Here is a 112,247-nt window from a genome sequence, read left to right as displayed (position 1 = left end):
GCAGCAGCGGTGACCGTTTCACGCGCGGGTGCAAACCCGCCGACCCGATCTGAACTAGGAGAACACCTATGACCCGCGATCCCTACGCCGACCTTCCGAAGGTTGCCGAGTTCCAGTTGACCAGTGAGGACATCGACCACCGGAAGCCGCTCAAAGCCGCGCAGGCTTCAGGAATGATGGGTGCGGGCGGCGAGGATCTCTCCCCGCAGCTGTCCTGGTCGGGTTTCCCGGAGGGCACCCGAAGCTTCGCGGTCACCGTCTACGATCCGGACGCCCCCACGGCGAGCGGATTCTGGCACTGGGCCGTGTGCAACATCCCCGTCGGTACCACGTCCCTGGATTCCGGCGCAGCGAGCGGCGGCGGGTCGGGCCTGCCCCAGGGCGCGATCCAACTGAAGAACGACGGCGGCTTCGCCGGTTTCGTCGGTGCGGCACCTCCGGAGGGGCACGGCCCCCACCATTACCACGTAGTGGTCCACGCCGTCGGCGTCGAGACCCTCGATCTTCCGGCCGATGCGAGCCCGGCCTACCTCGGTTTCAACCTGTTCACGCACGGCATCGGCCGCGCACGCCTGATCGGGACATTCGAGCAGTAGCGGGCGGAGCCGGGTTCGGCAGCCGGGTACAGGAGCAGGGTCCAGCAGCAGGGTTCAATGGAGTGCAGACGAAGGAGTGGGGAGAATGCGGCTGGTCGCAAGCGATATGGATGGCACGATCGTGGGCTCGAACGGCAGGATGAGCCCGCGGACTGTCCAGGCCTTCCAGGACTGCGTAGCGGCCGGGGTCGACGTCGTCTTCGTGACCGGCCGGCCGCCGCGCTGGCTGCAGCCGCTGCGCGAGCAGCTCGGCCATCTGGGCACCGTCATCTGCTCCAACGGCGCGTTGACGTACGACCTGAAGGCCGAGCGCGTCCTCGATGTCCACCTGCTCGACCATCAGCACATCTACGAGGCCCGGGACATCATCCGCGGGCTGTATCCGGCCGCGGCGTTCGCCGCCGAAACGGTCTCGGGCTTCATGATCGAGCCGGGCTTCGCCGATCCCGGAACGTCGGAGATCCTGGGGAGCGTCGAGGCCCTCGCTTTCGAGGATTCGCTGCCGGGTGAGGACGTGGTCAAGTTCCTTGCCCGGGAAAGGGACGTCCACCCCGACGAGTTCCTGCACACGGTCCGCCCGGCCGTGCAGCACCTCGTCTCCGCTACCCATTCGGCGCCGGCCATCGCCCTGCTGGAGATGGCGGTCCCTTCCATCAACAAGGCAGTGACCCTTGCCGAGTATGCGAGGGCGCGGGGAATTCCCGCATCCGACGTCGTTGCTTTCGGAGATATGCCCAACGACATCCAGATGCTCGAGTGGGCCGGACACGGCTACGCCATGGCTTCGGGCCACCCCGCGGCCCTGGAAGCCGCGAACCTGGTGGCGCCGGCGTTCGAGGACGACGGCGTGGCGCAGATCCTCGAACAGCGCCTGGCCGCACTCAAGACGGCCTGACGGCGCGGGCTGGTGAGCCTCCCGTATTTCTCTGCCGCGCACCCTGTTTCGGCGCAGCAACCCGTGCCGGCGCACGACGGCGGACGGCGGCCACTCGCATTGTCACACCGCGGGTTCGCTCCGGACGGCGACGAGAATTCCGTGGCGGCTTTCTCCCGGTCCTTGGAACTGGGGTACGGCTGGCTCGAAATCGACGTGCGTACTTCACGCGACAGTGTAGTGATGGTGTTCCATGACAGACTGCTGGATCGGGTGACCGACGCCTCCGGGCCCCTTGCTGATCGGACGCGGGACGAGCTCCGCACCGTGCTGATCGGCGGGCGCGAGCCCATCCCGACCTTTGAGGAGGTGCTGCTGCGCTGGCCGCACCTCCGGTTCAACGTCGACATCAAGGACGATCCGTCGGTGGAGGCGTTCGCCGACGTCGTCAACAGATGTCGCGCACACGACCGCGTGCTGGTGGCGTCCTTCTCCGATCGCCGGCGGAAAAAGGTGCTGCGCCTGCTCACCCGGCGCACGGCGTCCTCGGCAGGCATGCTGGTGAACGTCCTGATCCGCACGCTCGGTCCCTTCGGGCTGACGCGGGCCATCGCCCGCGTAGCCGGGATAGACGCCGTGCAGGTTCCGCTGCGCTACCGGGGAATCCCCGTGGTGACAGCCGGCTACGTCCGGCGGTGCAGGGCTGCATCGCTCGAGGTGCATGTGTGGACCATCAACGACGAGCACACCATGGCAAGGCTGCTGGACCTGGGGGTGAGCGGCATCGTCGCTGATCGGGCGGACCTGCTCGCCGGGGTCATGAAGCAGCGTGGATGCTGGCCGCAGGGGCGCGACTCAGGGCCGGAATTGCCGCCGTTCCGTAGTACCAAGGCATAGCCAGCGTGCCCGGAACACGCGTAGGCTCGAAAACAGCCGACCTGCTGTTGGCTGTCGGAATCACCGAAGGAGTTCATCATGGGTTTGAGCAATATGATCAAGAATGCTGCCGGGAAGTATGCAGGAAGGGCCGGCCGCCCCGCTGGAGGAAGCCCCCGAACAGGCGGGCTGAACACCGGCAGGGGAACAGCAGGCACGTCCGGCACTGGAGGAATCGGCGGAAAGATCCGCAGCATCCTCAACCGGCGCTGACGCGCCCCGCAAGGTCCCAAGGGACAGCGCTGACGGACAGGTGCGGGCTGCCGGGGAGGTAGCCCGCACCCGCCCTCGGGCGTGCGCTGCGAAGAGCGCGCACGACCGAGGCGGCCGCTTTGGGCATGCGTTGCCAACCAGGAATGGAACCGGCCATGCCGACAGGATCGTTTCCCGTCATCGAGACCACCCACCTCCGTAAGAAGTTCGGCCGCGCCGCCGCGCTCACCGGCCTCGACCTCAGCGTCGAGCCCGGCGAGGTTCACGGGTTCCTCGGGCCCAACGGTGCCGGCAAGTCGACCACCCTCCGGATCCTCCTGGGCCTGATCCGTCCCACCTCCGGTACGGCCCGCGTCCTTGATCTGGACCCGTGGGTGGACCCCGTCCGGGTGCACCGCGACATCGCCTACGTTCCCGGAGAAGTGAGCCTGTGGCCGGGTCTGTCGGGCGGCGAGGTCGTTGATCTGCTGACCGGCCTGCGTGGCGGCGCGGACGAAAGGCTTCGCCGCGAGCTCATCGACGAGTTCGATTTCGACCCGCGGCGGAAATGCAGGACCTATTCCAAGGGCAACCGCCAGAAGGTGGCACTCATTGCCGCGTTCGCCCGCCCGGCCCGCGTCTACCTTCTGGATGAGCCGAGCGCGGGCCTGGATCCGGTCATGGAGTCCGTTTTCCGGCGCCAGGTCGAGCGTGTCAGCGGTGGGGGAGCCACGGTGCTGCTCTCCAGCCATATCCTCAGCGAGGTGGAGCAGCTCTGTGACCGGGTCACCATCATCCGCGCCGGAAGCGCCGTGGAATCGGGAACCCTGGCCGAGCTTCGCCATCTGACGCGGACCCGCTTCCGGATCACGACCGCAGCCTACCCGGCGATGCTGGAGGCACTGCCGGGGGTGCATGACCTGCAGAGCGACGGCACGGGAATCGTCTTCGACGCCGACGCCGCCGCACTGGGCTCCGTGCTGGAATCCCTCGCGGCCGCCGGTGTCACCGGGATCACCGCGGCCCCGCCCTCCCTCGAGGCACTGTTCCTGCGCCACTACACCGGCCCGGATGACTAGGTGTAGCTGATGCGCGCCGTCGTCCGTTTGGGCCTGGTCCAGGCACGCCGGGACCACACGGTCCTGGCCGTGTGGATTCTGGGGATCGCGCTGCTGGGCCTGGTCACTTCGACGGCCGTGGCCGGCCAATTCGGGAACGACGAACGGGCGTCGCTCATCTCCGTCGCAGCGGCAAGCCCGGCTTTCCTCTTCCTCCGCGGGCTGCCCGACGGCACCGGTATCGGAGCGGTGGTGTTCTTCCAGGGATACTCCTTCACGGCGGTCCTGGCCGGCCTGATGAGCACCCTCCTCGTCATGCGGCACACACGCGCCGATGAAGCGCTCGGACGTTCCGAACTCGTCGGATCCACTCCGGTTCCCCGTACCGCACCCCTTGCAGCGACGCTGCTGTTGGGAGCCTGCGTGAACCTGATTCTGGCCGTGGCGGTGGCCGCCGGTTTCGCCGCCGCCGGTCTGCCGGCGACCGGATCACTCGTGGCCGGCGCGGCGGTCGGCGCGGTGGGGCTGTTCTTCGGAGGCGCCGCCGCGGTGGTTGCCCAGGCACTTCCTTCGGGGCGCAGCGCCAACGGGGCCGCCGCAGGCCTGGTCGGCGCCGCCTACCTGATCCGGGGCATCGGTGACGCCCTTGGCACCCCTGATGCCGGTCTGGTGCGCGTTACCGCGGCGTGGCCCTCACTGCTCTCGCCCATCGGTTGGGGGCAGCGGTCCCGGCCGTTCACTGCCGGCGATCCCGTACCGCTTCTGGTGCTGATAGCGGCCGCGTCGGTACTGGCAGCGGCAGCGGTGCTCGTTCGGAACCGGCGGGATCTCGGTGCCAGTGTCCTGCACGAGGGTGACGGAAAAGACCGGGCCGGCGCAGGAGAGGCCTCCTTCCTGCGCCTGGCCTGGCGCCTTCAACGTTCTCCGCTGACCGGCTGGTGCATCGCCGCCCTGGTACTCGGTGCAGTGGCCGGCGGCCTCGGTCCGGTGGTGGGGGACGCCCTGGCCGGCAACCTGTCCCTCCAGAACCTGATCAGCCGCCTCCTGCCGGGCAGCCAGGCCGACATCGTCGATCTCTTCACCACCGCGCTGCTGGGCATGGCCGGTGTTCTCGCCGCTTCCGCAGGAATCCAGGCGGTACTTCGGCTGCGGGCCGAGGAGGCCGAGGGGCAGGCCGAACTGCTCCTCGCCGTCCCTCGGTCCCGTGCACGATGGCTGGCCGCACAGCTCGTTCTGGCCGCCTTGTCGGTGACAGCGGTCGCTGCGACCGCGGGTACTGCAGCGGCCATCGGGCTGGGATTGTCCGGAGCGGGCAGCAGCTCGGGAGGAACTATCGTGGCCGCGGCGCTGGCTCACGTACCGGCTGCGGCCGTCTTTCCGGTGGTGGCGTCACTCGTCGTCGCCGTCGCGCCACGGCTGGGCAGTCTGCTGGGCTGGGGATTCCTGGCCGTCGGGCTGATCCTGGGCCAGTTCGGGGAGCTGCTCGGTCTTCCGGGATGGGTGCAGGACATCAGCCCGTTCCGCCATTCCCCCGCCATGCCCGTTGAATCCTTCGACGCCGGTCAGGCCTTGGCCATGACCGCCATCGCCCTCGCCGGAGCCGCACTGGCCACCTACCTGATCCGGAGGCGCGACCTCACGGCTTGACGCGCGCAGCCAGGGATCCGTCGGGGTCGCTTTTCTCCTGCTGTGTGGTCTCCCCCAGGATTCCGGCCAGTCGTTCCCCGAGTTCGGGAAACTCCCTGTATCCGTCGCTTCCGAGAAAATGGCCGGCGTCGTGCACTTCCACCAGCGACGCCGACATGCGCTCCGCCAGGGCGCGCGTCAGTCCGGGAGGCACCACAGGGTCATCGGTGGAGGCGAAGACCGCCCGGTGCGTGGTGCGCCTCGCCAGCGCGGGAACGTCGACCGGAACCGCGGTGAAAGGGTCGAGCAGCGGAAGTGCCGGGATGCGCTCCGCGAAGCCGGCCACGAGGAGGATGGCGTGCAGCGACCAGTTCCCATCCAGTGCGTCGAGGTAGCGCAGGGCTGCGGCGCAGCCGAGGCTATGGCCGACAAGGATCGTCGATTCGTCGGGCCGACCGACGGCGGTTCCGATGCTTTCCAGCCAGGGGCCCGGCAGCGGTTCCTGCGGGGTCGGCAGGTCGATGACCTCGATGGTGGCCCGCGTCGCAAACGTCTCCTGGAGCCAGGGGAACCAGTGGTCGCCCGGGGAGGCCTGGTAACCCGGGATCACGAAGATGCGCACCGGTCACCCGAGTTTGGAGGGACGGCTGCCATGGTCGGTGGACTCCGGCTCGCCGGGCACGACGGCGTGCTCGCTCCCGCGCACGCGGGCGATCGCCGTCATGCCGTGGAAGATCAGAAGCGCAGCACCCGTGCCGAGGGCGATCCCGGCGAAGGTGAGGTCGCCGATGATCCAGGTGAAGTCCGCGATACCGATGACCAGGGCCACGCCGGCCGTGGACAGGTTGATTGGATTGGAGAAGTTGACCTGGTTCTGGACCCAGATCCGGACGCCGAGGATGCCGATCATTCCGTAGAGCACCACGCCGGCGCCGCCCAGGACACCCGGTGGAACGGTGGCGATCAGTGCCCCGAATTTCGGGAACAGGCTCAGCAGGATCGCGACGATCCCCGCGACCCAGTAGGCCGCCGTGGAGTAGACGCGCGAGGCCGCCATGACGCCGATGTTCTCCGCATAGGTGGTGGTGCCGGAACCTCCGCCGGCTCCCGCGATCATGGTGGCAAGGCCGTCGGCCATCAGCGCCCGGCCGGTGAGCGGGTCGAGGTTGCGGTTGGTCATGGCCGCCACCGACTTCACGTGTCCGATGTTCTCGGCCACTAGGACGAGGACCACCGGAACGAACAGTCCGACGACGGAGAGGTGGAACTCCGGGGTGGCGAATTCGGGCAGGCCGATCCAGGCAGCCTCGGAGATTGCGGCGAAGTCCACCTCGCCGCGCAGTACCGCGACGAGGTAGCCGACCAGTACGCCGACGAGGATGGACAACCGCCCGAGGATTCCCTTGAACAGGACTGTGACCAGCAGGATGGTGACCACGGTGACCACGGCCGTCACCGGCCCCTGCTCGAAGCTCGCCTTCGCCGTCGGCGCCAGGTTCAGGCCGATCAGGGCCACGATCGCACCTGTCACCACCGGGGGCATCACCACCTGGATCCAGCGCGAACCCGCGCGGTGGACCACTGCGCCGATCAGGGCGAGCGCCGCCCCGGCCATCAGAATTCCACCGAGGGCCCCGGCGGCGCCGTGCTGGCTCTGGGCGGCGGCGATGGGTGCGATGAAGGCGAAGCTCGAGCCGAGGTAGCTGGGGACGCGGCCGGCGGTGATGACCAGGAACAACAGCGTGCCGATGCCTGAGAACAACAGGGTGGTGGACGGCGGGAATCCGGTGATCAGCGGCACGAGGAACGTGGCACCGAACATGGCGACCACGTGCTGCGCCCCGATCCCGATGGTGCGGGGCCAGCTGAGCCGCTCATCAGGGGCCACGAAGCCGGAGGCGGTGACGTTCTTGCCGTCGCCGTGGACGGTCCAGTTGGTTCCGAGTGCGCTCATGGCTGTGCCTTCCAACGGGGTTTCGTGATCCCCAGAATCCTACCGCCAGCAGGTCTCCGGGCCGCGCGTCAGCCGCCGATCACGCCGTCGACCAGCAGTTTCGCCTCAGCCTGCACCTGCGCCAGGTGCTGTTCCCCCAGGAAGGACTCGGCATAGATCTTGTAGACGTCCTCGGTGCCCGAGGGCCGTGCGGCGAACCACGCATTCTCCGTGGTGACCTTCAGTCCACCGATGGGTGCACCGTTGCCCGGGGCCTCCGTGAGACGGGCGGTGATGTCCTCGCCGGCCAGGGTGGTTGCCGTGACGTCCGACGGCGACAGCTTTCCGAGGGCTGCTTTCTGCTCACGGGTCGCGGCTGCGTCGATCCGCGCATACACCGGTGCGCCGAACCGCTCGGTGAGCCCCGCGTAGTGCTGGGACGGCGTCTTTCCCGTCACGGCGGTGATCTCCGAGGCGAGCAGTGCCAGGAGGATGCCGTCCTTGTCGGTGCTCCACGGTGAGGCATCGTGGCGGAGGAAGGAGGCCCCTGCCGATTCCTCACCCCCGAAGGCCAGCTCTCCCGAGAGGAGCCCCGGAACGAACCACTTGAAGCCGACGGGCACCTCCTGCAGCACCCGGCCGAGGTCGGCCGCAACGCGGTCGATGATCGATGAGGAGACGAGCGTCTTCCCGACGACGGCGTCGGCGCGCCAGGACGGACGGTTGCGGTAGAGGTAATCGATCGCCACTGCAAGGTAGTGATTGGGGTTCATGAGCCCGGCGTCGGGGGTCACGATGCCGTGGCGGTCGGCGTCGGCGTCGTTGCCCGTGGCGATGTCGTACTCCGACGCCCGGGCGATCAGGGATGCCATGGCGGAGGGGGAGGAGCAGTCCATGCGGATCTTCTCGTCCCAGTCCAGGGTCATGAACGCCCACTGGGGGTCGACGGCAGGGTTGACGACCGTGAGGTTGAGGTTGTGGCGTTCGCCGATCGCTCCCCAGTAGTCCACCGACGCGCCGCCCATCGGGTCCGCGCCGATGTGCAGCCCGGACTCCCGGATGGCCTCGAGGTTGAGGACGTTCGGCAGGTCATCGACGTAGTGCTGGAGGAAGTCGTACGTGCCGATGCCCTCGGCCTGCTGGGCCTCGGCGATCGGGACGCGCTTGACGCCCCGCAGGCCGTCCTCTAGGAGTTCGTTGGCCCGCGCCGCGATCCAGTTGGTCGCATCGGAATCGGCCGGTCCGCCGTGGGGCGGGTTGTACTTGAATCCGCCGTCGCCGGGGGGATTGTGCGACGGGGTGATGACGATGCCGTCGGACTGATCGGTGCGGCTGCGATTGTAGGCGAGGATCGCATGCGAGACGGCCGGCGTCGGCGTGAATGCTCCTCGGGCATCGATCCGGACCGTCACCCGGTTGGCCGCGAGGACTTCCAGGGCGGTGTTCTGGGCCGGTTCGGACAATGCGTGGGTGTCCTTGCCCATGAACAGCGGACCGGTGATGCCCTGCCCGGCCCGGTACTCGACGATCGCCTGGGTGATCGCGGCGATGTGTCCCTCGTTGAAGGAGGCCTTGAGCGAGGACCCCCGGTGGCCGGAGGTGCCGAACGCAACACGCTGCGCCGGGTCACCCAGCTCGGGTACGACGTCGAAATATGCGTCGAGGAGTGCCGTCACATCAATAAGGTCGCTGGGTAGGGCAACGGTGCCCGCTCGGTTAGCCATGGCCCCAGCATGTCAAAGAACCAACCGAAATACACCCGTTACCTCCGGCCCGGACCCGTACTCAGTAAGATGGAGGCCTGGTAGTCCCCTAGTTAAAAGGTGCAGACATGGCCGACAACGGCCCGCAGGAACGCCCACCGTTCAATGACCCCAAGGACCCGCGCTGGTACTCCGACCCCGGCAGGCCGCCCGCCGCAATGCCGCCGTACGGGGCATCACCCTCCGAGGCGTCGCCCTACGGAACCCCGCCGCCCGGGGTCCGGCCCGGCGGGTATGGAATGTCCGAACCGAAGGGGTTGAGCATCACTGCCCTGGTCTGCGGCGTCGTGGCGATCTTCACCGGCGGTTTCCTGGTCATTCCCCAGATCCTGGCCGTGGTCTTCGGTCATCTCGCCCTGAAGCGGGAGCCGAGCGGTAAGGCACTCGCCTTGACGGGACTGATCATCGGCTACGTCATGGTGGCGTTGACCGTGCTGGTGGTGGCGTTGTTCATCCCGCTCATCGCCTTCGCCTTCACCGCTGCTCCGTGAGCACGGAACCTTACTGCTTCCGCGCTTGATGTCCAGCCAATACTAAGTAAGCTGAGTTTTGGCACCCGGACCGGGCGCCTCCGTTCGGAGAAAGGCAGAATCGTGAGCGAAAACCCCACCGGTGCCAGTGGAAATCCCGACGACGACGGCGCTGACGCCGCAGGCAAGCCCGAAGAGCAGGACGCCGGAGGGTACGGCGGACCCGGCCCCGAAGCCGAGGTGGCTCCCGGCTTCGAGGCCGACAACGACGACAAGTAGGCCGAGCCGCCCCCGGCCCGGGGTCACACAGTGATCTCGCGCTTGAGGATCTTCCCTGTCGGGCCCTTGGGAAGCTGATCCACGAGGACAACCCTGCGCGGGTACTTGTAGGCGGCGAGGCGCTCCTTGGCGAACTCGAGGATCTCGTCGCTGAGGGCGCTTCGGCCGTCGTCGTCGGCAGGGACGTAATCCGCCTTGAGTCCGACGACGGCCACCACCTCCTCGCCGTGGAGCTCGTCCGTGGCGCCCACCACCGCGGCCTCGGCAACGGCAGGGTGTTCGTAGAGAACCTCCTCCACCTCGCGCGGGTACACGTTGTAGGCGCCGCGCAGGATGACGTCCTTCTTGCGGTCCACGATGAAGATGGCGCCGTCCTCGTCGAACCGCGCCAGGTCTCCCGTCCGGAACCAGCCGTCGGGAATCGCGGCAGCAGTGGCCTCGCTGTTGTTCCAGTAGCCCTTCATGACGCAGTGTCCCCGCACCGAGAGTTCGCCTACCTCGCCCCGGGGGACGTCGGCGCCGTCGGCGTCGAGCATGCGCACTTCGACACCGTCCACGGGCGTGCCGATCGAGCCGGGCTTCCGGACGTCCCCCACCCTGTTGAAGCTGACGATCGGCGAGGTTTCGGAGAGCCCGTACCCCTCCAGCAGGTCGGCCTCGAAGACCCGCTCGAACTCACGCAGCACTTCGACCGGCAGGGCGGAGCCCCCGGAGACCGCCACGCGGAGCGAGCCGAGGTTCGTCTGATTCACGGCGGGGTGGCGCAGCATCGCGATGTACATCGTGGGCACACCCTCGAAGACCGTGACGCCGTCGCGCTCGATGATCTCGAGTGCCTTCCCTGGTTCGAAGCGGGGCAGGAGTGTCACTGTGGCACCGGTCAGCACCGCGGCATTGAGGGCGCAGGTCTGACCGAAGATATGGAAGAACGGCAGGCCTCCGAAAAGGACTTCGCCCACCTTGATGCCCATGAGGTCCCGGGAGATCTCGGTATTGCGCCGGAGGTTGTCGTGGCTGAGATCCGCACCCTTGGGCCGTCCCGTGGTTCCGGAGGTGTAGAGCAGGACGGCAGTGGCGGAGCCGTCCACTTCCACCACGCCCGGTGTCGGTTCAGCCGCTGCAACCCGCTGCATAAAGGCCGCACCGTCGACGGGGATGACGTCCACGGTCCCGCCGTCCTCCCCGGCCTGGCCCGCTCCACTCTGTGCTTCAGCGAGAACTCCCTCCCACGCGAAGACCAGTTTCGCCCCCGAATCGACGAGGTGGTAGGCCACCTCGCGCCCCTTGAGCAGGGGGTTGAGCGGCACGACCACAGCACCGTGGCGGAGCACTCCGTAGTAGATGAATGCCATCTGGGGAATGTTCGGCAGGATGAGCGCTACCCGGTCACCGCGCTCCACGCCCATCTCGACGAGCAGCGTCACGATTTTCTGGCTAAGCACCTCCAGGGCACCGAAGCTGACTTCGACGTCGTCGAGCTTGATGGCCACTGCGGACGGGTGGGCTGACGCGGTGGCCACGAGGTTGGAGGCGAGGTTGGGCACAGGATCTCCTTTGATCGGCACAGCGCTGCCGGGATTGTTACTGGTCAGTACGAGTTTGGGGGATCCTCCCCGCGATCGCAAGGAAGGCCGGCGGACCGCGCCGTGCCTACCGGATCCCGGCCATCAGTTTCCGGATTGCCGGCGCGGCCGCCATGAGGGCTGCGCCGAGCACGATCGCCGTGATGCCGCTGAAGGAGAAGTACGGTACCTCGTTGTCGGCGCTGTAGTACCCGGCAAGGATCCCCGACACCGTCGTTCCGAGCGAGATGGAGAGGAAGAAGAGCGCAACGGTCTGGGTGCGGAACGCCTCCGGTGCGAGTTTCGTGGCTACGGAAAGGCCGATCGGGGAGAGGAACAATTCGGCCCAGGTGAAAAGCAGCAGGATCCCGGCCAGCGCCAGAAGCGGGGTGCTGTTGGGGCCGCCGCCGGAGAACGGGATGAATGCCAGGAAGGCGATGCCCATGAAGACGAGCCCGAGGCCGAATTTCACCGGTGAGGAAGGCTGGCGGCTGCCGAGCCTGGTCCAGACTGCTGCGAAAACCCCGGCGAACAGGATGATGAAGATGGGATTGATCGACTGGACCATTCCCGGCGGCATCTCCCACCCGAAGATCATGCGGTCCAGGCGGGATTCGGAGTAGAGGGCGACAACGGTGAACTGCTGCTGGAACAGGGACCAGAACGCGGCACTCGCCACGAACAGCGGAATGAAGGAGTACACTCGCCGCCGTTCGACCGGTGAGACCTTGCTGCTGGAAAGGATCACTGCGAAGTAAGCGACCGTCGCTGCGATGGCGGCATACGCCATGACGTTCGCGAGGCTCCCGGCATTCAGGAGGCCGGTGACGATCGCGAGGATGATCGCGGCGACGCCGGCGGCGGCGATCACCGTCCACCGGCGGTACTGTGCGCGGGGCAGCGGGTTCTCCACCGTGTGGGCGTCCGCCGGAAGGTTCTTCCTCGTGGCCGAGTACTGCACGAGTCCGATGGCCATGCCCAGCGCAGCCAGGCCGAACCCGATGTGGAAGCCGTACGAGGCCCACACGAGGTTCGTCAGGAGCGGGCCCAGCAGGGCGCCGACGTTGATTCCCATGTAGAAGATGGAGAAGCCTGCATCGCGGCGCTCGTCTCCGGGAGCGTAGAGCGTGCCGACCAGTGATGAGGCATTGGCTTTGAGTCCTCCCGAACCGACACCCACGAGGACCAGGCCGACGGTGAGGCCGGCTACACCGGGTAGGACGGCAAGGGCGATGTGCCCGAACATGATGAGGACTGCCGAGTAGAAGAGGACTTTTTCCGACCCGAGGAGCCGGTCCGCGATCCACGCGCCGAGGATCGTCGAGAGGTACACACCACCGCCGTAGGCCCCTACCAGGCCGGTCGCTGTGGCCTCCTCGAAACCGAGGCCGCCGTCCTGCACGGTGTAGATCATGTAGTACAGCAGCAGCGCCTGCATGCCGTAGAAGGAGAACCGCTCCCACAGCTCCACGCTGAACAGGTTGGCGAGCATCCGGGGGTGCCCAAAGAAGCTCTTGGAAAGGCCAGCTGTCGGCTGGTTGCGCACAGTGCTCATTTATTCCATGGTGCCATTGGCGTTATGGAATGCAAATTCAGGGATGGGCCTCAAGTTGTGCACAGACCGCGAGGAGGTGCGCCTCATCGCTGGGACGGCCGATGAGCTGCACCCCCATGGACAGCCCTTCCGGCGTAGCCAGTGTGGGAAAGGTGATGGCGGGAAGGCCGCAGACATTCACCATGGAGGTGTAGGGGGTGTACCTGCACTGGCGCTCATAGTCGGTGTCGGCGTTCGAATCCGTGTACCACCCGATGGGCCGCGGCGTCATGCCGAGTGCCGGCGTGAGGATCATGTCATACGCCGAGTACTGCAGGATGGTGTCGTATTCGAATTGGCGCAGGATATCGATGGCTGCAGCGAGCTCGGGTGCGCCGCGGCGTTGTGCACGCCGCCTCATCACCCGGGTGAGGTCGGTCAGGTGTTCCTCGCGATCCTCGGGGATGGGGGCCGTTGCGAGCCCGGCCGTCCATACGGCCTGGAAGGCGGAAGCGTAGCGAGGATCGTAGGTCAGCGGGGCTTCCACCAGGTCATGGCCGGCGGCCTGGAGCTGTCGGATTCCGCTGTCCAGTGCCTCGAGGCTCACCGTTTCGGGGTCGACGTCGAGCGCCGCGGAGAAGGGCGAGACCGTGCTGACGCCGATCCGGAACCTCCCTTCCGCGCGCAGCGCGGCGTCGAGGAAGGTCCGGCCGTTCCGGGAGGCGGCGGACATCGCGCGGTAGTTCGGCGCGCGCACCAGGGCGTCGAGGAGCAGGCCCGCATCAGCGGCTGTCCTCGCAAGGGGCCCCGCCACCACGAATTGCCCGAGGTCGGCCTGCCCGGATCCGGCAGGCACCCTGCCGCGGTTCGGTTTCAGCCCCACGATGCCGGTTGCCGCAGCGGGAATCCGCACGGAACCACCGCCGTCGGTCCCCGGGGCGAAGGGCAGCATGCCCGCGGCCACGGCGGCAGCGCTGCCGCCCGAGGATCCTCCGGGGCTGAGGGCAAGGTCGAGTGGATTGCGCGCCGGCGGCGCGATGAGGTTTTCGCTGTAGCAGCTCAGGCCGAATTCGGGCACCTGCGTCTTGCCGAGACTGATGGCGCCGGCCGTCCTGAGCACCGCGGCAAGAAGGGAATCTTCGGCCGCGACCGCAGGGTCGAGGGCCGCGGTGCCCAGCGTGGTCCTCACCCCTGCGACGTCGGTGAGGTCCTTGTGTGCCAGGGGCAGTCCGTGCAGCATCGGCAGTGGGTCACCGGCCCTGCGCCGTGCGTCGGCGGCGTCGGCCTCCGCAAGTGCCGAATCGTGCGTCACCGTCACGAAGGCGCCCAGTTGCGGATTCAGGGCATCGATCCGCCGGAGGAAGTGTTCGGTGACCTCGCGGGCGCCTATCGCTCCGCGGGCAAGTGCATTGCGCAGGGTCAGCGCGGACAGATCGTGCAGCTCGGTCATGACGCATGCCCCGGATCCGGCGGCGGTTGCGGGAATGTGTATTTGCCGGCTGCCATCATTCCCCCGATTCTGTTACGGTCGGCGCCCGTCCGAAGCGCCCTGATTCCGTCTCCACTATAGGCTTGGGATGCCGCCTGCCGTGGGCTCCTGCCCCGTCCGAACCGTCGGCAACGCATTCGATGGAAGGGAAGTGCCAAGTGAGCCAGCTCGAGAACGTGTCAGCGGACGCCGTCGGCGAGAACGCGAAGATCTTGGATGTCCGCGAGGACTACGAGTGGGAGGCGGGCCACATCGAGGGCGCGATCCATATTCCGCTCGACCAGCTTCCCGAACGGCTTGCCGAACTCAACCCCGACGACGATCTTTATATCATCTGCCGTGCCGGCGGCCGGTCGCAGCGTGCGGGTGAGTGGCTGATCGGCAACGGTTATTCCGCCGTCAACGTAGCGGGAGGCATGGGGGCCTGGTCCGAGGCGGGCAGGCCCATGGTGTCGGAGACGGGCAGCGCGCCCTCCGTCCTGTGAACTCCCTCTCCTCGTATGCCTATCTCGGTCCGCAGGGCACCTTCACCGAGGCCGCGCTGCTGCAGGTACCAGGAGTCGAGGGCGCCCGCAGGGTCCCGGCATCCACCGTTGCGGCAGCACTCGAGCTCGTGAGGTCCGGTGGCGTCGACGGGGCGATGGTGCCCATCGAGAACTCGGTGGAGGGCGGCGTATCTGCGACCCTCGACGCGATCTCCGTCGGTGAACCACTGCGGATCGTGCGGGAGGAGCTCGTGCCCATCACTTTCGTGCTTGCCGCACGGACCGGGACGCAACTTCCGAAGGTGAAGCGGATCTCCACCCATGGTCACGCCTGGGCACAGTGCCGGGGGTGGGCGGATGCCAATATTGCCGATGCGGAATATATTCCCTCGGCGTCGACCGCAGCAGCCGGCTACGGGCTCCTCAGCGACGACTGCGCCTACGATGCAGCGATCTGCTCCCCCGCGCTGGCCGCCTCGCTCGGTCTGTCGGTGCTTGCAAGCGGTATCGGCGACATCGCTGACGCCGTGACTCGCTTCATCCTTGTCAGCCGCCCCCGTGCCTTGCCCGCTCCCACCGGGGCTGACAAAACCACGCTGGTCATTCCGCTTCCCGAGGACCACCCCGGCGCGCTCATGGAAATCCTCGACCAGTTCGCGGCGCGCGGGGTCAACCTCAGCCGCATCGAATCGAGGCCCACCGGTCAGTTCCTCGGTGACTACTTCTTCAGCATCGACGCCGAGGGCCATGTGGCCGATGCGCGGATTGCCGACGCACTCAAGGGACTCCACCGGATCAGCCCCAACCTCCGCTTCCTCGGGTCCTACCCACGGGCCGACAAGCGTCGTTCTGCGGTGGTGCCCCACACCGCGGACGGCGCTTTCGCCGCGGCGGACTCCTGGGTGGCGGAGATCCTCCAGGGTCGTTAGCGCAGGCCGGTGTCAAGGTGCGGGGGCATCGGATCTTTGCTGCCCGGGAATGCAAAGTAGGCTTAGTATGAGGGGGTCCTGCTACTCCTGAACGCTTTCCGAAGTTGGTTTCCGCATGGCTCGATTGCGCCGCAGCAACACCCGCAAACCGGGCATCACGCGCAGGCGCCAGGGCAAGGGCTTCAGCTACCGGGGACCGGACGGGTCGCTGCTGCGGGACCGCGACGAGCTCGAACGGGTCAGGGAACTGGTCATCCCCCCTGCCTGGAAGGACGTCTGGATAGCCCCCTACCGGAACGGTCATGTGCAGGTCCTCGGGACCGATGAGGCAGGGCGCCGGCAGTACATCTACCATCCGGCGTGGCGCGAGCAGAAGGATCGCGAGAAATTCGACCGTGCCCTCGAGTTCGGGGCGAAGCTGCCGAGCGCACGCCGGGTGATCACCCAGCACCTCCGCAGCAACGGAACCACCAGGGAGAGGGCTTTCGCGGCCGCGCTCCGCATTGTCGACGCCGGAGCCCTCCGCATCGGCTCGGCCCAGTACGCCGAAGCCAACGGCTCTTTCGGGGTCACCACCCTGCTCGTGGAGCACGTTTCCATCGAAGGACCCATGATCACCTTCGATTTCCCGGGGAAGAGCGGTCAGCAGTGGGACACCACTCTGGAGGACCCTGATCTCGCAGCGGCACTCCGCCCGATGATGCGGCGGGAGGACGCCGACACGGTGCTCGCCTACCGTACGTCGGATGAGAAGTGGCACCACGTAGACGGCTCCCAGCTCAACGAATTCCTCCGCCAGGTGACGGGAGGGCCGTTCACCGCCAAGGATTTCCGCACCTGGCAGGCCACGGTGGTGGCTGCAATGGCCCTCGCACGTGAGGATCTGAAGGCCACGAGCCGGACGGCGAGGCAGAAAGCGGTCGCCGCCACCATGCGTGCCGTCGCAGACCACCTCGGCAATACGCCGGCGGTGGCGCGGAGTTCGTATGTCGATCCGCGGCTCGTGGACCGCTTCATGAGCGGCGAGGTCATCCCGGTCGCGAGCATGAGCGCGTCCGAGAAGGCCGTGCAGGAGCTCCTGCAGGACTAGCGGTCTTCGGCTATGGCTTTCACCTTGGGCCATTGCTAAGTAGGCTTACGGCGAGCGCCCGGCCGGGAGCACATCTTTCGACGAAAGGCAGCATCATGACTGAGAAAGCTTCTGGAGGACACATCGTCAACCCCAATGAGGGCGACGGCGCCACTTCGGATCCGAACTGGCACGGCGATGCCGGTGACCAGGGGAACGACATCCGGTTCGCCGAGGAACAGAGCCTCGTGAACGAGCAGGCCGGACACGGCGGTGCAGCCTCGGAGGCCCAGTCGGCGGCCAACTCGGAGGGAAGCTACACCAGCGCAGCCCCGGCCGACGACGACGGCGGCTATACCGGCGCGCAGGAACCGGTTCAGGAGGGCGAATACACCGACAAGGACAAGCCCCGCATCGACACCCCGGACGGTGAAGGCGAGTACACCGACCGCGACCGCACCTGAGGTCTAGCTGCTCCCTGATGGTCCGGAAGTCCCTGAAGGGACCCGGACCATCAGTGCATCAGCGTCCACGCGCACGGTCAGGGAGGTCACGGAGCCGGAGGGATCGCCGTCGAGCTGGGTCTCGGTCGGCTCCGCCACCCACACTGTCGCCTCCCGCGCCCGGTAGTACTTGATGACCGGGCTGCCACCCCGGTGCCGAAGCAGGATCTTCATGCCCATCCAGAACCAGCCGGCGAGGCTGCGCGGGCTGATCACCACGACATCGAGGACGCCGTCGTCGATGGTGGAGTCGGGAATGAAGTCGATGCCTGCCGGAAGCTTCCCGCAGTTGGCGAAGAGGACGCTGCGGACCTTCCTGCTCTGGGGTGCGCTCCCGTCGAAGCTGATCGACACGCGCTGGCGGCGGCCCGGCAGGTGGCGGACCCCCGCTTCGCTGTATGCGAGCCAGCCGTACTTCTCCTTCAGGTTCTCCTTGGTGGCCGCGACGATCGTTGCGTCGAGGCCCACACCTCCCATCACGAGGAAGGGGTGGGAGGACTCGACGCCGGTCCGTGCGTTCCGCAGGTGGATGCGCCCCATGTCGATCCGGCGTTGGTGTCCGTGAAGGGCTGCTTCCAGGCAGCCGGCGAGGTCGAAGTACGGCAGCCCGAGATTGCGGACGAGCAGGTTCCCGGTTCCCAGCGGGAGCAGGCCGAGCGCGGCCGGCTGGTGCGCGAGGGCCTGGGCCACCGCGCGCACGGTCCCGTCCCCGCCGGCGGCGATGACGACGTCGGCGCCGGCTTCGATGGCACGGCGCGCCTGTCCGGTCCCCGGGTCCTCGACGGTTGTCTCGAGGATCAACGGAGGGTTCCACCCGGCGTCGGAACACGCCTGCTCCACGAGGGCACGGGCCGCCCGGGACTGGAGCTTGACCGGGTTGAGCACCAGAGCCACCTGCTGCGGGCCCGGAAACGGCGGCGAGGAGGGGTGGGTGGTGGTGGGGGTGGACCGCGGATGGTTGAAGCGGCGCACCGTCCACCAGCTCTGCGCCGAAGCGGCCGCTGCGGAGCCGGCGGCGGTCAGGGCAAGCAGTCTTGGGCGCATGGTGTGTCAAGAATAGCCGCAGCGTGCCGCGCCGGGCGTCGCCGTCGTCCGTGGAGCCGTGCTCCTGACGCCCCCACGGCGTTGATGGCGCGGCCCTACCCGTTGGTAGGCTGGTGGAGTGATCGATGTCAACGAACTCCGCGCCAATCCAGAGCTATTCCAGGCCTCGCAGCGTGCACGCGGCGCCGAGGAAGCGCTCGTGGAGTCGATTCTTGCCCTGGACACCAGGCGCCGCGAGGCAGTGACAAGCTCCGAAGCCCTCCGCGCCAGCCAGAATGCGTTCGGCAAGCGGGTGGCGCAGGCGAAGGGCGAGGAGAAGCAGGCCCTCCTGGCCGAAGTCAAGGAACTTGCGCAGTCGGTCAAGAAGGCCGCCGGTGTTGCCGACGAGCTCAGTGTCGAGCAGGAGGCACTGCTGCGGCGGTTGCCCAACCTCATCCAGGCCGGGGTCCCCGCGGGCGGCGAGGACGATTTCGAGGTGCTCAAGACGGTGGGCGTTCCCCGCGACTTCGCGGCCGAGGGGTTCGAGCCGCGTGACCACCTGGAGCTCGGTGAGCTGTTGGGCGCCATCGACATGGAACGCGGCGCGAAGATCTCGGGATCCCGCTTCTACTTCCTGAAAGGCGTCGGCGCGAGGCTTGAGATCGCCCTGCTCCAGATGGCCATGGACCAGGCCGTCCAGGCGGGGTTCACCCCCATGATCACTCCCACCCTCGTGCGCCCCGAGACGATGCAGGGCACCGGCTTCGACATCGCCCACGACGCCGAGATCTACCGACTGGAGGAGGACGACCTCTACCTCGTCGGCACTTCGGAAGTGGCGCTTGCCGGCTACCATTCCGACGAGATCCTCGAGTTCGGCGACGGCCCCCTGCGCTACGCCGGCTGGTCGACGTGCTACCGCCGCGAAGCGGGATCGCACGGCAAGGACACCCGCGGGATCATCCGCGTCCACCAGTTCAACAAGGTGGAGATGTTCACCTATACCTCCGTCGAGGATTCCTACGCCGAACATGAGCGGCTGCTCGCCTGGGAGGAGGAGATGCTGGCCAAGGTGGAGCTGCCCTACCGGGTCATCGATACCGCTGCAGGAGACCTGGGCATGTCCGCGGCGAGGAAGTTCGACTGCGAAGCGTGGGTGCCCACGCAGGGCGCGTACCGCGAGCTCACCTCGACGTCGAACTGCACCACCTTCCAGGCGAGGCGCCTGAACATCCGAGAGCGCCAGACGGGGGAGGGCCAGAAGGGCACGCGTGCCGTCGCAACCCTCAACGGCACGCTCGCCACCACGCGCTGGATCGTCGCCATCCTCGAGCACCACCAGAACGCGGATGGCTCGGTGAACGTGCCCGTAGCCCTGCGCCCGTACCTCGGCGGCCTCGAAATCCTTCCGGTCCTGTGATGCCCCGCACCAAGTACCTGATTGCGCTCGACGTCGACGGCACCCTGGTGGATCACGAGGGCAACATGACCGAGGAGGTGCGGTCCTCGGCGCGCGGAGCAATCCAGGCAGGCCACGACATCATCATCGCCACCGGCCGGTCCCTCGGCGCCACCCTTCCGGTGATGGAACTGCTGGGGATCACCCGCGGCTATGCCGTCTGTTCGAACGGCGGTGTCACGGTGCGCGTCGATGCCGCGCTGCCCGAGGGCTTCGAGGTCCTCGAACGAGTGACCTTCGATCCGCGCCCCGCTCTCACGGCGCTCCGCGAACGCCTTCCCTCAGCCAAGTACGCCCTCGAGGACGACCGCGGTCGTTTCCTCTCCACCGAAAGCTTCCAGGACGCCAGCTTCGGTTCCGAGGCCCAGAGTGTGGATTTCGAGCAGATGCTGGCGGCACGCGCCGTGCGTGTTGTGGTGTTCAGCACCGACAGCACGGCCGAGGAGTTCGGCGAGGCCGTCGCCGCGATCGGCCTGCACGGTGTCACCTATTCCGTGGGGTGGACGGCGTGGCTCGATATCGCGGCATCTGGGGTCACGAAGGCGAGTGCGCTCGAGCTCCTCCGCGAGAACCTGCAGGTGGACCCGGCACTGACCGTCGCCGTGGGCGATGGCCGGAACGACGTGGAAATGCTCCGCTGGGCCGCGCGCGGGGTGGCGATGGGTCAGGCTCCCGAGGAGGTGCGCGCGGCGGCGTCGGAGGTCACGGGCTCCGTGTACGACGACGGTGCCGCCAAGGTGCTCCGCTCCCTCGTGTAGGCGCTCCCGCCGACACCCGTCCGGCGCAGGTGCCGCTAGCCCGCCGGTGCGGCTTCCGGCAGGGACGCCGGACCGTAGGCCAGGTCGAGCAGCCGCGCAGCAGACGGCCGGGTCGCATGTTCCTCGAGCCAATGGGAACGCACCACTGCCTTGCTGACGGCCTGGGTACTGATGCCCAGCTCCTGGGCGATGAATTTCTGCTGGCCCCGGGCACCCGGCGTCAGCAGGTCGAGGACGTTCCATTCGGCTTCCGTCCGGGTGTACACGATGTGTCCCAGCAGGCGCAGAACCGCCTCGGCCTCGCCGGCGATCCCAGCATCGGGTCCCTCGACCGCGAGCGGTATGCGCTCGCCGGTCTTCTGGGCCCGATTGACGGCGCGTCTTGCGTAGACGAGCCCATGGCCCTTGGCGTCGAGGATCCTTTCCGGTACCGGAGGAAGGAGCGTTCCGACGCCGATGCCCACATGCCACCGGCGGTGCCGGATCGCCAGGAGGGCGGCGTCGACGGCGGTTCGCGCGGAGGGCACGACGCCCTGCACCTCGTCCCCGACGGAACGCTGAAAGGGCACCGTGGCGGGAAGATGCCGGAGTGCCTTCAGGAGGTCGGGGACAAGGTCGCCGACCTCACGGGAGTCCCGCTGATTGATGGTGAGGACGTACTGCATGTGTTCAGTATGCGGCAGGGCCACCGCTAATCAACGCATTCAGGTTGACGAGGGTAACGGTGAGTAGAGCGCACCCCCCGCTGATTAAGCACTTAGGGCTGCCATGTGCGGCGCAGAGCCGCCACAGGTGCTTAATCAGCGGGGGGTGTGGGGGAGCGGGGGCGGCTAGCGGCCTTCGGGCGTGTTCGTCGCGTTGTCGGCGTCGAAATCCACACCGCGGCCCTGGGGCTCGTCCTCCGCACTGACCTCGCCGTGCTCGGTGAAACGCTTCAGGGATGCCTCGACTTCGGCCTCCGCCTCTTCGCGCCCCGCCCACTCGGCGGCTTCGACCCACTTGCCGGGCTCCAGGTCCTTGTACTTGGTGAAGAAGTGCTTGATCTCGTCGAGCAGGAAATCGGACACGTCGGACAGGTCCTTGATGTGCTCGAAGCGTGCATCCACAGGAACGCACAGCACCTTGGCGTCTCCACCGCCGTCATCGGTCATGTTGAACACGCCGATGGGACGGGACTCCACGAGGACCCCGGGCATGAGGTCGAAGTCCTGGAGCATCACGAGGGCGTCCAGCGGATCGCCGTCCTCGCCGAGCGTGTTCTCGAAGTAGCCGTAGTGCGTGGGGTACTGCATCGAGGTGAACAGGACACGGTCCAGGCGGAGTCGGTGGGTCTCATGGTCGATCTCGTACTTGACGCGCGATCCCTTGGGGATTTCGATGGTGACGTCCAACTGCATAGCAACTCCTCAGAGAAATGATCCGGTCTACTGTTTGATCTCAGCACCAAACATATCGGTCGGGTGGCGCATCCCTGTACTTCTGCGGGATAACCCTTCCCCTCGAATTATCGTTGACCCCGCCCGCACGGAAGGAAAGCATGACGCGCCCTGCACGCCTGCTTGTTTCCGGAGTCCTGGCGGTGGTGCTGGCATTGCTCGCCGTGCCGCTGGTGGGGAGTTTCCTTCCAGCGGTCCAGGAGGTGCTCCGGGAACCGGCGCCGGCTGCCGAGCCTGCCGTTCCGAAGCAGCAGCTGCCACCGGAGGCCCTCTCCGGACCCTCGACCGTGACCCCGCTCTCGGCTGCCGCGCCCCTTCCCGCTCTCGGCTGCCGCGCCACTTCCCGCCCCCGGAAGCCTCGCGCCCCTGCTGGAGGCCGAACTGCACGTGGCCGGGGGGCGGCGCGTTCGACGGCGTCGTCCTCGATGCGCTGACCGGTGCCACTCTCTGGGGCAGCGGGGAGGCCGAGCCGGTGGCCCCGGCGTCGAATATCAAGGTGCTCACCGCTGCGGCGGTGATGACCCACCTGCCCGCCGACGCCCGGCTCCGGACCTCCGTCCTGGTGTCCGGGGACGCCGTGTTCCTGCGGGGTGGCGGTGACGTGCTGCTCACGGCAGGGGAATCGCGAAACAACGACGACGGCGGCGTTGCCGGCCGTGCCGGGCTCCGAACCCTTGCGGCAGACACTGCAGCGGCCCTCGCCGAGGGGAGCGGCCCGTACCGCGTGTACCTCGACGAGACTTTCTTCACCGGCGCGGCGCTGAATCCCACCTGGGCGGCGGGCGACGTCGCAGCGGGCGAGACGGCACCCGTCTATTCCCTCGCGATCAACTCGGCGTGGGTGGATGAAACCGGGACGGGCGGTCCGCGGTTCGCAGACGCAGCCCTGGCCGCCGCCGAAATCTTCTCGGGGGAGCTGGCAGCGGCAGCCGCGACCCGCGGAATCGGAATCGGCGGCACGGTGGAACGGGCTTCAGCGCCGCCGGAGGCGACCGAGCTGGCCGCCGCCGAATCCGCGACCATCGGTGAACAGGTGCAGCGGATGCTGCATCTTTCCGACAACTACCTCGCCGAGGCGCTCGCGCGGGTGGCTGCGTCCGCAAGCGGCCGCCCGGCGTCCTTCGAAGGAGCCACCGAGACCCTCCTCGCCACGGTGCAGGGGCTGGGCGTACCGGTCGAGGGACTGAGTATCGGCGACACTTCGGGCCTGTCGCGGCAGAACGCAGTGACACCGGCACAGCTCGCTGGCGTCCTGCAGGTGCTGGCGACGTCGGATGACCCCGCGCTCGCGGGCGTTCTCCAGGCACTGCCCGTTGCGGGTCTTTCCGGAACGCTGAGTGAGAGGTTCACTTCGGCGGCAGGACAGGCCGCAGCCGGTGAAGGCAAGGTCCGGGCGAAGACGGGCACGCTGAACGCGGTGACGGCTCTCAGCGGCTACGTGGTCACCGCAGAGGGGCGGCTGCTCACGTTCTCCTTCGTGGCGACGGGGCTGGACGGCAATACCCGCGAGGCGCGGGCAGCCGCGGACAACGCGGCGACGGTTCTCGCCGTCTGCGGCTGCCGGTAGGAATTTCTGGGAGGGTCCCTCAGGGGGATGTGATCGAATGGTGGGCATGGAGAGCAACAGTCCGTCAGTCAAGTCCACCCCCCGCCGCCAGCTCATCAACTGGGATCTCGCGGCCGGCAGCGCCGCAAAACTGGCCCCCGCGGGGCCCACGATGTCCCCCCGCGAGATTGCCGGAGCGGTCCAGAACCTCCGCGACCTCGCCGATGCCTCGGTGGGGCACGTCCACGCGATCTCCCGGCTGGACGCCGCGAGGGACCTGCGCGATTCGGAGCTGCTCATCGTGGACCGCGCGTCCTGGGCCAGGGCCAACACCCAGAGCTTCCGGACACTGCTCGAACCGACGCTCGACCACCTCGCTGAAACCCGGCCCGAGGCATTCAGTTCAGCCTCGATGACGCTCGGGTCGGCTCTGACCGGGGCGCAGCTGGGGACTATCCTCGCATTCCTCTCGAGCAAGGTCCTCGGCCAGTACGACCCCTTCGTCCCCTCCCGCAACGGCACGGGAGGCCGGCTGATGCTGGTGGCTCCGAACATCATCTCGGTGGAACGCGAACTGTCCGTCAACCCGTCGGACTTCCGGCTGTGGGTCTGCCTCCATGAGCAGACCCACCGGGTGCAGTTCGCCGCCGCTCCCTGGCTGAAGGATCATATGACGGGACACATCTCCGAACTCAGCGCGGGCCTCATGGACAAGGCCGACACCCTCTCGGAGCGGCTGGGCAACGCGGTGAAAAGCATCACCGCGGCCAGGGGGGACAACCCGCTGCGGAAGTCCCACGGACGGGAGGCGTCCGGGGAGGACGGCCCGGGGCAGAATCTGGGCATCCTTTCCGTGCTGCAGGATCCCGAGGACAAGGCCCGCCTGTCCCACCTGACCGCGGTGATGAGCCTGCTCGAGGGCCACGCGAACGTGGTGATGGACGGTGTCGACTCGAGCATCGTCCCCACCGTCAAGACCATCCGCCGTCGCTTCAACGCGCGCGGTAAATCGCGGGGTCCCCTGGAAAAGCTCATCCGCCAGCTGCTGGGCCTCGAGGCGAAGATGCGGCAGTACAGCGACGGTTCGAAGTTCGTACGGCGGGTGGTGGACCAGACGGGCATGGACGGGTTCAACCTGGTGTGGGAAGCCGAGGGGAACCTCCCCACCGAGCACGAGATCCACGCTCCGGACGAGTGGATCGATCGGATGAGCATCCGCCGCCATGGATAGGCGGCCCCGGCTCGCGCCCGTGGTCGGCGTCGCACGGAAGCACCTCGAATCGGCCCTCGGCGACCTGCTTGCAACCCCTGCAGCCCCTGCAGCCCCGCCGGCGAACCACGACGGAGCGACGCCGCAGGCACTTCCGCAGGCGCTCCCGCTGATCCTCGTGGCGTGCAGCGGTGGTCCGGATTCGCTGGCGCTCGCCGCGGTTGCGGTGCATTTCGCCCGGATCGGCCGGTGCAGGGTGGGTGCCGTCGTCGTCGACCATGGTCTGCAGGACGGTAGCGCTGCGATCGCCCTGCGGGCCGCGGAGCAGCTCGAGGAACTCGGCCTCCACCCCGTGGAGGTGCGTGCGGCCACGGTGCACAGCAGCGGCATGGGCCCCGAAGCCGCGGCCCGCACAGCCCGCTACGCAGTGCTCGACGACGTTGCGGTGTCGCTCGGCGCGCAGGCCGTACTGCTCGGGCATACGCTCGATGACCAGGCCGAGCAGGTGCTCCTCGGACTTGCCCGGGGTTCGGGCACGCGCTCACTGGCCGGGATGCCGGTGCGGCGCGGCACCTACCGCCGGCCCTTCCTTGAGCTGCGGCGCGCGGACACCGAGGACATCTGCGGATTCTACGGACTCCGGCCGTGGCTGGACCCCGCCAACTCCGATGCATCCTTCGCGCGCTCGAGGGTGCGTGCTACCGTGCTTCCCCTCCTCGAGGACCAGCTGGGGCCGGGGATCGCGCAGGCGCTCTTCCGTACCTCGCGCATCCTCGCCCAGGACGCCGACTACCTGGAGCAGGTCAGCGCCGACACGTACGCCGCACTGCGGGCGGAGCACGACGGCGTCGTCCTGCTGCCCGAGGACAACCTCCGGGCACTGCCCCCCTCCCTGCGCCAGCGGGTGCTTGCGCTCGCCGCCGTCGACGTCGGAGGCCTCCAGCCGAGCTTCGAGCGGCTGCGGGCCGCGGAGACGCTGCTGGAGCGCAGGGGCTCCGCCGGGCCGGTGCAGCTCGGCGGCCATGTCAGTGTCTCCCGGCAGGTGAGGGGCAGATCGGTTCTTCACGGCAACCCAAGCTATGGCAGTCTTGTCTTTAGAAACAACCGCCGCGGCGCAGAGCCGCAGCACCGTTCAATTCAGGAGTAACTGGTGGATTCCAACGACGTCCAGCCCGATCTCAAGCACGTCCTCTACACCAGGGAAGAGATCCAGGAGCGGGTCAACGAACTGGCAGCACAGATCGACGCCGACTACGAGGGCCGCGACATCCTGCTCGTGGGGGTGCTGAAGGGCGCGGTCATGGTGATGGCCGACCTCGCGCGGGCGCTCCACTCCCACATCACCATGGATTGGATGGCGGTGTCCTCCTATGGGTCGGGCACGCAGTCCTCGGGGGTGGTCCGGATCCTCAAGGACCTCGAAACCGATCTCATGGGCAAGCACGTCCTCATAGCCGAGGACATCATCGACTCCGGCCTCACACTGTCCTGGCTGAAGGCCAACCTGCTCTCGAGGGGACCGGCGTCAGTGGAGATCTGCACCCTCCTCCGCAAGCCGGATGCCGCGAAGGTGGAAATCGATGTGAAGTACGTGGGGTTCGACATCCCGAACGAATTCGTCATCGGCTACGGTCTCGATTTCGCCGAGAAGTACCGCAACCTCGACTTCATCGGCACGCTCGCGCCACACGTTTACGAGTAATATCCTCGCCCGCAGCGCTGTGCTGCTGTACGCCGTCAGGGAACTAATGCCCTGATGCAAGCGTGGTGAATCACGAACGGTGTATATCTTGAGGTGCGTTTTTGGGGCGCCGATCAAGCGGACGCCCACTAATCTGGTTTGGCTTATGCAGGAGGGACAGGGCTGGCTGCCCTGAGTCGGATGAAATTCAAGAACATTTTCAAGGGCCCCATTTTCTGGATCATCCTGGCGGTGGCTGCGCTCCTGATCATCCTTCCTGCGGTTTTCAACAACGGCAGCAGCCGGGTGGACACCAATGTGGGCCTGGAGCTGCTCCAGGACAACCAGGTGGAACAGGCGAAGATCTACGACGGCGAACAGCGCGTGGACCTTACGCTCCGCGAGGACTACGAGGACATGGGCCGCAGTGTCCAGTTCTTCTTCAGCAGCGCGCGTGCCGAGGGCGTGGTGGAGGCCATCAACTCCTCCGACGTCGACGGCTTCACCGACCAGCCGGTGGAAAGCAACTGGTTCCTCAGCATAGCCAGCCTGCTCTTCCCGATCCTGATCCTTGGCGCCATCTTCTGGTTCCTCCTTTCCCGCATGCAGGGCGGCGGGTCGAAGGTCATGCAGTTCGGCAAGTCCAAGGCGAAGCTCATCTCCAAGGACATGCCCCAGGTCACCTTCTCCGACGTCGCCGGAGCTGACGAGGCCGTGGAGGAACTCCTGGAGATCAAGGAATTCCTGCAGGAACCGGCGAAGTTCCAGGCGCTCGGCGCGAAGATTCCCAAGGGTGTCCTGCTGTACGGACCCCCGGGCACCGGCAAGACCCTCCTGGCGCGTGCCGTGGCAGGCGAGGCCGGCGTGCCCTTCTATTCGATCTCCGGCTCGGACTTCGTCGAGATGTTCGTCGGCGTCGGCGCCTCGCGCGTCCGGGACCTCTTCGAGCAGGCCAAGAACAATTCACCGGCCATCATCTTCGTCGACGAGATCGACGCCGTGGGCCGGCATCGCGGTGCCGGCGTGGGCGGCGGCAATGACGAGCGCGAGCAGACGCTGAACCAGCTGCTCGTGGAGATGGACGGCTTCGACGCCACCACCAACGTGATCCTCATCGCCGCGACCAACCGGCCCGACGTCCTTGACCCCGCACTGCTGCGGCCGGGCCGCTTCGACCGCCAGATCGGCGTCGAGGCACCGGACATGAAGGGCCGCGAGCACATCCTCAGCGTGCATTCCCAGGGCAAGCCGATGGCCGGCGGCGTGGACCTGAAGTCCGTCGCGAAGAAGACCCCCGGATTCACCGGTGCGGATCTCGCCAACGTGCTCAACGAGGCCGCCCTGCTGACAGCACGCTCCAACGCGCAGCTCATCGACGACCGCGCGCTTGATGAAGCCATCGACCGCGTGATCGCCGGTCCCCAGAAGCGCAGCCGCGTCATGAAGGAACTCGAGCGGAAGATCACCGCCTACCACGAGGGCGGGCACGCGCTCGTGGCGGCGGCGCTGCGCAACACGGATCCGGTCACGAAGATCACCATCCTCCCCCGCGGCCGTGCCCTCGGCTACACCATGGTGATGCCGGCGGATGACCGGTACTCGGTGAGCCGCAACGAGCTGCTGGACCAGCTCGCGTATGCGATGGGCGGACGGGTCGCCGAGGAGATCGTATTCCACGATCCCTCGACCGGTGCGTCCAACGACATCGAGAAGGCCACAGGGACCGCGCGCAAGATGGTCACCCAGTACGGCATGAGCGAGCGCATCGGTGCGGTGAAACTCGGCCAGGGCGCCGGAGAGCCGTTCCTCGGCCGGGACATGGGAAGCGACCGCGACTACTCGGACCAGCTGGCCCTGATCGTCGACGAGGAGGTCCGCCGGCTCATCGACAATGCGCACGATGAAGCCTACGAGATCCTCACCGAGAACCGGGACGTCCTGGACCAGCTCGCCCTTGAACTGCTGGAGCGTGAGACCCTCAACCAGGCGGAGATCGCGGAGGTCTTCACCGATATCCGGAAGCGTGAGATCCGCGATGTCTGGTTGTCCAAGCAGACCCGCCCGGTCCACTCGCTGCCGCCGGTGGTTTCCCGCAAGGAACGGGCCGACGCGCTGGAAGCCGGTGAGCCGGCTCCCGAGACCGTCGCCCCCCAGGACCAGATTGCCGACGCGCAGCTGCCGTCGGACTTCGATGTCGCGGGCTCGGAGCTGCCGTCGCCGGAATCCGGCGGGCCCGGTGAAGGCAAGGGGCCGGGAAGCCAGTAGCCATAGGGCAGCCGGTTCAAAGTACACAGGGATAGGATCAGGTCCGTGACCGAGTTCGATGACGAAGTGATGGATGCTGCCCTGGCGGCCTCCGGTTCGCCGGTGGACCTGCCCCGCATCGAGCGCGCGGTGCGCGAGATCCTGATCGCCATCGGGGAGGACCCTGACCGTGACGGACTCCTCGATACTCCGAAACGGGTGGCGAAGGCCTACGCGGAGATGTTCGCAGGTCTTCACCAGGACGCCGAGGAGATCCTTTCGACATCCTTCGACCTGAACCACCAGGAGCTCGTGCTGGTGAAGGACATTCCGTTCTACTCGACGTGCGAGCACCACCTCGTGCCGTTCCACGGCACCGCGCACGTGGGCTATATCCCCTCGGCGGACGGGCGCGTCACCGGGCTCAGCAAGCTCGCGCGCCTGGTGGAAGTGTTCGCGCGGCGCCCCCAGGTGCAGGAACGCCTCACCACCCAGATCGTGGACGCCATGATGACGCACCTCCAGCCGGAGGGTGCGATCGTGGTCATCGAGTGCGAGCACATGTGCATGTCGATGCGCGGTATCCGCAAGCCAGGCGCCAAGACCGTCACCTCGGCGGTTCGTGGCCAGATCCGCGAGACTGCCACCCGCGCCGAGGCCATGAGCCTCATTCTCGGAAGATAGGACGACCGACCACCATGGATTCACTCGCCGCAGCACCCGGAACCGGGCCGGCTACATCCCCATTGCCCCTGATCCGGCCCGTTCGCGTCGCCAAGACGTTCTCGGACCTGCCGAAGGACCGCTCCGTGGTGATGGGGATACTCAACGTCACCCCGGACTCCTTCAGCGACGGTGGACGGTATGCGTCGACCGATGATGCGATCGCCCACGGGCTGCGGCTGCTCTACGCCGGCGCCGACATCATCGACGTCGGCGGCGAATCAACCCGGCCCTCTGCGGCCGACGTGCCGCTCGAGCGGGAGCTGGAGCGGGTCCTTCCCGTGGTGCGGGCCCTGGTCAAGGCCGGCGCGCTCATCAGCGTGGACACCATGCACAGCGAAACGGCCGCGCAGGCCCTGGACGCCGGTGCGGAGATCGTCAACGACATCTCCGGTGCGGCATTCGAGCCGGACATGCCGGGCCTCATCGCGGCGCGCGGCGTTCCCTACATCCTGACCCATCGGCGGGGAACCGCGCGGACCATGGATTCCCTCGCCACCTACTCCGACGTGGTGGAGGAAGTCCTTGCGGAGCTTCTCGAGATCCGGGACGCTTTCGTCGGTGCGGGCGTGGCCGCGGACCAGATCATCCTCGACCCGGGCATCGGGTTCGCCAAGACGGACCGGCACAACTGGGAGGTGCTGCGGTCCCTCGACAGGTTCACCTCGCTGGGCCACCGGGTGCTCGTCGGTGCTTCGCGGAAGCGGTTCCTCGGGACACTGCTGACTTCAGCCGGGAAGGCTGCGGCTCCCGCGGAGCGCGACTCCGCGACGCTTGCCGCCTCGACCCTCGCTGCCGCGAATGGTGCGTGGGGTGTCCGCGTGCACGATGCCGGTGCAACCCTCGATGCCGTGAAGGTTGCCGCGGCATGGAAACAATAGGGAACGCCCAGGCCGACACCGTCACCCTTTCCGGGATCACCGCCGTCGGCCACCACGGCGTCTTCGACCATGAGCGCCGGAACGGTCAGCCGTTCGTGGTGGATCTGGTGCTGCACCTGGATCTCCGGCCCGCCGGTATCAGCGACGATCTGGCCCGGACCGCCCACTACGGGGAACTCGCGGAGCGGGTCCACGGCATCATCACGGGGAAGGCGTTCAACCTGATCGAGGCGCTTGCGGAAAAAATCGCCGGCGACGTGCTCGAATTCTTCCCCGTCGACGCCGTGGAGGTGACCGTCCATAAACCGCAGGCACCCATCGAGGTGCCGTTCGGCGACGTCGCGGTCACTGTCCGCAGGAGCCGGTCATGACGACGGTCCGCGCCGTGCTGGCGCTCGGCAGCAATGTCGGGGCAAGCAATGACACCCTGTCCCTCGCGGTCGGGGACCTGGTCGACACGCCCCGCGTCCGGCTTTCCGGCGTCTCGCCCGTGGTGAGCACGAAGGCGGTGGGCGGCCCGGAGCAACCGGACTACCTGAACATGGTGATCGAGGTGGAGACGGACCTCGGACCCTATGAGCTTCTCGAGCACTGCCAGGCCGTGGAGAACAAGCACCACCGTGTCCGCACGGTGCGGTGGGGTCCGCGGACGCTCGATATCGACATCATCACCTACGGAGCCTGGACCTCGGATGATGAGAAGCTGACGGTTCCCCACCCGCGTGCCGCAGGCCGTGCCTTCGTGCTGCAGCCGTGGGCCTGGATGGACGCAGGGGCGACCCTCGGCGGAATACCGGTGGGAGAACTCGCGGCCGGAGCTGACGATTTCAAGGGGCTCGCCCCGTTCGAGGAGGTCTAGGTCTCCCGTGAGTGATATTCGGTTCCGCTGGCTCGCGGTGATCGGACTTGTGGCCGGGGCGGTGGGCTGGCTCGTCAACTGGTGGGCGACCCGCAACGGACTTCCCGCTCCCGCCCTCCACCTCAGCTCGCTGATCACCGTGGTGGTGATCACGGCCATCACCCTGATTTTCGGGCGGAAAGTGCTCGTGTGGCGGAACGGAAGCCGCAAGAAACCGCTCAACCCGATCCTCGCACTGCGGACCCTGATCCTCGCCCAGGCCTGCGCCTATGCCGGCGCGCTGAGTTTGGGCTGGCACGCCGGCATCTTCGTGGACCAGCTGAGCCTCGTCGGCGTGCGGTCTGCTCCCGGCCCGCTGTGGGGATCCCTTGCGCTCATGGCGGGTGGCATCGGAATGATCGTAGTGGGCCTGGTGGTGGAGAGTTTCTGCCGGCTTCCACCGGGCGACGACGACGCCGGTCCGGTGCGACAGGGCCGGGACGAGGGGGAGTATGCGTAGGGAACCGATCGATCCGGAAGGACTTGCCTGGACCGGGGTATCGCCGAAATACCTGAGGGTCCGGCTCCTGGGCTGGCTGATCGGCTCGATCCTCTGGCTTGCCCTCCTCAGCGTCCCCCTGGTCCTGAGGTTGACCGGAGTGTGGGACGGTTTTCCACCGATGGCCATCGCCTGGGCGCTGCCCGCCGTCGTGCTGGTGATCGCGGTCTTGACCGGCGTCCTCCTGCCGCGCCAGGTCGCAGCCATCGGCTACGCCGAGCGCGACGACGATCTCCTGATCCGGCGTGGCGTCTTCTTCCAGCGCACCCTGGTGGTGCCCTACGGTCGCATGCAGTACGTGGACGTGGCGGTGGGGCCGATCGAACGCGTCTTCGGGCTCTGCACGCTCAAGCTCCATACGGCATCGCCCACCACGAATGCCTCGATCGCAGGCCTTCCCACCGGTGAGGGTGCCCGCCTCCGCGAACAGCTCTCGGCCCGTGGGGAAGCCAGGCTGGCCGGCCTGTGAGCGGGGAACCCGGGCACCGCGAACCGAAAGGGCAGCCGCAGGCGGATTTCAGCCTGATCAGCAACCCGGATGATGCCTGGAGCAGGGTGCACATCATCTCGCCGCTCGTCCGGGGTTGGATCGCACTGGCAGCCATCGGCTTCTTCTTCGGCCGGGACTGGTTCGAGGGGCTCTTCAGCGACGAGGGGCCTTCCGGAGTTCCCGGTGGACTCGGAACCGGGTGGGCCATCGCCATCGTGCTGGGCGTGGTGGCTCTCATCGCCCTCGCGTTCCTCGTCTCCTGGTACTTCACCCGGTACCAGGTCACCGAGGAACACGTCCGGGTCAACACGGGCGTCCTCTTCCGCCAGAACCGCCAGGCACGCCTTGACCGTGTCCAGGCGATCGACGTGGTCCAACCTTTCCTTGCGCGGCTCTTCGGACTGGCCGAGCTCAAGTTCGAGGTGGCTGATGCCGGCGAGTCGGCAGTGCGGCTCGCCTTCCTGAAGCTCGGCGATGCACGCCGGCTCCGGGCGACCATCCTGGCCCGCGCAGCGGGAGTGGCGGTCGATCCCGAACATCCGGACCAGATCCAGGAGGCGCCCGAGCACGAGGTGGTGGCAGTGCCGGCCGGCCGCGTCATCGGAGGCGCGGTGCTCTCGGGTACCACCGTGCTGCTCGTGGTGGGCGCCGTCGTCGTGGTGGGTATCACCGTCATCTTCCGCACGCCGTTCGTGGCTCCCTCACTGATCCCGATCGTCCTGGGCGTGGCGGGTGCCTACTGGAGTGCCCTGAATACCGGATACAACTTCCGGGCCGCGCTCTCGCCCGACGGCATCCGGGTGCGCTACGGGCTCCTCGACACGCGTTCGCAGACGGTCCCCCCGGGACGGGTCCAGGCGATCGGAATCGTGCAGTCGCCCCTGTGGCGGCTCAAGGGCTGGTACAGGATCACCGTCAATGTGGCGGGCTATGGCGCCTCCTCCTCGAGCGAGGGACAGGCGCGGGCCACCCTCCTGCCCGTGGGCACCCGTGAGGAGGTCCTGAGGATCCTTGCGCTGGTGCTGCCGGATCCGGGTGTCGATGAGCCGGTGCGGGTCTTCACGGCCGGACTCGAGTCGCGCGGAAACACCGACGGATTCACGACGACGCCACGGCGCGCACGCCTGCTGGGGCCGCTGACCTGGAAACGTAACGGCTTCGCGGTCACCCGTACTGCCCTGCTGATCCGGTCGGGCGTCCTGTGGCGGGCCCTCGACGTCGTCCCGCATGAACGGACGCAGTCGCTCTCGCTGCACCAGGGCCCATTGGATCGGTTGTTCCGGGTCGCCGGACTCCAGTTGCAGACCACGCCCGGCCCTGTGGCACCCCGCATCCGACAAGCCGACGAGACGCTTGCCTGGGAACTTTTCCACGGCCAGGCCCGAAGGGCAGCCGAAGCCCGGCGGTGCAGCAGGCCCGAACAGTGGCTGAAGCCGATGCAGCAGACGCCGCCCCGACACGATGAGGACACCGGATTCCATGAGCAGCTCTGACCCGTCACGCCGTCCCGGGAGGCTGGGCGTGGGAATCGTGGGAGCCGGCAGGGTAGGGGCCGTACTGGGGGCCGCCCTCCGCGCTGCCGGCCACGCCGTCGTCGGGGTCTCCGCGGTTTCGGAGGCGAGCAGGGAGCGCGCGGGGCTGTTGCTTCCCGGGGTTCCGGTCCTTGAGATCCCGGACATCGTCGAGCGCGCCGAACTGGTGCTGCTGGCTGTGCCCGACGACGCCCTGCCGCCGCTCGTGGAAGGCCTCGCCCGGCTGGGTGCCTGGCAGCCGGGCCAGCTCGTCGTCCACACCTCGGGCCGGTACGGGATCGGAGTGCTCGCTCCTGCCCGGGCGAGAGGGGCGATTCCCCTTGCGCTCCACCCCGCCATGACGTTCACCGGCATGAGCCTCGATCTCGGGAGGCTGCCCGATTGCTGCTTCGGCATCACCGCTCCGGGTGCCGTGCTGCCGATAGCCCAGGCACTGGTCGTGGAGATGGGCGCCGAACCCGTGGTGATCGAGGAGGAAAGCCGTGTGCTCTACCACGCAGCACTCGCCCATGCGTCGAACCACCTGGTGACCCTCGCCTCCCAATCGGCGCAGCTCCTCGGTGACCTCGGGGTGCACAGGCCCGAGCGCATGCTCGGGCCGCTGATGAAGGCGTCCCTCGAAAATGCCCTGTCCGCGGGGGAGGGGGCGTTGACCGGCCCGGTTTCCCGGGGGGACACCGGCACCGTCGCTGCCCACGCCGAGGCGCTGGCCGCGCATGACGCGCAGGACATCCGGATCGCCTACCGTGAAATGGCGAGGGCCACCGCCCAGCGCGCCGTCGAGCGCGGCCTCCTGAGCCGGGAACAGGGCGACGCCGTCGTTGCGGTCCTCGACGGCGGTCCGGAAGTCGATCCGGGGAGCGTTGCGACGGATGCTCCCGACGCCGGTCCGGGGAGCGGTGCGGCGGATGCTCCCGACGCCGGTCCAGGGAGCGGTCCAGGCGAGGCCGGGACAAAGGAGGACGAATTATGAGCGGCGCATTCCCCGAGCCGGTCGTTGTGACGACGGCGGCCGAATTACGAGAGGCCAGCGCCCGGTTGCTCCGGGATACCGGAGTTCCGCTCCCGTCGCTGGGCCTTGTCCCCACCATGGGTGCGCTGCATGCCGGCCATGCCGGCCTGGCCACTGCTGCACGGGACGGCAACGACGTCGTGGTGGCCAGTATCTTCATCAATCCGCTCCAGTTCGGCGAGCCGGCGGATCTCGAGCGTTATCCACGCACGCTCGACGCGGACCTCGAGCTGTTGGGGCGGTGCGGCGTGGACCTCGTCTTCGCGCCGTCGGGGGCGGAGATGTACCCCGGGGGCGAGCCCCAGGTGCGGGTCCGGTCGGGCCCCCTTGCCGACAAACTCGAGGGCGCAGCGCGGCCCGGACACTTCGACGGCATGCTGACCGTCGTCGCCAAGCTCCTGCATGTTGCACAGCCACCGGTGGAAGCCCGCTTCCGTGCCTATTTCGGGCAGAAGGATGCACAGCAGCTGGTCCTGATCCGGTGCATGGTCAGCGACCTGAACTTCCCGGTAGGGATCGTGGGGGTCCCGACGGTGCGGGCGTCCGACGGACTCGCCCTTTCCAGCCGGAACGCCTTCCTCTCCGCGGCGGAGCGGAAGGCGGCGCTGGTCCTGCCGCGAGCCCTCCGCCTGCTCGAGGAAAGGGCCGCCCGGCACGAGGCGCTGGATCCGGACTCGGTGCTCGACATGCTCGCGAGTGAGCGTTCGGTGAGCCTCGACTACCTCGAAATCGTGGATCCGGGAACCCTTGAGCCCCTCGCCTTCAATTGCCGCCATGTGCCCTTCACCGGCTCGGCGCTGGCGGTCATCGCCGCCCGGGTGGGACCTGTCCGGCTCATCGACAACATGCGGCTGGGCCCGGAGTGACCTGCGCCACCCGGAGTGACGGCACAGGACGAACCAGTAAACTGGTCTACCGTGACCACTGACGACACTTCCCCCGCTGATGACTTCAATGAGCAGATGCGCATCCGCCTCGCCAAGCGCGCGGGCCTGCTGGAAAGGGGCAGGGAGGCGTACCCCGTCAAGCCGGAGCGCACCCACTCCCTCGCCGAGCTCCGGAAGCGGTTCGGAAGCCTCGCCGCCGAGGAGACCTCCGGTGAGGTGGTCAGCGCGGTGGGAAGGGTGGTCTTCATCCGCAACTCGGGAAAGCTGTGCTTCGCCACCCTGCAGGAGGGTAACGGGACCCGGCTCCAGGTGATGCTCAGCCTCGCTGCCGTCGGAGCGGACGCCCTCGCGGACTGGAAATCGCTGGCTGATCTCGGCGATCACGTCCAGGTGCACGGTGAGGTGCTGAGTTCGAAACGCGGCGAGCTATCCATTATGGCCGATTCGTGGAGCATGGCGTCGAAGGCGCTTCGGCCGCTGCCCACGCTCCACGCCGGCGTCAACGAGGAAACCCGCGTCCGTCAGCGCTACGTGGACCTGATGGTCCGCGAAGAAGCTCGCGACATGGTGAGAAAACGCGCCGCCATCACCCGCAGTGTCCGCGAAACCCTTCACGCGCTCCACTATGTCGAAGTCGAGACGCCGATATTGCAGCTGGTGCACGGTGGTGCCACTGCGAGGCCCTTTGAAACACACCTCAATGCCTTCGACCAGAAAATGACCCTCCGCATTGCCCTCGAGCTTTATCTCAAGCGGACGGTGGTAGGAGGAATCGACCGCGTCTACGAAATCGGGCGTATTTTCCGAAACGAGGGGGTCGACTCGACGCACAGCCCCGAATTCACCATGCTCGAATGCTACGAAGCGTACACCGACCAATTCGGAATGGCAGAGCGCATGAAGGAAATAATCCTGAATTGCGCCGACGCATTGGGAAGCCGGACCATCGAGACGGACAAAGGCACGATCGACCTCGACGGGGACTGGGACTGGCTCGGCGTCTATCCGGGGCTGTCCGCAGCGGTCGATCAGGAGATTACCCCCGATACTTCCGAAGAAATCCTTCGGCGGATTGCTGAATCACGCGGAGTTGCGGTCAATCCCGCCTGGCAGGCCGAAAAGCTCGTCCTCGAGCTTTTCTCCGAACTGGTGGAACCTTCCCTGCTCCAGCCCACTTTCGTCTACGATTACCCGCCGTCCGCGCAGCCCCTCGCCCGGCAGCATCGGGAGAATCCCCGGCTCATCGAGGCCTGGGACCTGATCATCGGCGGCATGGAGCGTGGTACGGCCTTCTCCGAACTGATCGACCCGGTGATTCAGCGCGAGCGCCTGACCGCACAGTCCCGCAGGGCCGCGGAAGGGGACGACGAGGCGATGCAGCTGGACGAGGACTTCCTACGGGCGCTCGAGTACGGCGCCCCTCCGATGGGCGGGATCGGTCTCGGTATCGACCGCTTGGTGATGCTTTTCACGAATGTGGGAATTCGTGAGTCCATTCTGTTCCCCATTCTGAAACCCGTGCAGGGATAGCGCCGTGGAATACCTTGCCGTCCTTTTGCCCTCCGCCTCCCTCGCCGTGATTTTCTACTTCGTCATGCGGGCCATCTTCAACGCCGATCGTGCGGAGCGTGAGGCCATGGCGCGTGCGGAGGAAAGACTTCCCGATGTGACTAAAGTGAAGAATGAGCAGGAAGAAACGCCTGAAACTAAAGCGAAGCCGGATAGCGGCCAGGCATAGCATTCCGGTATTCCCTTTGACCTGGCTCCTTTGTTGCTACATAATCGCAGAGGGGGGTTATTCATCAAATTCTAAAGGGAGTATATTGTGGCGCAAAAAGTGAAGATTATCCTCATTGACGACATCGACGGCGGAGATGCCGACGAAACGGTCCGCTTCGGCCTTGACGGCGCCCAGTACGAAATCGACTTGTCGGAAGCCCACGCCGGAGAATTGCGGGACGCCCTCAAGAATTATGTTTCCGCCGCACGGCGCAGTAATCAGTCGAAGCAGCGCTCCGCACCGGCGCCGGTCCGCAACCAGGAAGCCGCCCAGGTTCGGGAGTGGGCCCGGGAGAACGGCTACAACGTCTCGGCGCGTGGCCGGGTGAACAGCGAGATCGTCGAGGCATACCGCGCCGCGCAGCGTTAGGGGCGGCGTGATCTCGCCTGTGGCGAACACGCCCCAAAAGCTCCTTCTCTGCACGTAGCATCGAATTACGCGTTAGCTAGGAGTGTGCCCCATGTTTGAAAGATTCACAGATCGTGCCCGTCGTGTTGTTGTGCTGGCCCAGGAAGAGGCCCGCATGCTCAACCATAATTACATCGGCACCGAGCACATCCTGCTTGGGTTGATCCATGAGGGCGAGGGTGTAGCCGCCAAGGCCCTCGAGTCGCTCAGCATCTCGCTGGGTGCCGTGCGTGAGCAGGTCCAGGAAATCATCGGACAGGGCCAGCAGGCGCCGTCGGGTCATATTCCCTTCACCCCCCGGGCCAAGAAGGTGCTGGAGCTCTCCCTGAGGGAGGCACTGCAGCTCGGTCACAACTACATCGGCACTGAGCACATCCTGCTGGGCCTCATCCGTGAGGGCGAAGGTGTTGCCGCGCAGGTGCTGGTGAAGCTCGGAGCGGACCTCAACCGGGTCCGCCAGCAGGTGATCCAGCTGCTCTCGGGCTACCAGGGCAAGGAGCCCGCAGTAGCAGGAGGCCAGCAGCAGGAGGGGACCCCTGCAGGTTCGGTGGTGCTCGACCAGTTCGGGCGCAACCTCACGCAGGCCGCCCGCGAATCGAAGCTCGACCCCGTCATCGGCCGTGAGTCGGAGATGGAGCGGGTCATGCAGGTGCTCTCCCGCCGCACCAAGAACAATCCAGTGCTGATCGGTGAGCCCGGCGTGGGCAAGACCGCCGTCGTCGAGGGGCTCGCCCAGGCGATCGTCCGCGGCGACGTGCCGGAGACGATCAAGGACAAGCAGCTCTACACGCTCGACCTCGGTTCGCTCGTCGCCGGCTCCCGGTACCGCGGTGACTTCGAGGAGCGCCTGAAGAAGGTGCTCAAGGAGATCCGGACGCGCGGCGACATCATCCTCTTCATCGATGAGATCCATACGCTCGTCGGGGCAGGCGCAGCCGAAGGGGCCATCGACGCGGCGTCGATCCTGAAGCCGATGCTCGCCCGCGGTGAGCTGCAGACCATCGGAGCCACCACGCTCGACGAGTACCGCAAGCACATCGAGAAGGATGCCGCTCTCGAGCGTCGTTTCCAGCCCATCCAGGTGCAGGAACCGTCGGTGGCCCACGCCATCGAGATCCTCAAGGGACTGCGTGACCGTTACGAGGCACACCACCGTGTCTCGATCACCGACGGCGCACTGACCTCGGCCGCCACGCTCGCCGAGCGGTACATCTCCGACCGCTTCCTGCCGGACAAGGCGATCGACCTGATCGACGAGGCTGGTGCCCGGCTGCGGATCCGGCGCATGACCGCGCCGCCGGAGCTCAAGGAGATCGACGAGCGCATCGCCGACGTCAAGAGGGAAAAGGAGTCGGCGATCGATTCGCAGGACTTCGAAGGCGCTGCCTCCCTCCGCGACAAGGAGCAGAAACTGCAGGACGAGCGCTCCGACAAGGAGCGCAGGTGGAAGTCCGGCGGCCTTGACGACATCGCCGAGGTCGACGAGGAACTGATCGCCGAGGTTCTTGCGATCTCCACCGGCATCCCCGTGTTCAAGCTGACCGAGGCCGAGTCCTCGAGGCTGCTGAACATGGAGGATGAACTCCACAAGCGGGTCATCGGGCAGAACCAGGCCATCAAGGCGATCTCGCAGGCCATCCGGCGCACGCGCGCAGGCCTGAAGGACCCGAAGCGTCCGGGCGGTTCGTTCATCTTCGCCGGTCCCACCGGTGTGGGTAAGACCGAGCTCGCCAAGGCCCTCGCGGAGTTCCTGTTCGGTGACGAGGATGCCCTGATTACGCTCGACATGTCCGAGTACTCCGAGAAGCACACGGTGTCACGCCTCTTCGGTGCTCCTCCGGGGTACGTGGGCTATGAGGAGGGTGGCCAGCTCACCGAGAAGGTCCGCCGCAAGCCGTTCTCGGTGGTGCTGTTCGACGAGGTGGAGAAGGCCCATGCCGATCTCTTCAACTCCCTCCTGCAGATTCTCGAGGACGGCCGCCTGACGGACAGCCAGGGCCGCATGGTCGACTTCAAGAACACGGTCATCATCATGACCACCAACCTTGGAACACGCGACATCTCCAAGGGTGTGATGACCGGATTCCAGTCGGGCACGGACACCAACACGAGTTACAACCGGATGAAGGCGAAGGTTCAGGAAGAGCTGAAGCAGCATTTCCGGCCCGAGTTCCTCAACCGCGTCGATGACACGGTGGTGTTCCCGCAGCTCACCCAGGACGAGATCGTCGAGATCGTCGACCTGTTCCTCGAGCGGCTCAGCAAGCGGATGGCCGACAAGGGAATGACCATCGAGCTGACGCCCGCCGCAAAGGTACTCCTCGCCACCCGCGGCTACGACCCGTCGATGGGCGCGCGGCCGCTGCGCCGCACCATGCAGCGGGAAATCGAGGATCAGCTGTCCGAAAAGATCCTGTTCGGCGACCTGAAGTCCGGTGAGCGTGTGGACGTGGACGTCGAAGGCGAAGGGACCGACGCCGTGTTCACCTTTGTGGGACATGGAGCCCCCAAGGAGCTGGAGGACGGCCCGGCGGCCATCGAAGCGACGGTTCCCGAGTAGTCGTTTTCTGAGCGCCGGCACTATCGAAGAATCCCGCTCCGGGCCACCGTGGCGGGATTCTTTGCGTAACCCCCGGCATTGGTGCTCGGGGCAACGAGATTACTCCCTCAGTGAACCCCGCCCGGTTTCGGCACTTGCGGTGATACGTATTGCGGATGAACCTTGACGATTCGCACACCACCGATGGCCATGGCTCTCCGGACGAGGCCACGCCGTTCCATGACCTCGAGAACTTCGTTGCCCTCCCGAGGTTGAGCGGGCTCACGATGAACTCCGACGGGAGCCGCCTTGTCACCTCGGTGGCCACCCTCAATCCGAAGCGCACGGGCTACGCCACCGCCCTCTGGGACGTGGACCCCTCGGGAGAGCGGCCCGCACACCGCCTGACACACAGCGCCGAAGGTGAATCCGGGGCCGCATTCCTTGCCACGGGCGACCTGCTGTTCACGTCCGCCCGGCCCGACCCCGGCAACGGGGCCGATGACGCCGGGAAGCAGGCCTCGCTGTGGCGGCTGGCGGCGCGTGGCGGAGAGGCGGAACTGCTCCACTCGCGGCCGGGCGGAATCAGCTCCGTCGCCACGGCCGCGCACGCCGACACCGCCGTCGTTGTTGCCGACGTCCTCGCCGGCGCCTCCGGTGAGGCGGAGGATGCCGAGCGTCGCACTGCCCGCAAGGACACCGGCGTTGCCGCGATCCTCCACTCCGGCTACCCGGTCCGGTACTGGGACGCCGACCTCGGCCCTGGTGAGCCGCGTTATTTCCGGCTGGAGGCGGACGCGGAGGATGAACCTCTGGTTCCGCTCGCCGAAGGCATCGGTGCCGGGCTCCGCGACTCCCACCCGGAGGTGAGCCCCGACGGAGCGATGCTGTTCACCGCCCTCCGCCTGCCGGAGGCCCTCGGCTCCCAGCGCAGCGCGCTTGCGCGTATCGACGTCGCTACCGGTGAGCGGACCGTGCTGGTGAACGAGGCCGGCTTCGATGCGGCCCCGGGTCCCGTGAGCCCGGACGGCAGGACCGTCGTCGTGATCTGCAACCGGCGCACCTCGGCCGACACCTCCCCCCGGACGTGGCTGGCCCTCCTGCCGGTCCAGGGCGGGGACCTCATCCCGCTGGCGAAGGACTGGGATCGCTGGCCCGCTCCCGCGGCCTGGCTCCCGGACGGCTCCGGCATTCTCGTGACAGCCGACGACGACGGCGCTGCGCCGGTCTTCGCCATCGACACCACCACCGGTGCGGTCCGCCGGATCACGACCGATGCTGCCGCGTACTCCGATATCTCGGTCAGCCCCGACGGCACCACCGCCTACGGACTGCGCAGCTCCTACCTCTACCCGGCCGAGCCCGTTCGGATCGACCTCGGAACCGGGGAAACCACGCGGCTGCGCGGCCCCGTGGAACGGCCTGAAGTCCCCGGAACCCTCGAGCGCGTGGAAACCGTCGGGGAGGACGGCCAGCCGGTGAAGTCGTGGCTGGTCCTGCCGCAGGACGCCTCGGACGCGTCTCCGGTTCCGGCACTGCTGTGGATCCACGGCGGGCCGCTCGGCTCCTGGAACGCATGGACCTGGCGCTGGTCACCGTGGTTGCTCGCGGCGAAGGGCTACGCAGTGCTCCTTCCCGATCCGGCCCTGTCCACAGGCTACGGGCAGCACATGATCGACCGCGGCTGGGGCCAGTGGGGTGGAGCGCCCTACACGGACCTCATGGCTGCCACTGACGCGCTGGTGCAGCGGGCCGACATCGACGAGAGCCGCGTCGCTGCAATGGGCGGTTCCTTCGGTGGGTACATGGCGAACTGGGTAGCAGGCCACACCGACCGCTTCACGGCGATCGTCACCCACGCAAGTCTGTGGGCGCTCGACCAGTTCGGCCCCACCACCGACACGGCCTATTACTGGAAGCAGGAGATGACTCCGGACATGCTGCGGGACAACTCGCCGCACCACTCCGTCGGTAATATCAACACGCCGATGCTCGTCATCCACGGCGACAAGGACTACCGGGTTCCCATCGGCGAGGGCCTTCGGCTGTGGTACGAACTGTTGTCCGCATCGAAGCTTCCGGCGAACGACGACGGCACCACCGTCCACCGGTTCCTCTATTTCCCTGATGAGAACCACTGGATCCTCAAACCCCAGCACACGAAGGTCTGGTACGGCGTCGTCGAAGCGTTCCTTGCCCGGCATGTTCTCGGCGAGGAGAAGGAACTCCCGCCCGAGCTGGGACTGTAGGCACGCCGGGCTTTGTAGACTTGGGCGAATGAGCCCCGACTACAGCCTGCGCCGTGCCCGGACGTCCGATGTCCCTGCCATCAAGGCGCTGGTGGCGCCGCTGGCGGATCAGCGCATCCTCATGGCGAAGGAAACCGTCGCCTACTACGAAGGGCTCCAGGAATTCCGGATCGCCGAGGGGGAGGACGGCGCAGTGCTCGGGTGCGGTGCCCTGCACATCATGTGGGAGGACCTTGCCGAGGTGCGCACGCTCGCCACGGCGGACTCCGGGCGGGGCATCGGGCGGGCGATCCTCGAGCAGCTCATCGAGGACGCCAGGAACTACGGGGTGAAGCGCGTATTCTGCCTGACATTCGAGGTGCAGTTCTTCGCCCGGCACGGATTCGAGGTCATGGCGGACCAGTCTGCCGTGGATCCCCAGATCTACTCGGAGCTCCTCCGCTCGCATGACGAGGGCGTGGCGGAGTTCCTCGACCTCGCCCGCGTGAAGCCGAATACGCTCGGGAATACGCGAATGATCCGGCACCTGTAGCAGGCGGCGCAGGTTCCCGGCTGAGGGAGATCACCGTCAGGGGGTGGAAAAGGCGGCCGGAATCTGGATATAGTAAGACTGCTTAGCATCCCAGCGATGCGGTTGGACTGCCGGAACCGGAGTCCGTACACCGAGCGAAAGGATCCACTTATGGGTTTGGATGACAAGATCGGAAACAAGAGCCAGGACCTCGGCGGCAAGGCCAAGGAAGGCTTCGGCAAGGCCACCGGCAACGAGAGCATGGAAGCCGAGGGTCACGGAGACCAGGCCAAATCCAGCCTCAAGGATGCAGGCGAGAACATCAAGGATGCTTTCAAGAAGGACAAGTAGCACCTGCTTCGACTGCAAGGAATTCGAGAAGTGAACCTGCGGGAGGCGCCCATCACCGGGCGCCTCCCGCAGGCGCGTTAACGGCGTGGCACTGCAGCCGCCGTCGCACGCCTTCGGAAGCCGTACGCCCTAGGAATGCGGGAAAGCCGAGGGTATCGTTTGGCTTGGCCGGTGCGGTCCGAGGCGGATCCGCAGGTCTTTCCTGTTCGCAGCCATAGGAGCGTGCCGTCGTGAAGAAGCTCATCAACAACCCCCGGGCAGTGGTCGCCGAATCCGTCGAGGGGTTCGGGCGTGCGCATGCCGACCTCGTGACCGTCCATCCCGACCCACTCTTCATCACCCGGAAGGACGCCCCGGTCAGCGGCAAGGTGGGCCTGGTCTCGGGCGGTGGAAGCGGCCATGAGCCGCTGCATGCCGGATACGTAGGGCGCGGAATGCTCGATGCGGCTGTTCCCGGGGCCATGTTCACTTCTCCTACGCCCGACCAGATCCTCCCTGCCACCATCGCCGTCGACGGCGGCGCAGGAGTGCTCCATATCGTCAAGAACTACACAGGTGACGTCCTCAATTTCGAGACCGCCGCCGAACTGGCGGACGAGGAGGGCGTGGCGGTCCGTTCCGTGCTGGTGAACGACGACGTCGCCGTGGAGGATTCGCTGTACACGGCAGGCCGGCGGGGAGTGGGAGGCACCGTCTTCGTCGAGCGGATCGCGGGAGCCGCGGCCGAGCGCGGCGATGACCTGGAGTCCGTCACCGCCGTCGCCCAGCGGGTTGCAGACAATGTGAGGTCGATGGGTGTGGCACTGGCGGCCTGCACCGTGCCGCACGCCGGTGTGCCGAGCTTCGACCTCGCGGAGGACGAGATCGAGATCGGTATCGGCATCCATGGTGAACCCGGGCGGCACCGCATCGCCATGGAGGACGCCGACGGCATCACAGTGCGCCTGCTCGAACCGATCACCGCCGACCTCGCGCTCACGGCGGGCGACCGCGTCCTGATCATGGTCAACGGCATGGGCGGAACCCCGGCAAGTGAGCTCTACATCGTCTTCCGCAAGGCCGTTCAACTGCTCGAGGCGCAGGGCGTGCAGGTCGAGCGGTCGCTCGTCGGCAACTACATCACCGCGCTGGAGATGCAGGGCGCCTCGTTGTCGGTCCTGCGGCTCGATGACGAACTGGTGGAGCTGTGGGACTCGCCGGTCCATACCGCAGCCTTGCGCTGGGGGGTCTAGCGGTGACGTTATCCACGCAATGGGCAGTTGCCTGGCTTCGCGGAGCCGCCGACGTCGTTGCCGAGAACCGCGCCCTGCTCATCGATCTCGACCGCGCCATCGGGGACGCCGACCACGGCGAGAACCTCGACCGCGGGTTCAGCGCGGTGGTGGCCAAGCTCGACGCCGGTCCGGACCCGGCCACCCCCGGCGAAGTGCTGAAGAATGCGGCGATGACGCTGATGTCGACGGTCGGGGGAGCTGCCGGACCGTTGTACGGGACGGCCTTCCTGCGGGCGGCGAAGGCGCTGGGGGACGCCGTCGAGGTGGGCCCCGATGAGGCGGCGATGATGCTCGAAGCCGCGCGGGACGGCGTCGTGGCCCGGGGGAAAGCCGAAGTGGGGGACAAGACGATGGTCGATGCGTGGACCCCGGCTGTCGAGTCCGCCCGCACTGCGGCGGACGCCGGAGCGAGTGCCGAAGAGGTCCTGTCCGCTGCGGCCAACGCAGCGCACGCGGGAGCGGTTGCTACCGAGCCGCTGATCGCGAGGAAGGGCCGCGCGAGCTATCTGGGCGAGCGGAGCGCCAACCACCGTGACCCGGGGGCAGTGTCGACAGCGATGATCCTCCAGGCGGCGGCAGTGGCGGCAGGCAGCGTGAATCTATGAGCGGCGGGTCCGTCGGTGCAGCAGCGAACGTGGGGCTCGTGATCGTGTCCCACAGCGAGAAGATCGCCGAGGGAGTGTGCGAGCTGGCCGCCCAGATGGCGCCCGACGTCGTCCTGGTCGCAGCGGGCGGCACCGACGGTGGAGCGGGTGCGGCGCGGATCGGTACGAGCTTCGAGAAGGTCCAGCGGGGGATCGGGAGCGCGGACAGCGGCAGCGGCGTCGTGATCCTCACCGACCTCGGTTCTGCCGTCATGACCGCGGAGATGGCGTTGGAATTCCTCGACCCGGAGCAGCGGGGAATGGTGCGCCTGGCGCAGGCCGCCCTGGTCGAGGGCGCCGTCGCTGCGGCCGTCCAGGCGCAGGGCGGCGCCGCGCTCCAGGAAGTGGTGAGGGCCGCGGAGGGGGCGGTAGTCTCGATCGACCCGGAGGGGCTGGAGCCGTTCGTCACGCACGAAGCCGCCGCGCCGGGTTCGCGGCGGTCCCCGGCGGACACTTCGGGCGCACCGACGGTCGGCGGCTCATGGACCCTTCCCAACCAGATGGGGCTCCATGCCCGGCCCGCCGCGTTCCTGGCGTCCGGCCTCCTGGACCTCGAGGCGGAAATCACCATCAACGGAGTGGACGCGAAATCGGTGATGCTGCTCATGAGCCTCGGCCTGGGGCAGGGCAGGGAGGTCACGGCCGAAGCGTCCGGCCCGGACGCACAGGCGGCCATCGACCTGATCGAAGCGGCAGTGGTGTCAGGATTCGGGGAACCTGCCTAGCCTCCGATCCGGATTCACTGCGGCAGGCGGATTCCCTCACCGGTTTCCTCGGCCAGACCGTCTGCCAGCAGGCCGGCAAGGGAGCGCTCGAGCTGCTCAGCCGGAGCGCGCAGGCGGTGCAGGCCGTCGAGGGCGGTGATGCTGCGGTTTCCCGGAGGGTGCGCCAGATCCACGGGTGCATTCAGCAGCAGCTCCGGCCCGACGCAGCCCTCGGCTTCGCGCAGGACGGCCAGGATGGCGCCGCGCACCTGCCGGTCGGTCCCGGCCCAGGCCTGTCCTTTGGGAATGTAGTCCGGCTCCGGCCGACCGGCGGCGACCCACGCACAGGATTCGAGGACGGGACATGCTTCACAGCGCGGCGAGCGCGCCGTGCACACCATGGCACCGAGCTCCATGACACCGGCGTTCCAGCGCACGGAGAGGGCGTCGTCGTCGGGAAGGAGGAGGGAGGCCCGCCGCATCTCGGCTGCCGTCAGGGCCGGTGCGGGCAGTGCCTTGCCGCCCAGCAGGCGTGCATGGACCCGGCGGATGTTGGTGTCGACAACCGTTTCGCGCGCACCGAAGGCGAAAGCGGCGACGGCGGCGGCGGTGTAGCTCCCGACGCCCGGCAGGGTGAGGAGCGTGTCGTAATCCGCGGGGACGGCGCCCTCGTGACGGTCCACCATCGCGCTCGCTGCCGCGTGCAGGCGGAGCGCCCGGCGGGGATACCCGAGCCGGCCCCAGTGGCGGACAGCCTCCCCCGCCGGCTCGCCGGCAAGGTCCGACGGCGTCGGCCACCGAGCGAGCCACTCCTCCCACACCGGAAGTACGCGCACCACAGGAGTCTGCTGCAGCATGATTTCGCTGACGAATACCCCCCACGGCGTGCGTTCGGCACTCCGCCACGGCAGCTCCCTCGCGGAAGCCGCGAACCACTCCGAAATCGTTGCATGGAGGTCTTCCACTCCTGGCTCGGTGGCGGGGCGCGGGGCAGGCATGGAGTGGATCGGGGAATTCATGGTGAGCAATACTCTATCGACCGGCGTGGTGGCGTCAGCAATCGGTGCCCCGCTCCCTAGCCTTGAAGAATGGAACCAGTTCACGGACCGGGTAGTGCCGGAAGTCACGGAGTGTCCCCGAGGCGCCCAAGCCCGGCAGTCTATCGTCGTCGTCGACGCCTTGCCGCAGCCGTCCTGGCACTGTTGATCGTCGCGCTGCTCGTTGCCGGCGTCGTCATGGTGATCGGCCTCTTCTCCGCGAACGACGGCGACCCCGCGGCGGCTGGGGCTGTGGCGACGACGGCCGCTCCTCCTGCCGCCCCGTCGGCTGCCGACGGGGCCTCAGCGGAGCCTCCACCCTCGGCTTCCGAACCGGAGCCTACTGCGGCCGATGAGGCGTCAGAGCCGGAATGCGATCCCGCCGAGATCGCAGTCGAGGCGAGAACCGATGCACCGGCCTACCCTCCGGGGCAGGAACCGGTCCTGAGCCTGGTCGTGCGCAATGAAAGTGAGACGGCGTGCGCCGTCAACGTCGGCACCTCGCAGATGGAGTTCGTCGTTGCCGACCCGGCTGACCGGATCTTCTCGTCGACCGATTGCCAGCAGGCACCGCAGGATCTCGAGCGGGTCCTGGAGCCCGGGGCGGAGGAGGTAGCGACGCTCGAGTGGGCGCGCACGCGCACTACTCCCGGGTGCGCCTCGGTGGAACCTGTTCCTGAAGGTGGAACCTTTGTCCTGACCACGCGCCTGGGAGGCCTCACCAGCGGGACGACGTCGTTCATGCTCGACGGTTAGGCCTGGTGCGGGGCCTACATGAACCGATCGAGCAGGCTGGTCTCCGCGATCCGTGAGAGGCCCTCACGGACCGTCCGGGCGCGCTGCTCTCCGATGCCGTCGACGGCCATGAGGTCCTCGATATTGGCGGCCATGAGGTTCTGAAGGCCGTCGAAGTGATCCACCAGCCGGTTGGCCACTGCGGGGGGCACCGCCTTGATGCCGGAAAGCAGGCGGTAACCCTTCGGCTGGATGACTGCTTCGAGCGAGTCCGTGGAGGGATTGAAGCCGAGGACACTCGCAATGGTTCCGAGGTCGATCAGTTCCGTCGAGCTGAAATTCTGCAGGGTGGCCACCCGCTCCTCTACCGGCGCCTGGTTGTTGCCGAGGTCCATGTAGTCCCGTAGCACCATCTCGCTTCCCGGTCCGAGCCCTGTGGTCAGCTCTTCGACCTGGAGGGACAGCAGGCGCCCGTCGATGCCCAGTTCGAGGACATACTGCGAGATCTCCTCGGAGATCCGCCGGACCATTTCCTGGCGCTGGAGCGTCACCGCGACGTCGCGGACCGTGACCATCGCCTCGATCTCGAGCGCGGACAGGGAGTTGGTCACCTGGTCGAGGCGCGCACGGTAGCGTTCGAGCGTGGCCAGTGCCTGGTTGGCGCGGGCCAGCACGGGCTCCGATCCTTCGAGGACGTGCCGGAGCCCGCTGATGTAGAGGGCGATGATCTGCATGGACTGGCTCACCGAGATGACCGGGAGGCCGGTCTGGATGGCAACGCGCTCCGCTGTGCGGTGGCGGGTGCCGGATTCCTGGGTTTCGATGGTGTGGTCGGGAACGAGCTGGACGGCGGCGCGCAGGATGTTGCTCGCGTCCTTGTCGCAGACGATTGCGCCGTCCATTTTCGCGAGTTCCCGGAGTCGGGTCGGCGAGAAATCGATACCGATGTCGAAGCCGCCGGAACAGATCGCATCCACGGTGCGGTCGAAGCCGAGGACGATCAGTGCACCCGTCCTACCCCGCAGGATTCTTTCGAGCCCGTCCCGGAGGGCGGTGCCGGGTGCTACACGAGCGAGGGTGGCCTTCAGCGAGTCCTCCGGACTGCGAACCATGGCCCAATCCTTTCAAATTTCACGCTGCCGGCCCACACGTTCGGACGGCCTCAGATCGGAGGCGCCAGGCAGGCAGCGGCTGCATGTTTTTTCGCACAGCCGAACCTAATACTAGTGGTCTGGCGGCAGATCCCTGATATCGGTTCGAAGCGACGACTAGAAGAGCAGGGTCAGCGCCTCGGTCAGGGTGGATACTTCCCGTACCGTGAACCCTTTCGGGACGGGCCCGGGTCCATTGGGCGACGCCGGTACCACGGCATGGGTGAAGCCGAGCCGCTCCGCTTCCTGGATGCGCCGTGCAATCCCGGGCACCGGACGCACTTCGCCGGCCAGCCCCACTTCCCCGAAGGCGATGAGCTGGGAGGGCAGGGGCTGGTCCGTTTTGGCTGACGCAATCGCGAGGGCGACGGCGAGGTCGGTGGCGGGTTCCCCCAGTTTGACGCCGCCGACGGTGGCGACGTAGCTGTCATCCTTGTGCAGGCCCATCGATGCCCGGCGCTGAAGGACCGCCAGCAACATGGCGACCCGCGCACTGTCGAGTCCGCTCGTCGCGCGCCGGGGCTGGGACGTCGCTGATTCGGCGAGCAGCGCCTGCACTTCGGCGAGCAGCGGGCGCCGGCCCTCAAGGGTGACCGTGATGCACGTTCCCGATACCGGGTCCTTGGTCCTGGACACGAACAGGCCACTGGGGTCGGCGAGTCCTTCAACTCCGGCATCGGTCAGGTCGAAACAGCCCACGTCATCGGTGGGGCCGTAGCGGTTCTTCACCGCGCGGAGCAGACGCAGCCGGGAATGCCGCTCGCCCTCGAACTGGCACACCACGTCCACGAGGTGCTCGAGGAGCCGCGGCCCGGCGATGGAGCCGTCCTTGGTCACATGGCCCACCAGGATCGTGGTCATATTCTTCGACTTCGCCACATTGATGATCGACGCCGCTACCTCGCGTACCTGGGTCACCCCACCCGCGGTGCCGTCGACGGCCGAGCTGCTGAGGGTCTGGATCGAGTCGACGACCAGGAGGGACGGGTTGAGCTTCTCGACCTGGCCGAGGGCCTGGCCCAGGTCAGTCTCGGCGCTCAGGTAGAGCGTGTCCGCAACTGCGTTAATCCGTTCGGCACGCAGTTTGACCTGCGCAGCCGATTCCTCTCCCGTGACGTACAGGACATCTTTTCCGAGGTTTGCCACTCGCGCAGCGACATCGAGCAGAAGGGTCGACTTCCCGACACCCGGTTCGCCCGCGAGGAGGATGACCGCGCCCGGCACCAACCCGCCGCCGAGCACGCGGTCGAGCTCGTCGATCCGTGTGGGCTGGAAGGCGGCAGTGGTCGCATCCACGTCGGCGATGCGCTGCGCGGGCCGCAGGACGGTGGCCGCCGCCGTCGTCCGCGCGACCGGCTGGCCGGTCTCCTCGACCGTTCCCCACGCCTGGCACTCGCCGCAGCGGCCCACCCATTTCGCCGTTGTCCACCCGCACTCGGCACAGCGGTACCCGGGAGTGTTGTTCCGGCCTGCGCGCGTTGCCGTAGAGCTCTTTGCTGCCATTTGTTCAGGGTACCGGCGTCCTCTGACATCGTCGGATCGGCGGCCACCCGCGCAGCGGAGTTCCGACGCATGGGACCTCGTGTGCTCCGCCACCCGCCTCTGAGCCTGATCGGTTGTTTTGACTAAATCAAAACAACCGATAGACTTGGGCCATGGCGTTCACCACCGACTCTCCACCTGATGCGGATCTGCTCCGGCAGTCGATCCGTGACTCAGGGTTGAAGGTCACCGCGCCTCGTGTCGCAGTGCTGGAAGTGCTGCGGCAGAACCCACATTCGAGCGCGGAGCAAATCTCCGCGAAGGTGCAGGACGCCCTCAGCGGTTCGTCCACCCAGGCCGTCTACGGAATCCTCGCTGCCTTCACAGGGGCAGGGCTCGTACGGCGTTTCGATCCGCCGGGCTCGGCGGCGCTCTTCGAGTGCAGAGTGGGGGACAACCATCACCACCTGCTGTGCATGCAGTGCGGGGCGGTCAAGGACGTCGACTGCGTGATCGGACAAGCGCCCTGCCTGACTCCGTCAGACAGTGGCGGATTCACCGTTCTCGCGGCAGAAGTCACCTTCAACGGCCTCTGTCAGCAGTGCCGGGTCGAAACAGTGGCTGTACCCATCACCTGAGCGCTACCGATTCCGGTGAGTATCACGACCGTCACTCCGTGCTGCGTGCTGCCCGAATGCCGGCACAGCACACGCTCATACCCGTCAGCCGACAACCGTCCGAGTGCAAGCCGGACACCACCAAGGAGCCATCATGACCCTTCTCGATCGCACACCAACCATCTCCCGCGAAGCACCGGCCCGCCGGAACCAGCCACGGCCTCTTGCGCCCCTCGGCGGCAGTTACATCAGCCGCGGAGCCACCACAGCAGATAGCGAGGGGGCCTACGTCACCACAGAGTCGTCCATGGCGCCATCCAGCCGTGGAGCCTACGTCACCACCGCCGGCTCTTCGCGCTTCAGCAACCCGGGCCGGTACACGTCTTCGAGCTGAGCTGCTCGCTAGGGGCGCGGAAGTGCGCCCCGGTCAGAAGCGTAGTCGACACGCAACGTATTTTGACGGGAGCTCCCAAGGGGTTGGACACGCGTCGTCTCGGTAACCGTGCCTGGAATTTCCGGTGCTCCGGATGACGGTCTGTCTCCCGGTTACGCGTGGTCAGGACGACCGCCGGGGGTGTTCAGTTCTCCGGCGGAGACGCAGTTATTCCTGCTTGAGCGCCTTGGACGGCTATCTGCACCCTGTTGGTGACGCCGAGATGTCTTTTGATTCTGCTGATTCGGGCCTTTACGGTCGCTTCGCTGAGGTGCAGCGGCCCTGCGATTTCGGTATTAGTGAGCCCCTCGGCGACTCCTCGGATGATTTGCAGGTCCCGGCCGGTGAAGGACTTGAAGCGGGACCTGATCGCTTCATCCGCCTCGGACGAGTACCGTCCCGTGTCCCGGGACGCTGGGAAAGTCGGGTGGATCGATCCTCCTCGGTGGATGATGCGTAGCGCCGCCGCCAGGTCCTCCAGTATCGCTCCGCGGAGGAAGTAGCCCTGGGCTCCGGTCCTGTAAGCGGCGTCCATAACTTCTGGAGATGAATCACTGGCCAGAATCACGATTTTCATGTTCTCGTCGACGGTGAGGAGTCCCTCGATCATTTCGGCCATGCCGTTGCCGGCGATGTCCGCATTGAGAATGACGACGTCGGGTTGCTCGTCCTTCACCTGTTGAAGCGCCTGTTGACCTGTTGCGCTTTCACCGGTGACCTGGATAAGACCCGATAGGTCCAGCAGCTCATGGAGCGCCCTACCGGTCAGGTAGTCATGGCCTGCCAAATGAACACACACTCTCTCAAATTCCCCCATGGCCCCTATTAGAACCAACTGTTGCCTACAGCACTAGCTTCTCGGGTAAAAACAATTCTCCTTGCGGTTAGTCGGACTACTCTGAATTCACTCCGAACGGTCCAAGTATCTAGCCGATTGGAGGGTTCCTAAATTGATCAGTGCACTGTGGAATAACAGGAGGCAGTCTGGGAATTCTTCAAAAGCTGCCTCCACCTTCGCGATATCCCGCGATGGTTTACTCGTCTCAGTCTGGGAGATTTGATGTCCACTCGTACACGTATGCTCGCTGCCGGTTCGACGGCGGCCCTTGCCGCCGGCGGCTTGTTCTTCACTGCGGCTCCTGCCTCTGCCGCCCCCGATTCAGCCGAATGCCTTTCCGCTCAGGCAGCCTTCCTGGCGGCGCTGGGCAACGCCGGTGCCAATACAGCTGTCATTGCCGAACTTGACCTGGCCCTCGACGCTGTTGTCGAGGCCCAGGCAGCCCTGGACGCCCTGGTCGGCGCCGGGTCGGCGGAGCAGGATGAAGCCCAGGCAGTACTGAATGCCGCTCTTGCGATCCTGGCGGATGCTGAACTGGATGTCACAAACGCCGAGGCCGCAGTGCAGGCGGCCCTGGATGCGGTCATCGATACGGGGATCGACGTCGAAAACGCTGAAGCAGCCCTGGAAGTCGTGGCAGGGCTGCTGCTCACTGCCAACGGTGACGTCACGGCGGCCCAGACTGCCCTGGACGCCACGGCCGGCCTGACGCTTGCCGCGCAAGCCGACGTCGATGCTGCTCAGGATGATCTGGACGCCGCCTTGATAGTGCAGGCCGGTCTGCTCGAGGACGCCCGGGTCGTCCTGGCTGCAGCGTTGGTGGTGCAGGGAGAGGCTGATGATGACGTGGTCGAAGCCCAGCTCGCACTGACCGCGGCGCTGGCTTCCGCGGATCCCGCTGATGACGGGCCCGCCCAGGTTGCTTTCGATGCTGCCGTGGCGGCGCAAGTCACCGCGAGCCGTGAGGTGGCAGAGGCACAAGCTGCTGTGAATCTGCTGGCCACCGCCGATACCGCTGCAGTCGCACAGGCTCGTGCAGACCTGGCCCTCGCCGTTGCCGCCCAGGCCGAGACGGTGCGGGTGATCGCCGGGCTCCAGGGAGATGTCGAGGCGGCTCTGGCAGCTCAGGCCACCGCCCAGGGGAACGTAACTACTGCCCAAACAATCCTGAACGCGGCTCTTGCAGCGCAGGCCGCAGCCGAAGCCGTGGTCATTGCCGACCTCGAGGCGGCGGTGGAGGCTGCTCTCGATGCGCGGGCCGATGCGCAGCTCGATGTGAATGCCGCATTGGAAGCGCTGGCCGTCGCGGGTGATCTGGATTTGGACGCTGTTGCTGATGCGACAGCCGACCTGGAGGGTGCCCTGGCCGTTGTCGCCGCTCTGCAGATCGACCTGGAGGACACCGCAGTCAACGTTGGTGAACTGCAGGGCCTGTTCGACGCATCGATCAGCGCCTGCGGCGTCGACGGGACCGGCGGCACCGTCATCATCGACGTCGACATTGATATCAACATCGACACAGTCAACATCGACACCGACGACAATGACGACGCTGGCACCGGCGGCGGCAACAACGGCGCTGGTGGAGGCGGGACGACTCCCGTCAGCGCCGGCGGTGGCACCGGGGGCGGTAACTCCGGCGCCGGCGTATCGACCGGCGGCAGTAATGCCGGCAACACCGGCAGGCAGGGTTCCAACCGCGGAATGAACATCCAGTCCGCCGCTGGAACTGAGGGGACGTCCGATCAGGCACTGGGCCTGGCCGGGCTCCTGACCGCCGGCCTCGGCATCACCGCGGTGGCCTTCGGTATCCGCCGGAAGGCACAGCACGACAGCTGACCGCAAGACCCGCTTCCGGAGAAGGGATGCGGAAAAGCAGCACACCTGACAGGGGCGCCAATTTCATAAGGGATTGGCGCCCCTTACCCCGTGAAAGGCCGAGGCTATGGAACACGAAGCACACCCTCCATCACCGGATTCGGGAATTCCCGTAACTTTCCGCCGACGCGGCTATTTTCTTGTTGCTTCGATAGCCGCGATCCTGGTGCTGCTGATGATTATCCTCGTTCCACAGCTCATCACGCGGTCCAGTGCGGCAGGGAACGATCCAGCGGCAGTTCCAGACTCCACGCACTCCGCGACCAGCCTGAAACCATCCGCCACGCCACCGGCATCAGCTGAACCGTCGGAACCGACCGAACCCTCGGCGTCGGCCCTTCCTTCCCCTGCTGCCGTGCCGCCGTCGGGACCGGTCATCCCTGCACCCGGCGACGCTCAACAGATACCGGATACGGTTGCCGCACCGGCTGCGGCCGCTCCCACCCGTATTACCGTCCCGGCCGCCGGCATCGACGTTGCCGTGCTGCCGCTACGACCGACCGGCGCGGACATCGCGAGCCAGTCCATCGTGCCGCCCTTCACCGACGACGGATACTGGCTGACTTCCTACGGCATCCCCGGTGATGGATCCACCAACACCACCTACATCACGGGTCACAGTTGGGAAGGCCGGGAAGCGCCCTTCGACCGTTTCAGCACCGACACCGGGGCAGGAGACATCATCACCATCACCACCGAAGCGGGCACCCTGGACTATGTCGTTGACTCCATCACCACCCACGACAAGGACTCCCTGAAAACCAGCGAGATCTGGGACATCGTCCCCAACAGGCTCGTCATCATCAGTTGCTACACCGAGGATCCCTGGGGCAAAAACGTCGTCGTCACCGCATCACCGGCTAACCCTTAGACAGCCACTTCGCTGCATCGTTCCTGCCGAACCTCGCGCATGGGACTGTAAAAAAACGGTGTGTGAGGGTCCGGCCTGATCCGGAAGGAGACGGCCCTGACCTACTTCACGACCGAAGCAACACAGGAGGTGGACGGAGCTACTTGGTGAGATGGATTCGGGCATGCCGTAGGCGGTAGTGCCGATGGGTCTGATGTGTGGAGCAGGAGTAGAGGGTGGCTGGTGGGTAGACTGCATGGGTGCTGTTCTGTTGTGATCAGCCGCGGGGTTCAGCAGCGGGCCTTCCAATTGCAATGTCACTTGTTTCTCCATGACAGGAATTCCCGTGAACAGCAGATTGACGCCCGCTGAGCCTTTCCCCGATGACCTCGCCCCACTTGAGGTGTGGGAGGTTGAGGTGCTGAACAGCAAAGTGCACCGCGAATTGGATTATGAGTACGCCCATGCTGGCGGCCCTGCTATGGAGACCGAGTTCCGTCACGAGGAGCTTCGGGATGAACTCGACCGCCGCGATGACAGTGATGCGGCCCCGACGCCGGCCTTGCCGGCACCCAACCTAGTGGTTGTGCCCTAACCCCACGAAGCACGGTTTCTCTCGAGGGTTACCTTCCCTGACCGTTTTCTTGTCCTCCATGCGAGGAGTACGGCTCCCCGTTGAATGAGATGTGAGTAGCATGCCTGACGAAGAAGAGTTGCAACGCGAAGTCGATCAGGACAGCCTGACCGCTGTCCTGCAGGACATGGTGCTGGAAAGCGATGATGTCCAGGAGTTCCTCCGTGGTTTGGTGGCTGTGGCGGCGGAGGCCTTCTCGGGTGCATACGGCGAGGTGTTCTGCGGGGTGACGCTGCTGCGCCCACGATCGATGATCACGGTGGCCAGTAGCAGTGAGCAGGCCCAACAAGTGGACGAGGTCCAGTACGGGTTCGATGATGGGCCGTGCCTTCGTGCGGCCCGCACGGGTCACACCATCCACATCCCTGACTTCCTGAGCGAATCACGGTTCCCGAAATACCGCGAGGCCATCGCCGGATATGGGTTGCGCTCTGCCCTGGGGATTCCGATCCGGCTCGAGGACGGCGCCAGCGCCGGTCTCGACTTCTACTCCACCCACCCCAACATTTTCGATGATCAGGGCATCGCGGTAGCGGAAGGTATCGCCCGGGAGGCCTCTCGGTCCCTGCGCCTGGCGGTGCGGATCGCCAAACTCGGTGACAACGCCGCGCACCTGAAAGCGGCGATGGAGACCCGCACGACGATCGATCTCGCGGTGGGCGCGATCATGGGCCAGAACCGCTGCACCCAGGATGAGGCCGTCTCCATCCTGCGTCGGGCTTCGTCCAACCGAAACGTGAAGCTGCATGATCTCGCAGCGCAGATCCTTGCCACCGTCGGCCAATCCGGTCCTCCCCGAACGCACTTCGAGTACTGAAGCGACCTACGAGAACAAGACGAGCCGGATCGATGAGTTCCCGGTGGATGAGTTCTAGGTGTTGAGTTCGCCCTCGACCTGGTGGGCCAGGTTCCGCAGGAAGCGTCCGTCCCTGCCGGTGAAGGCGCGGGGGTTCTGGTCGATGACGCAGAGAGTACCGATGGTCCATCCTCCAGGACCGCGGAGCGGGAACCCGGCGTAGAAGCGGATGAAGGGCTCCCCGGTTACCAGGGGATTCTTGGCGAACCGCTCATCCTCGAGGGCGTCTTCAACAATCAGGGGTCCGGCGTTGCGAATTGTCGCATTGCAGAACGAGGTTTCACGTGGCAGGTTCTGCTCGATCGGTCCGATCACCGATTTGAGGAACTGCCGATGACTGTCGATCAGGGCGATGATCGCGGAGCTGACGTGAAAATAGTCCTTGGCCTGGCGGGTGTACTGATCGAATCTGTCCTCGGCAACGGTATCCAGCAAGTGGGTACGGGTCAGCGCGTCCAAGCGTTCCTGTTCGGCTTCCTCGGGCGTGAACAGGAAGGCTCCTGCCGCACCGAGGGCCCGGCGGGAATCATCCGCTGATCCGTCGACTTCATCAGCCCCGCCTGTGCCTGCCTGGCCGTCGTCGTCGTCGTCGTCCGAGGATTGGGGCACACGGATCGGGACAGGAGTCTCTTCGAGGAGTTCATTGGTCGCATCAGCGAGCACGTTGCGCTCACTCGCCGGCAGCTCGAACAAGCCGCTGAGATAGGCCTGGACCTCGAACATCGACATCGCCCCACCCAGAGCGTAGTAACGCACCCACACATCAGACACGCTGAGATGCGCCTCCATCAGCGCGGCCGTCATCTGTTCTACCTGTACCTGGTGATCCACCTGTAGCACCTCCGTGTATCACGACCCATGGCATACCACGAGCAGGAATCCGTCAGGTCCGACAAGACCAGCGCCCCACAACGACATTATCAGCAGGCTTACTAAAATTGGGGCCAAAAATTCTGCCCGACCTCCTTGCACGCGCGCTTACCTGCAACCGCCGGGCGGTCTGACCTCGCACCCACGGAAGGCGCAACGTGGCCACATCATTGGTCATCCGGGTCACGACAGCGGCGCTGACCGGAAAATCAGTCGGGACGACGACATAGAAACTGGGACGTTGTACGAGTCGGCCCAGCACTCCGAGGGCACGAGGAGCTGATCAATCCGCGCTCCAGAAAATGGCGTCATTGGTCCGTCGGCGGCTTGCCACCCTCATCTGGAACTCACCGATGATCGACCCGAGTGTCATCACGGAAGGTGGCCCGTCATGTCGGTATGAAGCATGGGCCCTTGCGCGATATCCCGGTATCAGTGGTGCCCGGTGGAGGTGGTGCCGAACATCAGGGTTCGGCGCTGCACGTCGTAGTACACGGTTTCGGAGGTTGAGAGGAGGTCCTGGAGGTTGTCGGCGTCGTCGGCGCTGAGGGTGAGGACTTCCTCCCAGGCTCCCTGATCGAGTACGAGCTGGAGGGTCCATGCACCGGTCTGGCCGGGCTCGCCTGCTACCCAGCTGAACTGGTAGTGGCTGAGCTGACGGACTTTGATGCTGTCATCGGTGACTGGCTGATTCAGGTTGGGTGACATGTGCTTTCACTCCTTGGAAGGCGTGCTTCACGCGGCGCCTTCATCGCCGGGATGGGACAGGAAACCATCTGCGCCGGGCAGTGGTGATCCGATCACTCTTGGAATGACCAACGTAGTCCCGGCACCGGAACGAAGTAAACGACCCAGTTAAGCGACTGGAAAAACTTGACGGATGATCCGGTCAATGAAAACGCCTGGCTTGATTGTCGTTTCCCGTATCAGGGCTTTGGGGCGGTTCGCCCTATTCCTGGCCCCAGGTTCACTACGAGCTCCAACACACTACCGACCCTGGCTGAGCATGGGGGGCCTCGGATGCACCCTGCGCGTGCCGCCTGCAGGAAAGTTGTTGCGGCCGACTCCTCCTCCCGTCAGGATAGTAAGTAAGCTGACTATTTCGGCTTGCGGGCCGTGCCGCATTCAGTGCACTCGGCCGGCTCCCGGGTCATCTACCGACCAGTAACGGCCCCCACCGGGCCACCACCATAAGGAGATTGAATATGACATCGGATTCCACTTCGGGGGCAAGCACCCCGAAGGGCCGTCGGAATGATGTAGTAGCGGCCCAAAAGGAGCGCTTCGGCGGTATCAAGTTCGGGTCCGCGTTCTTCGGCTGGCTGACCGCAATCGGCATGACGGTCCTCCTGAGCGCCCTGGCTACCGCGATCGGAGTGGGCGTCGGAGCCGCCAACAACACCGATGCGGGAGAAGCGGCCAATCAGGCCACCGAGAACGCCCAGACCGTCGGCATTGTCAGCGGCATCGTGCTGGCTGTCATCCTGTTTTTGGCCTACTACTGTGGAGGCTACGTCGCCGGCCGCATGGCCCGCTTCGACGGAGCCAAGCAGGGCCTCGCCGTATGGCTGTGGGGCATCATCGTCGCCATCGTCATCGCTATCCTCGCCGCAGTCGCAGGGGATCAGTTCAATGTTCTCTCCCGCATCGGCGGTGCACCCAGCATCCCCGTCGACGGCAGTCTGCTCACGACCAGCGGCCTGATCGCCCTGGCCGTCGCCGTTCTGGTTCCCCTTGTTGGAGCGATCCTCGGCGGAAAAGCGGGCATGCACTTCCACCGCAAAGTCGACCAGGCCGGCATCGACCACCAGGCCGGCCTCCACTAACTCCCAAGCGTCTCGCCACGGGGCACAGACCACCGTGGATTCCGCGAGGAGCTTTTATCACCACCTATTCTGCAAGGAGAAGTTCATGATTACGCAGGAAAACATCGACACCATCCTCTCCAGCGGCGGCAACGTCGTCGACGCCCAGGGAACCAAGATCGGGGCCGTCGGCCAGGTCTACCTGGATGACCAGACCGGGGAGCCGAACTGGGTCACCGCCAAGACCGGGCTCTTCGGCACCTCCGAGTCCTTCGTCCCGTTGGAGGGCGCGAGCGCCACCGACGTCGCGGTCCGTTATACCAAGGACCAGGTCAAGGACGCGCCCCGCGTCGAAGCCGACGGTTCCCTCAGCCCCGAGGAAGAGGAACGCCTGTACCGGCACTACGGTCTGGGTAGCGGATCCCGAGACACGACCGGCACGAACACGACCGGCACGGACACGACCGGCACGGACACGACCGGTTTCGAGCCGGGTTTTCAGCCCGGTGATGAGCGGCTCGATCGCTCACGGCAGGGCGGGACCGTGGGGCATGACACCTCGGGTCCGACCACTGATGATGCGATGACACGATCCGAGGAACAGCTCCGGGTGGGCACCGAACGCCGCGAAGCAGGCCGGGCACGGCTGCGCAAGTACGTGGTGACCGAGAACGTCACCACGACCGTCCCGGTCCGGCGTGAAGAGGTCCGTATCGAGCGTGAACCCATTACTGACGCCAACCGGGGTGATGCCCTGGATGGACCGGCGATCAGCGAAGAAGAGCACGAAGTCGTCCTCCACGAGGAGCAGGTCGTGGTGGACAAGGAAGCCGTTCCCGTGGAGCGCGTACGCCTGGACAAGGAAACAGTCCAATCACAGGAAACCGTCTCCGGTGAGGTCCGCAAGGAAAAGATTGAAATGCTGGACGCGGACACACCTGGCAATGCCGACCGCCGCTAACTCGGCGTAACGCCCAGGGAGCCACGCCGGTTCTTCTGAACTTGTGACACCAAGAGAGGTAGTGCACCCTACCGGGTGCACTACCTCTCTTCATGTGCCACTGGAGCTGGCGTGTTCGATCAGTTTTTCTTGAAGGCGTCCTTGAGCTTTTCGCCGGCCTGTTTCAGATCGCCCTTGGCCTGATCGCCCTGACCTTCGGCCTTGAGATTCTCATCCCCGGTCGCGTCGCCGGCGGCTTCCTTGCCCTGGCCGCCAAGCTTCTGTGCGGCGTTCGCAATTTTATCGTCCAGTCCCATGATGCTCTCCCAATGGTTAACCTCGGTGATCACGCAATCGGTATCCGACCGACACTGCCACTCTAAGCACGACCACCGGAGTCCTGGCACTCGGGAGGTCGACCAGCCCGAGTGTCCGGTTCGGCGCGCCTCAAACAGCAGCGTTGCTGGTGTCAGGGACAGATCCGGAACGTAGGTGCGGAAGCTCCTCGAATGCTGGCTTCGCGAACCAATATCCCTGGAACAGGCGGATGCCACCTGCTTTCAGGAACAGGAACTCCGCCTCGGTCTCGATGCCTTCTGCAAGCACCATGATGCCGAGTTCCCTGGTGATGCCCACGATGCCGGCGACGACGGCCCGGCGAGCCGGGCTGTCATCAACTCCTCGGATGAGCTTCATATCGATCTTGATCAGATCCGGCTGGAACTCGACCAGGAGTCCCAATCCCGCATGACCCGCACCGAAGTCATCGATGGCGGTGGTGAAACCGTGCTTGCGATATTCAGTGATGATGTTCGTGAGGTGGGCGGTGTCCGCAACCTCCTCATTTTCCGTGAACTCGAACATGATCGACGACGTCGGAAAGCTGCACCGTGCTGCTGCATGCAGGGTGGCTCGGAGGCAAGCAGCCGGTTCATAAACTGCATTCGGCATGAAGTTGATCGAGAGCTTCAACTCTTCGCCCGCGGGGAACAGGCGTGATGCCAGCTCGATTGCCTTGACGCGACAGTCCTGATCGAAGCGGTACTTCTGCTCCGGCGAGATTCGTGACAGGACGTTCAATGCCCCCTCCCCCGACAAGCCTCGGACCAACGCCTCATAACCCCATATGCGATCATCAACCGCGTCGTAGATGGGCTGGAAGGCCATGCTGAAATCGAAGTCGAGCTTCGAAGATGTCGCGCAGCCATTGCATGCCATGCGGAAGTGCCCCTCACTTGTTTTCGTCCACCTTAGGACACAGGAGACACGATGGCCCCAACTGCCACGGCAACCAAAAGGAGACCCTGCCGCACGGTAGGACTGCGTGGACACCGTTTCCATTGCCCGGAGCTTAGCTTGGTGCGAACGCACAGCGCGGATCCACTGGCGGTCATTATGGTGAGGGCCCCCAATCCGAACCGGGGCCCAAGCCCTGGATCGATGCGGGTCTAGCGGCGACGTCGTGTCTGCAGTCCGAGCACACCGCCGGCAGCGAGCACTCCGATGCCGAGCAGACCTGTACCAAGAATGATTCCGGTGTTCGTGTCACCGCGGCCGACACCTGGAACACCGGTATCGGCGCCTCCTACTGGTAGCTGCGCTACCTGAGGTGGCCCATAGAGACCCTCCTCCGGTGTCGGGTGAACACCATAGGTCTGGACGAAGTTGATGTAGCAGGGGTAACGGCCATCGGGGAACACGATGCTGCCCGGGTTCACGGCGCATAGGTCCGACCCGTCGGCGGCAATCACGCCGCCCTGGACGATGGTCACGGTGTTGGGGTCGATGACCGTGGCTTCGTCGAAGGGCACCAGGTCAGGTGGGTTGATCGGGTACTGGCCGCCGGGTATCGCGGCGCCAAGACCGTAATCTGAGAAGCAGGGATACGTGCCGCTGGGAAAGGCGATGCCATAGGGGTTGATGGCGCAAAGGTTCGTGCCGTCCGCTGTGAGTAGCCCACCAATGGCCGGAGTAACGCTATCGGGATCAACGATCGTTGCTTGATCAAAAGGAACAAAATCTGGATTCGGCACAACTGGCGCAGCTATAGCAGTCGTTGATGCGCTCACGAGTACGGCTGCTGCCAGAGCACACCCGGTCAGAGCAGACCTTATATTTACAATCATTTCCCCCTCCATGCAATCCCCGGTGGACGGCAATTACCTCAGTCAACCAGATCACAGTACTTTCGCTTGTCAAGGCTCGAGGCGAATGCATAAGTTTATGCAGCTGGGAATCGCAATGGTGCCAATGCACCTGAGGTGAGGAGTAACAGGGCGAAGGAGACCGGCCGCTGATTCGTGACCGGTCAATCCACTGGCGTTGTAGCTGAGGTGGTGTCCGTTGCAAATTGGTCGAGCAATTTCAGCTCTTCGTCCCTGGTCAGCCCGGACCTACGTTCCCGAGTGAGGCCCCGTTGTTGCTCGTCCTGGAGAGTTCGCAGCAGCGTCTGCCGAAGATCGCTGAGGAGGCCTCCCGCAGCATGGAATGCTGCGTTGTCCCTTTGAGCCAATGGCACATCCGGTTCGGGTAGCCATAGCGGCAGCGATCGTGGGCCGGCCCAATAGTGGACGTCGTTCCTAAGGAGCCAGTCATCGGGCGCACTGATCATGGATCCGGCGAAGCCGGCGACGTCGGCAGCAAGATCGAGTACCTCCGTAAGGGAATGCTGATCCCCTGTGGCGTTGTAGACGCCTGTCAGGCCTTCCCGGCCGGCGCTCACAATCCAGGTTGCCAGGTCCTGCACGTCAATCACCTGTACAGCTCGGCCTTCCGTCACAGGCGTCAGGACCGGTTCGTTCTTCGCAAGGGCAAAGCGACTGACCCAGTAGCTGAACCGGTCACTTCCATCGCCGGGTCCGGCGATCAGCCCCGGCCTGACAATGAGTAGGCGGTCACCGACGGCCTGCTGTGTCGCTATCTCTGCCGCGGCTTTCGCCTGCCCATAGTCCTTCAGATCGAGCGGCTGGAGCACAGCGGCGGACTCGTCGGCTCCAGGATCGGTGTTGCTCGCATATACAGACACCGACGAGATCAGCGTCCAATGTTCGGCAGTCGCTGCCAATGCTCGAAGGGCTCCCACTACAAGGGCCGGTTCGTAAGCGAGCTCGATGATTTCAGCCCATTGCTGACCCGCCACCGCAGTATAGGGCTCTGCTGATGTCCGATCACTATGGACGAAGCGGATTCCGGTGGGCGGCTGCCCGGACTCACCTCGCGCCAGGCACGTGACGTCATCACCGTTTGCCATCAACTGTTCGGCTAGCTCATGTCCTAGCCAGGCCGTACCCCCAAGAACTAGAACTTTTCGCATGTCGCCAGTCAATCCGCGCCCTTTGTCGCAGTCAATCAATTCGCCCCCGAGCGTAGAACCACTCAGCTCGGAGTCCGATAAGCCGATGCTCCACCATTTCACTACTTCCGGGTTGAACCGCCACTAAACCCCCGCCCAGCAGCAGAACGAGAATAGTTCCTAGGTCTTTACTGGATTTTTACCCGTGGATTCGACCGCGGCAGCGATGCCGAGCAGCACAGCCGAGCCCAGGGTGGTGCCGAAAGCGACCAGCACGGCTCCCACCACCCACAGGCCAGTTACATCCGTGGCAGCGGCCGTGCTGATCCACGCGAGGGTGAAGGAAGCCGGAAGTACCAGTAGGGCGACGACGAAACGCAGGAGGCGGTAGGCAAGCCCTACCACCACGATGCCACACAAAAACGCTCCAACTCCCTGCCATGTTGCGTACGGGCCAGCCATTCTGCCAGCGGCTGCGTCGTACTGGTACTCGGTATCCCACGCGAACCAGCCGAACCAGAGCCCCGCGGACAGGAGTGCGATCACGATGACGGCTGCCCATTGCTGTGCGGGCGATCGATGGCGGGTCCGAGTCAGGTGCATGCCTCACTGTAGGACCAAGCGGCGCGCTCGTTAGGGCCCACACAAGTCATCCGTGGTCGGGACAGGACAGCGCACCCGTGATGGTCCCGGAATGGGCGCCCTTGGGCTTGATCCAGTGTCCGGAGATTTGGATGCAGCGGCGATATGGGGTCGTAACGCTGTGGGCTGCCGACGTCCATGCGCCGGGGGTGCTGGGGCTGCGTGTGCTGTTCCTTCGTGTGCTGGTGTGACCCAGGTCGCTCATCGCTTTCGGGGTCGTGGTTGGATGGAATATGGGGAACGTGAGGAGGATGACAGTGGGGGCCGTCGTCGTGGTGTCCGCAGTACTGGCCTTGACATCGTGTACTGGCGGAGAGATGGAGCGGGAAGAGCCCTCGCCGGTGGTGAGCGGGCCGACGAGCGCAGCCGCTGAGATCGGCGAGCGTTTGGGTAACCGATTGGTGTCTTTGACTGACCTCCAGGGAAGGCCTCTGTATGTTGTGCCGGGAGGCGAAACCCAAAACTACCTGGACGCTTTAGGGAGGCCACCGTTGTTCGAACGAACGTACACGCCCGAAGAGTGTGCCCCCGATACTGCTTTCAGTCCCCCGCCAGCAGGACTTGAGGGAGTGTTTGGACGAAGCCACATCAGCGACGACCAGTCCGGGCTGAGGGTGTGGATCTACTCGGCACCGAATGAGGCAGAACTCGTCGAGTACTTCGTTGGTTCGGACCCCGGCGCGCCCGTACAGTGCACGGACGTCCGCATTATGACCAATGGGGTCACTCAGGCTTTTTCCTACACCCGTATCGATACACCGCCTGTCGCACTCCACTCCCGGAGCATCCAGTACAGCGTGACCCAGGATGATTCCACTACTCATCATGTGGCTGTGACCGCAGTCAACGGCACCGTCGCGGCCAGGGTCACGCTCTCCACTACCGATCTAGCAGACCAGGCAATGACCGACGCCGTCTTCAACCTCGCCCGACTAGCAACCAGCTGACTACGACCACTGCCACGGCCGATGCGCCGACCGCCTCGAAAAGCGTCAGCCAAGACCCGCCCGATGACGGCCAGGAGCGCAACTGGGACCGTTCGAAGACGGTCCTACTTCTTGTCCGGATCGGCCAGGACACCCAGCAGGTATGTTCCCTGGGCGATGCACATCGTGGCAACCACAGCCAGCCCTGTTGCCTGAAGCCACTCAAGGCCACCGGGCGGACCGGCGAACAACGTCAAGCGAAGAACGAGGAGCAATGAAAAAGCGGCGACGCTCATTGATCCCCACGCCCGCCACCGCGACCCAGGAGAACTACTCGATCCGACCGCTTCGAGCCGGGCGAGTTCATCGTCGTACGGGAATCTCTTGTTCAGCACGAAAGTAACCAGACAGCAGACTGCCAGCCCGGCGAAGGTCAGGGAGATCCCGGTCAGGAGCCAAGGCCCCGCAAAGGTCTGCGATAGAAAATCCAGGACTACCCAGCTTTCCGAATGACGGCTCCTGCGCCATGCACACATCCTAGCCCCCACAGTGACCCAGGACCTGAAGCCACTGACGGTCAAGCGAGGTCAATGGCACGTGACATGTGCGTATCCCTTGAGGCGATCTTGTGAAGACACCTTCGTCTCGTTGGGGCCTCCTACCTGCACGCCCGACGAAGATTCTCCTTCGTGTGGCTCTTCAGTAGTAGATCCGCCTCTTGCCCGCGGTTATTTTTTATTCAGCGAGGTGGCTTTGCAGGTCGGACGCGGGCATCGGCCTGTTGAGGAGGAAGCCCTGAACGGCATCGCAGCCGAGTTCGCGCAGTTGGGCGAGTTGAGCGGGGGTTTCGACTCCTTCCGCGATGACGTGGAGTCCCATTCCGTGGGCCATGGCCACAATGGCTTTGATGATGATGTCTTTCGGCCCGGCGTCGGTGAGTTCGTCGATGAAGGATTTGTCGATCTTCAGCGTGGTGAAGGGCAGGTCGCGCAACCGACCAAGGGAAGAGTGTCCAGTGCCGAAGTCATCGACCGCCAGTTCTACCCCCAGGGCGCGCAGTTCCCGCAGTTGGATCGCGATGGCGGCGTCGGGGGCAGCGAGTATGCCCTCGGTGACTTCCAGGGTCAGGCGGTTGGCGGGCAGTCCTGCTTGGTCAAGGGCGTGCCTGACGATGTCGATGAATCCGGGTGCGGCGAGTTGTCGGATGGACACGTTGACGGTGACGGCGAGAACGCCCGATGGGGTGGGCATGTGGGCGATCTGGCGGCATGCCTGGGTGAGTACCCAGGCACCGATGGGAACGATCAGCCCAGTCTGTTCGGCAATAGGGATGAATTCGGTTGGAGAAAGAGTGCCGAGGGTAGGGTGTTGCCAGCGCAGGAGTGCCTCGACCGCAAGAGTCCGGCCGGTAGCCAGGTCGCAGATGGGCTGGTACTCCAGAGTGAACTGGTCGGTTTCCAGTGCGGCATGCAGGTCCGCCTCCAGTTGCACCCGAGCTGTGAGCGTTGTGGTGCATTTCGGGTTGAAATGCCCGCCATTGAGCTTTGCCGGCTGTTTTGGCCGCATACATGGCCAGGTCGGCGTTGCGGAGCAAATCCTCGGCCTCGCCGAGCGGGAACCTGCCGGTTTCGGCAAGCCCGATGCTCGCGCGAGGAATGATGCGCTGCCCGCCGATATCTATCGGGTCTGCCAGGGTGCCGATAATCCGCTGAGCCAGCCCTTCACCGTGATCGGGCGAGACCTGTTCTGCGAGGACCGCGAACTCGTCCCCGCCGAGCCGGGCCACGGTGTCACCTGCTCGAACAATGCCCTTGAGCCGCGCAGCGATCTCGCAGAGTAACTGGTCTCCGGCGCTGTGACCGAGGGTGTCGTTGACATATTTGAAGTCATCAATATCGATCATCAACAGGATGATGGTGGTGCCGGTCCGCTCGGCTTTGGTGAGTGCGAGCCCGAGCCGGTCCATCAGCAACGCGCGGTTCGCGATTCCGGTCAGCGGGTCGTGAAAGGCCCGGTGCTCCATCTCCGATGCCTGCCGGGCCAGGGCATCCTTGGTTTCGCGCAACCGCCGATCGGCGGTCTTGGCAGCGGTGATGTCGCGTCCAACGTACGCCAGCCGCAGCACCGTCCCGGCCTCATCCCGCACCGGCGAAACTGTCAACGACATCTCCACCGTCACCCCATCGGCCCGGAGCCGGACGGTCTCCAGCTGTTCGATCTGCCGCCCTGCGGATACCTCGGCCAGGATGTACTCGAATTCGGCCGATAGGTCTGTCGGCACCAACCGGACGAAAGACCGACCGATCATGTCACCCGCCGCGTAACCATAAATCCGCTCCGCGCCGGGATTCCACGTCCGCACCGTACCATCGAGTTCGGTGCTGAAAATTGCGTCGGATGAAGCCGTAACGATGGCCGCGAGCTGCGCAGATAACTCGGCTGCGGCGGCTCGTTCACTGACATCGCGCAAGAACGCGTACAACGACACGCCGTCGGGATCGTCCTGTGCCCAGATGGTCAGGTCGATGGGGAATTCGCGGCCCAGTCGGTGCCGCGCAGTGACCTGTACCGGCCGGCCGACCAGCCGGGCCTGACCCGTGGCCACGAACCGGCGCAGCCCCACCTCATGTGCTGCACGGTCCTGTTCACGCATGATCAGCTCGCTGACCGTGCGGCCGATGGCCTCGTCCTTGGTGTAGCCGAACAGTTCCTCCGCCGCACGATTCCAATCGGTCACCACCCCGAAAGCATCCATGCCCACGAAACCGTCAGCGGCCGTATCGATCAACCGCTGCGCGCGGCGGTCAGCCTCCAGCAACTTCACTTCCGGACCTTCGGACATCTCTGATTCTCTCGACTCGGACTACGCTGGCCCCCCAGTGACTAGGCGCCTCGACAGCCGCCGTATCGAGCCGGATCTAGGCACCAGCCACGCAGGAGTCTATCGGTCGCTGAACTTTCATCTTCCATGTACGCCCCAGCAGTAGCAGGCAGCTCCTGATAAAGCTGGTGTCGAGCAGGTCATGCGCCAGACGATGATCACGTTGCCTGGACTCGATAGGCCTTCACCGCTTCTCCGCAGGTGATATCCGGTTCCTGGGCTCTGAGCTTTTTCTACGGGCTGTAGATGGAGGTCTACGATGGGGCCTGTGCGGTTCCGGCTCCAGCGGTTCTCTTCTTCCCGAACGGGAGGTTGCCTGCGTTCACCCTTGTTGGGCGCTACTGGCCGGAACGCCACCTATGAAGGAGCCCGATCTTGCTCTCTGATACATCCCGCCCAGTCATCCAGGCCACGCTGCCCGTCGTGGGTGAGAACATCAAGGAAATCGCCCAGCGCTTCTACGCCCACATGTTCGCTGAACGACCCGAACTGATGGACGGCCTCTTCAACCGGGGGAACCAGGCCGATGGGCGTCAGCAGCAGGCCCTGGCCGGTTCCGTGGCGGCCTTCGCCGGATACCTGATCAACAAACCCGACGAGATGCCTGATCACCTACTGGCCCGCATCTCCCACAAACACGTGTCGCTGGGATTACGCCCGGACCAATACCAGATCGTCCATGACCACCTGATGTGGGCGATCGTCGACGTCCTCGGAGATGCCGTCACGGAAGACGTCGCTGTGGCCTGGGATGAGGTCTACTGGCTGATGGCCAACGTCCTGATCAACCAGGAACGAGCAATGTACGGAGCGCTCAACCTTTCCCCTGACACCATCTGGCGGACCTGGCGCGTCGTCGAGAAAATCCAGGAAACCGACGACGTCGTCACGTTCGTGGTTGAACGCACCGATGAACGCGACGTCAAACCATCCCTACCCGGGCAGTACGTCACCCTGAAGGTGCTCATGCCCGACGGTGTGCACCAGCCGCGCCAGTACAGCCTGACCCGCGCCGACGACGGTCACCACCGCCAGTTCTCGGTCAAACGCGTCCATGGCCTGCCCACCCCCGATGGGGAGGTGTCCAATCTGCTTCACTCGAGCGTGAACGTCGGCGACGAGGTAGTCCTCTCCGTGCCCTCCGGTGACGTCGTCGTGGCGTACACAGACCGGCCGATGGTCTTCGCCAGTGCTGGTATCGGCATCACTCCCATGGCCGGCATGCTTTCCCACCTCGTGCAGTCCGGCTCGCAGCGCAAGGTGATGCTGCTTCATGCCGATAACTCTGCCGACACCTTCGCACTGCGCGGGCAGGTCCAATCCGACCTGGCGAAGCTCCCCGATGCGTCCATGATCACCTGGTTCGTGGAACCCTCGAAGCCGACTCTGGTAGCAGAGGATGAGTTGGTGGGCTTCATGGACGTCAGTACCGTTGATCTTCCGGCCGGCGCGGAATACTACCTGTGCGGCCCCCTGGTCTTCATGCAGGCCGTCCGCAGCGCCCTCATCGCCCGCGGCATACCAGCCAAAGACATCCAGTATGAAGTGTTCGGCCCCGACCTATGGCTCGCCGACTTCCAATAGCTGGACCAACGCAACCAAAAAATCCGTGACCAACCCAGCACGCCGAAGGAACACCGGTCGACGTGGCGGCACCTGAAGGGTCGGAGTTCGGTTGCGCCTGGATGAGGGCAACTTCACCAGTTGATCAGGTTCACCGGTTTATGCAGGGCCTGCGGCAACCTTAACCCACCTCGCGCGTGCGGGGGACACCACGCCAACCCCTGTAGCCGGCTGATGCTTCCGTGACCATAATGTGACAATCGGAGTTAGCGCGGGTTAGCGTTGAAGTTGTGCCGCAGCCCGAGATCAGGGGCGGCATCCTTGGATGGATTGCCTAGCTCTGCCACTATCGCAAGGTCCGTTTGCAACGTACATCTGGCAGGGGCGGGGGAACCATCATCGGGTCCCCTCACAGGGCCCTAGGGGTTAAGCCGCACGTCATTCAGATCAAAAAGATTATTTGGATGACTTCCGGCCGGGTGACTCCCATCCGCATCCGACAGCTCACCCCGCAGGCATTGGGAGAGGTAAGCAACACATGTCCGAAATTTTCCATGCAGCGCGCCACCGCACCACCCCAGCTTTCGCCACCAGGCTGAAATCCGTATCGAAAGCCGTTACTTCCCACGCCGGGGCAGTGGGCCGTCCCGCTGCTGCCCTCGCGGCAGCCTCTGCGCTGATGCTCGGGGTCGGCGCTTCCGCCCAAGCATCTGCCATTGCCGAACCAGCCGCGGCTGCGGCTGCCAGCACTCCCGTGCCGACCCCTGCGGCCAGCGCGGCACCCGAAGCGGTTGCCGGCGCCACGAACCACACGGTCCAGCCCGGTGACACGCTCAATGCGATCGCCAACCAGTATGGAGTGGGCCTGCAGACCGTGTTCTCGCAAAACGGACTGGGCGCCGGCTCGATCATCTACCCGGGAGACAGCATCATCGTCGCGGGGTCCGGCAATGCTCTAGCCCCGGCGGCGTTGACGGCCCCCGCTCCTGTAGCCCCGGCGGCGTTGACGGCCCCGGCCGCGCCGACTGCTGCCGCGTCCACCATGACGCTGGCCAGCTCGGGAGTGACCGAGATCCCGGCGACGTCCACCAACTCAGCCATCCTGGCCTCCGCGCAATCCCAGTTGGGAGCAGGCCAGGACTGCACCATTCTGGGTGAGCAGGCACTGAAGGCCGCCGGTATCGGCGGAGTCGGGGATGAGTCCCCGGCCGGGTTGATGGAATTTGCGACCCCGGTCTCGAATCCTCAGCCGGGTGACTTCATCTACTACCAGGACGGAGGCGCCGGTGTTCCTCACAACGCCGTCTACATCGGAGACGGCAAGGCGATCCACAGCGGATTCAATGGCGGTCAGACCGTCGTGAACAGCGCCGACATCGGTTCAGGGCCTTCCTACTACCGTGTCAATGCCTAAAGCCCGACTCCACAACTGAAAAGCACGATCCCAAAAGTGTCCGGCCGGATAACCTCGGCCGGGCACTTTTTCGTGGAATTGGTTGGGAAGACCGATAAAATGCTTCACCCCTACGTGGACGGCTTGAGCTGTATTCTAGGGACTCCGCCCGTCCACAGGTGGATGAACCATCGCGAATGGTAGCTCTGCGGGCTTTGTTTATGCCACCGCAAATGACTCTGCACATGCACCGCGCTGCGGAATATCGAACGGTCAGTAGGGGTAGTCTCCGAGGGCCGGGGCGTTGACCTTGTCAGTGACAGCCAGAAGGCGAGCCCCACGAAGACCTTACTGGGGGCGAGCGAGCCGGAGAGCAGCACTCAAGGGTGATGTGCCCTCTGCTGATTCCGCGGTCTCAGCGGTCTCCGCGGCGTCGCGGTGATCAAGTTCCTCGGTCACTTCCTCGTCGCGGAATTCCGTTTCCGGATTAGCCTGACCATCGTGCCCGTACTCATGAGATAACTCGCGCTGAATCTTGCTGTTGAGGACCTCCACCTCGGGAAGGTCGAGCGACGTGAGATCCTCGGGAAACGATTCCGACGGTGTGAGTCTGGTGATCATGGGGACGCCTATCGACGGGAAGAGAACATGGTGGAGCCGGGCTCTTTCGGGAACCACGGCCGACCATACCAGCAGGACGGCATCCTGCTCACATCTACCCGGACCCATGTGGAGCCTGAGGCCCTACGAGTCCGGTGGGAGATCACGCACGTTGTTCATAATGTTCACGGTGCTCGATGGTGGTGTGGCGGAAGGGACGGAATTATCACTTCTAAGGGGACGTTAACCAAAGGAGGAAAGAAGGCTCAAGTGAATACAGCACACTGGACAACAAGTCGTCTGCTCAGTACCGCCGCTCGATTGAACGATCATCACCAAAACCTGCGCCTGACGGACTTGGGAATTACCCATGCAGGTGCGATCACGTTGAGAGCCCTGTCATATAGTGGCCCGATCAGCCAAGGGCGTCTCGCCCTCCTAGTCCATGTTCAGGCTCAGACTATGGGAAAGGTCCTTGAGAAGCTCGAACTCAAAGGGCTGGTGCTCAGGGCCCGAGACACGTGGGACGGGCGTGCGGTACGCACCCGCATCACCTCTCAGGGAAACACCATTTTACGGCGCATGGATCAAATAACTGAAGCCCCGACGGGCTCCGTCGGGCCTTCCGACCGCGAGCTACGGGACGCACTGATCACCATCATCACTACCCTCAAAGCCACCTCAGCCTGAACAGGCACCACGACGGCTGCCGTGCTGGCCGTATCGTGCCCTTGACCGGCGGACGCAACAGCCGCCGCCCGTCTGCATTGCCTGCATTGTTTTCTCAGCTATCAGTGTGAGACTCGGTTTATGTCACTCCACCACCGGTACAGTCAGGAACCCGCCCTGCGGCGGGACGAGCTGCATCAATTGGAAGAAGTCAGGGAATCCCTTGCAGCGGATGTCATCAAAATCCTCTCTGCCGTGACGAGAACAACAAGCGACGTCCCGGACACTCGCTCCGGGGGGCACCTCGGCTCCGGTCCAAGCGACAAGCAAACCCTCCTATATGCGGCGATCGTCGACCTTGAGACGCTGGATAAACGCCTCCATCATGCGCGGTATAAAGCCTTGGTCGGCGCCAGTGCCGCCGCCTAGCGCCTCCAAGGGAGTCCACTCCAACCTCTACACCGCGATCGTGCTCTGGCCCGTTGCGGAAGTTAACGTCATCAAGTCAATGGTGTATCAGAGGTTGCGCAGCGCGATCGGGCTGAGTGTGGCATCGAAGTTGATTTCGTGGTCTCGTACAGTCTATCGAGGCATACATGGGTGTCTCCATGCCTGGGGGCCGCCCATTCGACAAGCCGCGCAATAGCTCGAGCGTTGTAGCCGATGTGCGCGGCGACGTGGCGGCGGGTTCAGCCCGGCAGCAGGGAGTCACCGTCGAGTTCCGCGTTGCTGAGCTCGTTGAGCTTCCGGGGCGAAAAACGCCGTGCCGCGCCGCGCGTCCAGGAGGGCCTGAAGGACTTCCGGATCGGTCGTCTGGTCGTGGCGGGTGACCATCAGGCTTCCTTGACCACGCGGTTCTTCAGCTGGCCTAGGCCTTCGATACTGGTCACCAGGAGCTCGCCTTCCTGCAGGTACCGCTTCGGTTCCTGAGCGTGGCCCACGCCTCCCGGGGTTCCGGTGGCGATGACGTCGCCGGGGTTCAGCGTGATGATGGTAGAGATGTACGAAACCAGGAACTCTGGGGTGAAGACTACGTCGCCGGTGGGGGTCTGCTGCTGAATTTCACCGTCGATCTCAGAGGTCATGAGCGGGCCTGCGCTGAATTCATCCTTCGTTACGAGGGCTGGCCCGAACGGGGTGCTGTTTTCCCAAGTCTTTCCCTGGAGCCACTGAAGGGTGCGGAACTGGTAGTCTCGCATGCTGACATCGTTGAGCACCGCGTAACCGGCAATGTGGTCGGAGGCGTCAGCTTCGCTGATGCGACGGCCTTTTCTGCCGATGACCACTGCCAGTTCAGCTTCCCAGTCCACCTTGTGGGACTCCTGGGGAAGGGTCAAATCATCGTTGGGGCCGATCAAGGACTCCGCGTATTTCGCGAAGAGGGTGGGATGCTCGGGGAACTCACGCCCCATTTCCTCGATGTGGTTGCGGTAGTTATGGCCCACGCAGATGATTTTTCCCGGGGAAGGGACGACGGCGGCGAGGTCAGCACCATCGAAGGCATGCGTTGCTCCGTTGGCTGCTTTGGCGGTGGTTTCCCAGTCCGCTGCGCGGAGCAGCTCTCCGACATCGGCGAAACCGTCAATCTCGGTCAGGGTGCCGCCGTCCAGGCGGACCGCCTTGGTGACGGAATTGTCGCCGGAGCCGAGGCGGAGGGTCAAAAGTTTCATTTGGTGCGTCCTTCGACGTAGGTGCGGTCAAACTTCAACCGTTCGAGAATGGGGGCATCGCTGAAGCGGAAGAGGTCGAACTCAGTGTCGGCGTGCAGGGATCAGGCAGCCCAGGATGGCACGACGAACAGGTCGCCTTTTTCCAGTGTTGTGGTCTCGCCGTTGAGGATGGCAGTGCCGCGGTCTTCGAAGACCTGCCACACGCTCGAGCCGACTTCATGGAGGCTTTCGGTGAAGGCGCCTGCACTGAGCCGGTGGGATTCGGCGCGGATGGTGGGCCTGACGTCCACGTCTGTGGTGGGCTGTACCAGACGGCCGCGTGGTCCTGGCTGACGGCGGTGGCGGGGTGGCTCTCGTCTTTGAGCAGGAGCTGCTCCCAGAGCGCCACGTCGGTGTGTTCTCACCGCTAGGCGGAAATGGGGGAGTTGGTGGCGTCATTAAGCATAGAGAGCGGGCGCAGTCCCGGGTCCGCCCAGAGCCGCTCGGATCGGGAGATATTCGGGGTCGCCTCATCAAGGACGCGTTCGGTACCGAATTCGAGGAAGCCGACATTCTCACAGTGCACAAGCCTGGTGGCAACAGCATCCACAGAGGCAACAGGGCCTCTGTGGATGCTTATCACGTTGCCCAACACGTCCTCGGAGGGACCAAAACCGTGGTTCCGAAAGCCAAAGACGAATCCGTCGGGTGGCTGTCCTGCGGAGTGTTCCCTCGTGGCCCAATTAGACGGGTGCCAATCCGACCGTTTTGCCGCCGCAGATGTAGAGTGTTTGGCCGGTGACGAAACCTGCGCGTTTGTCCAGAAAATAGGAGGCGGCCAGTGCGATGTCGTCCGGTTCCCCCATCCTCTTGACGGGGATCGACTCGATGATGGCCTTGGTCTGCGGGGCCCCTGGCGGGTTGGCCTGCTCGAACATGGCAGTGCGGATTGGTCCGGGTGCCAAGGCGTTCGCTGTGATGCCGTCAGCGGCGAGTTCCAACGCCAATGTGCGGGTCAATCCGATGAGTCCTGCTTTGGCTGACCCGTAGGCCGATCTCCCTTCCTTGCCGAGGGCGGCGCGAGACGCAATATTGACGATTCTCCCAAATCGCTCTTCCTGCATTCCTGGAAGTAGGCGCTGGATGCACTGTACGGCGCTGCGCAAGTTGATTTGGTGGGTTTTTTCCCAGTCTTCGAGTTTCAGATCCGCCAGGCGGGAGGGTCGAATGTATCCGACGTTATTGACCAAGCGCGTAATGGGACCCCTGCGGAGCACTTGCTCCAAAGCGGAGTTCGTCTCGTCAAGGGAGGACAGGTCGGCGTGGACTGCATCGGATCCTATGAGGTCGATGATTTCGACCTCATAGCCGTCGGCTAAGCTTTGGCGGGCAATGGCAGCTCCGATGCCGGATGATCCACCTGTGATTAGAATGCGTTGTTTCATTTGGTTACTCCGCAACTGCGTGGGCGGCAGGTAGGTGGTCCACGAATTTTGCCTTCACTTGATGTCCATGATCGACAACGTATTCTTCCGGCCGAAAAGAGCCGTTTTCTCGGCGGAATTCGGTCATGAAGTCTGGCCATATCGTGGTCAGGCGGTTGTTGCTGTCCACGTACCAGGATTTGCAGCCGCCTGACATCCAGACCGTGCCTTCGCTCCTATCGGCGATCGATTGAACATAACGTTCTTCTGCCGCCTTCGGAACGTCCAGAGCTCGGATATTGTTGGCAGAGACGTACTTAACGGCTTCCAGGATGTACTGGGCCTGAGTTTCGACCATGTAGATGATGGAACCTGCACCGAGTCCGGTGTTTGGTCCGAGCATGACGAAGAGATTGGGAAATCCCGATACCGTCGTGCAGGCATAGGCCTGTTCACCGTTCTTCCAGTGATCTCTCAGCGACTCACCATCGCGTCCAAAAATGCGGTAGGCGATCGGAAGGTCACCGGCTCTGAATCCGGTGCTGAGAACGAGAATATCCAAGGGAACCTCCCGGCCATCGCTGAGGACTAGACCGTCTGCTGTCACCTCCTGAATAGCGTTCGTTTCCAGTACAACATTGTGTCGTTGGAGCGCGGGGTAGTAATCGTTTGAGATGAGAATTCTCTTGCACCCGATTTCATAGTCGGGTGTGACCTTGGCCATGATTCCCGGGTCGGTGACCTGTTTTTCGCGGTGGCGATCCGCCATCGATCGGATCTGCGCTAGGAAATCAGGGACGAGGCGTCGCTGGGGAAAGCGGGATTCGTTCCACCAAAAAAGCTCATCCCGAAGTTCCTGGGCCTTACTAGGTATTTTCTGGAACATTTGCTTTTCCACCGCCGAGTATTCTCGGTCGAGGCGGGGGATGATGTAAGGGGCGGATCGTTGAAAAACTGTCAACGCGGTCACTTCTGGGGCGATCGCCGGAACGATCTGTATTGCTGAGGCTCCCGTGCCCAGGACACCCACGCGTTTGCCTTCCATGCTCACCGAATGGTCCCAGCGTGCCGAGTGGAAGATTTTTCCCCGGAACTGGTCCAGGCCAGGCAAGTCAGGAACTTTCGGGTCGGATAAATGGCCCGAGGCAGTCACGAGCATCCTGCAGGTGTATTTCTTGCTGCCGGCAGTGACGGTCCACGTTGATGACTCAACGTCCCACGTAGCCTCAGTGACTTCGTGGTTGAACCGCATGTGGCTGCGTAGGCCCTCTTCATCAGTGATCTTTCGGAGGTACGCCAATATCTCTGTCTGACCGGCATAAACACGAGACCAGTCAGGATTTGGGCGGAAAGAGAAGGAATACAGGTGTGATTGAATGTCGCAGGCCGCTCCTGGGTAGGTATTATCACGCCAGGTGCCTCCGATGTCTTCTGCGCGCTCCAGCATCAGAAAGTCATTGAAGTTCTCTCGCTTAAGACGGGTTCCTAGGGCCAAACCTGAAAAACCAGTCCCAATGATGATGACGTCAATGTGGTCTGTGGGTGTAACGGTCACGTCAATGTCCTTCGAGGGGTTGGTGCCGGGGTGGCGAGGTGATTAGGCATGGATTGGAGGCAGTACGCCACCGTCGAGGTGACGGGCGCTGGCGGAAGCGAAGTCGTGGATACGCTTGAAGACTTCAGCCGGGCGTTCGTGCATGACGGAGTGCCCCGCACTGATGTCGGTAAAAGTCGCGTCCGGGATGGCGGCGTATAAAGCGTAGGAATGTGCAATGGGCGCCATGCGATCCTCGGTGCACCCGATCACGAGCGTCCGGGCAGAAATTTCCGGAACGATGTCCGTAAGGTCAACAGTCCTGTTGGCCGCCATCTTCGCGCTTCGGTCGGGGCCGTTCTGGATTTGGTGTGCAAGCCCGTCAATTTCCGACCCTGTCTTGGAAGTCAAGAATCGGTGGCTGAATGATGTTAGAACAGTAAATTCGCCAAGGAGATCGGGGGCCTGATCGCGCAGCTTGAACCACAGGTCGTTCCTCAATAATTGATGTTGATCCGTGGTCAACCATCCCGCCACGAGCACCAGATTGCTGACGATGTCGGGTGCCGATGAGGTGAGGGTTGCGGCTACTACCGCTCCTAATGAGTAACCCACCACTGTCACAGGCGTCGATGTGGTGACATCGATTACCGCCTGAACCTGCTCAACGTAGTCAGAGATGCTGGTTTGTTCTCCATGTAAATCGACGAGATCCAGAGTCACCACCTTGTACTTGAACGACAGCATCGGCATGAGGGCCCAGAAGCTGCCGTATGCGGATCCCCCCGTTCCGTGAATGAGAACGATCGTTTCATTACGGCCATCAACCGGTCCGGATTCGTAGTACGTGACCTCGGTGCCTGCAACCGTGGTTGTTCCTTGCATGAAATCTGACTGAAAACCCATGTCTATGCCCACCTGACGAGAAGAAGATGAACGTCCACTCATAACGGAGTGAACTATCAATTCATGACTGTAATTTCTATCACGGATGTCCGGCACTGTGAAGGGGGTGGCATCTGCTCCTGGTACCCGAAGGGCGGAGCAGACCATGAAAAGAGATACTCCAGCACGGAAAGAGAGGTTTTCAGTCGGAGATCAGCAGAGGGTCGAGCTGAGCGTGCAGTCGTGCTTTCACTCGATTCCAGATGGTCTCGGGGGGGAGTCCCCTGGTAGGGGTCCGGTCGATTTCGTGCATGTAGATCGCGTGGCAATTTTGCGCCACGAGCCCCGGATCGACCTTGTCGGTGAGCACCTTAAGGGCTTGCCCGTCCGCGAGAATGGAACTTGTGAGTCGGATGGAGCGGTCGCCTTGAGCAATATTTCTGCCTCGGCTCAGGTTCTGTCGGTCGAAGCCGGCCCGGAGATAGATGGCGGCATTTTCGGGGTTTTCCAGATAGAACTCGCAGCGAATGTTGTAGGCGTCAAGAACCCGGTTAAGGTGATGCAGCCCTGATTCGCGGGCCGGGACGGGGTTGGCAGCCACCATCGCGTCCCCTTGTTCAATGCGGGATAGAAGTTCGTCCATTCGGTTTCCGTAGACCATGAAGAGTAGTTCGTACTTGGATCCGATGTACCGGAATAGTGTGGCTTCTCCGATGCCTGCTTGTTCAGCAACCTCCTTGGTGGTGACCTCATTGATACTCCTGTTCTGAAGCAGCGTCTCGGCTGCTCGTTGAATTCGCAGCGCGCGGTCTTTCTTCGAAGCTGCGCGAAGGTTCAGAGGCTGGGTCATGGTTGTAAGTCTCTCAGTGAAGTGCGGTCGATGGAGTACGTGCGGGAGTGCCAACGGACTACAGGGTGCCGCAGGCTGCAGAATCGTAGCAGGCATGCGTATGGTTCGGACGGGCCGATCGTGAAACTAGGAGAGCAGCGAACTTGCATTCCCTCGTAAGAGAGACGCCAGATTCTGAATGTGACTTGACACACAACCCGGAACCTCCGTAGTCTCGCAGCACCGAAAGGTGATAGTCCACTATCGAAATAGCTCGCCGTCAATTCCAAGACCCCCGAGAAGGATCCATCATGACTACACGCTTCCCACGCACCTTGGCCTCGTTCGCAGTAGTAACGGGTTTCGGTCTTTCTGTGGCCGCCTGCGGTCAGAGCGGATCCACGACTGGAACCAGTGATGAGTATCCGTCGGAGCCGATCACATTCCTCGTCCCTTACGAAGCTGGCGGTCCCACCGATGTCACCGCGCGGGCGCTGGCCCCGTGCCTGGGCGACGAACTCGGACAGCCCGTGGTGGCTGAGAACGTGCCGGGCGGCTCGGGCGCAGTAGGCCTGCAGAGGATGATTGGGGAAGACGCCGACGGGCATACCTTGGCCATTGTCTCGACCGGAATGGTCGTGCTGACGCCATTGGTCAATAAGCTCGAGTACAGCAAGGAGGACATTACTCCCATTGGCGTCATCTCCCGAGTCCCCATGAACCTCGTCGTCGGGGAGGACTCGGAGTTTCAAACAGTTGAGGATTTCATCGCCGCCGCGGAGGAGAACCCCGGGCAGCTGAACGTGGGCGTATCGGGATCTTCTACCCCCCAAGCCATCGAACTCCAGCGCCTCGAAGACGAGCACGGAGTGGATCTCACCGTTGTGCCCTTCGAGGGCAGCGCTGGCGCCACTACTGCTGTGTTGGGAGGACATGCGGACGCGGCATTCATCAACGATGCCCCCGAGGTCTCCGAACGCATTGAAGACGGCTCGTTCCGCGTCCTGCTCACCTCGGGCGAAGAGCGCCAGGAGCACATCCCCGACACTCCGACCTTTGTCGATCTCGGTTACGAGGATCTGACTCTTGCAGTAACTACCTATGGCCTGGCCGGTCCTGCCGGCCTGCCGGAAGATGTTGTCTCGAAGGCCAGTGACGCTCTGGACACGTGCCTTCAGGACGAGCAGACAGCCCAAGCCATTGGGGAACGTTTTGTGCCGGAGACCTATGGGACCGCCGAGGATCTCCAGCGGTATCTGGACGAAGGTGCCGAGGTTTACCCGGCCATCGTTGGTAGCTAGTCCCAGTGGTCAAAATACCCGAGGTTGTCAATAAGGATTCAAGCTCGGCGCTGGATCCGCTTTCGGAAGCGCCTGCTCAGACGCCTGGTATGTGGGCTCGTTGGATCCCAGTTGTTGCCGTCCTTGCGATTAGCGCGATCGCGCTCAACTTGACGCTAAGAATGCCAATCGGCACACCGAGTACTCCAGGGCCAGGTCTGTGGCCGTTGACGGTCTCACTCGTCCTGGTGCTCGTTGCTATCTTGCTGGTTGTGTCGAGGGATCATTCAGGGCAGGAGATGTGGACCCGCGGCGCACGCACGGTCATCGGAGCCATAGTGAGTCTAGTGGTCTTCATCGTGCTTTTTCCCCTGATCGGATTCACCGTTCCTGCCATGGTCATGTCGCTTTTGTGGCTGAAGGCCTTCGGTCGGGAGCGATGGTTAACCACCGCTTTGATCGCCGTAATTACACCGATCATCTTGTATTTGCTCTTCGACCAAGTCCTCGGCGTGAGGCTTCCGCCAGATTTGTTGATGTCGACGATTTTGGGAGTGTAAATGGAATCAATCAACGACCTGGCCCTGGGTTTCGGGGTAGCCTTCGAGCCGACGAACCTTTTGTACGTTTTCCTCGGTGTAGTCATCGGGACGGCAATCGGCGTATTGCCCGGGTTGGGGCCTACAGCAACGATCGCACTGTTGCTACCTTTGACCTTTTCGCTCGATCCTGCCACTGCCATCATCATGCTGGCAGGGATTTACTATGGGTCGATGTATGGAGGAACAATTACCTCCGTGCTCCTGCGGTTGCCAGGAGAGGCCGCGTCAGTCGTCACGACCTTCGACGGTTATCAAATGGCACGTCAAGGGCGAGCAGGCCCTGCACTGGGCATCGCTGCCGTTGGGTCGTTTATCGGTGGTACCGTCTCCATTTTCGGACTGGTCTTCCTGGCTCCGGTGCTGGCCGATGTTGCGGTCGCATTTGGGCCAACAGCATACGTTGCACTAATGGTTTTGGGACTGTTCCTGATCACCTCACTAGGGACAGGATCGACATTGAAGGCCCTCGCCATGGCAGCACTTGGGTTGTTCCTCGCCGCCGTGGGACAGGACCCTGTAACAGGTACTCCTCGATTCACCTTCGGGAGCAGCAATTTGCTGGACGGCTTGGACTTCGTGGCTGTGGCAATGGGGCTCTTCGGTCTCGGCGAAATCCTCCACAACCTCGAACAGAGCGAAACCGCTCAGACGATCAAGACGAAAATTCGGCATATCTGGCCCACCCGCGCTGATTTCACCAAGGCGTCCGGGGCTATTACCCGCGGTTCTTTCCTAGGGTTTATCATCGGCATCCTCCCCGGCGGGGGCGGTGTCATTTCATCCCTTGCATCGTACGGACTTGAAAAGCGCGTTTCCAAGAACCCCAGCGAGTTCGGTCGAGGTGCAATTGCAGGAGTCGCCGGGCCCGAGACGGCCAACAACGCCTCATCTACTTCGGCGTTTATCCCCTTGCTGGTCCTCGGACTCCCCTCGAATGCGGTCTTGGCACTGCTCTTCGGTGCGCTTCTGTTGCATGGCATTACTCCCGGGCCTCGATTGATTACCCAGCAACCCGAGCTTTTCTGGGGTGTCATTGCATCGATGTTCATCGGAAATCTGATGCTTCTAATCCTGAACATCCCACTGGTAGGCATCTTCGTTCAGCTACTCCGGGTACGCCCCGTGATCCTAGTGACCTTGTCCATTCTGGTCGTCTTCGTAGGCGTGTTCTCAATCAGTAACGACCCATTCGACATGTGGGTCGTTCTGGTTTTCGGGATCCTCGGGTGGTTGATGAAAAAAACCGGGTTCGACGCCGGACCTCTCGTCCTTGCCTTCGTTCTGGGGCCCATCCTGGAAACATCCTTCCGGCAGGCGCTGCTTCTTTCCGGCGGCAACTTCGGCACCTTTGTCGGCGATCCCATTGCGCTGGGAATTTACGGCATCATAGTCGTCGCCGTGGTGCTGTCCGTCCTTCGATCTATATGGCACCGCCAGAGGGCCGGACGAGTCGGCGAGACGATTGACGTGTGAGGAGACGCCAGTTTTGAAGTCAGGGACATTGGCCAACCGCCGAGCAGCAGAGAACACACAGCTTGATCAGCTCGCTGAACTTTGCGTCAATCTCTCATTCGAGGACCTCGGCGAGCAAACCATTGACGATGCCAAACTCGTCCTCTTCCATAACTTGACCGTCGCACTGGCCGCTCGCCACTCGAACATCGCCGGCATGGACCGATCCGCATGGCCGGACGGCATGCCGTTGAGTCATTCAGCCCGGCGCTTGCCGGACCTGGTCCGTAGCCCATTGGAACATGCCGTTCTAAACGGTTCTCTCCTGATGAGTGCCCGAGCCCAGCACGACGAATATCCTCCCGCGATCAGTCATTTCGGCAGTACTGTTATTCCGCCACTTCTGGCGCTGTCGGATGCCTACACCATCGACGGAAGACGTTTCCTCAAGGCCATGGTCTCCGGTTATGAATTAGGAGCCAGGATCGGATCCGCCACGATCGAGCACACTCGGGCCCGCGGGTTCAGGCCCACTGGTATTTATGGGCCTATCGCGTCGGCAGCTGCTTGTTCCACCGCCCTTGGCCTATCGATCGAGGAGACCACGTCGGCGTTGGCGCTGGGCGCCAACCAAGCTGCCGGGTTGATGCAGGTGTGGCTGGAGGGAACGGACGAGTGGCGTTTTCATCCAGCGTTTGCGGCACGCAACGGCCTGGCCGCAGCTTTGCTGGTTGCCGAGGGAGTCCAAGGAGCGCCCATGAGTCTTGAAGGCGCCGCCGGCTATCTGAAAGCTTACGCCGGCACTACAGGAATATCGCTCGATGTGTCATCGAAGTCCGACCCATGGGCGATTTCCGACGTGTTACTCAAGATGTACCCAGTATGTGCGCTGAACCAGGCTGCCATGCAGCAGCTACTCGCGATATGCCAGCGGGAAGAACTCGCTCCCCAGAATATCGCGGAGGTCAGCATCACGCTGGAACAACCGGACATGGACTACCCTGGCGTAGCCGCGAAAGAACCTCCGCGGACAGCTTCGACAGCACTCATGAGTATGCGTTACTGCGCCGCACGGGCGATCATCGACGGTCAGCTAACTCTGCCAGCAGTCTGGGATCTCAATGCACCGGAGTACCTGCAGGTCATGGACCACGTGCTGCTCACGACTCACGACGAGAGTGAGCGGACTCGACGTGGCAAACACGGCGCATCGGTTCTCATCACGCTGACGGACGGGCGAACCCTGGGTGACGGGATTCCGAAGCTGCTCGAGTACGACCGTACATCGGCGTCCGATTTGGCATTCTCGCTCCTGCCCGGCGTGGGCCTTGATCGGAGGCGTATCGAGGAAATCTTCGAGCTTGTTTTCCGGCTCGAGGAATGTCCGGACGTCGCCGAATTAGTTGGGCTCCTGACAAGTTCACCAATGGTCAGCTAACCCTCCGTATCTACCGATTTCATGCGCGTCTAACGTCGAAGGAAGAGTTCCATGAGCACGCAAGATAGCTATTCCCCGGAACAACTTGTCGAGTTTGCAGCCTCTGCACTTCAAGCCGTCGCCGTCTGCGTGGGAGATGCTGCGGTCACTGCCAGTTCCCTGGTCCATGCCGACACCTGCGGCATCTACTCCCACGGGCTGATGCGATTGCCGTTCTACGTCAAGGCCATCGAGGCAGGAGGCGTCAATCCCAAGCCTCATCTTCACTGGCTGTCAGAGCATGGCGCCACGGGCGTATTGGATGCCGATGGAGCGCTCGGCCAGGTGGCAATGGCGGCCACCGTCAAAGCTGTGGCGGCGAAAGCTAAAGAATTCGGAGTCGGTGCGGTGTCTGTACAAGGAAGCACGCACTATGGCGCAGGCGCGTATTGGACAGACCAGTTGGCGGCTCAGGGATTCCTCTCCATCTTGACGTCAACGACCGGTCCCGTAGTCGCTCCGTATGGCGGCAACAAGAAAGTCCTGGGAACCAATCCTTTAACATTGTCCGCTCCCAGTGCTGGCGACCATCCTCTGACGGCAGATCTGGCTACGAGCAGCGGAGCCTACGGAAAAATCCTCGGAGCACGGAACGAGGGCCGGCCCATTCCCCAAGACTGGGCTGTAGATGCCGAAGGACACCCGACTACAGACCCACATGAAGCACTGGCCGGTTCCCTGACCGCCTTCGGAGGTCACAAGGGATCAGCGATCGCCGTCCTACTCGAGGCGTTCGCGGCCTCCCTCAGCCATGGAGCGTATTCGACCGAAATTCAGAGCATCTGGAATCACCCCCAGTCGCGCATGAACACCAGTCACTTGCTTATTGCTCTGGACGCGGAGGCATTCGTAGGCCGACAGCACACGAAGGAAAAGGTGGCACATCTCCAAGACCGGATTCGCGGTTCAGGGTCTGTTCCAGTCCTCGCACCCGGAGATCCGGAACATGAAAAGGGCGCGTCCTCGACATCCGGAGTGGTATTGCCCGATTCGACCGTGGAAGCGCTCAGAGAGCTGGCGGAACGCCTCAATTTACACCAACTGGTGGCTGCGCCATGAGTCATTCCCATTTATGGTTCATCTGACACTGGCCAACAGAGACCAGCACAAAAGTATTTGAGCGCCCATAACCGGTATGCATGTCAACCGGACTTGCAGGGACGCCTCAGCTCAGTTCTCACTGACCACGGGCGGCGTGACTCTGATTTTAAAGGGTGACTCCTCCAAAGGCCTCAGTCGCATGGCCGCATGCCAGTCGACAGGCGGGAGTCATTATCCTTGATCATGGAAACTCAAGGACGAGGCGCCCGCGAACTCCACCAGATTCAATGCGGCGGTGAGCCTCGGCCGCTTTCTCCGCGGGATAGATATCAGTTACGCGTGGGAACAGGATCCCCTCCTCGACATACTGACGCAGCCGATCCAGTTTTTCGTGTGACCGGTACTCCTCATAGACATTGATCAGGTGCACTGCGATATTCCGCCCAGGCTCTCCCATCCAGCGCCGAACGGTCGCGAAACCGCCACCGTCCCTGACGGCGGCCACCGCCTTCTCGTTCAGCACCGCAGCGTCGACCAAGGCGTCGACTCCGTCCGGAAACAACTCCCGAATCCGCTTCGCGACGTCGTCTCCGCGCTCCACCACATAATCGACGCCGAAACTCTTCACCAGTTCCAGATCTTTGTCGGCGGCGTCCGCGATCACAGTAAGCCCTTGGTGCTTGGCCAGGTGGACCACGTAGTTGCCCAAGATGCCGGCGGCACCCGTGACCGCGAGGGTTTGCTCCGGCTGCAGATCCAACTTTTCAATAATTTGGAGAGCTGTAAGCCCATTCATGGGCAGCGTGGAAGCTGTCACGAGGTTGATATTTGCCGGGATCCGGGCGATCGAATCGTCCGGGGCGACCAAACGCTCTGCGTAGGCGCCGCCGTGCTTCCCCCGCGGCAAGGCGATAGCCATCACCGCCTCACCTTTGTGCCAGCGGCTGCCTTCGCCGATCTCCTCGATGATTCCGGCCGCGTCCATTCCAGGGACATAGGGCGGACCCAACTCACCCAGTGGTTGCTCGCCGGCGCGAAAGGTGGTGTCCGTAGGGTTGACGGCCGCCGCCCTCAACCGAATTCGCACTTCTTGCGGGCCCGGGAGCGGATCCGCGGCCTCGAATACGGCGAGGACCTCCGGTCCTCCGAAGTGCTGGGCTCCAATGATTCTCATGCCCGGCACAACTCGACCCCATCCGCGAGTATTCCAGCCATAATGTCGCCCTCTGGCATTGAGGTCCAGATTGCTAGAACATTGCGTCCCTGTCCTTAAGCCGATCGCTCAGCAGGACGGCCAAGCGCATTGACGCTCACGATAAAAGTTATCAGCCTTCAACACCCCGTCATGACATTCACGCTGTACGCCGTCCCCGCCATGATCGCCGTCATTGCCGATCCTTTTCGCGGGGGATCCTGATCGGCGTCGGTTGGCTCCCTTTACGCCGCGTGGGCCCTGCACTACTGCGTGAAAGTGGTGGTGTGGCGATGGCACGCTGAGGCGTGCGTTGTGATCGACGTCGTCGTCAGTGTTGCCACGATCGTCGCAGTCGCGCTCATGAACGGAGAGCGGAATCCCCGCCCTGACATCACCCGCCGGAGGGTCGGATCGGGCGGCGATGAGAGGTGGCGCCGACGGTAGTGTGAGTTCGATCCGGTGAAAATGTGCTGCGCGCATCAAGGAGAGAACGAGATGAAACCACTTCGATACTCCATCAACGTCACGCTCGACGGCTGCTGCCATCACGAGGCAGGGCTTTCCCCCGACGAGGAGTCGATGCGTTACTGGACCGCTGAGTTGGAGCGAGCCGATGCCTTGCTCTTCGGCCGGGTGACCTACGAAATGATGGAGCCGGCGTGGCGGCAGCCGGCCACCGGTACGTGGCCTGAGTGGATGGATGAGTGGCAGATACCGTTCGCCGAGGCCATCGATGGGGCGAAAAAGCACGTCGTGTCGAGCACGCTGAGCAGGGTCGACTGGAATGCCGAGCTGCTGCGAGGCGACTTGCGGCAAGCTGTCGAGCGGCTCAAGCAGGAGCCAGGCGAGGGACTGTTCGTGGGTGGGATAACGCTTCCTCTAACGTTGGCAGATCTGGGACTGATCGACGAATACGTGTTCGTTGTGCAGCCGGTCCTTGCCGGACACGGGCCGACGTTGCTCAGTGGCCTGCGCGAGCGCATCCAGCTCGAGCTCGTGGATCGCCATGAGTTCCGGTCGGGGGTGACCGCGCTGCGATACCGGCCGCGTAAGTAACGGCGTGAGGTGATTGGTCCTGACGGTTCCGGCGAGGTGCACGGCGATGACGGCAAGCCTCTACCTCGGGACTATCGGGGCATTCATCACGGCGCTGCTCGGCCTGATCTTGGTCCCGATCCTGCTGGTCATCTTCTCGATCATCCCCATCTACTGCACTATGTGGTACGCGGGTCGGCGGGGGGTGAACACTATGGACCTCGCGTCCCGAGCCAGCGACAGGGCACTGACATTCCAGGCCATCTTCACTCTCTCCGCTCTGCTGCTGACCATCGGTGCGATGGGCTTCACCGGATGGGCTGGGCGAGGCCTCATCCCTTTGGTCGACGCCGTCGCTATCAGCGCTGGCACCCTGGAATCTCTGGGATCAGGGGCTCTGATGGGAGGGGCCGTCGGGGCTGTCATCGGGGTGCTCGCCACAGGTTTCGCAATCCGGCAGTCCCGGAAGAAGCGGGCTATTGAAGGGGACGCATCGGATACCGAATGACGGGATTGCAGGCCCGCCGCTGCAGGATCAACTCTCGTGAGGTATGGCTGCTGGCTGGACGCTTGACTCATGAATAACCTCTGCGCAACTCGCCCGGAATCAAAGCCGTGCCCATCCAACAGCAACGACCGCCTGAATCCGCCAATCACCAACAGTGGCGCCTTCAGGTAGCGATGACGTCTGTATGAGCGGTGGTGATCCCTCGCCGGCCTTCCAGCCGAGTCCCGCGGCCATGCCTGCCCTGGTCCGCTCCGACCCTCAACCTCCTTGGCTGACGCTGCACCCGCGCCCAAGAGAGGGGCTTATTTGAATACGTGCCTTACGGGTCGTCGCGAGGCTCCTGCTGCGTGAGGCCTCGGCATGCAGAGGTCGGTGATCAGGCCAGTTCCGGCGCACTCACGAACGGCACGGATTCCCGCTACGGCCGCCGCCTTGTCCGGGAACGGTTTGGATACGGCGATAACTGTCCCGTCCGGTGTCTTCAACCTGAACCTGAATGCATTGTCTCGATCATGAAAAAGTTCGATCACCGCGGCCATGAATTCCCCCTGTTTGTTCGTCCCGGACAGAAGAACTGCGCGGGCTCGTCATCGAAGCCGGAACACAACGCTGCGTCCGGTTGGCCCGGTAACGGGATAGGGCTTGCCCCATGTGACCCCAGCCACACCCATTCCTGATGGTAGGGATCTCATCGTGTACTGGCGAGTACATGTCCTCGGTGGACCAGAACCCGGTGCCCGGTCCGAGTCGGGCACCACTACAGCACCGAACGCCCGCAAGGAGGCCGGCGTCCGAACATCCGGCAAACGGTGGAGCAGGCCGCGCAAGGTCAATGACTAGGAGTAGTGTCGGCCCCGCCGAAGCTTGCTAGTGAAGAGCTAGTCTCCATGGTGGTGGTATAGCGACTCTTGTGATGCCTGCTGCGATGTTGGCGCAGGCGACTCCCTGTTCGAAGAGGGACTGTCGAATACTGGGGAAGCCGAGGGTGGACGCCAGTTCGCTGTCGTCCCAACCGCTTACTCGTACGGTGCGCCCGAGTACGTCGATAGCGCCGGCAGCGAGTTGATCGCTCATGGCGATCACAACATCGGGCCGGAACTTATCAAGCACATCGGTCATAGCTTGCCTTCCGTTATCCCTGGTGTGCCGGGCGACAACTGCAACGGGAACATCCGACCAGGAGTGCCCAAGTTCTTCGTACGCCTGCTTGTATCCGGTCAGTCGTGCTCGCGTCACAGGAAAGGCAACATCCGTGTTGGGTCCCCAGAAGAGCCCGGCTTGTCGGGCACGGCCCAACGGATGAGAGAGCACGATGGGATTTCGCGCGTCCTCGAGCATGTGGTGCGCGATGGCGTGGGCAGCGGTTTGATCGTCGGCGGTCACCACCTGTATCCCAGGAACCGCAGGACCCCCCTGGATCGCGGCGGGTCGTCCTGTCGCGGCAACCGCATCAAGAACAGGGTCACCCCGAACCGTTGTCCACACCACGAATCCGTCGACAGTTGCTTCCTGCACGCGATCGACGTCACTGGCTTCTCCCGTGCTCGGAATCAGGACCAAACCCAGCCGATGCTCGACGCAGACACGTGACACCCCGGCGAGGAATTTGGCCGCCTGCGGATCCTCGAAAGCGTAGGTAAGGTGCTCACCGAGCACTACCCCCAAGTTCCCGGTCGATCCACTGCGAAGTGAACGCGCCACCGGATTCGGTCCTCGATACCCGAGTCGTTCAGCGGCCTCCAAAACCTTGGTTCTGGTCGTTTCCGCGACGCGCTCCGGTTGCTGATAGGTATAGCTGACCGTCATCACCGCCACTCCGGCCTCGGCAGCAACCTGCCTCATCGTCACGCGTTGGGAGTTCACCTATCAAGACTACCTGTGTATCGTTACACAAATGCGTACGACTATCGCTTCTCTCAGTGCTTTCGCTGCCTTTGGTGTGTTCTGGGGTATGTGGGGGGCGGCCCTGCCCGCGTTACGCAGTGCCTCGAACCTCGATGACGCAGCGCTGGGTACTGCTCTGCTGTTCGTGGGACTGGGCGCCTTGCCTGCCATGTTCTTCACCGGCAAAGCTGCTGACCGCTTTGGCACGCGTATCGCCGGGCCCCTGTTGGTCACACTGGCTGGTGCGGGAGTGCTCATAGCGTTCTTCGCACACAACCTGCCCACGCTCATCATCGGGATGACCCTCATCGGTGCGACCTCGGGGGCCGCCGATGTCGCCTCGAACGCTCTCGCCGGCCTCGCGGAGCAGGAAACAGGACGGCGGACCATCACCATCGCCCACGCAGTGTTTTCTTCCTTCGTCGTCATCGGCAGCCTAGGCACGGGTGCTCTGCGCACGGCAGGATCTGGTGTCGGGGTTGTCTTCCTCGTCATGGGCGCGGTAATGACCGTGTTAGGCGTGGTGACGCTCGTGTGCGGCAGTGGACCTCACCGTTCCGGTGATGCGACAGCCCGCCGACGAACAGGGGCGTGGCGTTACGCTGTCCCCTTCGTCATCGTCGGACTCGTTGCGGCGCTGGGTTTCGCGGCAGAGAACGCCCACCAAAGCTGGAGCGCCATCTTCCTTGCGGATGAGCTCGACGCCGAGCCAGGCGTGACGGCTCTGGCCCCTGCAACCTTCGCGACCTTCGCGGCCCTCACCCGTTTCGCGGCCGGGGCACTCACTCGTCTTCGCGCTGGCATCCTGCTCATCGGCGGCGGCATGACAGCGACCGCCGGAACGCTACTGGTAGCCAGCGCGACGACCACCACGACCGCCCTGGCCGGTCTAGCCCTGGCAGCGATTGGCACATCAGTGCTCTTTCCAACACTGCTCAGTGAAGCTACCCGCACCGTCCCCGCACATGAGCGAGGACGAGCAACATCCGCGGTCGCCACCACCGCATACCTGGGATTCGTGCTCGGACCTGTCTTCGTGGGATTCCTCGCAGAAGCAGTAGGACTACGAGGAGCCATGATGGGGATCGCACTGCTGACCGCCGCGTTCGCGGTTATCGCGCCCACCATCCTCGGCAGAATCAAAACCCTGGAGCGAAGTGCGTAATCGCACCCAACCTTCGGCGTTCGCAGAGTCAGGGCTTCGAGGTCTAGCTCAAGCACGAAGACTCCGTCGAACAAATCTATGAACTTGGGGAAGTTGGGAGAACCGCGCGACGGCATTCCAGAAAGCTTCAGGAGACAGCGGGATACTCCATAAAGCGGGTGCGCACCCCGGGTTGGGGTCGATGGCTAGCCCAGATGCCCACCCGGGTTGAAATGACCACTCCTTCTTGGCCGTCGCGTCCGCGTCATAACTGATGGAGAACTGGACCCCGCCTCCGATGCTGTAGGCAATGTGATCCTCTTTATCCCAAATTTGATCAAGGCCAATCAGATCGGAGTAGAACCGGCGGGACGCCGCAACGTCATCACTGCGGGTGTAGAGAAAGAACGTTCTCGTCGACATCCAAATACTCTAGGTCTCCTAGGTCTCCTGCGAGCCGCTCCCTCAGCGAGACCGACCTAACGATGACTAGTCGGATCACAGTAGGTTTCTGGTCCAGGCCTCCTGATGTGGAGAGCGTTGCCATTGCCGGCGAGGAACGTCCCACTCGCGTGCGACATCTGTGAGCCAAATCGTCGTGTCGGGATTCCATCCCGAGATGACCGTCGATGTTCCTGCGTCGACCTGCAGCGCACGACTGGCCCTACTGAAGTAGGCCAGGGCTGTCAGGTGCACCGCGTCCCACCGCTTCGCGACCTTCTCCCAGTCCGGAATCACCCACCTGCCGTCATGCCCGGTCTAACGGAACCAGTCATGACGCCGAGATGCCGTGACCTCCAACGGGTACTCACGGCACAGAGACCCCCAATCGTCTTCGGTACCCACCTCATAGGTGCGGCCCGCCCCGCGCACGGGGATTACGGTGGCGTGCTCCCAGCCGAAGGAGTCATCGACGAGGTTCAGCCCCAGCGGTATCCGTCCGACTTACTGGGTGGTTCCTTGCGGAAAGGGCCACCACGTCCCGGAGTAATTGGCGTGGGGATTTCGGGGTCTCTCCTTCGCGGCGCGGACCTCCTCAGCGCGTGCGCCGCGGGCCCAAGTAGAAAGGGCGTGTAATGGTTCCCGGGGCAGCGGTGCTGGATCATCTGCTGATCGCCAATCGATAGCCCACTGCTCGACCTGCCGGCCTTGCGACCACCACTGCGTGGAAGGCACGGTAGTTACGTGCCGGGCAATCGGGGCAAGGGCCGCTGTCACCGGTGGAAGCGCTGCCAGGACATCCTCCCCGTCCGGTTCCTGCCAGGGCCGAGACGTATCAACGTAGAAGGGAAGGCATGAAAGTCCTTGAATCGTGAGAGATGTGGAGGGTTGCGGGCGGTGCGGGTGAGCGCTGGAAATTCTCGAAGGGAAGCATGCAGCCGCGGCGGTTCCGAAGATCCGCCGCGGCCACACCACAGCGTCTGCTGGTTTATCCCTCGCCCTCGGCGTGTTCTTCACCTTCGGCGTGCTCGTGGTCCGGTGCTTCTGCGTCGCCGGTCACGATGGCGAGCTCGTTAGGCGTCTTGGGCAGGTCGAAGCTGGACAGGACGATGCCGGCCTCGACGTCGATCACGTGCAGTTTCTTGGCCGCCGGGTCTGTCACGTAGGCGAACCCGTCAGCGCCGACCTTCACCGTCGGTGCCGGCGACTGCCATTCCGCGGGCTCCTCCCACGGCTCGACGACCTTGACCTCGTGGATGATCTCCCCGGTCTTCTCATCGAGGATGTTCAGTTCCCCGTCGTAGGTCAGGACCATGGCTTCTCCCTCCATCCCGCGGGCCAGAGAGCGGAACCAGTACGCCGACCCCAGATCGGCCGTCGTCATCGTGGCGGTGAGGGTATCGATCAAAGCGATGCGGGTGGGTCGCTCCTGCTCGGCATCGGGATCAATCTTGTAGTCGGCCAGCACGATCGGTGACTCCTGGTTGCCGAACAGGTTGCCCGACCGCTGGTACGCCTCCTCCACCGGCACTTTGTGGAATGCGCCGTCGCGGTAGATCACCGGTCCGTTCTCACAGCCCAACGAGACGACATCTCCGGTGGAGGTGGGCATTGCTGGGGCTTCTCCATGAACGCCCGGGCAGTCCGTCGTCTCTGCCAGGACCTCACCCTCGGGTGAGAGAACCTGGACGGTGTTGCTCGACTCCTCCGTGCCTTGCGTCATCAGAAGGGCCCCGCTGCTCAGCGGAACGGCAACACCATGGTGAGCAGCGTCGGTGGAATGCTCCTGAACCTCGTCCGCGCTCACCTCGCCATCTTCGAAAGCAGCGGAGTCCATTACCGTGATAGCTCCGCTCCCGTCGGCGAAGAGCGCCGTCTTGCCTTCGTGCGCGACGACGTGCCCGGCCTCGGGGGCCTCAATAGCGGAGCCGGTCAGCGCCGGTGCCTGCTCGTAGTAGTGATCGTGATCCCCATGCCCCTCAGCGATAAGACCAGTGTCGAACACGCGAAACTCCTCGCCGGCACTGACCAGGACGTGCCGTCCGTCGCCGGCATTGTTGAGCCGCAGGAACCCCTCCGATTCGGTGCTGGCGACCACCTCACCGGTCTCGGTGTCAACGGTCATCAGACCACCGTCGAATGTCAGCACCGCGCGTGGGGCCAGAGCATCCACTTCCAGACGATCCGAGGCCCCAGCGGAAGGTTCGGTAGTGGATTCAGCAGTGCTCTCGGCGGCAGGGGAGGAGTTCGTGGACGAGTCGGCGCCAGGCTCGGATGATGCAGCGGCGGAACAGGAGGTCAGGACCAGGGCGGCAATCATGGCGGAGGACAGAGACAGTGTTCGAGGGGAAATCGGCATGACAATAGGCTAAATGCAAATGCTTCTCATTAGCAACATGGGTTCCGTGCCTGGTCCAGTTGGTTGTCGAGCTCTTCCAGATCCCGCACTGCTGCGCTGACGAGGAGCTGTGCTTTCCTGGAGTGGCGGGTGTCCGATGTGGGGAGCAGATTCGCTCTCACACATGGCGCGGGTATCGAGTACGGTGCGCACCAGGTGAGGGCGTAGTGATTCCAGGTCAGCAAGACGTCGCGCCGAATCGCCGGCCACGGATCGTTCACGGGGGTCGTGGTCCCGGTTCTGGGTGAGGGTTTCCATCCGGTTATGCTCCGTCCCGGGAAGCCCGTAGCTGTGCCAATGCGGTGCTGATCCCGGTCCTGACGGTGGGAAGGGACAAGGAAAGGTGTCCGGCTATCTCGCGGTGGGTCAGGCATTCGTCGTAGGCGAGGCTGAGGGCTTGACGTTGAAGAGGGTAAAGGGTGCCCTGGTGTCCTGTCATCGCGCGGGCATCGCTACTGTCCGCCGGAGTTTCGGCTGCGATTCCGGCCGGGACGGTATGCCTGATGCTGGGTGTCGAGCGGACTTTATCGACCGATTTTCGGTGGGCCATGGTCATCAGCCAGGCCATGACACTGCCACCTGCTGGGTTGTACCTCTGGGCGCCCTGCCACACGAGCACATAAATTTCCTGCGTGATGTTCTGAGCGATTTCAGCATCGACGATGATTCTGCGGGCAAGACCATGAACCCGCCGTGAGGTCAGCTGGTAGAAGGCGGTGAACGCCTCCCGGTCGCCGGCGGCCACGCGGGAAAGCAGCTCGGCCAAGGCGGCCTGATCCACCCGGGATATGTCGCCGGTGAATACCTTCGTGGACGCGTCCGTGTTCGAGGGTGCCCCCAGCTGTGGGTTCTGTGCTGGGCGCGGATCTTCATGGCCGGCAGGATCGGGCTGCGTGGAGCGGTGTCTGTTCATGACGGGATGCCTTTGAGGTAGCTCGCCGTGCGGTCAGACGGTATCAAAACGAGTAGCTAGGGAGCGGTAACCGAGGCCGTCCATGGACCAAAATACCCCATAGCCCACGGGTAGTGACTAATCAGAGCCACGTCATGGAGGGTGTGTCCGTAGTCAGCTTGCTGTTGGCAGGTTGCTACGTTCGCGGGTCCTGAAGGGGTCAAGGTCGACGGTGCGACTCATCGTGTGCTCGACCGGTTCCGGGCAGAGAACGTCATGCATCAGGTTCAACCACTGGCGCGCTGTGGATTTGTCGGTGACGTACTCGGTGGGGTAGACCGCGTGTTCGTAGGCAGCCGAGAGCACCCGGTCCATCGGCCCGCTGCCGAGCATTCAGCCCCTCACCGCTTTGTCCAGAGCGAGCACTCCCATCGGTCGTCGTCGACTGAATCAACTAACCGCGAAGCACCGCCCATTCAACACGTAACCGCCATCAATGAACAACTGCCTTCCTTCCGCGAAAGCTAATGCCTAGCCCAAAAGCGCCACTCGCAGAGCCAGTCCTATGCAACGGGAGGTAGACGCCCGGGATTTTTGAAGGATCTTTTACCGGACGAGCGGAACCTCATGCTCGCTTCAGGCTACGAAGATGCAGAACGGATGACCGGCCGGATCGGCATAAACGTATAAGGGCTCGTTCGGGTCGCCCGTTCGATTGAAGCGGAGTTCTGCCCCTAATGCCAGCGCCCTGGAATGGTGATGTTCAAGTGTTTCCCGGTTAGGAACGGTCAGATCGAGGTGCATCTGCATCGGCACACCAGACGAGGGCCATGTTGTCCGCTTCAGGTGATCAACCTGCTGGAAAGCGAGCTTGCGGTTGCCCTGCACATCAGTCAGAACAAGCCAATCGACATCATCAGGGGCGCCCTCAGCCGTGGACTCGTCTCCTGGTCGGTACTGGAGTCCGAGAAGCTGTCGGTAGAACTCCGCCAGCTTCTCGCACATCAGTTGTGTCAAGGACCGTATGGAGTATTTGAGGAAATCCGGTCATGGACCCGAGACTAACGATCATCACGGTTCTCTAGCTAGCGTCTGCCGCACCGTCATCGTGCTGGCCGGACTCATCAAGAGACGATCGGCTTACGGACGCTCCTCGAACGCTCCCCTGATGTTCTGGCGCAGTCCGAACCACTGCTCTCGATGCCTTGAAGAAGAGCGCCGACGCACCGAGTGCGGCGGTCACCGGCCCGTAGGGTGTGATCATGACCGCTCGCATAGCTGAAGCCCGAGGTATCTCTTCGATGCTCGCCGGGCTGGATGATGCGGGTATCCGGACGCTCATTGATACTGCAGTGCCGGTTGGCGTCGGTATCGGGGGAACAACTAAGACCGTCGACATTGGCGGAACGACTGTGTTCGTGAAGCAGCTCCCACTGACGAGCGTCGAGGAAGCGGAGCCGACCGCCACGACGAGTCGGCTCCAGCTCCCCTTTGTTTCCCACTACGGGATAGGAAGCCTTACCCATGCGGTCGGGCGGGAATTGGCGGCGCATCAACTGACATCCGAGTGGGTCCGCACGGGAGCTGCCGATTTCTTTCCGCTGCTACTCGGCTGGCGCGTCCTGGATATGAATTGTGAGGCGGACCTTAGGGAGTTCGACGGCGAAGCTCCTCCACGCCAGTGGGGATCACACTGGCCTCAGGTTCAGAGCAAACTCGCCGCGATGAAGGACGCGTCCAAGAGCATGGTGTTTTTCCTCGAGTACGTGCCCGAGACGCTGGGCGCTTGGGTGCGCACGAGTATCACCGAGGGCACGGGGGCGACCGTCTTTCCTGACGTGGTCAACCAGCTCCTCGAAGCCACCGCCTGGATGAACAAGCAGGGATTCCAGCACTTCGATGTTCACCCGGGGAACATCCTCATTCGCGACGGCAGACTGCTCTTCACGGACTTCGGCCTGGCGCTTCATCCAGCGTTCGACCTCACCGCGGAGGAAAAAGCATCCATGCCGATGCATGACGGCTACGACCGTGACACTGCCCTGATGCATCTGTTCCACTGGACGTTATTTGAACTCGGCTATACCTCCGTCCCGCAGCGCCTGGAGCTATTGCGCGCTGCCGCCGCTGACCCAACCACACCAGCACTGGACCCAGTTCGTACGGCACTTGGGGACGGCGCTGACCACATTGCGCAACATGCCAGTGTCGCTGCCTACATAACTGAGATGTTCGCCGCCCTCATGCAGGATGCGTTCGCCACCCAATACCGATACCCGAGGACTGCGGAGCCGAAAAGGATCACCGGTCCCCGTAAGCGATTCGTCAGCGAGCAGATTCGTTGAGTGAGAACCAGCCCACGATGTCACTGGCGCAGTCTTCGGTCGAACGATTCGTGGTGTCGACCTTAAAATCGTACGTCGTGCCGCTGTGCACGCTCAGGGCTTACTGCCGAGCCATCCCCTCCACGCGATCAAAGCGTCGGGCTTCGCGTGATGCGGCGATATCAGGGTCGCAGCGCACTCCGACCCACACCAGGTCCACGCTGCTGAGAGTGGATTACACGCGCTTTTGTCCGGCACTCCCTGAGAGAAGCACCTCATCGAGAATCACGTGAGCTCCAGCTCTGGCCATACTGCAAAATCCGGTGTACCAACTGCGCTCCAGGGTCCGATGCTCGATGCTGGAGGTAATCGTGCCATCTTGCTCATAAGTGATTCCCGTCCACGGACTGTCGCCCCGATTCGGAAGAGTTTCGATGGAATTGTCCACACCAAAAGTCAGCCAGATACCTGGAAGCATTTCCTGAAGAGCTCGGGTAATGGAGGACTTCCCGGAAATCGAGCCTCCACTCAGCACCACTACGCGGGGATATCGGTTGGAAGACATTCCGCGAGCCTAACCAAGAATTTCGATGAAAACCTGTCCGCAAGCCGATTCCTAAGCGCAGCGGCGCAGGCCGTATAGGTATGCATGAGACCGCATGACGTCGAACGTCCCTGAAGGAGTGGGGTGGCGGTGTCCGATTCATTCGGAACCATCTGTTCTAAGCACGTTAGGAATGGTCAGGCGTCGTAGGGGAGGAGTAAGTGCACATCCGCTGTACCGTCCCGCGCGCGCTGGTCCAGGAGGGGCCAGCGGGGACCGTTGGTTTGTGAGTCCCACTAAAAGTCATTTTGGCGCTGGCGCTGGCGCTGGCTGGCCGGCGGCTTGCGGCGAAAAGCTCCATATCGACAGTGTTGTTGCCTGCTTTGGTGTCGATTGTTAGGTCATCACCAAGGAAAGCAGGTTTATTCAACCGATACTGCGCACTGGTCAGTTGTTTGCCGGGATGGTGTTCTTTACCGGTGTGGATCATCAGCAAGATCTGGAGCGGGCCGTGTATCACCAGATCACGGTAGCCTTCGCGCTGACAAGCATAGTCCGCGTCGTAATAAATTCGGTGTGAGTTCCCGGTCAGAGCGCTGAACCGGAAGAGCATCGTTGATGTGGGTTGAGTGGCGGTTCCCGTGACTGGCTCTTCAGTGGTGGAGCTACCTTTTTGATTTGGCGACGACGACGGTGTGCCCGGGCCAGAGCGGTACACGACATCTTGCTCCTCGGATACGCAAAGAACCCCTTTTTGGTGAAAATTGTGCCGCAGGACCAGGAAGAGGAGCTCTCCGGGCCTACCATTCTTGACGTCAGCGCGGAGCAGTGTCGTTGTCCTGTTGGCCGGCAGGGGATCGGTAACCGGATCTGGCGAACGCCCGTGACGCCCGGGCTGAGCCGTGCCTGGCCGACGTGGTCCGATTCATGGCTGGGTATGCTGACAGGCATGGGAATGGTCCCGATGAAGTTTTGGTGTGCCACCTCGGTGGCCCCGCGGCAGGCGTCCCGGTGAGGGCCCTCGTGCCGGGCGGTGTTCTGGCCTTACTACTGCTGATGACCGGCTGCACCGGCAACGGCGAGGTGACCGGTCCGACGCAACAGACGCCTTCCGAGTCCACGCTTTCGCCGAGCCCGTCGAGCCCGTCGAGCCCGTCGAGCCCGTCGAGCACGTCGCCGCTACCCGTGGAGTCTGCTCCGAGTGTCTCGCCGAGCAGCCGATCGGCTGCGTCTACGTCGCTCGCCCCCGGCGAACTGACCGCGCTGAATCAGAACCTGATCGGGGCGGCCTGGGACAACAATGTCGCCGAAGCTCTCCGGCTCATCGCCGCCGGCGCTGACGTCAACTACGAGGACGAGAGCGAACAGAGCGCTTTCCTCATCGCAGCGAGTGAGGGCTACCTTGAGTTGCTGGAGCTGACCTTGGACAACGGTGCGGACGTCCACGCGCGCGACAGCTACAACGGCACGGCCCTGATCCGCGCCGCGGAGCGTGGCCACGCGGACGTGGTGCGAAGGCTGCTGCAGACCGACGTGAACGTAAACCACGTCAACAACCCGGGCTGGACCGCTCTGCACGAGGCGATCATCCTGGGTGATGGCTCGCCCCGGTACGTGGAGACCGTGCAGCTGCTCGTCGACGGCGGCGCCGATGTGAAGCTCCCCTCCCAGCGCGATGGTCTGATGCCCTTGCAGCACGCCACGTCCCGGGGCTTCCAAGAGATCGCTGCCATTCTGCGCAACGCGACGGAACAGTAGACCGCGGACGCCGCCACAACAGCAGGAGAAGTGTCGCCACTATCGACAAGCTCGACGACGCTCCCGCCCGGGACTGGTACGCTGCGGCGGCGGTGGAATACGGGTGGTCCCGCAACTTGCCGATGAACATGATCATGAACAAATTCATGGAGCGTACCGGGGCGGCTCCGTCGAACTTCACCCGCCAGCTCTCGGCACCTGGTTCCGAACTGGCGCAGCAGGCTGCCAGGGATCCGTACGCCTTCGAGTTCCTTGGGTTGAGCGGAGACGTCGCGGAGAAGGACCTCGAGCAGGCCCCGATGAACAGAATCGTGGATACGCTTCGTGAGCTCGGGCCCGGGTTCGCGTTCGTCGGCTGGCAGGTGCACTTCGACGTCGGTGGGGATGATTTCTACATCGACCTGCTGTTCTTCCATGTGCAGCAGCTGCGCTACGTCGTCATCAAACTTAAGGCCGGGAAATTTCAGCCCGAATACGCCGGCAAGATCAATTTCTACGTGACCTTGGTTGATGACAAACCACCCGCTCCGCTTGAATGAAACTCGGCTGCCAGCCCGATGGCCGCCAGCTGCCCGCTACCGGTCAGTCGCCGCCAATAGCGCGCATGTTCGCGTAGTTCGCTGCTTCAGGCGGGAGCCGGAATGACGGACTCCCGCCTTTCTGAAGATCACCGGCATGGGCGCGAGGACGAGCGTGATGAGGGACTAGCGCAGGTTCGTTTCGGGTAGTTGCGTGGTTGTGTTTGGTTTATCCGGCTTCGACGAATGCGGCGTTGCTGAGGTGGACTACGCCGTCGGCGAAGGTTTCTATACCTGCGATGTTGGTGGTGTGGGCGGTGAGGTTACGCAGGCGGTAAAGGTAGATGATGGGGTTGTCTTCCTGGATCTGGGTGACGGCCTGGCCGTAGAGCTCGGAGCGTTCGGCGATGTCGTTTGCTTCTGCTGCCTGGACGAGGAGCTCATCGACCTCGAGGTTGCTGTAGCCCATGTAATTATTGCTGGTGCTTGTCGACAGGCGGTTGGACATGTTGCCGTGCGGGTCGACGCGGCCGGACCAGCCGAGTTGGACGGTTTCGAAGTCCCCGCGGTCCTGGACGTCGAGCAGGGTCGAGTACTCAACGGGCAGGATCTCCATTTCAAAGCCGCCCTCCGTGACGGAAGCCTGCAGTGCCTGCGCGAACCGGATGGTGTCGGGGTTGTTGCTGACCTGCATCGTGAACTTGTACGGCATTTCCACGCCGGCTTCCTCCAGTAGGGCCTTGGCCGCCTCGGGATCGTACTCGGGGCATGCTTCGCTCGCGTCAGTGCTGAAGGGGCTTGCCGGGGAGATGGGGGAGCAGGCCGGCTCATACCAGCCACCGAAGACCGACTGCACGAGGGCTTCACGGTCGATCGACATAGCCAGAGCCTGACGCACTGACGTGTCAGTGGCCAGGGGAGTATCAATGACTCCCGGGGCTGCGCCTACGCCGTCGGTGTTGCCGACATTGATGGTTAATCCTTGAAAGCCAAGGGAACCGGCCTGCAGGACGTTGATGCCGTCCTCGTTCATGAGTCCGTCCACGTCCTGGGTGGAGATGGTGTCGGCTACCTGGACATCGCCCGAGCGCAGGTTCGCCGCACGGATGTTGGAGTCGGTGATGATGCGGTAGGTGATGGTGTCCAGGTGCACGTTCTCGGCGTCGTAGTAGAGCGGATCGCGTTCCACCGTGATGGAGGTCTGAGGAATCCGTTCTGCGAACTTGAAGGGGCCTACGCAGACGGGGCTGTCGCCGAACGCTTCACCGTTAGCGGCAAGGGCGGCCGGTGAGAGGATCATGCCGGCGCGGTCGGCCAGGGCGGCGGTGAGGGGTGCGAAAGGCTCTGTGTAGGTCACCTCCACCGTGGTGGAGTCCACGGCCGTGATCGATTCGATGGGACCGAGCTCGCCCTTGCGCGACGATCCTTCGAGGGTCAGGCCGCGCTCGATGGTCTGGGCCACGGCCTCGGCGTTGAAGGGGGTTCCGTCGGCGAAGACCGCATCATCGCGGACCGGAATGCTGACCGTCAGGCCGTCCTCCGAGACCTCGGGAAGGTCGGTAGCGAGCTGCGGCACGATCTCGCCGTTCGCATCGATGTCGTAGAGCTTCTGGCACATGGTCTGCATGACATAACGCGTGTAGAGCGACGACGACGTCGTCGGATCGAGCCGATCGGGCTCTGCAGAAAGGGCCATGACGAGATCGCCGCCCTCCACGATCGTCTGATCACCGATCGGGGCAGTCATAACATCCTCACCCTGGGGCGCTTCGGCGACAGTCTGAGGTGCCTGACACGCGGTGACGCCCACGACCAGGCCGAGGGCGAGGACCGGGACAAGCATATTGTGGCGCACCATGCGCGGGGTCGAAGGCGGGGACATACGTGGAGATAGCTCGGACATGATGTTCCTCTGGGTCGGAATGTCTGTGCTTTACATACAATCAGGGGAGCCTACCCCTTTTCGTATACAATTTGTTACGTTTCGGTGAATATGTCCCCGAGTTTCTATCGACACCTGATTCCGGAGGCCAAGGGGGGCGGCTATTGCTGCGTGGGTTCCGGTAGGCAGGAGCGTCCCTTGAGACCGCTCCAATGGCTGGTGTTGTACCTCCAGCTGATCGGCGTAGCTGTCTCTAGCAACCGGAAATGCTGTGGTTCATCCATCTGTGGACGGCTCCGGGCTGGCCCGCGAAAGCTCCACCCTCCCACAGATGGATGACCCGCCAACAGCCGAGGCCCATACTTCCGTGTTGCCGCGCACGTATCTATTGCCACTATCAGCTCTATTAGATCCACGCGCCCTGTATCCAGTGGCACAGCGTGAAGGAGGTTGTGCACACCCACCGTCCGCTCGAGATAAGCGATCTAGTGTCCGTGACGCGGTGAGTGTGTGCAGGCGGGCCCCTGGGTTCTTCCTGTCCAGGTGTGCGGGAAAAGCAGCGAAGCGTGGGGAGCCTTCGCCGTGCACAGGTGGTCAGGAGGCCGGTTAACTGTGCCGTAGACGAAACACGGCGAGACGAGTTCGCGAGAGACGGTCCGCCCTGTAAGCCCGGGAGCACGGATGCTCGATATTCGACCTTGGTGAGAGTCTTGGAAAGCTCTAGACTTCCGAGACACCGCGAACGGTTGATTGGCCGGGCCGAGTGCAAGGTTCTTGACCGATCGTTCTTGAAGCCTGTACGCGGCGTTCGGGAGTAAGCGCGGCATTTTCCTCGAATGTCTACGGAGCACCCTGAATGCCACCGATGATCTTCCTAGCTCATTCGAGCTCCTCCTTGTGGCATTGGGAGAACTCGCGGCCCGAGATGACGAGATTCGGACCCTTTGTGCTGAAGCGATCAAACCCCTAGGCGATGCCGCGGCGCACGAAATCGGAATACACCTGCTGGTACGGGCCGGCCTGAACAAAGGACGCTCATGAACACGGTATCGATCAACTCTCAGCACCGACTCCTGGTCATCGAACCACGAGGACTGGATAAGCTCTGGGGCTTCGTACGCACGATCGATATACCCATCGACCAGGTACGCGGAGCAACACACGACCCAGGTGTCATCGAGGACTACAAAGGAGTGCGCGGACCGGGCCTGGGCATCCCCGGCCACAAGTGGGCCGGTACCTGGCGGAAGGACGGAGAACGCCACTACTGGAACGTCACCGGCGGGAAAACCACGATCGTTATTCAAACCACAGCCCAACGCTTCCAACGCCTGTACCTCAGCGTCGAGAATCCCCGTACAACCGTGGACCTCATCAACACCGCCCTGACAGACCAAAACCAGCGGTGAATGACGTACGTAAAAGGTAGCCGTGCGTCAATTGTCATCGTCCGGGGTAAACGCCACTCCCCTGCGACGACGCGGCCTACGGCTCCTTGGCTTCTTGGCTCCTCAGCAAGTACAGAAGACCACCCCTCACCGGGCCGTTCCTAACTCACCATTAACGGCTGTGTAAAGGACTCCTGATGTACCTCTGCACAGCCGCCGCCTATGCCGACCACGTGGGTGGCGAACGCCGCGTGATACGACTGCTCCGTCAATTTGTGCGGAGTTCGGGAGCTTCTGTGCAGCTGCATACCAAACTCGCCCCGACGGTCGCGGCGCTAGGATGAGAACTGTCGGATCTCGCCGCACGGGGCACCAGCCGCAGACAACTCGATAGTCGGCTGGTAAGAATCGTATCTGCGGCCGCGACGACCAATACAATACTGGTTAACAGCGGACAAAAGGGGGCGGCGTGCCGTTACGGATTCTGCATGTGAGCGACATCCACTTCAATGACAGTGGGTGGGACGAGGATCACGATCAGCGGACTGAACTCGTGCGCGATGTCGCTTCTTATGTCGAACGCAACAGCACCATAAACGCGATCCTCATCGGTGGCGACATCGCTTTTGGTGCCGAGCCAGCGCAGTATCGCATCGCACGTGATTGGATCGACCAGTTGCTCGTCGCAGCCGGTGGTTTAGAGCCCAGCGACGTATGGGTCATTCCTGGAAATCATGACGTCTCGTGGAATGTGATTCACCACAGTCAGATTGCGCAGGATTTTCGACGCTCGCTCTTGGAGTGTGATCTACCAGACATCGATCTCGTTCTCAAACGTCGACTTGCAGATGACCCCCAAGCCGCAGCTGTGATGACGCCACTCGATGCCTACAACGACTTCGCCGCCGCCTTCGGATGCGCAGTGACAGCAGACGCTCCTATGTGGATCGATGACACACTCGAAGTAGACGGTCTCCTGTTAAGAATCACCGGAGTCAACTCCGCGATCGCCAGCCACAGAGACTCCGACGATCCGAAGCAACTCAACTTGGTCGTTGGCTCTCATCAGGTGCGCCTAGATCGCAGGCCTGGGACAGTGCACCTCGTCATGATGCATCATCCACCGAGTTGGCTAAGAGACTGGCCTTCAATCGAACCGTACTTGAAGAGGGCCCACGTTGTTCTCTTCGGGCATGAGCACGCGTACAGTACTCTCCAGCCCGAGGGGGTCGGTGCCACCGTTCACGTGAACGCTGGTGCTGTCGCCTCCGAGCGACGACCCGGTGGAGAGAACGACCCGTACCTTGCCAGTTACAACGTCATTACTTTGTCGAAAGCGAAGGATGGCCTTGGCGTGTTGGTGAAACCACGCTACTGGGACAAGCCGACGACGCGCTTCGCGTCTCATCCGCAGGGCGATGAGGCGTACTTCGTGGCGAACGATCCGCTTGGCCAAGCCACGCCAGGTGCGAGTCAGCCTGAGGACGGTGATGAGGATGAAGCTACAACCGCATCCCCGCTGCTAGAAGACCCCGCGGTGGTATCAGCTGCCGCCCTGTCGAGCGAAGCGCGCAAGGACCTCCGCCGCCTTGCAGTGCGTTTTCTTCGGCTTCCGGTCACGAGTCGGAGAGAGATCGCTCGCCGACTTCAGGTCATGGATGACGAAGATTTGACCATTCCTGATCGCGAGCTGTGGAATGTCGTGCTCAAACGAGTTCGTGACAGGAACCTTATTGACCAACTCGAAGAGGAGCTAACGTGACTACTGGGCCGACATTTGAAGAGATGGCGCAATTGCTCTCGAGGGTCTCGATGGAGGTCGGTTCCAGTGAGGTTCGGAGTCGATTGACGGCTGCCCACGACGTGATCGAGGCAATACCCGCCCTCGACGTCGTAGCTGTTGCATTCGGCGCACCCGCTCCCGGCGCATCCGAGTCCGTTGAGGCAGCAATCCAGGCACATGACGAGACTTGGATTCCCGGACGTCGCCCGGAGGTTGCGCGCATCGTCGCAGGCGCTTCGGTGATCGGGCTGTTGCGACGCGAAGACACTTCCATGCTATCGGCACTCGCATGTCATTCAGCAACGTATCTCGGCTATCAGACCAACGTTCAAGAGCTTCTACTGCTCGCAAATCAGGTGTTGTCCAGTGCGGCGGCCGATGGGCGATCCCGTGCAGCGCTTCCCCCGCTCGGAACTACTCCGCGAAGGCTACTTTCAGGTCAGCAGGAACTGTCAGGTACTGAAGCGGTGACGGCGGTCCGAACGTTGGCGAGACGGTTCGAGGAAGTTGTCGAGTATGCGAACTTGCGGTTGGATCGCATGGACGAGGAGGTGAATACCCTCTGGTGGGCTAGGAAGCGGCACCCGAATGGCTCGGAGCATGTGTGGAGCGAGATGCCCGCGTTGCAGCGCGTCACGCGCGCCGCGCAAGAGGTGACCGAGTATTTGCGTGTCCCTCCGGCAACGAGGGGAACCGTTGAGATCTTGAACGAACTCGTGGGAGACGTCGAGCAGGAGCCTGATGTGTCGCTGCTAGCCGTCTCCGAGGAACTCGCTGCCTCCGGTGGGGCGTCCGCGAGGAAGGGACACCACCTCTTGCCATTCGCGACGTTTGTCCACGCACTCCATGCGTATCCGGAAGAAACGGGTGTGGCCGGATCAGTTGTTAGGCAAGCGACTGGACTCGCGTCCTCGCAGGAGGTGAAGGTCGCGGGACTAGGAGAGCAGATTCTTCGGGAACATTCGATGCTCCAGGTGCTCGCATGATGTCAGGAGATGTCCGGTCATACTATTTCGAGGTGAAGCACAATGACTCCTGAGCCGATCGAGCATTTAGACGAGTCGAGCGCAGCGACCGGTCATGACGATACGGCTAGCCTCTATAGCGAAGACGGCGTAGTCGAGGACGTCGAGTTCGATCTCGATGCAGAGGCAGAAACCTCCGAAGCATTAACGGAAGACCGTCTACAGATCACCGGTGGGGACGGCCTCTCGCTCAGTGAGGCCGATGAGGCAGTTGGAGCTACTCCCTCCGTAGTTGTCCTTGTGGCGGGAGAAGCGAACGCGGGGAAGACTACACTCTTGGTCGAACTCTTCGCGCAGTTCCTCGATGGGCCCGTAGGGAGCTGGCACTATGCAGGGTCCCGTACTTTAAGAGGATTCGATCGAAGGCACAGGCCAGCACGAGCCTCGACTGGGGCATCCACTGCGACTACTGCGCGAACTCAGGACGACGACCTGCGTCACTTGCACCTCGCAATAGCAACGGATGAGCGCAGAGTCGACCTGATCATTTCCGACATCAGAGGTGAAGTGTTCGAAGCGATAATTGACGGCAGGTCTGCCCGTCATGAGCTGCCGTTCCTTCCACGAGTTGACTACTGTTTAGTACTTCTCGACGGAGAACAAATGAACGCTAGATCGATAAGAGACCTGCAGATGCTGCGTGGACAACAGCTACTCGACGGGCTCCTCGAACCGGACAGCCTGAGGGACGATTCCAGCGTGATGCTGGTGGTCACGAAGATCGATACATTAGATGACGAGGCCCGATCGGAAGCCGAGGCCGGGCTCAGCGAGTTGGTTGCATTGATACAGGGTCGGACGGTCAGTTCCAGCGTTCACGCGATCAGTGCGAGGCCCGAAGATGGCTCAGCGCCGGTTGGGCTGAGTGAGCTCCTCGACTACTTAACACATGACGAGGGAAAGCCGGCGGTCCCGAGGACTGAGAGCGCTCTGACGCACGGTCGCTATTATTGGAGAGGGAGCTGGTGAACACCTCAGATTTCACAGGAGCGATCTTGGTTGGCCTCCCGCATGCCGGGAAATCGAGTTACCTGGCGTTGCTTTACCTAGCGATCCTCAAGAAAAAGCGTTGCTCTATTCAACTTGCTTCGTCGAAGGATGATCGCGAACACGTCAACACTTTGATGCAGGCGCTCCTCAAGTGCGAAGAGGCCTCTCGAACCGAAGTTGCTCAGACCAAAGGTCTTCGGCTCTCCGTCCGAGACGGGGAGGGATTAGAGTGGACGCTCGATATTCCGGATTTGTCTGGCGAAACATGGCTCGACGCGCTCGAGGTCGGTGCGATCGATCAGGACCTCTTCGATGAAGTTCAGCGGGCGGGCGCCGTAGTGGTCTTCGTCCACATAGGAGACTTCGCCACGGATCCGCTGATTTCCGCGGTAAATGCTGGGGCGGACGCATTGGGTGCTGACATTTTGCCCGAAGACCCGGAGTCTGGGCCCTTAGGGCCTTCCCAGGTCGACATTGCCCAACTCCTGCAAGCGGTGGACGAGATAGCGGAGGATGGATGCGCGCTCAGTATCGTTCTATCGGCCTTCGATTTGGCGGGGTCCATGACTCCGCGAGAATGGTTGAGTAACAACGCACCCTTACTAGACCAGTACATCACCGCCAATAGGACCCGCCGACCGATACGACTCTTCGGCCTCAGCGCACAGGGCGGAAACTTCGTGACGGAGAAGAATTCGCTTTCGCAGATAGACGGGCTTGAACGAGCATCAATTCTCGATGAGGAAGGCGCAAGCGTCGATGTAGATGCACCGATTCTGGGCAGGCGCGGATGACGCTACGGCAGTTCGATCAAGCATTCTTCGGATACGCCCGCGGTCACCGGCTTCTCAGCGCCTCAGCGCCGCTCGATGAAGAATCTAGTCGCGTCCTCCGCGTTGTGACTGACATGAGCTTCGAAGGACGGAGCAAGTCGTATCTCTCTGTGCTTCCGCTTCCAATGGCTCGTGCACATGCTTTCATCCGCACGTGGCCCGCCGAGGCGTGGATGCGACCCGGCGCTGTGTGGTCCCGAGTACTGTTTTTACCCTGGCAAGACCTAGGCACGCTCATGAATTTCTCCGAGGTTGTGGCGGCGATCAAGCCGGTGGACCTGCGAGACAGCCGAGAGCTCGAGAAGTTCATGAAAGCTTCGGCGTCTCCACTCGAAGTCGATCTTGAGAGCGGCAACCCACCTCCAGTCAGCACGACCGATAGCGCAATAGATCTCGAAAAACTCCTTGGTGGTGTCTATTCTTCCAGTCGCACCGTGAGCGTGGCTTCTCCGGATCCTCGCCAAGAAGAACAAATCTTGTTGGCCCTTTTTGCTCAGCAATGGCCACGACTGCGCCGCTCCTTTGCTTTCCGGACCCGCTACCGCTCGTCCGAGACAGCGATCAATTTCGACCTTGAAATTGTCGAAAAGCGGGACCGAACCTCTGATCTGCCTTCAGGTCGAGAGTGGGCACAATCCCTCGCCAACGACCTGAAAGGTGCTAGGTCAACTCTTCACGCCTTCCTGCAACGCTATGGAGCGCAGAGCCGCCGAGGGCGACGCGACATGTCGGTGCTGGTGAGGCTGCACGATGAATTGACCAATACTCGTCACGGGCAAGACGCAGTCAGCACCCTATTTAAGGAGTTTCCTTCAAGCCGAGACATGCCGAGCCTCAAGTACGACATTTTCGCAGAGGATGGCGCTATCCCGATCCTTGAGCCGGAGCGAGTTGGCCTAGCGGTAGCAAACTCGGAGCACTTGAACTTAGCAGAGTTGCAGATTGGCCGCAGACTCGTTCAACTTGTACTTGATGAAAGCATCGACACGGGAGTGGGATTGCGCACGGATTTCGCGACCATCCCCGAGTCTCAGATCGAAGGTCTCCTGGAGGAGATCGCGAATCACTTGAACTTCGAAACTGTCCTGCAATTCGCAGATCTGCACGAAGATCTTGCGCTTCTCGTCGCAGCGCGAAGACCAGATTTTCTAGAGAACGCCCGACTCTGGGAGGCTCTCGAAGGTGAGTCCGTTGGTGACGTATTCATGTCACTCGAGCCGGAAGTGCAGCGGTCCATCCTCCGTCGACTACTGGCGTCTGGTGCGGTTTCAGCCCTCGCGATTGCGTGCAACGCGTCTTCAGATACGTGGTGGCAACTTGTAGAGATCATGAGCAGTGAGTCGACGACCGCCGCGGCCGTGGCTGAGAACGCGGCCGTACTGCAAGGAGTTCTCGAGCGCATCGGAATGGCCGGTTTGTCCGGGAGCCCGGTTAAGGGGGCGTCCGCTCGGTACGTTCTAACGATGCTGTTGGCAGCTCCGCTCCAGGCTGGACTTTGGAGGCGCCTTGCGCCGAAGGATTGGAGCAACGCGCTTATCGCTGCGCAAGAAGGTGAGCTTCGCGGCGCCCCTCCACTTATTCTCGAGCGGCTTCTCGTCTTAGCCCTGGTATCCGGAACGCAGAGCGGCGATGCAACGCTTCGTAAGAAGTCGTGGGAGCTGACGTTTCCTCGCCTGCACGAGGCACTCCGTAGCCCCCAGTTTGACAGTGAAAGTTGGGCAGTGCTCAACTCGGTGCTTCCCTCTGGGCCCGAGTGGGATCGTTGCTACCGTCTTCGTCGGGGAGCGGTTGCCGAGATTCGGCGGGATGATTGGGGGGCGGGCCCGTCAAGTCGCTTGATCGGATCCGCCGGTCCGGATGCCCATGACATGATTGAGCAACTGAACCGCCGGAAAAAGGCACGCAAGAGTTGGGTGGAGGATGTCCTGCGCCTGATCGGTAAAAAGTGACCAACGTTGCGAACGTCGGGATAACAGCACGCGCCGTCAAGTGTCACTGCTAGATGTAGAGCGTCCTAGAATCACGGGCCAGGAGCCTGCCGACCGGCCGTTCATTCTTCTTGTCCTGCGCGCTGTCGAACTTTGGCGGAGTCGCCAGTGGCGCCATCGCGACCCTGCCCGCCGTACGCGGGTTGGACGTGCGGGTATGCCTCACGGGAGTCGCCGCGGACTGCTAGCGACGACTAACACCGCGTAAAAATCGGCGTCACGCCATCGAAACCGTTAGCGGACTCGGACACCGATTATGTTCAAGCTGAAGGAGCTTCTCGATCCCACGCACCCCACCAACCCCTTGAACAACATCAGGCGCCCCGATCCATCAGCGGGCGATCAAAAGCTCTAAGTTCGTGCGTTCCTGCGCCATTTAGTGATCACAGAACGCCGCCACTCATCGCTGCGATTCACACCGTTTAAGGCTTTTGCAACAGGAATGTTCGAGGGTCTAGACGTCGTGCAACACCGGCGGCGGGGGGTTCATGGGGGCACTGACCGTCTGAAGCGTTACTGATTCCGGTCAGTCGCCTGGGCCAGCGATGGGGGCTATTTCGGGCCACGAGGCTGGATGGTTCTGCTCTCGAAGGTCAGTGGTCGGTTGTACACCTTGTTTACCTACCGAAGGGGAGAGGTCGGCATGGCAACTTGGAATCAGCAGTCACACCCGTCCGGTCAGGTCGTCTCTGTGCGCCTGCCCCCGGACATCGTCAAACGGATCGACGCCCTGGCCGAGCACACGGGACGCAGCCGCGGACTCTATATCCGACTCGCGTTGAGTGCATTCCTGCCGCAGCTCGAGGAAGATCACTGGAACCAGAAGACGGCCCGCTATGAGCGGGACGGCTTTGACCGTGACTTCGCGCAGCTCACGACGCATCTCATGAAAGACCCGGAGCCCATCCCCTAGGCCAATACCGCGCTGTCCGCAGAGGAATCCGCCAGCGTGGACCTTTGTAATGGCGGATGAAGTTGCGGTAGGCGCTTCGTACTTGCCGGACCTCCTGGTAACCGTTAGTCGGGGATCACTCGCACGACTCGTGCCGGTGATCCCACCATCACGGCGTTGGAGGGTACGTCCTTCGTTACGACGGCGGCGGCTGCAACCACGGCGTTGTCTCCGATGGTGATGCCCGGAAGGATGGTTGCATTGGACCCAACCCATACCTTCCGGCCGATGACGATTGGAGCTGGGTGCATATCGGCGCGCTTGCTGGGGTCGAGGTCGTGGTTGAGTGCTGCCAGTACCACGTTGTGTCCGATCAGGCAGTCATCTCCAATGGTTACTCCGCCCTGGTCCTGCAGTTTGCAGCCGGCGTTGCTGAAGTTTCGCCGGCATTCGGGACGGTCAGTAGATCGTTGAGTTCCACGGTACTTTCCTTACACAAGGTGGTGCTTGGTAGTTTGCTACGGCCCATCTGCCTAGGAGCCCTAGGGCATCGCCGCCGCGGCCGCAGAACCGAACCGTAGCCCCTACCACCACGCTCCAGTCCAGGCTTTGGCGCGGTCGTAGGGGTTACGGCATGTCCCGGGGCCGGGTTGGTCGCCTAGGAGAAGGTAGCGGCGTCGATGACGAAGCGGTAGCGGACGTCAGAGGCAAGGACGCGCTCGTAGGCGTCGTTGATCTTTTCGGCCGGGATGACCTCGATCTCGGCGCCGATGCCGTTTCGGGCGCAGAAGTCGAGCATTTCCTGTGTCTCGGCGATGCCGCCGATCATGGAGCCGGCGAATGAGCGACGACCGCCGATGAGTGCCATCGCGTTCACCGGCAGCGGCTCGGCGGGCGCCCCGACGTTGACGAGGGCGCCGTCGACCGTCAGGAGTCCCAGGAAGGCGCTGATGTCGATCTGGGCGCTGACCGTGTTGATGATGAGGTCGAATGAGCTGGCCAGATCGGTGAACGTGGTCTCGTCGCTGGTGGCGTAGTAGTGGTCCGCTCCCAGCCGGAGGCCGTCCTCCTGCTTCTTGAGGGATTGTGAGAGGACGGTGACTTCGGCGCCCATGGCGTGCGCGATCTGGACGGCCATGTGGCCGAGGCCGCCGAGGCCGATCACGGCGATCTTCTTGCCGGGGCCGGCGCCCCAGCGGTGCAGGGGTGAGTAGGTGGTGATGCCGGCGCAGAGCAGGGGGGCGGCGGCATCGAGTTCGATGCCCTCGGGGATCTTCAGGACGAAGTCCTCGGTGACGACGACGTGGGTGGAGTAGCCGCCTTGGGTGATGGTTCCGTCACGGTCGGTGGCGCCGTAGGTGCCTACCATCCCGTTGACGCAGTACTGCTCGTCGCCCACCGTGCAGTTCTTGCACTTCCCGCAGGAGTTGACCATGCAGCCGACGCCGACCCGATCGCCGACGGCGTGCTTGGTCACTTCGGCACCGACTTCTGTGACGATGCCCGCGATCTCGTGGCCGGGTACCAGGGGGTAGGGCTGCGGCCCCCAGTCACCTTGCACGGTGTGGATGTCGGAGTGGCAGATGCCGGCGTACTTGATCTCGATCAGGATGTCCTGGGGACCGACGTCGCGGCGTTCGATGGTGGTGGGGACGAGGTCCCCGTCGGCGGAGGGTGAGGCGTAGGCGTGGACGGTGGTGGTTATGTGTTTTCTCCTTTTGGGGGCGTTCAATTGCTGGTTGCGGCCGGCTGGCCGTAGTCCTGGTCGGTGACGTGCTCGCCCCACGTCACGATCTGGCCGTGGCCGTTGGCTTCCTGGACGGCAATCTGGGCCATGAAGCGGTCGGCGGTGGCGCCGGCGGTGCGGGCGCTCGGGCTGAATCGCACGTGGGCGCAGCCGACCGCCGATTGCTCGTCGGGGTTGCGGATGCCGTCGATGTGGACGGTACCTGTGAACCAGGCCTCCGGTCCTACTGCGCTCTGGCCGCCGCTCCGGGTGTATTTCATCTCGGTGCCTTCCATAATGAGGGCGCGCCGGACACCCGGACCTTTCGGTCCGCTGGGGGCGCGTGGTGCCTACTGCTTCTTGGTCTTCTTGAGGTCATCGGCCAGGGAACGTGCCTCATCTGAAAGCTGTGCGGCCCTGGACTCGTCGCCAACGTGGACGGCTTCCCAGTAGTCGATCTTCAGTGCGACGTAGCGTCTGCGCAGGGCTATGGACTTTGCTTCGACAGCCAACTGTTCCTGCTGGGCCTTCAACAGCTCTATCTGCTCCAGAGCCGCTTCAGCCCCCAGCGCCCCGTTCCCGATGTAGCGACGCATGTCACTCACGGACATCCCTGTCGCGCTCAAGCAGGAAACCCACGTGAGCAGATCCAAATCCTCCGGCGTGTAGACCCGGTGCTTGCTGCTCGCGCCGCGAGAAATCGGGACTGCTGAAGGTTTGGTTGACTCCTGACCTGTGAGGATAAGCCTCGCGGGTGGAAGGATGTTCATCATGCCCAAGGCCTTTCCCGAAGAGTT

116 protein-coding genes, 4 pseudogenes and 1 riboswitch (1 of these 121 running past the window's edge) are annotated in these 112,247 nt (G+C 63.7%); of the genes and pseudogenes, 74 read left to right on the top strand and 46 right to left on the bottom strand.

The genetic code is table 11. The features are described from left to right. The 7 genes from IWX75_RS00585 to IWX75_RS00555 all read left to right on the top strand — a co-directional run. Window positions 1–72, top strand: the 3' portion of a protein-coding gene (locus IWX75_RS00585) for a carbohydrate kinase family protein (protein WP_196820321.1). Its footprint begins 852 nt before the window's first position; only the last 72 of its 924 coding nucleotides appear in the window; the start codon falls outside the window, past its left edge; its stop codon occupies window positions 70–72. Then, the gene (locus IWX75_RS00580) at window positions 69–596 is read left to right on the top strand and encodes a YbhB/YbcL family Raf kinase inhibitor-like protein (RefSeq protein WP_196820320.1); all 528 of its coding nucleotides are present in this window, start codon (window positions 69–71) and stop codon (window positions 594–596) included. Before IWX75_RS00585 ends, IWX75_RS00580 begins: the two co-directional genes overlap by 4 nt. An 85-nt stretch (window positions 597–681) precedes the next feature. After that, window positions 682–1,491 (top strand): Cof-type HAD-IIB family hydrolase, encoded by an 810-nt coding sequence (locus tag IWX75_RS00575; RefSeq protein WP_196820319.1) that lies wholly within the window; start codon window positions 682–684, stop codon window positions 1,489–1,491. Between the two features lie 12 nt (window positions 1,492–1,503). Continuing rightward, a complete protein-coding gene (locus IWX75_RS00570) occupies window positions 1,504–2,367 on the top strand; it encodes a glycerophosphodiester phosphodiesterase family protein (protein WP_334684005.1) in 864 nt (287 codons plus the stop codon). Window positions 2,368–2,445: 78 nt separating this feature from the next. Beyond that, complete coding sequence (locus tag IWX75_RS00565; protein ID WP_196820318.1) at window positions 2,446–2,619, top strand: hypothetical protein; 174 nt, start codon at window positions 2,446–2,448, stop codon at window positions 2,617–2,619. Between the two features lie 155 nt (window positions 2,620–2,774). Further along, entirely contained in the window at window positions 2,775–3,677 is a 903-nt protein-coding gene (locus IWX75_RS00560) for an ABC transporter ATP-binding protein (RefSeq protein ID WP_196820317.1), read from the top strand. Between the two features lie 9 nt (window positions 3,678–3,686). Next, complete coding sequence (locus tag IWX75_RS00555; protein ID WP_196820316.1) at window positions 3,687–5,303, top strand: ABC transporter permease subunit; 1,617 nt, start codon at window positions 3,687–3,689, stop codon at window positions 5,301–5,303. Here IWX75_RS00555 and IWX75_RS00550 read toward each other — a convergent pair. From IWX75_RS00550 to pgm, 3 genes are all read right to left on the bottom strand, one after another. After that, window positions 5,293–5,904: an RBBP9/YdeN family alpha/beta hydrolase gene (locus tag IWX75_RS00550; RefSeq protein WP_196820315.1), complete on the bottom strand. Its 612-nt coding sequence runs from the start codon at window positions 5,902–5,904 to the stop codon at window positions 5,293–5,295. The genes IWX75_RS00555 and IWX75_RS00550 overlap by 11 nt on opposite strands. A 3-nt stretch (window positions 5,905–5,907) precedes the next feature. Beyond that, window positions 5,908–7,236, bottom strand: coding sequence for a uracil-xanthine permease family protein (locus IWX75_RS00545; protein ID WP_196820314.1), 1,329 nt, complete (start codon window positions 7,234–7,236; stop codon window positions 5,908–5,910). 68 nt (window positions 7,237–7,304) lie between these two features. Beyond that, complete coding sequence (gene pgm / locus IWX75_RS00540; protein ID WP_196820313.1) at window positions 7,305–8,939, bottom strand: phosphoglucomutase (alpha-D-glucose-1,6-bisphosphate-dependent); 1,635 nt, start codon at window positions 8,937–8,939, stop codon at window positions 7,305–7,307. A 107-nt stretch (window positions 8,940–9,046) separates the two neighbouring features. Here pgm and IWX75_RS00535 point away from each other — a divergent pair, with 107 nt between their 5' ends. Continuing rightward, window positions 9,047–9,469: a DUF4190 domain-containing protein gene (locus IWX75_RS00535; protein WP_196820312.1), complete on the top strand. Its 423-nt coding sequence runs from the start codon at window positions 9,047–9,049 to the stop codon at window positions 9,467–9,469. A gap of 102 nt (window positions 9,470–9,571) precedes the next feature. Further along, on the top strand, window positions 9,572–9,727 hold the full coding sequence (locus IWX75_RS00530; protein WP_196820311.1) for a hypothetical protein: 156 nt from the start codon (window positions 9,572–9,574) through the stop codon (window positions 9,725–9,727). A gap of 23 nt (window positions 9,728–9,750) precedes the next feature. Here IWX75_RS00530 and IWX75_RS00525 read toward each other — a convergent pair whose 3' ends face one another. From IWX75_RS00525 to IWX75_RS00515, 3 genes are all read right to left on the bottom strand, one after another. Beyond that, a complete protein-coding gene (locus tag IWX75_RS00525) occupies window positions 9,751–11,271 on the bottom strand; it encodes a long-chain-fatty-acid--CoA ligase (RefSeq protein WP_196820310.1) in 1,521 nt (506 codons plus the stop codon). Window positions 11,272–11,377: 106 nt separating this feature from the next. Continuing rightward, the gene (locus IWX75_RS00520; protein WP_196820309.1) at window positions 11,378–12,844 is read right to left on the bottom strand and encodes a peptide MFS transporter; all 1,467 of its coding nucleotides are present in this window, start codon (window positions 12,842–12,844) and stop codon (window positions 11,378–11,380) included. A gap of 37 nt (window positions 12,845–12,881) precedes the next feature. Then, complete coding sequence (locus IWX75_RS00515; RefSeq protein ID WP_196820308.1) at window positions 12,882–14,273, bottom strand: amidase; 1,392 nt, start codon at window positions 14,271–14,273, stop codon at window positions 12,882–12,884. Between the two features lie 197 nt (window positions 14,274–14,470). Here IWX75_RS00515 and IWX75_RS00510 point away from each other — a divergent pair, with 197 nt between their 5' ends. From IWX75_RS00510 to IWX75_RS00495, 4 genes are all read left to right on the top strand, one after another. Beyond that, complete coding sequence (locus IWX75_RS00510) at window positions 14,471–14,797, top strand: rhodanese-like domain-containing protein (RefSeq protein WP_442858931.1); 327 nt, start codon at window positions 14,471–14,473, stop codon at window positions 14,795–14,797. After that, window positions 14,794–15,726: a prephenate dehydratase gene (gene pheA / locus IWX75_RS00505; protein WP_196820306.1), complete on the top strand. Its 933-nt coding sequence runs from the start codon at window positions 14,794–14,796 to the stop codon at window positions 15,724–15,726. The genes IWX75_RS00510 and pheA overlap by 4 nt, the downstream gene beginning before the upstream one ends. Before the next feature lie 115 nt (window positions 15,727–15,841). Then, the gene (locus IWX75_RS00500; RefSeq protein ID WP_196820305.1) at window positions 15,842–16,816 is read left to right on the top strand and encodes a DNA topoisomerase IB; all 975 of its coding nucleotides are present in this window, start codon (window positions 15,842–15,844) and stop codon (window positions 16,814–16,816) included. A 95-nt stretch (window positions 16,817–16,911) separates the two neighbouring features. Next, window positions 16,912–17,259: a hypothetical protein gene (locus IWX75_RS00495; protein ID WP_196820304.1), complete on the top strand. Its 348-nt coding sequence runs from the start codon at window positions 16,912–16,914 to the stop codon at window positions 17,257–17,259. Between the two features lie 3 nt (window positions 17,260–17,262). Here the strand turns inward: IWX75_RS00495 and IWX75_RS00490 are convergent, their stop codons facing one another. Next, the gene (locus IWX75_RS00490; RefSeq protein ID WP_196820303.1) at window positions 17,263–18,342 is read right to left on the bottom strand and encodes a diacylglycerol/lipid kinase family protein; all 1,080 of its coding nucleotides are present in this window, start codon (window positions 18,340–18,342) and stop codon (window positions 17,263–17,265) included. Window positions 18,343–18,460: 118 nt separating this feature from the next. Between IWX75_RS00490 and serS the strand changes: the two genes are divergently transcribed. Continuing rightward, window positions 18,461–19,741: a serine--tRNA ligase gene (gene serS / locus IWX75_RS00485; RefSeq protein WP_196820302.1), complete on the top strand. Its 1,281-nt coding sequence runs from the start codon at window positions 18,461–18,463 to the stop codon at window positions 19,739–19,741. Further along, entirely contained in the window at window positions 19,741–20,538 is a 798-nt protein-coding gene (locus tag IWX75_RS00480; RefSeq protein WP_196820301.1) for an HAD family hydrolase, read from the top strand. Before serS ends, IWX75_RS00480 begins: the two co-directional genes overlap by 1 nt. Before the next feature lie 35 nt (window positions 20,539–20,573). Here the strand turns inward: IWX75_RS00480 and IWX75_RS00475 are convergent, their stop codons facing one another. Both IWX75_RS00475 and IWX75_RS00470 read right to left on the bottom strand, forming a co-directional pair. Further along, window positions 20,574–21,203, bottom strand: coding sequence for a hypothetical protein (locus IWX75_RS00475; protein WP_196820300.1), 630 nt, complete (start codon window positions 21,201–21,203; stop codon window positions 20,574–20,576). A gap of 165 nt (window positions 21,204–21,368) precedes the next feature. Then, window positions 21,369–21,935, bottom strand: a complete 567-nt coding sequence (locus tag IWX75_RS00470; protein WP_196820299.1) for an inorganic diphosphatase — start codon at window positions 21,933–21,935, stop codon at window positions 21,369–21,371. Window positions 21,936–22,075: 140 nt separating this feature from the next. Between IWX75_RS00470 and IWX75_RS17530 the strand changes: the two genes are divergently transcribed. The 25 genes from IWX75_RS17530 (at window position 22,076) to dhaM (ending at window position 46,058) form a co-directional block, all read left to right on the top strand. Continuing rightward, the gene (locus IWX75_RS17530; RefSeq protein ID WP_334684091.1) at window positions 22,076–22,408 is read left to right on the top strand and encodes a hypothetical protein; all 333 of its coding nucleotides are present in this window, start codon (window positions 22,076–22,078) and stop codon (window positions 22,406–22,408) included. Beyond that, on the top strand, window positions 22,303–23,541 hold the full coding sequence (gene dacB / locus IWX75_RS00465) for a D-alanyl-D-alanine carboxypeptidase/D-alanyl-D-alanine endopeptidase (protein ID WP_334684074.1): 1,239 nt from the start codon (window positions 22,303–22,305) through the stop codon (window positions 23,539–23,541). The genes IWX75_RS17530 and dacB overlap by 106 nt, the downstream gene beginning before the upstream one ends. Window positions 23,542–23,587: 46 nt before the next feature. Next, window positions 23,588–24,751, top strand: a complete 1,164-nt coding sequence (locus tag IWX75_RS00460) for a zinc-dependent metalloprotease (protein WP_196820297.1) — start codon at window positions 23,588–23,590, stop codon at window positions 24,749–24,751. Further along, entirely contained in the window at window positions 24,744–25,877 is a 1,134-nt protein-coding gene (gene tilS, locus IWX75_RS00455; protein ID WP_196820296.1) for a tRNA lysidine(34) synthetase TilS, read from the top strand. The genes IWX75_RS00460 and tilS overlap by 8 nt, the downstream gene beginning before the upstream one ends. 3 nt (window positions 25,878–25,880) lie before the next feature. Further along, window positions 25,881–26,432 carry a hypoxanthine phosphoribosyltransferase gene (gene hpt / locus IWX75_RS00450; protein ID WP_026532264.1) on the top strand — a complete coding sequence of 184 codons (552 nt, stop codon included), beginning with the start codon at window positions 25,881–25,883 and terminating at the stop codon, window positions 26,430–26,432. 180 nt (window positions 26,433–26,612) lie between these two features. After that, window positions 26,613–28,676, top strand: a complete 2,064-nt coding sequence (gene ftsH / locus IWX75_RS00445) for an ATP-dependent zinc metalloprotease FtsH (protein WP_196820295.1) — start codon at window positions 26,613–26,615, stop codon at window positions 28,674–28,676. 45 nt (window positions 28,677–28,721) lie between these two features. After that, the gene (folE, locus tag IWX75_RS00440; RefSeq protein WP_334684004.1) at window positions 28,722–29,339 is read left to right on the top strand and encodes a GTP cyclohydrolase I FolE; all 618 of its coding nucleotides are present in this window, start codon (window positions 28,722–28,724) and stop codon (window positions 29,337–29,339) included. 14 nt (window positions 29,340–29,353) lie between these two features. Continuing rightward, a complete protein-coding gene (folP, locus tag IWX75_RS00435) occupies window positions 29,354–30,259 on the top strand; it encodes a dihydropteroate synthase (protein ID WP_196820294.1) in 906 nt (301 codons plus the stop codon). Further along, complete coding sequence (gene folB / locus IWX75_RS00430) at window positions 30,247–30,630, top strand: dihydroneopterin aldolase (RefSeq protein ID WP_196820293.1); 384 nt, start codon at window positions 30,247–30,249, stop codon at window positions 30,628–30,630. Before folP ends, folB begins: the two co-directional genes overlap by 13 nt. After that, window positions 30,627–31,118, top strand: coding sequence for a 2-amino-4-hydroxy-6-hydroxymethyldihydropteridine diphosphokinase (folK, locus tag IWX75_RS00425; protein ID WP_196820292.1), 492 nt, complete (start codon window positions 30,627–30,629; stop codon window positions 31,116–31,118). The genes folB and folK overlap by 4 nt, the downstream gene beginning before the upstream one ends. Window positions 31,119–31,125: 7 nt before the next feature. Next, complete coding sequence (locus tag IWX75_RS00420) at window positions 31,126–31,617, top strand: DUF3180 domain-containing protein (protein WP_196820291.1); 492 nt, start codon at window positions 31,126–31,128, stop codon at window positions 31,615–31,617. Further along, window positions 31,610–32,125: a PH domain-containing protein gene (locus IWX75_RS00415; RefSeq protein ID WP_196820290.1), complete on the top strand. Its 516-nt coding sequence runs from the start codon at window positions 31,610–31,612 to the stop codon at window positions 32,123–32,125. The genes IWX75_RS00420 and IWX75_RS00415 overlap by 8 nt, the downstream gene beginning before the upstream one ends. Then, window positions 32,122–33,639 (top strand): PH domain-containing protein, encoded by a 1,518-nt coding sequence (locus IWX75_RS00410; RefSeq protein WP_196820289.1) that lies wholly within the window; start codon window positions 32,122–32,124, stop codon window positions 33,637–33,639. Before IWX75_RS00415 ends, IWX75_RS00410 begins: the two co-directional genes overlap by 4 nt. Then, window positions 33,626–34,651, top strand: a complete 1,026-nt coding sequence (locus IWX75_RS00405) for a Rossmann-like and DUF2520 domain-containing protein (protein WP_196820288.1) — start codon at window positions 33,626–33,628, stop codon at window positions 34,649–34,651. The genes IWX75_RS00410 and IWX75_RS00405 overlap by 14 nt, the downstream gene beginning before the upstream one ends. After that, the gene (gene panC, locus IWX75_RS00400) at window positions 34,648–35,556 is read left to right on the top strand and encodes a pantoate--beta-alanine ligase (RefSeq protein WP_196820287.1); all 909 of its coding nucleotides are present in this window, start codon (window positions 34,648–34,650) and stop codon (window positions 35,554–35,556) included. Before IWX75_RS00405 ends, panC begins: the two co-directional genes overlap by 4 nt. A 96-nt stretch (window positions 35,557–35,652) precedes the next feature. Beyond that, window positions 35,653–37,107, top strand: a complete 1,455-nt coding sequence (gene lysS / locus IWX75_RS00395; RefSeq protein ID WP_196820817.1) for a lysine--tRNA ligase — start codon at window positions 35,653–35,655, stop codon at window positions 37,105–37,107. A gap of 4 nt (window positions 37,108–37,111) precedes the next feature. Then, the gene (locus IWX75_RS00390; protein ID WP_196820875.1) at window positions 37,112–37,315 is read left to right on the top strand and encodes a hypothetical protein; all 204 of its coding nucleotides are present in this window, start codon (window positions 37,112–37,114) and stop codon (window positions 37,313–37,315) included. A gap of 87 nt (window positions 37,316–37,402) precedes the next feature. After that, complete coding sequence (locus IWX75_RS00385) at window positions 37,403–37,726, top strand: histone-like nucleoid-structuring protein Lsr2 (protein ID WP_196820286.1); 324 nt, start codon at window positions 37,403–37,405, stop codon at window positions 37,724–37,726. 91 nt (window positions 37,727–37,817) lie between these two features. Then, on the top strand, window positions 37,818–40,325 hold the full coding sequence (locus IWX75_RS00380) for an ATP-dependent Clp protease ATP-binding subunit (RefSeq protein WP_026532276.1): 2,508 nt from the start codon (window positions 37,818–37,820) through the stop codon (window positions 40,323–40,325). 155 nt (window positions 40,326–40,480) lie between these two features. Then, a complete protein-coding gene (locus IWX75_RS00375) occupies window positions 40,481–42,553 on the top strand; it encodes an alpha/beta fold hydrolase (RefSeq protein ID WP_196820285.1) in 2,073 nt (690 codons plus the stop codon). A gap of 28 nt (window positions 42,554–42,581) precedes the next feature. Further along, a complete protein-coding gene (locus IWX75_RS00370) occupies window positions 42,582–43,085 on the top strand; it encodes an amino-acid N-acetyltransferase (protein WP_196820284.1) in 504 nt (167 codons plus the stop codon). Between the two features lie 150 nt (window positions 43,086–43,235). After that, window positions 43,236–43,415 (top strand): CsbD family protein, encoded by a 180-nt coding sequence (locus tag IWX75_RS00365; RefSeq protein ID WP_196820283.1) that lies wholly within the window; start codon window positions 43,236–43,238, stop codon window positions 43,413–43,415. Between the two features lie 230 nt (window positions 43,416–43,645). Continuing rightward, complete coding sequence (gene dhaK / locus IWX75_RS00360; RefSeq protein WP_196820282.1) at window positions 43,646–44,647, top strand: dihydroxyacetone kinase subunit DhaK; 1,002 nt, start codon at window positions 43,646–43,648, stop codon at window positions 44,645–44,647. 2 nt (window positions 44,648–44,649) lie between these two features. Next, on the top strand, window positions 44,650–45,294 hold the full coding sequence (gene dhaL / locus IWX75_RS00355) for a dihydroxyacetone kinase subunit DhaL (protein ID WP_334684003.1): 645 nt from the start codon (window positions 44,650–44,652) through the stop codon (window positions 45,292–45,294). Then, window positions 45,291–46,058: a dihydroxyacetone kinase phosphoryl donor subunit DhaM gene (gene dhaM / locus IWX75_RS00350; protein ID WP_196820281.1), complete on the top strand. Its 768-nt coding sequence runs from the start codon at window positions 45,291–45,293 to the stop codon at window positions 46,056–46,058. The genes dhaL and dhaM overlap by 4 nt, the downstream gene beginning before the upstream one ends. Window positions 46,059–46,072: 14 nt before the next feature. On the opposite strand, the gene IWX75_RS00345 is transcribed toward dhaM, so the two are convergent. Further along, window positions 46,073–47,035: an A/G-specific adenine glycosylase gene (locus tag IWX75_RS00345; protein ID WP_334684072.1), complete on the bottom strand. Its 963-nt coding sequence runs from the start codon at window positions 47,033–47,035 to the stop codon at window positions 46,073–46,075. Between the two features lie 90 nt (window positions 47,036–47,125). On the opposite strand from IWX75_RS00345, the gene IWX75_RS00340 reads away from it, so the two are divergent. Continuing rightward, the gene (locus tag IWX75_RS00340) at window positions 47,126–47,830 is read left to right on the top strand and encodes a hypothetical protein (protein WP_334684002.1); all 705 of its coding nucleotides are present in this window, start codon (window positions 47,126–47,128) and stop codon (window positions 47,828–47,830) included. Window positions 47,831–47,844: 14 nt separating this feature from the next. Here IWX75_RS00340 and disA read toward each other — a convergent pair whose 3' ends face one another. Together disA and radA are read right to left on the bottom strand one after the other, a co-directional pair. Further along, entirely contained in the window at window positions 47,845–48,921 is a 1,077-nt protein-coding gene (gene disA, locus IWX75_RS00335) for a DNA integrity scanning diadenylate cyclase DisA (RefSeq protein ID WP_196820278.1), read from the bottom strand. 156 nt (window positions 48,922–49,077) lie between these two features. Further along, on the bottom strand, window positions 49,078–50,463 hold the full coding sequence (gene radA, locus IWX75_RS00330) for a DNA repair protein RadA (protein WP_196820277.1): 1,386 nt from the start codon (window positions 50,461–50,463) through the stop codon (window positions 49,078–49,080). A gap of 152 nt (window positions 50,464–50,615) precedes the next feature. Here radA and IWX75_RS00325 point away from each other — a divergent pair, with 152 nt between their 5' ends. Both IWX75_RS00325 and IWX75_RS00320 read left to right on the top strand, forming a co-directional pair. Beyond that, a complete protein-coding gene (locus IWX75_RS00325) occupies window positions 50,616–51,080 on the top strand; it encodes a Fur family transcriptional regulator (RefSeq protein WP_196820276.1) in 465 nt (154 codons plus the stop codon). Between the two features lie 133 nt (window positions 51,081–51,213). Further along, window positions 51,214–51,453: a hypothetical protein gene (locus tag IWX75_RS00320; RefSeq protein ID WP_196820275.1), complete on the top strand. Its 240-nt coding sequence runs from the start codon at window positions 51,214–51,216 to the stop codon at window positions 51,451–51,453. A gap of 184 nt (window positions 51,454–51,637) precedes the next feature. Here IWX75_RS00320 and IWX75_RS00315 read toward each other — a convergent pair whose 3' ends face one another. Next, complete coding sequence (locus tag IWX75_RS00315) at window positions 51,638–52,279, bottom strand: LuxR C-terminal-related transcriptional regulator (protein ID WP_196820274.1); 642 nt, start codon at window positions 52,277–52,279, stop codon at window positions 51,638–51,640. Between the two features lie 273 nt (window positions 52,280–52,552). Here IWX75_RS00315 and IWX75_RS00310 point away from each other — a divergent pair, with 273 nt between their 5' ends. From IWX75_RS00310 to IWX75_RS00295, 4 genes are all read left to right on the top strand, one after another. Beyond that, the gene (locus tag IWX75_RS00310) at window positions 52,553–54,169 is read left to right on the top strand and encodes a hypothetical protein (protein ID WP_196820273.1); all 1,617 of its coding nucleotides are present in this window, start codon (window positions 52,553–52,555) and stop codon (window positions 54,167–54,169) included. A gap of 106 nt (window positions 54,170–54,275) precedes the next feature. Beyond that, entirely contained in the window at window positions 54,276–55,079 is an 804-nt protein-coding gene (locus IWX75_RS00305) for a class F sortase (RefSeq protein WP_196820272.1), read from the top strand. 325 nt (window positions 55,080–55,404) lie between these two features. Next, complete coding sequence (locus IWX75_RS00300; RefSeq protein ID WP_334684001.1) at window positions 55,405–55,653, top strand: hypothetical protein; 249 nt, start codon at window positions 55,405–55,407, stop codon at window positions 55,651–55,653. A 100-nt stretch (window positions 55,654–55,753) separates the two neighbouring features. Then, window positions 55,754–56,509: an ANTAR domain-containing protein gene (locus IWX75_RS00295; protein ID WP_196820271.1), complete on the top strand. Its 756-nt coding sequence runs from the start codon at window positions 55,754–55,756 to the stop codon at window positions 56,507–56,509. 54 nt (window positions 56,510–56,563) lie between these two features. On the opposite strand, the gene IWX75_RS00290 is transcribed toward IWX75_RS00295, so the two are convergent. Both IWX75_RS00290 and IWX75_RS00285 read right to left on the bottom strand, forming a co-directional pair. Then, window positions 56,564–57,379, bottom strand: a complete 816-nt coding sequence (locus IWX75_RS00290) for a GAF domain-containing protein (RefSeq protein ID WP_196820270.1) — start codon at window positions 57,377–57,379, stop codon at window positions 56,564–56,566. Between the two features lie 471 nt (window positions 57,380–57,850). Continuing rightward, the gene (locus IWX75_RS00285) at window positions 57,851–58,126 is read right to left on the bottom strand and encodes a hypothetical protein (protein ID WP_196820269.1); all 276 of its coding nucleotides are present in this window, start codon (window positions 58,124–58,126) and stop codon (window positions 57,851–57,853) included. A 497-nt stretch (window positions 58,127–58,623) separates the two neighbouring features. Here IWX75_RS00285 and IWX75_RS00280 point away from each other — a divergent pair, with 497 nt between their 5' ends. Continuing rightward, window positions 58,624–59,244 (top strand): hypothetical protein, encoded by a 621-nt coding sequence (locus IWX75_RS00280; protein WP_196820268.1) that lies wholly within the window; start codon window positions 58,624–58,626, stop codon window positions 59,242–59,244. Between the two features lie 85 nt (window positions 59,245–59,329). Further along, window positions 59,330–60,184: a DUF2382 domain-containing protein gene (locus IWX75_RS00275; RefSeq protein ID WP_196820267.1), complete on the top strand. Its 855-nt coding sequence runs from the start codon at window positions 59,330–59,332 to the stop codon at window positions 60,182–60,184. Window positions 60,185–60,303: 119 nt separating this feature from the next. Here the strand turns inward: IWX75_RS00275 and IWX75_RS00270 are convergent, their stop codons facing one another. The 5 genes from IWX75_RS00270 to IWX75_RS00250 form a co-directional block, all read right to left on the bottom strand. Continuing rightward, entirely contained in the window at window positions 60,304–60,480 is a 177-nt protein-coding gene (locus tag IWX75_RS00270) for a CsbD family protein (RefSeq protein ID WP_196820814.1), read from the bottom strand. Between the two features lie 130 nt (window positions 60,481–60,610). After that, window positions 60,611–61,381: an EAL domain-containing protein gene (locus IWX75_RS00265; protein WP_196820266.1), complete on the bottom strand. Its 771-nt coding sequence runs from the start codon at window positions 61,379–61,381 to the stop codon at window positions 60,611–60,613. Between the two features lie 230 nt (window positions 61,382–61,611). Then, window positions 61,612–62,196, bottom strand: a complete 585-nt coding sequence (locus tag IWX75_RS00260) for a hypothetical protein (RefSeq protein WP_196820265.1) — start codon at window positions 62,194–62,196, stop codon at window positions 61,612–61,614. Between the two features lie 275 nt (window positions 62,197–62,471). After that, on the bottom strand, window positions 62,472–63,476 hold the full coding sequence (locus IWX75_RS00255) for an NAD-dependent epimerase/dehydratase family protein (protein WP_196820813.1): 1,005 nt from the start codon (window positions 63,474–63,476) through the stop codon (window positions 62,472–62,474). A 159-nt stretch (window positions 63,477–63,635) separates the two neighbouring features. After that, window positions 63,636–64,058: a hypothetical protein gene (locus tag IWX75_RS00250; protein ID WP_196820264.1), complete on the bottom strand. Its 423-nt coding sequence runs from the start codon at window positions 64,056–64,058 to the stop codon at window positions 63,636–63,638. Between the two features lie 608 nt (window positions 64,059–64,666). Here IWX75_RS00250 and IWX75_RS00245 point away from each other — a divergent pair. Continuing rightward, window positions 64,667–65,044: a hypothetical protein gene (locus tag IWX75_RS00245; RefSeq protein ID WP_196820263.1), complete on the top strand. Its 378-nt coding sequence runs from the start codon at window positions 64,667–64,669 to the stop codon at window positions 65,042–65,044. A 104-nt stretch (window positions 65,045–65,148) separates the two neighbouring features. On the opposite strand, the gene IWX75_RS00240 is transcribed toward IWX75_RS00245, so the two are convergent. From IWX75_RS00240 to IWX75_RS00230, 3 genes and pseudogenes are all read right to left on the bottom strand, one after another. Next, complete coding sequence (locus IWX75_RS00240; RefSeq protein WP_196820262.1) at window positions 65,149–65,418, bottom strand: hypothetical protein; 270 nt, start codon at window positions 65,416–65,418, stop codon at window positions 65,149–65,151. 340 nt (window positions 65,419–65,758) lie between these two features. Beyond that, the gene (locus IWX75_RS17525; RefSeq protein ID WP_334684000.1) at window positions 65,759–66,589 is read right to left on the bottom strand and encodes a putative bifunctional diguanylate cyclase/phosphodiesterase; all 831 of its coding nucleotides are present in this window, start codon (window positions 66,587–66,589) and stop codon (window positions 65,759–65,761) included. Next, window positions 66,567–67,865 (bottom strand): annotated as a pseudogene (locus IWX75_RS00230) (diguanylate cyclase domain-containing protein); the annotation flags it as partial. The pseudogene IWX75_RS00230 and the gene IWX75_RS17525, both read right to left, overlap by 23 nt. 414 nt (window positions 67,866–68,279) lie before the next feature. Between IWX75_RS00230 and IWX75_RS00225 the strand changes: the two are divergent. Further along, window positions 68,280–69,488 (top strand): globin domain-containing protein, encoded by a 1,209-nt coding sequence (locus IWX75_RS00225; protein ID WP_196820260.1) that lies wholly within the window; start codon window positions 68,280–68,282, stop codon window positions 69,486–69,488. Between the two features lie 332 nt (window positions 69,489–69,820). Beyond that, a riboswitch (cyclic di-AMP (ydaO/yuaA leader) is annotated at window positions 69,821–69,999 on the top strand. 6 nt (window positions 70,000–70,005) lie between these two features. Next, entirely contained in the window at window positions 70,006–70,881 is an 876-nt protein-coding gene (locus IWX75_RS00220; protein ID WP_196820259.1) for a LysM peptidoglycan-binding domain-containing protein, read from the top strand. 327 nt (window positions 70,882–71,208) lie between these two features. On the opposite strand, the gene IWX75_RS00215 is transcribed toward IWX75_RS00220, so the two are convergent. Then, window positions 71,209–71,481, bottom strand: a complete 273-nt coding sequence (locus IWX75_RS00215) for a hypothetical protein (RefSeq protein ID WP_196820258.1) — start codon at window positions 71,479–71,481, stop codon at window positions 71,209–71,211. Window positions 71,482–71,508: 27 nt separating this feature from the next. Between IWX75_RS00215 and IWX75_RS00210 the strand changes: the two genes are divergently transcribed. Beyond that, complete coding sequence (locus IWX75_RS00210) at window positions 71,509–72,150, top strand: MarR family winged helix-turn-helix transcriptional regulator (protein WP_334683999.1); 642 nt, start codon at window positions 71,509–71,511, stop codon at window positions 72,148–72,150. A gap of 120 nt (window positions 72,151–72,270) precedes the next feature. Further along, complete coding sequence (locus IWX75_RS00205) at window positions 72,271–72,558, top strand: hypothetical protein (protein WP_196820256.1); 288 nt, start codon at window positions 72,271–72,273, stop codon at window positions 72,556–72,558. Window positions 72,559–72,648: 90 nt separating this feature from the next. On the opposite strand, the pseudogene IWX75_RS17520 reads toward IWX75_RS00205, so the two are convergent. The 7 genes and pseudogenes from IWX75_RS17520 to IWX75_RS00175 all read right to left on the bottom strand — a co-directional run. Beyond that, a pseudogene (locus IWX75_RS17520) lies at window positions 72,649–72,963 on the bottom strand (maleylpyruvate isomerase N-terminal domain-containing protein); the annotation flags it as partial. Next, on the bottom strand, window positions 72,963–73,799 hold the full coding sequence (locus tag IWX75_RS00200) for a fumarylacetoacetate hydrolase family protein (RefSeq protein WP_196820255.1): 837 nt from the start codon (window positions 73,797–73,799) through the stop codon (window positions 72,963–72,965). The gene IWX75_RS00200 and the pseudogene IWX75_RS17520, both read right to left, overlap by 1 nt. A gap of 101 nt (window positions 73,800–73,900) precedes the next feature. Continuing rightward, on the bottom strand, window positions 73,901–74,089 hold the full coding sequence (locus IWX75_RS17845) for a hypothetical protein (protein WP_442858930.1): 189 nt from the start codon (window positions 74,087–74,089) through the stop codon (window positions 73,901–73,903). Between the two features lie 432 nt (window positions 74,090–74,521). Continuing rightward, window positions 74,522–75,223, bottom strand: a complete 702-nt coding sequence (locus IWX75_RS00190; RefSeq protein ID WP_196820254.1) for an SDR family NAD(P)-dependent oxidoreductase — start codon at window positions 75,221–75,223, stop codon at window positions 74,522–74,524. A gap of 4 nt (window positions 75,224–75,227) precedes the next feature. Then, a complete protein-coding gene (locus tag IWX75_RS00185) occupies window positions 75,228–76,757 on the bottom strand; it encodes a flavin-containing monooxygenase (RefSeq protein WP_334683998.1) in 1,530 nt (509 codons plus the stop codon). A gap of 42 nt (window positions 76,758–76,799) precedes the next feature. After that, window positions 76,800–77,642, bottom strand: a complete 843-nt coding sequence (locus IWX75_RS00180; RefSeq protein ID WP_196820253.1) for an alpha/beta fold hydrolase — start codon at window positions 77,640–77,642, stop codon at window positions 76,800–76,802. 181 nt (window positions 77,643–77,823) lie between these two features. After that, complete coding sequence (locus IWX75_RS00175) at window positions 77,824–78,471, bottom strand: TetR/AcrR family transcriptional regulator (protein ID WP_196820252.1); 648 nt, start codon at window positions 78,469–78,471, stop codon at window positions 77,824–77,826. A gap of 290 nt (window positions 78,472–78,761) precedes the next feature. Between IWX75_RS00175 and IWX75_RS00170 the strand changes: the two genes are divergently transcribed. From IWX75_RS00170 to IWX75_RS00150, 5 genes are read left to right on the top strand one after another with little or no spacing between them, the layout of a single operon-like run. After that, window positions 78,762–79,751 carry a tripartite tricarboxylate transporter substrate binding protein gene (locus IWX75_RS00170; protein WP_196820251.1) on the top strand — a complete coding sequence of 330 codons (990 nt, stop codon included), beginning with the start codon at window positions 78,762–78,764 and terminating at the stop codon, window positions 79,749–79,751. A gap of 5 nt (window positions 79,752–79,756) precedes the next feature. Further along, on the top strand, window positions 79,757–80,290 hold the full coding sequence (locus IWX75_RS00165; protein WP_196820250.1) for a tripartite tricarboxylate transporter TctB family protein: 534 nt from the start codon (window positions 79,757–79,759) through the stop codon (window positions 80,288–80,290). Continuing rightward, window positions 80,291–81,805: a tripartite tricarboxylate transporter permease gene (locus tag IWX75_RS00160; RefSeq protein ID WP_196820249.1), complete on the top strand. Its 1,515-nt coding sequence runs from the start codon at window positions 80,291–80,293 to the stop codon at window positions 81,803–81,805. A gap of 13 nt (window positions 81,806–81,818) precedes the next feature. Further along, window positions 81,819–83,222, top strand: coding sequence for an MmgE/PrpD family protein (locus IWX75_RS00155; protein ID WP_196820248.1), 1,404 nt, complete (start codon window positions 81,819–81,821; stop codon window positions 83,220–83,222). A gap of 51 nt (window positions 83,223–83,273) precedes the next feature. After that, a complete protein-coding gene (locus tag IWX75_RS00150; protein ID WP_196820247.1) occupies window positions 83,274–84,320 on the top strand; it encodes an Ldh family oxidoreductase in 1,047 nt (348 codons plus the stop codon). A 223-nt stretch (window positions 84,321–84,543) separates the two neighbouring features. On the opposite strand, the gene IWX75_RS00145 is transcribed toward IWX75_RS00150, so the two are convergent. Further along, window positions 84,544–85,476 (bottom strand): NADP-dependent oxidoreductase, encoded by a 933-nt coding sequence (locus tag IWX75_RS00145; protein WP_196820246.1) that lies wholly within the window; start codon window positions 85,474–85,476, stop codon window positions 84,544–84,546. Between the two features lie 333 nt (window positions 85,477–85,809). Between IWX75_RS00145 and IWX75_RS17515 the strand changes: the two genes are divergently transcribed. From IWX75_RS17515 to IWX75_RS00135, 3 genes are read left to right on the top strand one after another with little or no spacing between them, the layout of a single operon-like run. Continuing rightward, window positions 85,810–85,941: a hypothetical protein gene (locus tag IWX75_RS17515; protein ID WP_334683997.1), complete on the top strand. Its 132-nt coding sequence runs from the start codon at window positions 85,810–85,812 to the stop codon at window positions 85,939–85,941. A 51-nt stretch (window positions 85,942–85,992) separates the two neighbouring features. Beyond that, complete coding sequence (locus IWX75_RS00140) at window positions 85,993–86,553, top strand: dihydrofolate reductase family protein (RefSeq protein ID WP_196820245.1); 561 nt, start codon at window positions 85,993–85,995, stop codon at window positions 86,551–86,553. A 46-nt stretch (window positions 86,554–86,599) separates the two neighbouring features. Beyond that, on the top strand, window positions 86,600–87,040 hold the full coding sequence (locus tag IWX75_RS00135) for a hypothetical protein (RefSeq protein WP_196820244.1): 441 nt from the start codon (window positions 86,600–86,602) through the stop codon (window positions 87,038–87,040). Window positions 87,041–87,342: 302 nt separating this feature from the next. Here IWX75_RS00135 and IWX75_RS00130 read toward each other — a convergent pair whose 3' ends face one another. Both IWX75_RS00130 and IWX75_RS00125 read right to left on the bottom strand, forming a co-directional pair. Beyond that, window positions 87,343–87,579, bottom strand: coding sequence for a YegP family protein (locus tag IWX75_RS00130; RefSeq protein WP_196820243.1), 237 nt, complete (start codon window positions 87,577–87,579; stop codon window positions 87,343–87,345). A 328-nt stretch (window positions 87,580–87,907) separates the two neighbouring features. Continuing rightward, window positions 87,908–88,903 (bottom strand): LacI family DNA-binding transcriptional regulator, encoded by a 996-nt coding sequence (locus tag IWX75_RS00125; protein ID WP_196820242.1) that lies wholly within the window; start codon window positions 88,901–88,903, stop codon window positions 87,908–87,910. 31 nt (window positions 88,904–88,934) lie between these two features. Here IWX75_RS00125 and IWX75_RS00120 point away from each other — a divergent pair, with 31 nt between their 5' ends. Then, complete coding sequence (locus tag IWX75_RS00120; RefSeq protein WP_196820241.1) at window positions 88,935–90,089, top strand: MFS transporter; 1,155 nt, start codon at window positions 88,935–88,937, stop codon at window positions 90,087–90,089. Window positions 90,090–91,497: 1,408 nt separating this feature from the next. Here the strand turns inward: IWX75_RS00120 and IWX75_RS00115 are convergent. Next, window positions 91,498–92,634 carry a hypothetical protein gene (locus IWX75_RS00115; RefSeq protein ID WP_334683996.1) on the bottom strand — a complete coding sequence of 379 codons (1,137 nt, stop codon included), beginning with the start codon at window positions 92,632–92,634 and terminating at the stop codon, window positions 91,498–91,500. Between the two features lie 85 nt (window positions 92,635–92,719). On the opposite strand from IWX75_RS00115, the gene IWX75_RS17510 reads away from it, so the two are divergent. Beyond that, window positions 92,720–92,881 carry a hypothetical protein gene (locus tag IWX75_RS17510; RefSeq protein ID WP_334683995.1) on the top strand — a complete coding sequence of 54 codons (162 nt, stop codon included), beginning with the start codon at window positions 92,720–92,722 and terminating at the stop codon, window positions 92,879–92,881. Between the two features lie 288 nt (window positions 92,882–93,169). On the opposite strand, the gene IWX75_RS00110 is transcribed toward IWX75_RS17510, so the two are convergent. The 3 genes from IWX75_RS00110 to IWX75_RS00100 form a co-directional block, all read right to left on the bottom strand. Then, entirely contained in the window at window positions 93,170–93,820 is a 651-nt protein-coding gene (locus tag IWX75_RS00110; RefSeq protein ID WP_196820240.1) for a sigma-70 family RNA polymerase sigma factor, read from the bottom strand. Window positions 93,821–93,973: 153 nt separating this feature from the next. After that, the gene (locus tag IWX75_RS00105) at window positions 93,974–94,192 is read right to left on the bottom strand and encodes a hypothetical protein (RefSeq protein WP_196820239.1); all 219 of its coding nucleotides are present in this window, start codon (window positions 94,190–94,192) and stop codon (window positions 93,974–93,976) included. Window positions 94,193–94,435: 243 nt separating this feature from the next. Next, window positions 94,436–94,804, bottom strand: coding sequence for a VOC family protein (locus IWX75_RS00100; protein ID WP_334683994.1), 369 nt, complete (start codon window positions 94,802–94,804; stop codon window positions 94,436–94,438). 257 nt (window positions 94,805–95,061) lie between these two features. Between IWX75_RS00100 and IWX75_RS00095 the strand changes: the two genes are divergently transcribed. Further along, window positions 95,062–96,144: a hypothetical protein gene (locus IWX75_RS00095; RefSeq protein WP_196820238.1), complete on the top strand. Its 1,083-nt coding sequence runs from the start codon at window positions 95,062–95,064 to the stop codon at window positions 96,142–96,144. On the opposite strand, the pseudogene IWX75_RS17840 reads toward IWX75_RS00095, so the two are convergent. Continuing rightward, window positions 96,125–96,688 (bottom strand): annotated as a pseudogene (locus IWX75_RS17840) (phosphotransferase-like protein). The gene IWX75_RS00095 and the pseudogene IWX75_RS17840 sit on opposite strands and share 20 nt — an antisense overlap. Window positions 96,689–96,854: 166 nt before the next feature. Continuing rightward, complete coding sequence (locus IWX75_RS00075; protein ID WP_196820234.1) at window positions 96,855–97,385, bottom strand: hypothetical protein; 531 nt, start codon at window positions 97,383–97,385, stop codon at window positions 96,855–96,857. Between the two features lie 257 nt (window positions 97,386–97,642). Here IWX75_RS00075 and IWX75_RS00070 point away from each other — a divergent pair, with 257 nt between their 5' ends. Next, a complete protein-coding gene (locus IWX75_RS00070; protein ID WP_196820233.1) occupies window positions 97,643–98,425 on the top strand; it encodes an ankyrin repeat domain-containing protein in 783 nt (260 codons plus the stop codon). A 134-nt stretch (window positions 98,426–98,559) separates the two neighbouring features. Continuing rightward, on the top strand, window positions 98,560–98,964 hold the full coding sequence (locus IWX75_RS00065) for a PDDEXK nuclease domain-containing protein (RefSeq protein ID WP_442858929.1): 405 nt from the start codon (window positions 98,560–98,562) through the stop codon (window positions 98,962–98,964). Between the two features lie 208 nt (window positions 98,965–99,172). On the opposite strand, the gene IWX75_RS00060 is transcribed toward IWX75_RS00065, so the two are convergent. Continuing rightward, on the bottom strand, window positions 99,173–100,846 hold the full coding sequence (locus tag IWX75_RS00060; protein WP_334683993.1) for an ABC transporter substrate-binding protein: 1,674 nt from the start codon (window positions 100,844–100,846) through the stop codon (window positions 99,173–99,175). 1,016 nt (window positions 100,847–101,862) lie between these two features. On the opposite strand from IWX75_RS00060, the gene IWX75_RS00055 reads away from it, so the two are divergent. The 7 genes from IWX75_RS00055 (at window position 101,863) to IWX75_RS00025 (ending at window position 109,745) form a co-directional block, all read left to right on the top strand. Further along, window positions 101,863–102,234 carry a hypothetical protein gene (locus IWX75_RS00055; protein WP_196820232.1) on the top strand — a complete coding sequence of 124 codons (372 nt, stop codon included), beginning with the start codon at window positions 101,863–101,865 and terminating at the stop codon, window positions 102,232–102,234. Between the two features lie 448 nt (window positions 102,235–102,682). Beyond that, window positions 102,683–103,975: a metallophosphoesterase gene (locus IWX75_RS00050; protein ID WP_334683992.1), complete on the top strand. Its 1,293-nt coding sequence runs from the start codon at window positions 102,683–102,685 to the stop codon at window positions 103,973–103,975. Continuing rightward, complete coding sequence (locus IWX75_RS00045) at window positions 103,972–104,982, top strand: hypothetical protein (RefSeq protein WP_196820230.1); 1,011 nt, start codon at window positions 103,972–103,974, stop codon at window positions 104,980–104,982. The genes IWX75_RS00050 and IWX75_RS00045 overlap by 4 nt, the downstream gene beginning before the upstream one ends. A gap of 42 nt (window positions 104,983–105,024) precedes the next feature. Next, window positions 105,025–105,990, top strand: coding sequence for a TRAFAC clade GTPase domain-containing protein (locus IWX75_RS00040; protein WP_196820229.1), 966 nt, complete (start codon window positions 105,025–105,027; stop codon window positions 105,988–105,990). After that, the gene (locus tag IWX75_RS00035; protein ID WP_196820228.1) at window positions 105,987–106,805 is read left to right on the top strand and encodes a hypothetical protein; all 819 of its coding nucleotides are present in this window, start codon (window positions 105,987–105,989) and stop codon (window positions 106,803–106,805) included. The genes IWX75_RS00040 and IWX75_RS00035 overlap by 4 nt, the downstream gene beginning before the upstream one ends. Beyond that, window positions 106,802–108,793: a GAP1-N1 domain-containing protein gene (locus IWX75_RS00030; RefSeq protein ID WP_334683991.1), complete on the top strand. Its 1,992-nt coding sequence runs from the start codon at window positions 106,802–106,804 to the stop codon at window positions 108,791–108,793. The genes IWX75_RS00035 and IWX75_RS00030 overlap by 4 nt, the downstream gene beginning before the upstream one ends. A gap of 682 nt (window positions 108,794–109,475) precedes the next feature. Continuing rightward, window positions 109,476–109,745 (top strand): ribbon-helix-helix protein, CopG family, encoded by a 270-nt coding sequence (locus tag IWX75_RS00025; RefSeq protein WP_196820226.1) that lies wholly within the window; start codon window positions 109,476–109,478, stop codon window positions 109,743–109,745. Window positions 109,746–109,849: 104 nt separating this feature from the next. On the opposite strand, the gene IWX75_RS00020 is transcribed toward IWX75_RS00025, so the two are convergent. The 5 genes and pseudogenes from IWX75_RS00020 to IWX75_RS00005 form a co-directional block, all read right to left on the bottom strand. After that, window positions 109,850–110,086: a DapH/DapD/GlmU-related protein gene (locus tag IWX75_RS00020; protein ID WP_334683990.1), complete on the bottom strand. Its 237-nt coding sequence runs from the start codon at window positions 110,084–110,086 to the stop codon at window positions 109,850–109,852. Next, window positions 110,081–110,152: pseudogene (locus IWX75_RS17835) on the bottom strand (sugar O-acetyltransferase); the annotation flags it as partial. The pseudogene IWX75_RS17835 and the gene IWX75_RS00020, both read right to left, overlap by 6 nt. Before the next feature lie 230 nt (window positions 110,153–110,382). Beyond that, window positions 110,383–111,429 (bottom strand): NAD(P)-dependent alcohol dehydrogenase, encoded by a 1,047-nt coding sequence (locus tag IWX75_RS00015; protein WP_196820808.1) that lies wholly within the window; start codon window positions 111,427–111,429, stop codon window positions 110,383–110,385. A 23-nt stretch (window positions 111,430–111,452) separates the two neighbouring features. After that, window positions 111,453–111,731, bottom strand: coding sequence for a hypothetical protein (locus IWX75_RS00010; protein WP_196820225.1), 279 nt, complete (start codon window positions 111,729–111,731; stop codon window positions 111,453–111,455). 69 nt (window positions 111,732–111,800) lie between these two features. Further along, on the bottom strand, window positions 111,801–112,220 hold the full coding sequence (locus tag IWX75_RS00005; RefSeq protein WP_334684071.1) for a hypothetical protein: 420 nt from the start codon (window positions 112,218–112,220) through the stop codon (window positions 111,801–111,803). Between the last annotated feature and the right edge of the window lie 27 nt (window positions 112,221–112,247).

This window comes from Arthrobacter sp. CAN_A6 (genome assembly GCF_015751715.1).
In the GTDB taxonomy this organism is placed as follows: domain Bacteria; phylum Actinomycetota; class Actinomycetes; order Actinomycetales; family Micrococcaceae; genus Arthrobacter_D.
The sequence above is the reverse complement of the archived record's forward strand: the minus strand, read 5'-3'. Positions and strand labels throughout refer to the sequence as shown.

Excerpts from the sequence above, each read along its gene's own strand:
- IWX75_RS00160 (WP_196820249.1), top strand. The coding sequence starts at position 80,291 with ATGGAATCAATCAACGACCTGGCCCTGGGTTTCGGGGTAGCCTTCGAG.
- IWX75_RS00490 (WP_196820303.1), bottom strand. The coding sequence starts at position 18,342 with ATGCGCCCAAGACTGCTTGCCCTGACCGCCGCCGGCTCCGCAGCGGCC.
- IWX75_RS00475 (WP_196820300.1), bottom strand. The coding sequence starts at position 21,203 with ATGCAGTACGTCCTCACCATCAATCAGCGGGACTCCCGTGAGGTCGGC.
- IWX75_RS00005 (WP_334684071.1), bottom strand. The coding sequence starts at position 112,220 with ATGAACATCCTTCCACCCGCGAGGCTTATCCTCACAGGTCAGGAGTCA.
- IWX75_RS00140 (WP_196820245.1), top strand. The coding sequence starts at position 85,993 with ATGAAACCACTTCGATACTCCATCAACGTCACGCTCGACGGCTGCTGC.
- lysS (WP_196820817.1), top strand. The coding sequence starts at position 35,653 with ATGCGCATCCGCCTCGCCAAGCGCGCGGGCCTGCTGGAAAGGGGCAGG.
- IWX75_RS00380 (WP_026532276.1), top strand. The coding sequence starts at position 37,818 with ATGTTTGAAAGATTCACAGATCGTGCCCGTCGTGTTGTTGTGCTGGCC.
- IWX75_RS00060 (WP_334683993.1), bottom strand. The coding sequence starts at position 100,846 with ATGTCCGAGCTATCTCCACGTATGTCCCCGCCTTCGACCCCGCGCATG.
- folP (WP_196820294.1), top strand. The coding sequence starts at position 29,354 with ATGGATTCACTCGCCGCAGCACCCGGAACCGGGCCGGCTACATCCCCA.
- dhaM (WP_196820281.1), top strand. The coding sequence starts at position 45,291 with ATGAGCGGCGGGTCCGTCGGTGCAGCAGCGAACGTGGGGCTCGTGATC.
- panC (WP_196820287.1), top strand. The coding sequence starts at position 34,648 with ATGAGCGGCGCATTCCCCGAGCCGGTCGTTGTGACGACGGCGGCCGAA.
- IWX75_RS00370 (WP_196820284.1), top strand. The coding sequence starts at position 42,582 with ATGAGCCCCGACTACAGCCTGCGCCGTGCCCGGACGTCCGATGTCCCT.
- IWX75_RS00575 (WP_196820319.1), top strand. The coding sequence starts at position 682 with ATGCGGCTGGTCGCAAGCGATATGGATGGCACGATCGTGGGCTCGAAC.
- folK (WP_196820292.1), top strand. The coding sequence starts at position 30,627 with ATGACGACGGTCCGCGCCGTGCTGGCGCTCGGCAGCAATGTCGGGGCA.
- IWX75_RS00065 (WP_442858929.1), top strand. The coding sequence starts at position 98,560 with ATGAACAAATTCATGGAGCGTACCGGGGCGGCTCCGTCGAACTTCACC.
- disA (WP_196820278.1), bottom strand. The coding sequence starts at position 48,921 with ATGGTTCGCAGTCCGGAGGACTCGCTGAAGGCCACCCTCGCTCGTGTA.
- IWX75_RS00310 (WP_196820273.1), top strand. The coding sequence starts at position 52,553 with ATGTCCACTCGTACACGTATGCTCGCTGCCGGTTCGACGGCGGCCCTT.
- IWX75_RS00135 (WP_196820244.1), top strand. The coding sequence starts at position 86,600 with ATGACGGCAAGCCTCTACCTCGGGACTATCGGGGCATTCATCACGGCG.
- IWX75_RS00255 (WP_196820813.1), bottom strand. The coding sequence starts at position 63,476 with ATGCGAAAAGTTCTAGTTCTTGGGGGTACGGCCTGGCTAGGACATGAG.
- IWX75_RS17525 (WP_334684000.1), bottom strand. The coding sequence starts at position 66,589 with ATGCGGCCAAAACAGCCGGCAAAGCTCAATGGCGGGCATTTCAACCCG.
- IWX75_RS00580 (WP_196820320.1), top strand. The coding sequence starts at position 69 with ATGACCCGCGATCCCTACGCCGACCTTCCGAAGGTTGCCGAGTTCCAG.
- IWX75_RS00545 (WP_196820314.1), bottom strand. The coding sequence starts at position 7,236 with ATGAGCGCACTCGGAACCAACTGGACCGTCCACGGCGACGGCAAGAAC.
- IWX75_RS00325 (WP_196820276.1), top strand. The coding sequence starts at position 50,616 with ATGGCGTTCACCACCGACTCTCCACCTGATGCGGATCTGCTCCGGCAG.
- IWX75_RS00180 (WP_196820253.1), bottom strand. The coding sequence starts at position 77,642 with ATGGGTTTTCAGTCAGATTTCATGCAAGGAACAACCACGGTTGCAGGC.
- IWX75_RS00105 (WP_196820239.1), bottom strand. The coding sequence starts at position 94,192 with ATGCTCGGCAGCGGGCCGATGGACCGGGTGCTCTCGGCTGCCTACGAA.
- IWX75_RS00025 (WP_196820226.1), top strand. The coding sequence starts at position 109,476 with ATGGCAACTTGGAATCAGCAGTCACACCCGTCCGGTCAGGTCGTCTCT.
- IWX75_RS00010 (WP_196820225.1), bottom strand. The coding sequence starts at position 111,731 with ATGAAATACACCCGGAGCGGCGGCCAGAGCGCAGTAGGACCGGAGGCC.
- IWX75_RS00115 (WP_334683996.1), bottom strand. The coding sequence starts at position 92,634 with ATGACCGTTGACACCGAGACCGGTGAGGTGGTCGCCAGCACCGAATCG.
- IWX75_RS00250 (WP_196820264.1), bottom strand. The coding sequence starts at position 64,058 with ATGCACCTGACTCGGACCCGCCATCGATCGCCCGCACAGCAATGGGCA.
- IWX75_RS00100 (WP_334683994.1), bottom strand. The coding sequence starts at position 94,804 with ATGTGCGAGAAGCTGGCGGAGTTCTACCGACAGCTTCTCGGACTCCAG.
- IWX75_RS00320 (WP_196820275.1), top strand. The coding sequence starts at position 51,214 with ATGACCCTTCTCGATCGCACACCAACCATCTCCCGCGAAGCACCGGCC.
- IWX75_RS00095 (WP_196820238.1), top strand. The coding sequence starts at position 95,062 with ATGACCGCTCGCATAGCTGAAGCCCGAGGTATCTCTTCGATGCTCGCC.
- IWX75_RS00205 (WP_196820256.1), top strand. The coding sequence starts at position 72,271 with ATGTCACTCCACCACCGGTACAGTCAGGAACCCGCCCTGCGGCGGGAC.
- IWX75_RS00145 (WP_196820246.1), bottom strand. The coding sequence starts at position 85,476 with ATGAGAATCATTGGAGCCCAGCACTTCGGAGGACCGGAGGTCCTCGCC.
- IWX75_RS00515 (WP_196820308.1), bottom strand. The coding sequence starts at position 14,273 with ATGACCGAGCTGCACGATCTGTCCGCGCTGACCCTGCGCAATGCACTT.
- IWX75_RS00470 (WP_196820299.1), bottom strand. The coding sequence starts at position 21,935 with ATGCAGTTGGACGTCACCATCGAAATCCCCAAGGGATCGCGCGTCAAG.
- IWX75_RS00220 (WP_196820259.1), top strand. The coding sequence starts at position 70,006 with ATGTCCGAAATTTTCCATGCAGCGCGCCACCGCACCACCCCAGCTTTC.
- IWX75_RS00215 (WP_196820258.1), bottom strand. The coding sequence starts at position 71,481 with ATGATCACCAGACTCACACCGTCGGAATCGTTTCCCGAGGATCTCACG.
- IWX75_RS00200 (WP_196820255.1), bottom strand. The coding sequence starts at position 73,799 with ATGAAACTTTTGACCCTCCGCCTCGGCTCCGGCGACAATTCCGTCACC.
- IWX75_RS00270 (WP_196820814.1), bottom strand. The coding sequence starts at position 60,480 with ATGGGACTGGACGATAAAATTGCGAACGCCGCACAGAAGCTTGGCGGC.
- IWX75_RS00170 (WP_196820251.1), top strand. The coding sequence starts at position 78,762 with ATGACTACACGCTTCCCACGCACCTTGGCCTCGTTCGCAGTAGTAACG.
- IWX75_RS00275 (WP_196820267.1), top strand. The coding sequence starts at position 59,330 with ATGATTACGCAGGAAAACATCGACACCATCCTCTCCAGCGGCGGCAAC.
- IWX75_RS00495 (WP_196820304.1), top strand. The coding sequence starts at position 16,912 with ATGACTGAGAAAGCTTCTGGAGGACACATCGTCAACCCCAATGAGGGC.
- IWX75_RS00340 (WP_334684002.1), top strand. The coding sequence starts at position 47,126 with ATGGAACCAGTTCACGGACCGGGTAGTGCCGGAAGTCACGGAGTGTCC.
- pgm (WP_196820313.1), bottom strand. The coding sequence starts at position 8,939 with ATGGCTAACCGAGCGGGCACCGTTGCCCTACCCAGCGACCTTATTGAT.
- IWX75_RS00375 (WP_196820285.1), top strand. The coding sequence starts at position 40,481 with ATGAACCTTGACGATTCGCACACCACCGATGGCCATGGCTCTCCGGAC.
- radA (WP_196820277.1), bottom strand. The coding sequence starts at position 50,463 with ATGGCAGCAAAGAGCTCTACGGCAACGCGCGCAGGCCGGAACAACACT.
- IWX75_RS00130 (WP_196820243.1), bottom strand. The coding sequence starts at position 87,579 with ATGGCCGCGGTGATCGAACTTTTTCATGATCGAGACAATGCATTCAGG.
- IWX75_RS00415 (WP_196820290.1), top strand. The coding sequence starts at position 31,610 with ATGCGTAGGGAACCGATCGATCCGGAAGGACTTGCCTGGACCGGGGTA.
- folB (WP_196820293.1), top strand. The coding sequence starts at position 30,247 with ATGGAAACAATAGGGAACGCCCAGGCCGACACCGTCACCCTTTCCGGG.
- IWX75_RS00305 (WP_196820272.1), top strand. The coding sequence starts at position 54,276 with ATGGAACACGAAGCACACCCTCCATCACCGGATTCGGGAATTCCCGTA.
- IWX75_RS00285 (WP_196820269.1), bottom strand. The coding sequence starts at position 58,126 with ATGTCACCCAACCTGAATCAGCCAGTCACCGATGACAGCATCAAAGTC.
- IWX75_RS00175 (WP_196820252.1), bottom strand. The coding sequence starts at position 78,471 with ATGACCCAGCCTCTGAACCTTCGCGCAGCTTCGAAGAAAGACCGCGCG.
- tilS (WP_196820296.1), top strand. The coding sequence starts at position 24,744 with ATGGATAGGCGGCCCCGGCTCGCGCCCGTGGTCGGCGTCGCACGGAAG.
- IWX75_RS00120 (WP_196820241.1), top strand. The coding sequence starts at position 88,935 with ATGCGTACGACTATCGCTTCTCTCAGTGCTTTCGCTGCCTTTGGTGTG.
- IWX75_RS00150 (WP_196820247.1), top strand. The coding sequence starts at position 83,274 with ATGAGCACGCAAGATAGCTATTCCCCGGAACAACTTGTCGAGTTTGCA.
- IWX75_RS00460 (WP_196820297.1), top strand. The coding sequence starts at position 23,588 with ATGGAGAGCAACAGTCCGTCAGTCAAGTCCACCCCCCGCCGCCAGCTC.
- IWX75_RS00190 (WP_196820254.1), bottom strand. The coding sequence starts at position 75,223 with ATGAAACAACGCATTCTAATCACAGGTGGATCATCCGGCATCGGAGCT.
- IWX75_RS00030 (WP_334683991.1), top strand. The coding sequence starts at position 106,802 with ATGACGCTACGGCAGTTCGATCAAGCATTCTTCGGATACGCCCGCGGT.
- IWX75_RS00520 (WP_196820309.1), bottom strand. The coding sequence starts at position 12,844 with ATGAGCACTGTGCGCAACCAGCCGACAGCTGGCCTTTCCAAGAGCTTC.
- IWX75_RS00560 (WP_196820317.1), top strand. The coding sequence starts at position 2,775 with ATGCCGACAGGATCGTTTCCCGTCATCGAGACCACCCACCTCCGTAAG.
- IWX75_RS00345 (WP_334684072.1), bottom strand. The coding sequence starts at position 47,035 with ATGCCTGCCCCGCGCCCCGCCACCGAGCCAGGAGTGGAAGACCTCCAT.
- ftsH (WP_196820295.1), top strand. The coding sequence starts at position 26,613 with ATGAAATTCAAGAACATTTTCAAGGGCCCCATTTTCTGGATCATCCTG.
- IWX75_RS00365 (WP_196820283.1), top strand. The coding sequence starts at position 43,236 with ATGGGTTTGGATGACAAGATCGGAAACAAGAGCCAGGACCTCGGCGGC.
- IWX75_RS00040 (WP_196820229.1), top strand. The coding sequence starts at position 105,025 with ATGACTCCTGAGCCGATCGAGCATTTAGACGAGTCGAGCGCAGCGACC.
- IWX75_RS00555 (WP_196820316.1), top strand. The coding sequence starts at position 3,687 with ATGCGCGCCGTCGTCCGTTTGGGCCTGGTCCAGGCACGCCGGGACCAC.
- IWX75_RS00210 (WP_334683999.1), top strand. The coding sequence starts at position 71,509 with ATGGTGGAGCCGGGCTCTTTCGGGAACCACGGCCGACCATACCAGCAG.
- IWX75_RS00500 (WP_196820305.1), top strand. The coding sequence starts at position 15,842 with ATGGCTCGATTGCGCCGCAGCAACACCCGCAAACCGGGCATCACGCGC.
- IWX75_RS00280 (WP_196820268.1), top strand. The coding sequence starts at position 58,624 with ATGACATCGGATTCCACTTCGGGGGCAAGCACCCCGAAGGGCCGTCGG.
- IWX75_RS00055 (WP_196820232.1), top strand. The coding sequence starts at position 101,863 with ATGAACACGGTATCGATCAACTCTCAGCACCGACTCCTGGTCATCGAA.
- IWX75_RS00565 (WP_196820318.1), top strand. The coding sequence starts at position 2,446 with ATGGGTTTGAGCAATATGATCAAGAATGCTGCCGGGAAGTATGCAGGA.
- IWX75_RS00110 (WP_196820240.1), bottom strand. The coding sequence starts at position 93,820 with ATGAACAGACACCGCTCCACGCAGCCCGATCCTGCCGGCCATGAAGAT.
- IWX75_RS00405 (WP_196820288.1), top strand. The coding sequence starts at position 33,626 with ATGAGCAGCTCTGACCCGTCACGCCGTCCCGGGAGGCTGGGCGTGGGA.
- IWX75_RS00295 (WP_196820271.1), top strand. The coding sequence starts at position 55,754 with ATGCCTGACGAAGAAGAGTTGCAACGCGAAGTCGATCAGGACAGCCTG.
- IWX75_RS00480 (WP_196820301.1), top strand. The coding sequence starts at position 19,741 with ATGCCCCGCACCAAGTACCTGATTGCGCTCGACGTCGACGGCACCCTG.
- IWX75_RS17530 (WP_334684091.1), top strand. The coding sequence starts at position 22,076 with ATGACGCGCCCTGCACGCCTGCTTGTTTCCGGAGTCCTGGCGGTGGTG.
- IWX75_RS00535 (WP_196820312.1), top strand. The coding sequence starts at position 9,047 with ATGGCCGACAACGGCCCGCAGGAACGCCCACCGTTCAATGACCCCAAG.
- IWX75_RS00265 (WP_196820266.1), bottom strand. The coding sequence starts at position 61,381 with ATGGCATGCAATGGCTGCGCGACATCTTCGAAGCTCGACTTCGATTTC.